Origin of the sequence: Citrobacter sp. Ce104 (assembly GCF_030334595.1) — a bacterium.
In the GTDB taxonomy this organism is placed as follows: Bacteria; Pseudomonadota; Gammaproteobacteria; order Enterobacterales; family Enterobacteriaceae; genus Citrobacter; species Citrobacter europaeus.
The window spans coordinates 1-115,343 of record NZ_JAOWDP010000021.1; the positions used below are offsets into that span (position 1 = coordinate 1).

The 115,343-nt window shown below is 52.6% G+C and carries 106 protein-coding genes and 1 riboswitch (1 of these 107 running past the window's edge); of the genes, 60 read left to right on the forward strand and 46 right to left on the reverse strand.

Annotation, left to right across the window (positions count from 1 at the left end; all coding sequences use genetic code 11):
• Positions 1–101: 101 nt before the first annotated feature.
• Positions 102–953, reverse strand: coding sequence for a glutamate racemase (murI, locus tag OGW16_RS01385; RefSeq protein ID WP_286517608.1), 852 nt, complete (start codon positions 951–953; stop codon positions 102–104).
• Positions 898–2,736, reverse strand: a complete 1,839-nt coding sequence (btuB, locus tag OGW16_RS01390; RefSeq protein ID WP_286517611.1) for a TonB-dependent vitamin B12 receptor BtuB — start codon at positions 2,734–2,736, stop codon at positions 898–900. Before btuB ends, murI begins: the two co-directional genes overlap by 56 nt.
• A 65-nt stretch (positions 2,737–2,801) precedes the next feature.
• Positions 2,802–2,988, reverse strand: a riboswitch (cobalamin riboswitch).
• A gap of 115 nt (positions 2,989–3,103) precedes the next feature.
• On the opposite strand from btuB, the gene trmA reads away from it, so the two are divergent.
• Positions 3,104–4,204 (forward strand): tRNA (uridine(54)-C5)-methyltransferase TrmA, encoded by a 1,101-nt coding sequence (gene trmA / locus OGW16_RS01395; RefSeq protein ID WP_043018952.1) that lies wholly within the window; start codon positions 3,104–3,106, stop codon positions 4,202–4,204.
• Between the two features lie 48 nt (positions 4,205–4,252).
• Here the strand turns inward: trmA and OGW16_RS01400 are convergent, their stop codons facing one another.
• Entirely contained in the window at positions 4,253–4,612 is a 360-nt protein-coding gene (locus tag OGW16_RS01400) for a YijD family membrane protein (RefSeq protein ID WP_003825114.1), read from the reverse strand.
• A 15-nt stretch (positions 4,613–4,627) separates the two neighbouring features.
• Positions 4,628–5,263, reverse strand: a complete 636-nt coding sequence (gene fabR, locus OGW16_RS01405) for an HTH-type transcriptional repressor FabR (RefSeq protein ID WP_003028862.1) — start codon at positions 5,261–5,263, stop codon at positions 4,628–4,630.
• A gap of 191 nt (positions 5,264–5,454) precedes the next feature.
• Here fabR and sthA point away from each other — a divergent pair, with 191 nt between their 5' ends.
• Positions 5,455–6,855: a Si-specific NAD(P)(+) transhydrogenase gene (sthA, locus tag OGW16_RS01410; protein ID WP_043018951.1), complete on the forward strand. Its 1,401-nt coding sequence runs from the start codon at positions 5,455–5,457 to the stop codon at positions 6,853–6,855.
• Here the strand turns inward: sthA and oxyR are convergent.
• The 4 genes from oxyR to argC form a co-directional block, all read right to left on the reverse strand.
• Complete coding sequence (gene oxyR, locus OGW16_RS01415; protein WP_043018950.1) at positions 6,838–7,755, reverse strand: DNA-binding transcriptional regulator OxyR; 918 nt, start codon at positions 7,753–7,755, stop codon at positions 6,838–6,840. The two genes, sthA and oxyR, sit on opposite strands and share 18 nt — an antisense overlap.
• Positions 7,756–8,053: 298 nt before the next feature.
• Positions 8,054–9,427, reverse strand: coding sequence for an argininosuccinate lyase (gene argH / locus OGW16_RS01420; protein ID WP_043018949.1), 1,374 nt, complete (start codon positions 9,425–9,427; stop codon positions 8,054–8,056).
• A 117-nt stretch (positions 9,428–9,544) separates the two neighbouring features.
• Positions 9,545–10,318 carry an acetylglutamate kinase gene (gene argB, locus OGW16_RS01425; RefSeq protein WP_043018948.1) on the reverse strand — a complete coding sequence of 258 codons (774 nt, stop codon included), beginning with the start codon at positions 10,316–10,318 and terminating at the stop codon, positions 9,545–9,547.
• 10 nt (positions 10,319–10,328) lie between these two features.
• Complete coding sequence (gene argC / locus OGW16_RS01430; protein ID WP_043018947.1) at positions 10,329–11,333, reverse strand: N-acetyl-gamma-glutamyl-phosphate reductase; 1,005 nt, start codon at positions 11,331–11,333, stop codon at positions 10,329–10,331.
• 155 nt (positions 11,334–11,488) lie between these two features.
• Here argC and argE point away from each other — a divergent pair, with 155 nt between their 5' ends.
• From argE to gldA, 6 genes are all read left to right on the forward strand, one after another.
• Complete coding sequence (gene argE / locus OGW16_RS01435; protein ID WP_043018946.1) at positions 11,489–12,640, forward strand: acetylornithine deacetylase; 1,152 nt, start codon at positions 11,489–11,491, stop codon at positions 12,638–12,640.
• 277 nt (positions 12,641–12,917) lie between these two features.
• Positions 12,918–15,569 (forward strand): phosphoenolpyruvate carboxylase, encoded by a 2,652-nt coding sequence (gene ppc, locus OGW16_RS01440; protein WP_043018945.1) that lies wholly within the window; start codon positions 12,918–12,920, stop codon positions 15,567–15,569.
• Positions 15,570–15,778: 209 nt separating this feature from the next.
• On the forward strand, positions 15,779–17,512 hold the full coding sequence (locus tag OGW16_RS01445) for a phosphoethanolamine transferase CptA (protein ID WP_199995158.1): 1,734 nt from the start codon (positions 15,779–15,781) through the stop codon (positions 17,510–17,512).
• An 85-nt stretch (positions 17,513–17,597) separates the two neighbouring features.
• On the forward strand, positions 17,598–18,455 hold the full coding sequence (locus tag OGW16_RS01450) for a helix-turn-helix transcriptional regulator (RefSeq protein ID WP_286517649.1): 858 nt from the start codon (positions 17,598–17,600) through the stop codon (positions 18,453–18,455).
• Positions 18,456–18,704: 249 nt separating this feature from the next.
• A complete protein-coding gene (gene fsa, locus OGW16_RS01455; RefSeq protein ID WP_003825157.1) occupies positions 18,705–19,367 on the forward strand; it encodes a fructose-6-phosphate aldolase in 663 nt (220 codons plus the stop codon).
• A 12-nt stretch (positions 19,368–19,379) separates the two neighbouring features.
• Entirely contained in the window at positions 19,380–20,483 is a 1,104-nt protein-coding gene (gene gldA / locus OGW16_RS01460) for a bifunctional L-1,2-propanediol dehydrogenase/glycerol dehydrogenase (protein ID WP_003825158.1), read from the forward strand.
• An 86-nt stretch (positions 20,484–20,569) separates the two neighbouring features.
• On the opposite strand, the gene katG is transcribed toward gldA, so the two are convergent.
• The 3 genes from katG to OGW16_RS01475 form a co-directional block, all read right to left on the reverse strand.
• On the reverse strand, positions 20,570–22,750 hold the full coding sequence (katG, locus tag OGW16_RS01465; RefSeq protein ID WP_080625885.1) for a catalase/peroxidase HPI: 2,181 nt from the start codon (positions 22,748–22,750) through the stop codon (positions 20,570–20,572).
• Positions 22,751–22,917: 167 nt separating this feature from the next.
• Positions 22,918–23,805, reverse strand: coding sequence for a methylenetetrahydrofolate reductase (gene metF / locus OGW16_RS01470; RefSeq protein WP_043018935.1), 888 nt, complete (start codon positions 23,803–23,805; stop codon positions 22,918–22,920).
• Positions 23,806–23,962: 157 nt separating this feature from the next.
• Positions 23,963–24,871, reverse strand: a complete 909-nt coding sequence (locus OGW16_RS01475; protein WP_286517617.1) for a LysR family transcriptional regulator — start codon at positions 24,869–24,871, stop codon at positions 23,963–23,965.
• A gap of 89 nt (positions 24,872–24,960) precedes the next feature.
• On the opposite strand from OGW16_RS01475, the gene OGW16_RS01480 reads away from it, so the two are divergent.
• Positions 24,961–25,338, forward strand: coding sequence for a carboxymuconolactone decarboxylase family protein (locus tag OGW16_RS01480; RefSeq protein WP_075145390.1), 378 nt, complete (start codon positions 24,961–24,963; stop codon positions 25,336–25,338).
• Positions 25,339–25,375: 37 nt separating this feature from the next.
• On the opposite strand, the gene OGW16_RS01485 is transcribed toward OGW16_RS01480, so the two are convergent.
• The 3 genes from OGW16_RS01485 to metB form a co-directional block, all read right to left on the reverse strand.
• Positions 25,376–26,932 (reverse strand): bifunctional metallophosphatase/5'-nucleotidase, encoded by a 1,557-nt coding sequence (locus OGW16_RS01485; protein WP_286517619.1) that lies wholly within the window; start codon positions 26,930–26,932, stop codon positions 25,376–25,378.
• Between the two features lie 391 nt (positions 26,933–27,323).
• Entirely contained in the window at positions 27,324–29,756 is a 2,433-nt protein-coding gene (gene metL / locus OGW16_RS01490) for a bifunctional aspartate kinase/homoserine dehydrogenase II (protein ID WP_100193815.1), read from the reverse strand.
• A gap of 2 nt (positions 29,757–29,758) precedes the next feature.
• Positions 29,759–30,919 (reverse strand): cystathionine gamma-synthase, encoded by a 1,161-nt coding sequence (metB, locus tag OGW16_RS01495; protein WP_047407401.1) that lies wholly within the window; start codon positions 30,917–30,919, stop codon positions 29,759–29,761.
• Between the two features lie 265 nt (positions 30,920–31,184).
• Between metB and metJ the strand changes: the two genes are divergently transcribed.
• Positions 31,185–31,502, forward strand: coding sequence for a met regulon transcriptional regulator MetJ (gene metJ / locus OGW16_RS01500; protein WP_003825168.1), 318 nt, complete (start codon positions 31,185–31,187; stop codon positions 31,500–31,502).
• Positions 31,503–31,555: 53 nt separating this feature from the next.
• Here metJ and OGW16_RS01505 read toward each other — a convergent pair whose 3' ends face one another.
• From OGW16_RS01505 to rpmE, 3 genes are all read right to left on the reverse strand, one after another.
• The gene (locus OGW16_RS01505; RefSeq protein WP_047407403.1) at positions 31,556–32,980 is read right to left on the reverse strand and encodes an MFS transporter; all 1,425 of its coding nucleotides are present in this window, start codon (positions 32,978–32,980) and stop codon (positions 31,556–31,558) included.
• Between the two features lie 89 nt (positions 32,981–33,069).
• On the reverse strand, positions 33,070–33,750 hold the full coding sequence (locus tag OGW16_RS01510) for an oligogalacturonate-specific porin KdgM family protein (protein WP_043018929.1): 681 nt from the start codon (positions 33,748–33,750) through the stop codon (positions 33,070–33,072).
• 339 nt (positions 33,751–34,089) lie between these two features.
• A complete protein-coding gene (gene rpmE, locus OGW16_RS01515) occupies positions 34,090–34,302 on the reverse strand; it encodes a 50S ribosomal protein L31 (RefSeq protein ID WP_008787040.1) in 213 nt (70 codons plus the stop codon).
• A 332-nt stretch (positions 34,303–34,634) separates the two neighbouring features.
• Between rpmE and priA the strand changes: the two genes are divergently transcribed.
• The 8 genes from priA (at position 34,635) to OGW16_RS01555 (ending at position 43,522) form a co-directional block, all read left to right on the forward strand.
• Complete coding sequence (gene priA / locus OGW16_RS01520) at positions 34,635–36,833, forward strand: primosomal protein N' (RefSeq protein WP_043018928.1); 2,199 nt, start codon at positions 34,635–34,637, stop codon at positions 36,831–36,833.
• A gap of 156 nt (positions 36,834–36,989) precedes the next feature.
• Positions 36,990–38,015: a DNA-binding transcriptional regulator CytR gene (cytR, locus tag OGW16_RS01525; RefSeq protein WP_003825179.1), complete on the forward strand. Its 1,026-nt coding sequence runs from the start codon at positions 36,990–36,992 to the stop codon at positions 38,013–38,015.
• 93 nt (positions 38,016–38,108) lie between these two features.
• Positions 38,109–39,083: a cell division protein FtsN gene (gene ftsN, locus OGW16_RS01530; protein WP_072033419.1), complete on the forward strand. Its 975-nt coding sequence runs from the start codon at positions 38,109–38,111 to the stop codon at positions 39,081–39,083.
• A 91-nt stretch (positions 39,084–39,174) separates the two neighbouring features.
• On the forward strand, positions 39,175–39,705 hold the full coding sequence (gene hslV / locus OGW16_RS01535; RefSeq protein ID WP_003028805.1) for an ATP-dependent protease subunit HslV: 531 nt from the start codon (positions 39,175–39,177) through the stop codon (positions 39,703–39,705).
• 9 nt (positions 39,706–39,714) lie between these two features.
• Positions 39,715–41,046, forward strand: a complete 1,332-nt coding sequence (gene hslU, locus OGW16_RS01540) for an ATP-dependent protease ATPase subunit HslU (RefSeq protein ID WP_038636017.1) — start codon at positions 39,715–39,717, stop codon at positions 41,044–41,046.
• A 67-nt stretch (positions 41,047–41,113) separates the two neighbouring features.
• Complete coding sequence (gene menA, locus OGW16_RS01545; RefSeq protein WP_003825185.1) at positions 41,114–42,043, forward strand: 1,4-dihydroxy-2-naphthoate polyprenyltransferase; 930 nt, start codon at positions 41,114–41,116, stop codon at positions 42,041–42,043.
• A 92-nt stretch (positions 42,044–42,135) separates the two neighbouring features.
• Positions 42,136–42,621, forward strand: coding sequence for a ribonuclease E activity regulator RraA (gene rraA / locus OGW16_RS01550; RefSeq protein WP_043018926.1), 486 nt, complete (start codon positions 42,136–42,138; stop codon positions 42,619–42,621).
• 157 nt (positions 42,622–42,778) lie between these two features.
• Positions 42,779–43,522, forward strand: a complete 744-nt coding sequence (locus tag OGW16_RS01555) for an SDR family NAD(P)-dependent oxidoreductase (protein WP_286517623.1) — start codon at positions 42,779–42,781, stop codon at positions 43,520–43,522.
• A gap of 205 nt (positions 43,523–43,727) precedes the next feature.
• Here OGW16_RS01555 and zapB read toward each other — a convergent pair whose 3' ends face one another.
• On the reverse strand, positions 43,728–43,973 hold the full coding sequence (gene zapB, locus OGW16_RS01560) for a septal ring assembly protein ZapB (RefSeq protein WP_019077914.1): 246 nt from the start codon (positions 43,971–43,973) through the stop codon (positions 43,728–43,730).
• Between the two features lie 428 nt (positions 43,974–44,401).
• Between zapB and OGW16_RS01565 the strand changes: the two genes are divergently transcribed.
• The 4 genes from OGW16_RS01565 (at position 44,402) to fpr (ending at position 48,768) form a co-directional block, all read left to right on the forward strand.
• The gene (locus OGW16_RS01565; RefSeq protein ID WP_043018924.1) at positions 44,402–45,247 is read left to right on the forward strand and encodes an MIP/aquaporin family protein; all 846 of its coding nucleotides are present in this window, start codon (positions 44,402–44,404) and stop codon (positions 45,245–45,247) included.
• Between the two features lie 23 nt (positions 45,248–45,270).
• Positions 45,271–46,779, forward strand: coding sequence for a glycerol kinase GlpK (gene glpK, locus OGW16_RS01570; protein WP_043018923.1), 1,509 nt, complete (start codon positions 45,271–45,273; stop codon positions 46,777–46,779).
• A 136-nt stretch (positions 46,780–46,915) separates the two neighbouring features.
• The gene (gene glpX, locus OGW16_RS01575; protein ID WP_043018922.1) at positions 46,916–47,926 is read left to right on the forward strand and encodes a class II fructose-bisphosphatase; all 1,011 of its coding nucleotides are present in this window, start codon (positions 46,916–46,918) and stop codon (positions 47,924–47,926) included.
• A gap of 95 nt (positions 47,927–48,021) precedes the next feature.
• The gene (gene fpr, locus OGW16_RS01580) at positions 48,022–48,768 is read left to right on the forward strand and encodes a ferredoxin--NADP(+) reductase (RefSeq protein ID WP_087050704.1); all 747 of its coding nucleotides are present in this window, start codon (positions 48,022–48,024) and stop codon (positions 48,766–48,768) included.
• Positions 48,769–48,840: 72 nt separating this feature from the next.
• Here fpr and OGW16_RS01585 read toward each other — a convergent pair whose 3' ends face one another.
• Positions 48,841–49,269, reverse strand: a complete 429-nt coding sequence (locus tag OGW16_RS01585; RefSeq protein WP_043018920.1) for a DUF805 domain-containing protein — start codon at positions 49,267–49,269, stop codon at positions 48,841–48,843.
• A 100-nt stretch (positions 49,270–49,369) separates the two neighbouring features.
• Between OGW16_RS01585 and OGW16_RS01590 the strand changes: the two genes are divergently transcribed.
• Both OGW16_RS01590 and tpiA read left to right on the forward strand, forming a co-directional pair.
• The gene (locus OGW16_RS01590; protein ID WP_043018919.1) at positions 49,370–49,972 is read left to right on the forward strand and encodes a YiiQ family protein; all 603 of its coding nucleotides are present in this window, start codon (positions 49,370–49,372) and stop codon (positions 49,970–49,972) included.
• A gap of 228 nt (positions 49,973–50,200) precedes the next feature.
• Positions 50,201–50,968, forward strand: a complete 768-nt coding sequence (gene tpiA, locus OGW16_RS01595; RefSeq protein ID WP_043018918.1) for a triose-phosphate isomerase — start codon at positions 50,201–50,203, stop codon at positions 50,966–50,968.
• 40 nt (positions 50,969–51,008) lie between these two features.
• Here the strand turns inward: tpiA and OGW16_RS01600 are convergent, their stop codons facing one another.
• The 7 genes from OGW16_RS01600 to cpxP form a co-directional block, all read right to left on the reverse strand.
• Complete coding sequence (locus tag OGW16_RS01600) at positions 51,009–52,481, reverse strand: DASS family sodium-coupled anion symporter (protein WP_286517625.1); 1,473 nt, start codon at positions 52,479–52,481, stop codon at positions 51,009–51,011.
• 113 nt (positions 52,482–52,594) lie between these two features.
• Positions 52,595–53,899: an SLC13 family permease gene (locus OGW16_RS01605; RefSeq protein ID WP_286517628.1), complete on the reverse strand. Its 1,305-nt coding sequence runs from the start codon at positions 53,897–53,899 to the stop codon at positions 52,595–52,597.
• A gap of 73 nt (positions 53,900–53,972) precedes the next feature.
• Positions 53,973–54,722, reverse strand: coding sequence for a CDP-diacylglycerol diphosphatase (locus OGW16_RS01610; protein WP_047407422.1), 750 nt, complete (start codon positions 54,720–54,722; stop codon positions 53,973–53,975).
• 104 nt (positions 54,723–54,826) lie between these two features.
• Entirely contained in the window at positions 54,827–55,816 is a 990-nt protein-coding gene (gene sbp / locus OGW16_RS01615; RefSeq protein ID WP_075145398.1) for a sulfate/thiosulfate ABC transporter substrate-binding protein Sbp, read from the reverse strand.
• A 206-nt stretch (positions 55,817–56,022) separates the two neighbouring features.
• Positions 56,023–56,985, reverse strand: a complete 963-nt coding sequence (gene pfkA, locus OGW16_RS01620; protein ID WP_043018913.1) for a 6-phosphofructokinase — start codon at positions 56,983–56,985, stop codon at positions 56,023–56,025.
• Positions 56,986–57,170: 185 nt separating this feature from the next.
• A complete protein-coding gene (gene fieF / locus OGW16_RS01625) occupies positions 57,171–58,073 on the reverse strand; it encodes a CDF family cation-efflux transporter FieF (protein ID WP_043018912.1) in 903 nt (300 codons plus the stop codon).
• A gap of 147 nt (positions 58,074–58,220) precedes the next feature.
• Positions 58,221–58,721, reverse strand: coding sequence for a cell-envelope stress modulator CpxP (cpxP, locus tag OGW16_RS01630; protein ID WP_043018911.1), 501 nt, complete (start codon positions 58,719–58,721; stop codon positions 58,221–58,223).
• A 150-nt stretch (positions 58,722–58,871) separates the two neighbouring features.
• On the opposite strand from cpxP, the gene cpxR reads away from it, so the two are divergent.
• Complete coding sequence (gene cpxR, locus OGW16_RS01635; RefSeq protein ID WP_005121756.1) at positions 58,872–59,570, forward strand: envelope stress response regulator transcription factor CpxR; 699 nt, start codon at positions 58,872–58,874, stop codon at positions 59,568–59,570.
• Positions 59,567–60,940, forward strand: a complete 1,374-nt coding sequence (gene cpxA, locus OGW16_RS01640) for an envelope stress sensor histidine kinase CpxA (protein ID WP_003028758.1) — start codon at positions 59,567–59,569, stop codon at positions 60,938–60,940. Before cpxR ends, cpxA begins: the two co-directional genes overlap by 4 nt.
• 40 nt (positions 60,941–60,980) lie before the next feature.
• Here the strand turns inward: cpxA and OGW16_RS01645 are convergent, their stop codons facing one another.
• From OGW16_RS01645 to yiiM, 4 genes are all read right to left on the reverse strand, one after another.
• Positions 60,981–62,237, reverse strand: coding sequence for an MFS transporter (locus OGW16_RS01645; RefSeq protein WP_286517651.1), 1,257 nt, complete (start codon positions 62,235–62,237; stop codon positions 60,981–60,983).
• A 116-nt stretch (positions 62,238–62,353) separates the two neighbouring features.
• Positions 62,354–63,310: a sugar phosphate isomerase/epimerase family protein gene (locus OGW16_RS01650; protein WP_286517629.1), complete on the reverse strand. Its 957-nt coding sequence runs from the start codon at positions 63,308–63,310 to the stop codon at positions 62,354–62,356.
• Positions 63,311–63,317: 7 nt separating this feature from the next.
• On the reverse strand, positions 63,318–64,022 hold the full coding sequence (locus OGW16_RS01655; protein ID WP_075145400.1) for a GntR family transcriptional regulator: 705 nt from the start codon (positions 64,020–64,022) through the stop codon (positions 63,318–63,320).
• 226 nt (positions 64,023–64,248) lie between these two features.
• On the reverse strand, positions 64,249–64,923 hold the full coding sequence (yiiM, locus tag OGW16_RS01660; protein WP_043018908.1) for a 6-hydroxyaminopurine reductase: 675 nt from the start codon (positions 64,921–64,923) through the stop codon (positions 64,249–64,251).
• A gap of 152 nt (positions 64,924–65,075) precedes the next feature.
• On the opposite strand from yiiM, the gene OGW16_RS01665 reads away from it, so the two are divergent.
• Positions 65,076–65,972 (forward strand): dihydrodipicolinate synthase family protein, encoded by an 897-nt coding sequence (locus OGW16_RS01665; RefSeq protein ID WP_043018907.1) that lies wholly within the window; start codon positions 65,076–65,078, stop codon positions 65,970–65,972.
• 41 nt (positions 65,973–66,013) lie between these two features.
• Here OGW16_RS01665 and kdgT read toward each other — a convergent pair whose 3' ends face one another.
• A complete protein-coding gene (kdgT, locus tag OGW16_RS01670; RefSeq protein WP_043018906.1) occupies positions 66,014–66,997 on the reverse strand; it encodes a 2-keto-3-deoxygluconate transporter in 984 nt (327 codons plus the stop codon).
• Positions 66,998–67,233: 236 nt separating this feature from the next.
• Complete coding sequence (sodA, locus tag OGW16_RS01675; protein ID WP_172862547.1) at positions 67,234–67,854, reverse strand: superoxide dismutase [Mn]; 621 nt, start codon at positions 67,852–67,854, stop codon at positions 67,234–67,236.
• A 255-nt stretch (positions 67,855–68,109) separates the two neighbouring features.
• Here sodA and OGW16_RS01680 point away from each other — a divergent pair, with 255 nt between their 5' ends.
• Positions 68,110–69,531, forward strand: a complete 1,422-nt coding sequence (locus OGW16_RS01680) for an L-fucose/L-arabinose isomerase family protein (RefSeq protein ID WP_043018904.1) — start codon at positions 68,110–68,112, stop codon at positions 69,529–69,531.
• A gap of 203 nt (positions 69,532–69,734) precedes the next feature.
• A complete protein-coding gene (gene rhaT, locus OGW16_RS01685) occupies positions 69,735–70,769 on the forward strand; it encodes an L-rhamnose/proton symporter RhaT (protein ID WP_003028737.1) in 1,035 nt (344 codons plus the stop codon).
• On the opposite strand, the gene rhaR is transcribed toward rhaT, so the two are convergent.
• Positions 70,766–71,614, reverse strand: a complete 849-nt coding sequence (rhaR, locus tag OGW16_RS01690) for an HTH-type transcriptional activator RhaR (protein WP_213732173.1) — start codon at positions 71,612–71,614, stop codon at positions 70,766–70,768. The genes rhaT and rhaR overlap by 4 nt on opposite strands.
• A gap of 147 nt (positions 71,615–71,761) precedes the next feature.
• Positions 71,762–72,610, reverse strand: a complete 849-nt coding sequence (rhaS, locus tag OGW16_RS01695) for an HTH-type transcriptional activator RhaS (protein ID WP_043018902.1) — start codon at positions 72,608–72,610, stop codon at positions 71,762–71,764.
• A gap of 300 nt (positions 72,611–72,910) precedes the next feature.
• On the opposite strand from rhaS, the gene rhaB reads away from it, so the two are divergent.
• From rhaB to rhaM, 5 genes are all read left to right on the forward strand, one after another.
• Positions 72,911–74,380 (forward strand): rhamnulokinase, encoded by a 1,470-nt coding sequence (gene rhaB / locus OGW16_RS01700; RefSeq protein ID WP_087050710.1) that lies wholly within the window; start codon positions 72,911–72,913, stop codon positions 74,378–74,380.
• The gene (rhaA, locus tag OGW16_RS01705; protein ID WP_087050711.1) at positions 74,377–75,636 is read left to right on the forward strand and encodes an L-rhamnose isomerase; all 1,260 of its coding nucleotides are present in this window, start codon (positions 74,377–74,379) and stop codon (positions 75,634–75,636) included. The genes rhaB and rhaA overlap by 4 nt, the downstream gene beginning before the upstream one ends.
• 143 nt (positions 75,637–75,779) lie before the next feature.
• On the forward strand, positions 75,780–76,607 hold the full coding sequence (gene rhaD / locus OGW16_RS01710) for a rhamnulose-1-phosphate aldolase (protein ID WP_286517632.1): 828 nt from the start codon (positions 75,780–75,782) through the stop codon (positions 76,605–76,607).
• 74 nt (positions 76,608–76,681) lie between these two features.
• Complete coding sequence (gene fucO, locus OGW16_RS01715; RefSeq protein ID WP_043018898.1) at positions 76,682–77,830, forward strand: lactaldehyde reductase; 1,149 nt, start codon at positions 76,682–76,684, stop codon at positions 77,828–77,830.
• Positions 77,827–78,141 carry an L-rhamnose mutarotase gene (rhaM, locus tag OGW16_RS01720; RefSeq protein ID WP_043018897.1) on the forward strand — a complete coding sequence of 105 codons (315 nt, stop codon included), beginning with the start codon at positions 77,827–77,829 and terminating at the stop codon, positions 78,139–78,141. Before fucO ends, rhaM begins: the two co-directional genes overlap by 4 nt.
• 84 nt (positions 78,142–78,225) lie before the next feature.
• Here rhaM and OGW16_RS01725 read toward each other — a convergent pair whose 3' ends face one another.
• Positions 78,226–78,774, reverse strand: coding sequence for a helix-turn-helix domain-containing protein (locus OGW16_RS01725; protein ID WP_003825255.1), 549 nt, complete (start codon positions 78,772–78,774; stop codon positions 78,226–78,228).
• 101 nt (positions 78,775–78,875) lie between these two features.
• On the opposite strand from OGW16_RS01725, the gene OGW16_RS01730 reads away from it, so the two are divergent.
• The 6 genes from OGW16_RS01730 to OGW16_RS01755 all read left to right on the forward strand — a co-directional run bounded on the left by OGW16_RS01730 (position 78,876) and on the right by OGW16_RS01755 (position 84,748).
• The gene (locus OGW16_RS01730) at positions 78,876–79,535 is read left to right on the forward strand and encodes an AzlC family ABC transporter permease (protein WP_080625898.1); all 660 of its coding nucleotides are present in this window, start codon (positions 78,876–78,878) and stop codon (positions 79,533–79,535) included.
• Entirely contained in the window at positions 79,535–79,858 is a 324-nt protein-coding gene (locus OGW16_RS01735; RefSeq protein WP_003847885.1) for an AzlD domain-containing protein, read from the forward strand. Before OGW16_RS01730 ends, OGW16_RS01735 begins: the two co-directional genes overlap by 1 nt.
• A gap of 182 nt (positions 79,859–80,040) precedes the next feature.
• Positions 80,041–80,487: a PTS fructose transporter subunit IIA gene (locus tag OGW16_RS01740; protein WP_043018895.1), complete on the forward strand. Its 447-nt coding sequence runs from the start codon at positions 80,041–80,043 to the stop codon at positions 80,485–80,487.
• Positions 80,488–80,497: 10 nt separating this feature from the next.
• Entirely contained in the window at positions 80,498–81,943 is a 1,446-nt protein-coding gene (locus OGW16_RS01745) for a PTS fructose-like transporter subunit IIBC (protein ID WP_075145407.1), read from the forward strand.
• The gene (locus tag OGW16_RS01750; RefSeq protein WP_213733662.1) at positions 81,933–83,003 is read left to right on the forward strand and encodes an aminopeptidase; all 1,071 of its coding nucleotides are present in this window, start codon (positions 81,933–81,935) and stop codon (positions 83,001–83,003) included. The genes OGW16_RS01745 and OGW16_RS01750 overlap by 11 nt, the downstream gene beginning before the upstream one ends.
• Entirely contained in the window at positions 83,003–84,748 is a 1,746-nt protein-coding gene (locus OGW16_RS01755) for a putative frv operon regulatory protein (RefSeq protein WP_213733663.1), read from the forward strand. The genes OGW16_RS01750 and OGW16_RS01755 overlap by 1 nt, the downstream gene beginning before the upstream one ends.
• A 56-nt stretch (positions 84,749–84,804) precedes the next feature.
• Here the strand turns inward: OGW16_RS01755 and OGW16_RS01760 are convergent, their stop codons facing one another.
• Entirely contained in the window at positions 84,805–85,017 is a 213-nt protein-coding gene (locus OGW16_RS01760; protein WP_003825262.1) for a YdgH/BhsA/McbA family protein, read from the reverse strand.
• Between the two features lie 129 nt (positions 85,018–85,146).
• Here OGW16_RS01760 and OGW16_RS01765 point away from each other — a divergent pair, with 129 nt between their 5' ends.
• Positions 85,147–85,668 carry a Crp/Fnr family transcriptional regulator gene (locus tag OGW16_RS01765; RefSeq protein ID WP_043018891.1) on the forward strand — a complete coding sequence of 174 codons (522 nt, stop codon included), beginning with the start codon at positions 85,147–85,149 and terminating at the stop codon, positions 85,666–85,668.
• Between the two features lie 58 nt (positions 85,669–85,726).
• A complete protein-coding gene (locus OGW16_RS01770) occupies positions 85,727–86,233 on the forward strand; it encodes a YgjV family protein (protein WP_286517637.1) in 507 nt (168 codons plus the stop codon).
• On the opposite strand, the gene fdhD is transcribed toward OGW16_RS01770, so the two are convergent.
• Positions 86,200–87,036 carry a formate dehydrogenase accessory sulfurtransferase FdhD gene (gene fdhD, locus OGW16_RS01775; protein WP_072033901.1) on the reverse strand — a complete coding sequence of 279 codons (837 nt, stop codon included), beginning with the start codon at positions 87,034–87,036 and terminating at the stop codon, positions 86,200–86,202. The genes OGW16_RS01770 and fdhD overlap by 34 nt on opposite strands.
• 194 nt (positions 87,037–87,230) lie before the next feature.
• On the opposite strand from fdhD, the gene fdnG reads away from it, so the two are divergent.
• From fdnG to fdhE, 4 genes are read left to right on the forward strand one after another with little or no spacing between them, the layout of a single operon-like run.
• Complete coding sequence (fdnG, locus tag OGW16_RS01780) at positions 87,231–90,281, forward strand: formate dehydrogenase-N subunit alpha (RefSeq protein ID WP_100193805.1); 3,051 nt, start codon at positions 87,231–87,233, stop codon at positions 90,279–90,281.
• A gap of 12 nt (positions 90,282–90,293) precedes the next feature.
• The gene (gene fdoH / locus OGW16_RS01785) at positions 90,294–91,196 is read left to right on the forward strand and encodes a formate dehydrogenase O subunit beta (protein WP_003028691.1); all 903 of its coding nucleotides are present in this window, start codon (positions 90,294–90,296) and stop codon (positions 91,194–91,196) included.
• The gene (gene fdoI, locus OGW16_RS01790) at positions 91,193–91,828 is read left to right on the forward strand and encodes a formate dehydrogenase cytochrome b556 subunit (RefSeq protein WP_003028686.1); all 636 of its coding nucleotides are present in this window, start codon (positions 91,193–91,195) and stop codon (positions 91,826–91,828) included. Before fdoH ends, fdoI begins: the two co-directional genes overlap by 4 nt.
• Positions 91,825–92,754 carry a formate dehydrogenase accessory protein FdhE gene (gene fdhE / locus OGW16_RS01795; RefSeq protein WP_043018887.1) on the forward strand — a complete coding sequence of 310 codons (930 nt, stop codon included), beginning with the start codon at positions 91,825–91,827 and terminating at the stop codon, positions 92,752–92,754. Before fdoI ends, fdhE begins: the two co-directional genes overlap by 4 nt.
• A gap of 36 nt (positions 92,755–92,790) precedes the next feature.
• Here the strand turns inward: fdhE and OGW16_RS01800 are convergent, their stop codons facing one another.
• Complete coding sequence (locus tag OGW16_RS01800; RefSeq protein WP_213733664.1) at positions 92,791–93,165, reverse strand: type II toxin-antitoxin system VapC family toxin; 375 nt, start codon at positions 93,163–93,165, stop codon at positions 92,791–92,793.
• The gene (locus OGW16_RS01805) at positions 93,165–93,407 is read right to left on the reverse strand and encodes a ribbon-helix-helix domain-containing protein (RefSeq protein ID WP_043018956.1); all 243 of its coding nucleotides are present in this window, start codon (positions 93,405–93,407) and stop codon (positions 93,165–93,167) included. Before OGW16_RS01805 ends, OGW16_RS01800 begins: the two co-directional genes overlap by 1 nt.
• 205 nt (positions 93,408–93,612) lie before the next feature.
• Between OGW16_RS01805 and OGW16_RS01810 the strand changes: the two genes are divergently transcribed.
• The 3 genes from OGW16_RS01810 to OGW16_RS01820 all read left to right on the forward strand — a co-directional run bounded on the left by OGW16_RS01810 (position 93,613) and on the right by OGW16_RS01820 (position 95,108).
• Positions 93,613–94,521, forward strand: a complete 909-nt coding sequence (locus tag OGW16_RS01810; protein ID WP_080625903.1) for an alpha/beta hydrolase — start codon at positions 93,613–93,615, stop codon at positions 94,519–94,521.
• A gap of 64 nt (positions 94,522–94,585) precedes the next feature.
• On the forward strand, positions 94,586–94,828 hold the full coding sequence (locus OGW16_RS01815) for a type II toxin-antitoxin system ParD family antitoxin (RefSeq protein WP_003825282.1): 243 nt from the start codon (positions 94,586–94,588) through the stop codon (positions 94,826–94,828).
• On the forward strand, positions 94,821–95,108 hold the full coding sequence (locus OGW16_RS01820) for a type II toxin-antitoxin system RelE/ParE family toxin (RefSeq protein ID WP_003825284.1): 288 nt from the start codon (positions 94,821–94,823) through the stop codon (positions 95,106–95,108). The genes OGW16_RS01815 and OGW16_RS01820 overlap by 8 nt, the downstream gene beginning before the upstream one ends.
• Positions 95,109–95,113: 5 nt before the next feature.
• On the opposite strand, the gene fabY is transcribed toward OGW16_RS01820, so the two are convergent.
• From fabY to OGW16_RS01850, 6 genes are all read right to left on the reverse strand, one after another.
• Entirely contained in the window at positions 95,114–96,055 is a 942-nt protein-coding gene (gene fabY / locus OGW16_RS01825; protein ID WP_003825286.1) for a fatty acid biosynthesis protein FabY, read from the reverse strand.
• Between the two features lie 44 nt (positions 96,056–96,099).
• Entirely contained in the window at positions 96,100–96,537 is a 438-nt protein-coding gene (gene dtd, locus OGW16_RS01830; protein WP_003028671.1) for a D-aminoacyl-tRNA deacylase, read from the reverse strand.
• Complete coding sequence (locus tag OGW16_RS01835) at positions 96,534–97,406, reverse strand: virulence factor BrkB family protein (RefSeq protein WP_043018884.1); 873 nt, start codon at positions 97,404–97,406, stop codon at positions 96,534–96,536. Before OGW16_RS01835 ends, dtd begins: the two co-directional genes overlap by 4 nt.
• Positions 97,400–97,999: a glucose-1-phosphatase gene (gene yihX, locus OGW16_RS01840; RefSeq protein WP_043018883.1), complete on the reverse strand. Its 600-nt coding sequence runs from the start codon at positions 97,997–97,999 to the stop codon at positions 97,400–97,402. Before yihX ends, OGW16_RS01835 begins: the two co-directional genes overlap by 7 nt.
• Positions 98,000–98,104: 105 nt before the next feature.
• A complete protein-coding gene (locus OGW16_RS01845; RefSeq protein ID WP_075145417.1) occupies positions 98,105–98,908 on the reverse strand; it encodes a DeoR/GlpR family DNA-binding transcription regulator in 804 nt (267 codons plus the stop codon).
• 33 nt (positions 98,909–98,941) lie between these two features.
• Positions 98,942–99,838, reverse strand: a complete 897-nt coding sequence (locus tag OGW16_RS01850; protein ID WP_181634182.1) for a sugar kinase — start codon at positions 99,836–99,838, stop codon at positions 98,942–98,944.
• Positions 99,839–100,004: 166 nt separating this feature from the next.
• On the opposite strand from OGW16_RS01850, the gene yihU reads away from it, so the two are divergent.
• The 9 genes from yihU (at position 100,005) to ompL (ending at position 110,796) form a co-directional block, all read left to right on the forward strand.
• Positions 100,005–100,901, forward strand: a complete 897-nt coding sequence (gene yihU, locus OGW16_RS01855; RefSeq protein WP_075145418.1) for a sulfolactaldehyde 3-reductase — start codon at positions 100,005–100,007, stop codon at positions 100,899–100,901.
• Positions 100,902–100,911: 10 nt separating this feature from the next.
• On the forward strand, positions 100,912–101,790 hold the full coding sequence (gene yihT / locus OGW16_RS01860) for a sulfofructosephosphate aldolase (RefSeq protein WP_023217875.1): 879 nt from the start codon (positions 100,912–100,914) through the stop codon (positions 101,788–101,790).
• 15 nt (positions 101,791–101,805) lie between these two features.
• Positions 101,806–103,047, forward strand: a complete 1,242-nt coding sequence (yihS, locus tag OGW16_RS01865) for a sulfoquinovose isomerase (protein ID WP_047407502.1) — start codon at positions 101,806–101,808, stop codon at positions 103,045–103,047.
• An 86-nt stretch (positions 103,048–103,133) separates the two neighbouring features.
• Complete coding sequence (locus OGW16_RS01870) at positions 103,134–104,021, forward strand: aldose-1-epimerase (RefSeq protein WP_072033902.1); 888 nt, start codon at positions 103,134–103,136, stop codon at positions 104,019–104,021.
• Between the two features lie 88 nt (positions 104,022–104,109).
• Positions 104,110–104,985 carry a sulfite exporter TauE/SafE family protein gene (locus OGW16_RS01875; RefSeq protein ID WP_047407506.1) on the forward strand — a complete coding sequence of 292 codons (876 nt, stop codon included), beginning with the start codon at positions 104,110–104,112 and terminating at the stop codon, positions 104,983–104,985.
• Positions 104,986–105,108: 123 nt separating this feature from the next.
• Positions 105,109–107,145 (forward strand): alpha-glucosidase, encoded by a 2,037-nt coding sequence (locus tag OGW16_RS01880; RefSeq protein ID WP_286517641.1) that lies wholly within the window; start codon positions 105,109–105,111, stop codon positions 107,143–107,145.
• A 45-nt stretch (positions 107,146–107,190) separates the two neighbouring features.
• Complete coding sequence (locus OGW16_RS01885; protein ID WP_047407512.1) at positions 107,191–108,573, forward strand: MFS transporter; 1,383 nt, start codon at positions 107,191–107,193, stop codon at positions 108,571–108,573.
• 45 nt (positions 108,574–108,618) lie between these two features.
• Entirely contained in the window at positions 108,619–110,037 is a 1,419-nt protein-coding gene (locus tag OGW16_RS01890) for an MFS transporter (RefSeq protein WP_047407515.1), read from the forward strand.
• Between the two features lie 66 nt (positions 110,038–110,103).
• Positions 110,104–110,796 (forward strand): porin OmpL, encoded by a 693-nt coding sequence (ompL, locus tag OGW16_RS01895; protein WP_043018875.1) that lies wholly within the window; start codon positions 110,104–110,106, stop codon positions 110,794–110,796.
• A 69-nt stretch (positions 110,797–110,865) separates the two neighbouring features.
• Here ompL and typA read toward each other — a convergent pair whose 3' ends face one another.
• Positions 110,866–112,689: a ribosome-dependent GTPase TypA gene (typA, locus tag OGW16_RS01900; RefSeq protein WP_008786988.1), complete on the reverse strand. Its 1,824-nt coding sequence runs from the start codon at positions 112,687–112,689 to the stop codon at positions 110,866–110,868.
• 380 nt (positions 112,690–113,069) lie between these two features.
• Between typA and glnA the strand changes: the two genes are divergently transcribed.
• Together glnA and glnL are read left to right on the forward strand one after the other, a co-directional pair.
• Positions 113,070–114,479 (forward strand): glutamate--ammonia ligase, encoded by a 1,410-nt coding sequence (gene glnA / locus OGW16_RS01905; protein WP_003028638.1) that lies wholly within the window; start codon positions 113,070–113,072, stop codon positions 114,477–114,479.
• A 299-nt stretch (positions 114,480–114,778) separates the two neighbouring features.
• A protein-coding gene (glnL, locus tag OGW16_RS01910) for a nitrogen regulation protein NR(II) (protein ID WP_043018874.1) crosses the window boundary here: on the forward strand, positions 114,779–115,343 show its 5' portion. It continues 485 nt past the right edge of the window; the window shows 565 of its 1,050 coding nt (coding positions 1–565); it begins with the start codon at positions 114,779–114,781; its stop codon lies off the right edge, out of view.

The window sequence follows — 115,343 nt, forward strand, 5'->3', positions numbered from 1 at the left end:
TTGTTCCGTGTCAGTGGAGGCGCATTATAGGGAGTTATTTCAGGCTGACAAGGGGAAATTTAAAATAATCTTCCGAGTGCCTACTTTTCCACCAAAACGACCTAAACCGCCAGTTTTTCGAGCGACTTAAAGCCATAACGCTGCAGTACGGGTAATAATTGTTCGGCTTCTGTGGCCATTGCCATACAGAATGCGACATTCTCGTCAGTTGATTTTGCGTCTGGCGCCTCATGTTCTAATAACCAGGCCGTGCGACGCGCAATTGCGGCACCAGAATCCACCAACCGCGTTCCCTCGGGCAGTACCTGTAAAAGTTCTTCCTGTAATAGAGGGAAATGGGTGCAGCCGAGCACTACCGTGTCAGGTGGTTCCGTCATCCTCAGCCAAGGGCGCAGGATGCGGCGCAGTTCTTCCAGAGAAACTGTTTCACCGTGTAGCTTCGCTTCAGCCAGTTCCACCAGCTCGGCGGAACCCAACATCGCTATCTGACATTCGTTAGCAAATCGCGCAATCAACTCGTGAGTATACGAACGCTTCACCGTTGCACGTGTAGCCAGCAGCCCCACTACGCCATTCGCCGTGAGTCGCGCCGCCGGTTTAATCGCAGGCACCACGCCCACAACCGGGAAGGCAAATTTCTCACGTAACGCAGGAAGCGACACCGTGCTTGCTGTATTACACGCGATGACCGCAAGAGAGAGAGGATAGCGCTGCTGGACCGCAGTCACAATCTCAACAACACGTTCGACGATAAACTCCTCGCTCTTCTCTCCATAAGGAAAGGCGACATTGTCGAAAGCGTAGATATAGTGGAGATCCGGCAGAAGACGCCGGATCTCGTCATAGACCGACAACCCACCGACACCGGAATCAAACACCAGCACGGTGGGACGTGGATCAGAAGGTGTAGCTGCCAGACAAGGTGTATTCCCGTCCTGCAGTTGCGTAGCCATAAACTGTCTCGTAATCTTTATCGAACAGGTTGGCGATTTTACCACGAACTGTCAGCTGTGAGGTGATTGGATATGACACGGCAAGATCCCACAGGCTAACCCCACCCATTTTTACCGGCTGGTAGGTTACGTAGTCCGTGTCATAACGCGTTCCCAGGTAGTGATACGTCAGGCCCCAGTCAAAATCATAGACCTGCCAGTCAAGCTGGTACTTCACCTGCTGTTTAGAACGGCGCGCGAGCGGCTTGTCCGTAATCGCATTGCGCGAATCGACATAATCGTAGCTCAGCGTATGTGCCAGCGGACCGGTATCAAAGTTTGCGGTCGCTTCCACACCTTTAATGCGTACTTTGCCTTCGTTAAAGTATTTTTCGGTATGCGGGTCGTAATCGATCATGTCATCAATATCGTTGCGATACCCTGAAACTCGCCAGTTCACGCCCGCCGTTAAGCCTTCAAACGCCCCTTCCCATTGCTTACTTTGCTCAGGATCCAGGTTCGAATTGCCGTAATAACCATGCAGTTGTCCGAGATTAGGCGCTTTGTAAGATGTACCGTATGACGCAATAAAGCGATAGCCCTCAATAAACTCCCATCCGGCGCTGGTTTGCCATGTGCCATGACGTCCAAACTCGGAGTTGTCATCGCTACGCGCCGCGCCTTCAAAGGTAAAGTCGCCCAGTTGCTGCAACCCGGTCAGATAGAGCCCCGTATTACGCTGATCGTAACCGTCCGTAACATACCCGGTGCCTGGCGTTGTGGTTTGTTTTTGCCAGTCGACGCCTGCGCCTACGTTACCGTGCCCCAGCACCATACTGTTGGACCACTGAACATTATATTGCTTCATATCATCCAGTGTGGCCGAGGAGTCATAGCGGCCATAATCCGGATCATAGTTGTAGTCTTTGCTATGGCTATAGCTCGAAACCAGCTGCGACTGGATAAGCTCGCCATTAAAACGTAGTCCGGCATCCCAGCTTTGGCTGTAGAGTTTTCGGGTATCGAGGAGCGGCGAGCTAGGGGAGTAATATGCGTCGTAATTCGTACGGTTATCATAACCATAGCCACGAACAAATCCGCTCCATGTATCGGAAAAGTTGTGTTCCAGCGCGCCATACAGCGTCTTACTTAAAAAACCGTCTTTATCGGGCTGAGCCTGAGAGCCGGTGCTGCCGTATGCTACAACATCAAAACCTTTGGTATAGGCATAATCACCCATCAGCGTGACGCGCGTATTTTCGCCGAGCTGCTGTTGAGTTGAGACATCGTAATTCTGATACCCATTGCTCCCCACACCGGCCGTAAGTTCTGTCCCCGGCTTTTCGCGCGTGGTAATGATATTCACCACGCCGCCAATCGCATCAGAACCGTAAACCGCCGAACGCGGCCCACGAATGTATTCGATACGTTGTACTAGCGAGACAGGGAACTGGCTGAGATCGGCAGATCCGCTCACACCCGCTAAGTTCAGACGCACACCGTCAATCAGTACCAGAACATGGCTGGAATTGGTTCCACGAATAAAAATTGAGGAGTTTTGTCCCATGCCGCCGCTTTGCGCGATATCGACGCCGGGCAGACGACGAAGCACATCATTCACGGAGGTGGATTGCCAGCGATCGATATCCTGACGCGTAACAACGGTGATAGGAGCAAGTACTGCGCTACGAGGCTGCTGAAAACGGTTGGCAGTGACGACAAGAGTATCTGGGCTAGTGTCCTGCGCCCAACCAGAAAATGCCGTGACGGACAGTGCCGTGCACAGCAGCGATTTTTTAATCATTGTAAAGCATCCACAATATAAGAAGGATGCCGCAGGTCCCACCGATAGTACGCGATGATGAAAGCCAGATGCGACGTTAGCCGGCAGGTCTTCGGGCTTGGAGGCAACTTAAAGAGATGATGACTTCCCACGGCAAGCCGCAGTGTCTGCACCAGGTGCGCTCATCTCCTACCTTCCTTACCGCTGCGCGTCAGCTCCAGATTCACACTGGATTCCCTTTTAACTCACAGGACCGGAAAACGGATGCTACAGTTTGTTACAACCCACTGTCCAGACTGCGTATCACAATATCGAAAATCATCAATGACTGGACATCTGTTGAGCAATCCCTACAATCCCCGCGTACTTTTATTTTTCAGGACGCATCATGACCCCCGAACACCTTCCGACAGAACAGTACGACGCCCAGTTAGCTGAAAAAGTAGTGCGTCTGCAGAGCTTAATGACGCCATTTTATGCACAGGCTCCGGAAGTGTTTCGCTCACCGGTCAGCCACTACCGTATGCGCGCGGAATTTCGTCTGTGGCATGACGGGGATGACCTGTACCACATCATGTTCGACAGCCAGACCAAAAACCGTATTCGTGTCGACAGCTTCCCGGCGGCCAGCGAGCTTATCAACACGCTGATGACGGCAATGATCGAAGGGGTACGCAATAACCGCGTCCTGCGCCACAAACTGTTCCAGATTGATTACCTCACAACCCTGAGCGATCAGGCGGTGGTATCGATGCTGTACCATAAAAAGCTGGATGATGAATGGCGTCAGGAAGCCGAAGCGCTGCGGGATGCGCTGCGGGCGCAAAACCTGAACGTGCATCTGATTGGCCGGGCAACTAAAACCAAAATCGAACTGGACCAGGACTACATTGACGAACGCTTGCCGGTTGCGGGTAAAGAGATTATCTATCGTCAGGTTGAGAACAGCTTCACCCAGCCGAATGCCGCCATGAATATTCAGATGCTGGAATGGGCGATTGATGTCACCAGGGGGTCAAAAGGCGATCTGCTGGAGCTGTACTGCGGCAATGGCAATTTCTCTCTCGCCCTCGCACAAAACTTCAACCGCGTGCTGGCCACTGAAATCGCCAAGCCATCTGTGGCTGCTGCACAGTACAACATTGCGGCGAACCATATTGATAATGTACAAATTATCCGCATGGCGGCCGAGGAGTTTACTCAGGCGATGAACGGGGTGCGCGAGTTCAACCGTTTGCAGGGGATCGATCTGAAGAGTTACCAGTGTGAAACCATTTTCGTTGATCCACCGCGCAGCGGTCTGGACAGCGAAACGGAGAAAATGGTGCAGGCGTATCCGCGAATTCTGTACATCTCCTGCAACCCGGAGACATTGTGTAAGAACCTGGAAACGTTAAGCCAGACCCACAATGTTTCACGTCTGGCTCTGTTCGATCAGTTCCCGTACACGCACCATATGGAGTGCGGTGTATTACTGACCGCAAAGTAAGTAATGTGCTGGCCGGGGGCGTTTCGCTTGCCCGGCCTACAACTATTACTACTCCGCTATTTCCTGTTTACGGTTACGCACCTTAAAGCCAATCCAGAACACCAGAATCACCGACAGTACCGCTGGGAAGAAGTTAGAACCAATATCCGGATATTCAGCGCGAACTACGGTGCTGTACAACAAAACGCCGAGAATAAAACAGGCGGCGGCCAGGCCCGGTAGCCCCACAGGCATGGTGCGATTCTGATAGCGTTGATGCAGACAATAAACCGTCAGCACCAGCGAAATAATCGGGAATACTGAGAATGGCACAATGGAGCTAAACAGCGCCGCAAATGTACCATTAATCGATAAGCCAGCAACCAGCGCCAGCAGCAGCGTACCTTTATCTTGACCTGACTGTTTCATTGCTCGTCCTTCTCGTTACTCGGAGTGGTGCGTCATCTTCTCTTGTTCACGGCGGTACCAATAAAATGCGCCTTTGGCGATCATCCGCAGTTGCAATACCAGCCGCTCTTCCAGCTGTCGACGCTGTTCGGCGCCAACATCCAGTGCTTCTGCCCCGGCGCTGAACACAATCGTTACCATGGCTTCGGCTTGCGCTTCAGTAAACGCACGAGGCATATGGTTTTCGAGTTCCAGATAGTCCGCAAGTTCCGCAATGAAGTGCTGAATTTCACGAGCCACTGCGGCACGAAACGCCGCGGAGGTACCAGACCGCTCGCGCAATAATAAACGGAAGGCGTTGGGATTGTTGCCGATGAACTCCATAAATGTTGAGACCGAGGTGCGGATCACACTCCCGCCCTTCGCGATACGCTGACGCGCCTGGCGCATCAACTGACGCAGCATCAGACCGCTCTCGTCCACCATCGTCAGGCCGAGTTCATCCACATCGCGGAAGTGGCGATAAAACGAGGTTGGCGCTATGCCCGCTTCACGAGCGACTTCGCGTAAACTGAGGCTGGCAAAACTACGCTCAGCGCTGAGTTGACTAAATGCGGCTTCTACCAGCGAACGCCGGGTTTTTTCTTTTTGTTGCGCTCTAACGCCCATCACGATGTCTGAATCCTTCCACATACCTTGCTGGCACTATACCAGAGATTAGGCGGTTGGCATGGCTTTGTGAATGATTGTTTACGCGCAGTTTGTGCTTCGGGTTCGCAAAAAAGCACAACGATAATTGGGTTATCTCGCCAACGATGTTACTATTCTGTTGCTTTTATGTATAAGAACAGGTAAGCCTGACCATGTCACATTCCTACGATTACGATGCAATAGTAATAGGTTCCGGTCCCGGCGGCGAAGGCGCTGCAATGGGGCTGGTTAAGCAAGGAGCGCGCGTCGCGGTGATTGAGCGCTATCATAACGTCGGTGGAGGCTGTACCCACTGGGGCACCATCCCGTCGAAAGCTCTCCGCCACGCCGTCAGCCGTATTATTGAATTCAATCAGAACCCACTTTACAGCGACCACTCCCGACTCCTTCGTTCTTCTTTCGCCGATATTCTCAACCACGCTGATAACGTTATTAATCAGCAAACGCGGATGCGGCAAGGCTTTTACGAGCGTAACCACTGCGAAATTTTGCAGGGAAATGCCCGTTTTGTTGATGAACACACGATCGCCCTGGAATGCCACGACGGCACGGTGGAAACGCTGACCGCGGATAAGTTCGTTATCGCTTGCGGCTCACGCCCATATCACCCAGTTGACGTCGACTTCTCGCATCCCCGGGTGTATGACAGCGACTCTATCCTGAGTCTGCACCATGAACCCCGCCACGTTTTGATTTATGGCGCGGGGGTAATTGGCTGCGAATATGCGTCGATCTTCCGCGGAATGGACGTCAAAGTTGATTTAATCAACACCCGCGATCGTCTGCTGGCGTTCCTCGATCAAGAGATGTCCGACTCGCTCTCTTACCACTTCTGGAACAGCGGTGTGGTCATTCGCCACAACGAAGAATACGAGAAGATTGAAGGTTGCGATGACGGCGTCATCATGCACCTGAAATCTGGCAAGAAACTGAAGGCTGACTGCCTGCTGTACGCCAATGGTCGTACCGGTAATACCGATTCGCTGGCGCTGGAAAATATTGGTCTGAAAACCGACAGCCGCGGACAGCTGAAGGTCAACAGCATGTACCAGACGGCGCTGCCGCACGTGTATGCCGTAGGGGATGTGATCGGCTATCCGAGTCTGGCATCGGCGGCCTACGATCAGGGACGCATTGCCGCCCAGGCATTAGTAAAAGGCGAAGCAACCGCGCATCTGATTGAAGATATCCCGACCGGGATTTATACCATTCCGGAAATCAGCTCCGTCGGTAAAACCGAACAGCAGCTCACGGCAATGAAAGTTCCCTACGAGGTTGGCCGCGCCCAGTTTAAACATCTGGCACGTGCGCAAATCGTGGGTATGAGTGTCGGGACGCTGAAGATCCTGTTCCATCGCGAAACCAAAGAGATTTTGGGGATCCACTGCTTTGGGGAACGCGCGGCCGAAATTATTCACATCGGTCAGGCGATAATGGAGCAAAAAGGTGGTGGTAACACCATCGAATACTTCGTTAACACCACCTTTAACTACCCAACCATGGCAGAAGCCTATCGGGTAGCGGCGCTAAATGGCTTAAACCGCCTTTTTTAACGCACTGTCGAAATGGCCATCCATTGACCCACGGATGGCCTCTGCCAGCTGTTCATAACGGCTGCGCAGCGGCGAGCCTGGACGATACACCAGACCAATCGTGCGACGCGGTTCAGGCTTGATGCAGGGCAGATAGACAACGCCATCACGCTTACGCTCCGGCGGCACGGCCAGCGCAGGCAGTAAGGTAATACCGCTGCCTGCCGCCACCATGTTGCGCAGCGTTTCCAGGCTGGTTGCCCGGAAATGAGTATCCTCATCAGCGCCCGCTTCAAAGCAGAAGCCCATCGCCTGATCGCGCAGACAGTGGCCATCCTCCAGCATCAGCAATTTCTCACCCGCCAGATCGGACATCGGCACACAGTCGCGGTTTGCCCATGGGTGATCTTCATAGATCGCCAGCAGCATAGGCTCATCAAATAATGGTACTTCGATGAACGCCTCACTCTCTTTCACCAGCGCCAGGATGACGCAGTCGAGCTTACCGCTATCCAGTTGCGCCAACAGCTGATGCGTCTGCGCCTCATGAAGATACATTTCCAGTTTTGGAAAGGTCTGGTGCAACATAGGGATAATATGCGGCAGCAGGTATGGCCCCACCGTTGGGATCAAACCAATATGCAGCGGGCCAGACATTGTCTCACCCTGTTGGCTTGCCATCTCCTTGAGCACTTTGACCTCGCGCAGCACGGTGCGCGCCTGATCCACCAGCAGTAGACCTGCCTGAGTGAACAGCACCTTGCGACTCGTACGCTCCAGCAGCATGACACCAAGCTCATCTTCCAGCTTGCGGATCTGTCCGCTCAGCGTTGGCTGGCTAACGTGACAGGAGTCTGCCGCACGTCGGAAGTGACGATGTTCGGCTAGCGCCACCAGGTATTCAAGATCACGAATATTCATTATTCATCCTCCATCGCCACGATAGTTCGTAGCGATAGGTAGCATAGCAACGAACGATTATCCCTATCAAGCTTTCTGTTTAATAATGCACCACAGAAACGGAACGGTACCCCTTTAACCCTTGAAGCTACTGTCCGTTTTGAGAGTTTCTCTCATACTCGAAATAACTAAAGCCAACGTGAACTTTTGCGGACCTTGAGTCCGCATTTTTTTTGCATAAAAAAGCCCGGCGTAATGCCAGGCTCTGATAACTGTTTGCCTGATGGCGCTACGCATATCAGGCTTACAAAGACAAAGGTTACGCCAGACGCGCCTTCGCGTAGTCGATCGCTTGCGCAACCTGCTGCGGCGACACGCCACCTTTCGCCGCACGTTTATCCAGGCACGATTGCAACGAGAGGATCGGGTAAACGTCATCGCCAATCACCTGGCTAAACTTTTGTAAGTCGGCAAGCGACAGCGCTTCCAGCGGTTTGCCCTGACGAATTGCCTCGACCACCGTTTCCCCCACGATATGATGCGCTTCGCGGAACGGAACACCTTTCGCCACCAGATAATCCGCCAGCTCAGTGGCGTTAGCATAGCCTTGCTGCGCTGCTTCCTGACAACGCGGACGTTTCACCTGAATGCCATCCAGCACCAGCGCGGCCATATGCAGGCAGTCCAGCCAGGTGTCGAGCGCGTCAAACACCCCTTCCTTGTCTTCCTGCATATCTTTGTTGTACGCCAGCGGGAGACCTTTTAAGGTCATCATCATGCCGGTCAGCGCACCCTGTACGCGACCGCATTTGCCACGGATTAACTCCAGCGCATCCGGGTTTTTCTTCTGTGGCATCAGAGATGACCCCGAAGTCACACGGTCGGACAGTTCGACAAAGCCCGCTTCGCCGGTATTAAAGAAAATCAGATCTTCAGCAAAACGCGACAGATGCACCATACCGATAGAGGCATCGGAGAGTAACTCCAGCACGTGGTCACGGTCAGAAACGCTGTCCAGACTGTTACGCGTCGCCGAGGCAAAGCCCAACCAACCGGCCAACTGCTCGCGATCGATTTCATACGCCGTACCCGCCAGCGCGCCGCAGCCTAACGGACTTACGTCCAGGCGCTTGAGCGCATCCTGCAGACGGCTCTCGTCACGCGCAAGCATTTCGACATAGGCCAGACACCAGTGGGCAAACGTCACCGGCTGCGCGCGTTGCAGGTGGGTGTAACCCGGCATAACGGCGTCCTGGTTATTCTCTGCCGTCACCACCAGCGCACTTTGCAACTGACGGTTAGCCGACAGTAATTCAATAACCGTGTCTTTACACCACAGTTTAAGATCGGTCGCGACCTGGTCATTACGGCTACGACCGGTATGCAGTTTTTTACCTAGCTGGCCGACTTTATCAATCAGCTTACCTTCCACCCAGCTGTGAATATCTTCGGCATCGCTTTGAAGGATTTGCTGCGGATCCAGGCGCACTTCTTCCAGCAGGTTATTCAGCGCCTCTTCCAGTTGCAGTTGTTCATCGGCAGTCAGTACACCGACCGTTACCAACGCTTTGGACCAGGCCACAGAGCCGATAATATCCTGTTCAGCCAGGCGGTAGTCAAAACGTAACGAGTCGTTGAACTGTTTGAACCGCTGATCTGCTGCCTGTGTAAAACGCCCACCCCAAAGTGCCATAACATGCTTCCTTAAAATCTTTTAATTTCAATGCCGGATGGCGCTACGCTTATCCGGCCTACAGGTTCTGTTCACGTAGGCCCGATAAGGCGTAACCGCCATCGGGCATACAAATACTTAAGCCAGAATACGGGTACCGATCGGCGTGCCGTTAAACAACGCCGGGAGTTGCTCGGCATGGCGCCAGGAGGCGATATCCACCGGACGGCCCAGCGTACGCGCGGCATCCAGCGCCGCATTGACCTTCACGATCATGCCATCGGTAATAATTCCCTGGTCAATCAACTGCTCCGCTTTCGCGGCGGTCATTTCGGCAATACGCTGGCCTTTACCATCCAGAATGCCGCTTACGTCAGAGAGCAGGATCAGATCCGCCCCCAGCGTAGCCGCCAGCGCCGTTGCCGCCTGATCGGCATTAACGTTCATCAGCAGTCCGTCTTCCGTAACGCCAATGGAGCTTACTACCGGTAAAAAACCGTTTTCCAGCAGCGTGTTAATCAGCTTAGGCGAACCCGGCTGCGCCAGTCCAACATGACCGAGCTCTTTATCGAGCGGCGTCACTTTTACGCTGTCGCCATCGCCAAGAAACAGACCCACGGACGCAATCTGATGCTTTTTCGCCCAGGCCAGTAAGGTTTTATTCGCTGTTCCCGCCAGGGCTCCGGTAATAATATCAATTTGATCGGCAGGCGTGACGCGCAGACCATTTTTCTTTTTCACCGGCAGATTCAGCTGTTTCATCAGCTCGTCGACCACGCAGCCGCCGCCGTGCACAATGACCAGCGGACGCTGGTGCGACTCACGATAATTCACCAGTGCGGTAAACAGACGCTCCAGCGCCTCTTCGCTATCCAGTAAAACGCCGCCCAGCTTGATAATTAATGGATTCATTGTTGCACCCTTAAATAAGAGACTGCGTTTGGGCAAAGCCAAAACGAATATTTGCGCACTGCATCGCCTGTGCCGCCGCGCCTTTCAATAAGTTGTCTTCCGTCGCCACCACGATCAGGTGCTCACCTTGCACGGCAAACCCAATATCACAGAATGGTAAGCCAACCACATTCTTCAGCGCCGGAACGCCGTTGTCATATAAACGCACCAGTGGCTTATCACCATACGCCTGCTGCAACGTCTGGGCCACCTGCGCATGGGTTACGCCCGCTTGCAAACGGCAGGTAATGGTTTCCAGAATTCCGCGTGGGAAGTTGCCCAGATGCGGAGTGAAGATCACCTCCGCGCCAAGATGAGTGGCGATTTCCGGCTGATGACGATGGGTAAACACGCCATACGGCTGCAGGCTCACCTCACAAAAACTGTTAGAGATAGCCGCTTTACGGCCCGCACCGCTCACGCCGCTGGTGGCGTTAATCACCGGCCACTGGCTGAGATCCAGCAGCCCGGCATCAATCAGTGGTTTCAACGACAGCTGCGCCGCGGTCGGATAACAACCCGGCACGGCAATCAGATTAGCTTCTTTCAGTTGGTCTTCGTTCCATTCCGCCAACCCGTAAACTGCCTGCTCCAGCAGGTCGGGATGCTGATGGGTAAAGCCATAATATTTTTCATAAAACGCGCCGTCGTTTACACGAAATGCGCCTGAGAGGTCAAACACGACGCAACCGGCCTGCAAAAACTGCGGGGCCAGGTCATGACTCACCTCATGAGCCGTTGCGAGGAACACAACATCCACCCCTGGGCTAAACTCGCTGATATCTGACATCGGCTGCAACGGTAAATCGACAATACCTTTCAACTGCGGATGCAAATCGGAGATTAATTTTCCTGCATCATTGCTTTGCGCTGAGACGGTCAAAGCGGTTATGTTCATATCAGGATGGCGATTTACATAGGTCACAAGCTCTGCGCCGGCATAGCCACTGGCGCCCACAATCAGCGTATTCAACATCGGGGCTGCTCACCTTCTTAGATTCTGTTGCCAGGTATAAGCCTTTATCACCTCACCTTACACTTGGTGGGTTTTATTACGCTTAACGTTAATGTATTTTTATTCACAAATACTGCATGAATATTGATACTATCATGACCCGAGGTGTGTCAACAATGAAAAACAATTTACCGCCATTTATCGAGATTTACCGCGCTCTGATTGCCACGCCATCGATAAGCGCTACCGAAGAAGCGCTCGATCAAAGCAATGCAGGTTTAATCACTCTGTTGGCGGGCTGGTTTAAAGATTTAGGCTTCAATGTGGAGGTCCAGCCGGTTCCCGACACGCGAAATAAATTCAATATGCTGGCGAGCATTGGACAAGGCGCTGGCGGTCTGCTGTTGGCGGGCCATACCGATACCGTCCCCTTTGACGACGGACGCTGGACGCGCGATCCGTTCACCCTGACCGAGCATGACAATAAGCTCTACGGTCTGGGTACGGCAGATATGAAGGGCTTCTTCGCGTTTATCCTCGACGCATTGCGTGATGTCGACGTCACGAAGCTGAAAAAGCCCCTGTACATTCTGGCCACTGCCGACGAAGAGACCAGCATGGCGGGAGCACGTTATTTCTCTGAAACCACCGCTCTGCGCCCGGACTGCGCGATCATTGGCGAACCCACTTCCCTGCAACCGGTCCGCGCGCACAAGGGTCATATTTCTAATGCGATTCGCATTTTGGGGCAATCGGGTCACTCAAGCGATCCCGCGCGTGGCGTTAATGCGATTGAACTGATGCATGATGCCATCGGCCATATCATGACTCTGCGCGATGACCTGAAAGAGCGCTATCACCATGACGCCTTTACCGTCCCGTACCCGACGCTGAATTTGGGTCACATCCACGGTGGCGACGCCGCCAACCGAATCTGCGCCTGCTGCGAACTGCATATGGATATTCGCCCATTGCCCGGCATGACGCTCAACGATCTCAATGGCTTACTTAACGATGCGCTGGCCCCTGTCAGCGAGCGCTGGCCGGGTCGCCTGACGGTCTCGGAACTGCATCCGCCAATTCCGGGCTATGAATGCCCGCCGGATCATCAACTGGTACAAGTGGTTGAGAAGCTACTGGGAGCGCAAACGGAAGTGGTGAACTACTGCACCGAAGCGCCGTTTATCCAGACGCTTTGCCCAACGCTGGTGTTGGGCCCAGGTTCTATTAATCAGGCACATCAGCCGGATGAGTATCTGGAAACGCGTTTTATTAAGCCGACGCGGGAGTTAATTACCCAGGTCGTACATCACTTCTGCTGGCATTAACCGCAAATCACCTCGTTAACCCTTTAGTGGTAATCGAGGTGAATTATTAACATTTCCATAAGCAAAGCTTATTTGATTCGATGTGAATTAAATAACGTAAATTCCCGCCATTTTTTCGTTTGCTGAACCGATTTCGCAGCAATTGACGTCACGAGTTTTACGTGGCTTTATAAAAGACGGCGAACAAACAAAGTCCGAGAGATTTCGTGGCGCAGCCAACGCCGCTGAGGCGCGAAAGATACAGGACGCATAAATTAAAGATGGGGTGTCTGGGTTAATGAACGAACAATATTCCGCGTTGCGTAGTAATGTCAGTATGCTCGGCAAAGTGCTGGGAGAAACCATCAAGGATGCGTTGGGAGAGAACATTCTCGACCGCGTAGAAACAATCCGTAAGCTGTCCAAATCATCCCGCGCTGGCAATGAAGTCAATCGCCAGGAGCTGCTTACTACGCTGCAAAACCTGTCTAACGACGAGCTGCTGCCGGTTGCCCGCGCGTTTAGCCAGTTTCTGAACCTGGCCAACACCGCCGAGCAGCACCATAGCATTTCGCCAAAAGGCGAAGCAGCCAGCAACCCGGAAGTGATTGCCCGCACGCTGCGTAAACTGAAAGAGCAGCCCAACCTCGATGAAGCCACCATCAAAAAAGCCGTGGAATCTCTCTCCCTGGAGCTGGTTCTTACCGCCCATCCGACCGAGATCACCCGCCGTACGCTGATCCATAAAATGGGTGAAGTGAACGCCTGCCTCAAACAGCTTGATAACAAAGACCTCGTCGATTACGAGCGCCATCAGTTGATGCGCCGTCTGCGCCAGTTGATTGCCCAGTCCTGGCATACGGATGAAATCCGTAAGCTACGCCCAAGCCCGGTTGATGAAGCCAAATGGGGCTTCGCGGTGGTTGAAAATAGTCTGTGGGAAGGCGTACCAAACTATCTGCGCGAGCTGAACGAACAGTTGGAGGAGCATCTGGGCTATAAGCTGCCGGTTGATTTTGTCCCGGTTCGCTTTACCTCCTGGATGGGCGGTGACCGCGATGGCAACCCGAACGTAACGGCGGATATCACCCGTCACGTGCTGCTGCTCAGCCGCTGGAAAGCCACCGACCTGTTTCTGAAAGACATCCAGTTTCTGATTTCTGAACTGTCGATGGTGGATGCCACGCCGGAACTGCTGGCGCTGGTGGGCGAAGAAGGCGCAGCAGAACCTTACCGCTATCTGATGAAAACCCTGCGTTCTCGTCTGATGGCAACCCAGGCCTGGCTGGAAGCCCGTCTTAAAGGCGAGAAATTGCCGAAACCGGCGGGACTTCTCACCCAAAACGAACAGCTCTGGGACCCGCTGTATGCGTGCTACCAGTCTCTGCAGGCCTGTGGCATGGGCATTATCGCCAATGGCGAATTGCTCGATACCCTACGCCGCGTGAAATGTTTCGGCGTACCGCTGGTACGTATTGATATTCGTCAGGAAAGCACCCGTCACACTGAAGCCCTTGGCGAACTGACCCGTTATCTGGGCATTGGCGACTACGAAAACTGGTCGGAAGCGGATAAACAGGCTTTCCTGATCCGCGAGCTGAACTCCAAGCGTCCGCTGCTCCCGCGTAACTGGGAACCGAGCAACGACACCCGCGAAGTGCTCGACACCTGTCAGGTCATTGCCGAAGCCCCGTATGGCTCCATTGCCGCCTATGTTATCTCCATGGCGAAAACGCCATCGGATGTGCTGGCCGTGCACCTGCTGCTGAAAGAAGCCGGTATCGGTTTTGCTATGCCGGTTGCCCCGTTATTTGAAACGCTGGATGACCTCAATAACGCCGATGACGTCATGTCCCAACTGCTGAATATTGACTGGTATCGTGGCTTTATTCAGGGCAAGCAGATGGTCATGATCGGCTACTCTGACTCCGCAAAGGACGCGGGCGTGATGGCGGCCTCCTGGGCGCAATATCAGGCACAGGACGCGCTGATCAAAACCTGCGAAAAAGCCGGTATCGAACTGACGCTGTTCCATGGTCGTGGCGGTTCCATTGGTCGCGGCGGCGCGCCTGCGCATGCGGCGCTGCTCTCTCAACCACCAGGCAGCCTGAAAGGCGGTCTGCGCGTGACAGAACAAGGGGAGATGATCCGCTTTAAGTACGGCCTGCCGGAAGTGACCATCAGCAGCCTGTCGCTGTATACCGGAGCAATTCTGGAGGCCAACCTGTTACCACCGCCAGAGCCGAAGGATAACTGGCGTCATATCATGGATGAGCTTTCCGATATTTCCTGCGAGCTCTATCGCGGATATGTGCGTGAAAACAAAGACTTCGTTCCTTACTTCCGTTCCGCGACGCCGGAGCAGGAACTGGGTAAACTGCCGCTCGGTTCACGTCCGGCAAAACGCCGTCCAACCGGCGGGGTAGAGTCTCTGCGCGCTATTCCGTGGATCTTCGCCTGGACGCAGAACCGCCTGATGCTCCCGGCCTGGCTGGGCGCAGGTACCGCGCTGCAAAAAGTGGTTGAAGACGGCAAGCAAAGCGAACTCGAAGCCATGTGCCGCGACTGGCCATTCTTCTCCACGCGTCTTGGCATGCTGGAAATGGTTTTCGCCAAAGCAGACCTGTGGCTGGCAGAGTACTACGATCAACGCCTGGTCAAAAAAGAGCTGTGGCCACTGGGTAAAGAGCTGCGTCAGCGCCTGGAAGCCGATATCGATGTCGTACTGGCAATTGCCAATGACTCACATTTGATGGCCGACCTGCCGTGGATTGCCGAGTCAATTCAGTTAAGAAATATTTATACTGACCCGCTGAACGTCTTACAGGCAGAGCTGTTACACCGCTCACGCCAGGCGGAAGAGCAAGGCAATGCACCGGACCCGCGCGTTGAACAAGCGTTGATGGTGACTATCGCTGGTGTCGCAGCCGGCATGCGTAATACAGGCTAACGTCCCCTCCCGTCGCCTTCGTGCTATTGTATGAAGGCGACGGCAAAAACTGCTGTCATAACCGCTTCTTTTTCAATATATTCCCGCCTGAATATATTCACTATACGAATGTATCAACAGCAAAACACGATCCTGAGATCGTGATGCTTCAGTTCCTCTTAATGTTTAGTCGCTATTCTTGGCGCTACGATTAAAGACAGGCTCACATTATGCAATCCTTACAACTCCAGTCTAAACCTAAATTTAGCTGGAAAGCCCTGGGTTGGGCGCTCCTCTATTTTTGGTTTTTTTCCAGTTTACTCCAGGTCATTATTTGTTTAACCGGTTATAGCGGAACTAATGGGTTACGCGACTCGTTACTATTCAGTTCGCTGTGGTTGATCCCGGTATTCTTATTTCCAAACCGTATCCGCGCGATCGCTGCCGTTATTGGCGTCATGCTATGGGCGGCCTCGCTGGCGGCTCTGAGCTATTACGTCATTTACGGACAAGAGTTTTCGCAAAGCGTTCTGTACGTAATGTTTGAAACCAATGCGAACGAAGCCAGCGAATATCTGAGCCAATATTTCAGCCTGAAAATTGTCCTTATCGCTCTGGCCTATACGGCTGTGGCTATTCTGCTGTGGACGCGTTTGCGCCCTGTGCATATTCCATCGCCCTGGCGTTATCTGGTGTCTTTCGCGCTGTTATACGGTTTGATTCTGCACCCAATGGCGGTTAATACGTTCATCAAACATAAACCGTTTGAAAAAACGTTAGATGGTCTCGCCTCACGTATGGAGCCTGCGGCCCCGTGGCAGATCATCTCTGGTTATTATCAATATCGTCAGCAGTTGACCTCGTTGAATAGCCTGCTGAATGAGAACAATGCCCTGCCGCCGCTGGCCAACTTCAAAGATAACTCCGGCGATGCTCCACGTACGCTGGTGCTGGTGATTGGGGAGTCAACGCAGCGTGGCCGCATGAGCCTGTATGGCTACCCGCGCGAAACGACGCCAGAACTGGATGCGTTGCATAAATCCGATCCTAACTTCACCGTGTTCAATAATGTCGTGACCTCACGTCCGTACACCATTGAAATCCTGCAGCAGGCGCTGACTTTCGCCAACGAGAAGAACCCGGACCTGTATCTGACTCAGCCGTCCCTGATGAACATGATGAAACAGGCCGGTTATAAAACCTTCTGGATAACCAACCAGCAGACGATGACTGCCCGCAACACCATGTTGACCGTGTTCTCGAAGCAGACGGATAAGCAGTTCTATATGAACCAGCAGCGTACGCAAAGCGCGCGCGAATATGACAGCAACGTGCTGGCGCCATTTAAAGAAGTACTGGCTGACCCGGCACCGAAAAAGTTCATCATCGTGCACCTGCTGGGAACGCATATTAAGTACAAATTCCGCTATCCGGATGGCCAGGGTAAATTCGATAACAATATCGACAATGTTCCCGCTGGCCTGAGTAATGATGAGCTGGAAGCTTACAACGATTACGACAGCGCGAATGCCTACAATGACCATATCATCGCCAGTCTGATCAAAGACTATAAAGCGACCGATCCGAACGGCTTCCTGCTGTACTTCTCCGATCACGGGGAAGAGGTATACGATACGCCTCCGCATAAAACGCAGGGTCGTAATGAAGACAACCCGACGCGCCATATGTATACGGTACCGTTCCTGCTGTGGACCTCTGAAAAATGGCAGGCCGCACACCCCCGCGACTTCTCACAGGATGTGGATCGTAAGTACAGCAGCTCTGAGCTTATCCACACCTGGTCTGATTTAGCGGGATTCACCTACGATGGTTTTGATCCAACTCGCGCCATTACTAACCCGCAGTTCAAAGAGACGACCCGCTGGATTGGCGACCCGTATAAAAAGAATGGCCTGATTGATTACGATACACTGCCTTACGGCGATCAAATCGGTAATCAGTAATCCCACACCGGCCACTCTTTAAGAGTGGCCTTTTTTTATGATGGCGGTTACTGTTCTCCCTGTCTGCTGCCTGCAAGGGATTAACATGTATCACGACGTCAGTCATCTTCTCTCCCGCCTGATTAACGGCCCCACGCCGCTGCGCCAGGTGTATTTTGCCAGCACCAATAGCTCAACGCCGGAACTGGCATATCAGGTCGATTTCCCCCGGCTGGAGATTGTGCTGGAAGGTGAGTTCACCGATAACGGCGTTGCAGGCGCACCCGCGACGTTACTGCCTTGCGATGTGCTGTTCGTTCCGGCTGGCGGCTGGAACTTTCCCCAGTGGCGCACACCGGTGACCACACTCAGCATCCTGTTCGGTAAACAGCAGTTGGGTTTCAGCATCGTCCAGTGGGACGGTAAGCAATATCAAAATGTTACCCGCCAGCACGTCGCGCGGCGTGGGCCACGCATTGGCTCTTTCCTGCTGCAAACGCTCAATGAAATGCAGATGCAACCACAGGAGCAGCAAACCGCCAGGTTAATCGTCGCGAGTTTACTCAGCCACTGCCGCGATCTGCTCGGCAGCCAGATCCAGACCGCGTCACGCAGTCAGGCGCTGTTCGAAGCCATTCGCGACTATATTGATGAACGCTACGCTTCGCCGCTCACCCGAGAGTCCGTCGCGCAGGCGTTTTACATTTCTCCCAATTACCTCTCCCATCTGTTTCAAAAAACGGGCGCCATCGGGTTTAACGAATACCTGAACCACACACGTCTGGAACACGCGAAGACGTTACTGAAAGGTTACGAGTTGAAGATCAAAGAAGTGGCGCACACCTGCGGGTTTGTTGACAGCAACTACTTCTGCCGCCTGTTTCGTAAAAATACCGAACGCTCGCCGTCAGAATATCGTCGGCAATATCATAGCCAGTTGACGGATAAAGATTTCCGCCGGTAATAAAGAAGACAAAAATAACATTCACTGGATTTTTGTAATATCAAAAAAGAAATCCATTAACCTCCCTACCAGAATAATCTCACCTGAAACTGATATGTGAAGTAACTCTCACTTTGAGAGACACATTACATTTATCCAGCTTTTGGCAGATTTGTCAGATAGCGAAGCGTGACCAAACACTCTTATCCTGTGCACAGCAAAGCATCCCGGCAACGGGCTGCTAACAGAAAATTAAGAGGATGTTTTTGTATGGAACTGTACCTAGATACCGCCAACGTCGCGGAAGTCGAACGTCTGGCACGCATCTTCCCTATTGCGGGAGTCACCACCAACCCAAGCATTGTGGCGGCAAGCAAAGAATCCATCTGGGATGTGCTGCCGCGCCTGCAAAACGCCATTGGCGAAGAGGGCATTCTGTTTGCTCAAACCATGAGCCGCGACGCGCAGGGCATGGTAGAGGAAGCCAAACGGCTGAGCAACGCGGTCCCCGGGCTGGTGGTAAAAATCCCGGTGACCTCCGAAGGTCTGGCCGCGATCAAAATGCTGAAAAAAGAGGGTATCACCACGCTGGGAACCGCCGTATACAGTGCTTCTCAGGGGCTGCTGGCTGCGTTGGCGGGGGCTAAATATATCGCACCTTACGTTAACCGTATTGACGCACAGGGCGGAGACGGAATTCGCACGGTACAAGAGCTGCAAACGTTACTGGAACTGCATGCGCCAAACAGCATGGTACTGGCCGCCAGCTTTAAAACCCCGCGTCAGGCGCTGGATTGCTTACTGGCAGGATGCGAAGCAATCACCCTGCCATTAGATGTAGCGCAACAAATGCTCAATACTCCTGCGGTAGAGTCAGCAATAGAGAAGTTTGAGCAGGACTGGAACAACGCATTTGGTCACATCAACCTGTGAGGGAAATAAAGTATGGATCGCATTATTCAATCACCTGGTAAGTACATCCAGGGTGCTGATGTTATTACCCGTCTTGGCAGCTACCTCAAACCGCTGGCAGAGCGCTGGCTGGTCGTTGGGGACAAGTTTGTCTTAGGCTTTGCCCAGGGCGCGCTGGAAAAAAGCTTCCAGGATGCCGGACTGGCGCTGGAAATTGCACCGTTTGGCGGCGAATGTTCACAAAACGAAATCGACCGTCTGCGCGGCGTGGCGGAGAAAGCGCAGTGTGGCGCCGTACTTGGTATTGGCGGCGGTAAAACGCTGGATACCGCCAAAGCGCTGGCGCACTTTATGGGCGTGCCTGTCGCCATTGCACCAACTATTGCCTCCACCGATGCGCCGTGCAGCGCGCTGTCCGTCATTTACACCGATGCGGGTGAGTTCGATCGCTATTTGCTGCTGCCGAACAACCCGGACAGGGTGATTGTTGATACCAAAATTGTCGCAGGCGCACCGGCGCGTCTGTTAGCCGCAGGTATTGGCGATGCGCTGGCGACCTGGTTCGAAGCGCGTGCCTGTTCACGCAGCGGCGCAACCACCATGGCTGGCGGCCAGTGTACCCAGGCGGCGCTGGCGCTGGCTGAACTGTGCTTTAATACGCTGATCGAAGAAGGTGAAAAAGCGATGCTGGCAGCCGAGCAGCACGTGGTAACGCCTGCGCTGGAGCGCGTTATTGAAGCCAATACCTATCTGAGTGGTGTCGGTTTCGAAAGCGGTGGTCTGGCAGCGGCTCACGCCATTCATAACGGTCTGACGGCAATCCCGGATGCGCATCACTACTATCACGGCGAGAAAGTGGCTTTCGGTACGCTGACGCAGTTGGTGCTGGAAAACGCGCCGGTCGATGAAATTGAAACCGTGGCGGCACTGTGTCATTCCGTTGGACTGCCAATTACGCTGGCGCAACTGGACATCAAACAGGATATCCCGGCGAAAATGCGCATTGTGGCAGAGGCGGCCTGTGCTGAGGGCGAAACCATCCACAACATGCCTGGCGGCGCAACCCCGGACCAGGTGTATGCCGCCCTGCTGGTGGCTGATCAGTACGGTCAACGTTACCTGCAAGAGTGGGAATAAGCTGCAAATAGAAAATCCCCGCAAATGCGGGGATTTTTTTATTCATGCCATACCGGACCCGCGCAAGCGACATCCGGCATCGTCTGTTACAGCAGGTCGAAACGATCCAGATTCATCACTTTTACCCATGCGGCAACGAAATCTCTCACGAACTTCTCGTGGGCATCGCTGCAGGCATAAACTTCAGCCACTGCGCGCAGTACAGAGTTAGAACCAAACACCAGATCGGCGCGGGTTGCGGTGTATTTTACTTCACCGCTCAGACGGTCACGACCTTCAAACAGCTCTTGTGACTCATCAACCGCCTTCCACTCATGACGCATATCCAGCAAATTGACGAAGAAGTCAGTGCTGAGTACGCCTGGACGATCGGTAAAGACACCGTGCTGGCTGCCATCGAAGTTGGTGCCCAGTACGCGCATACCACCCACCAGCACGGTCATTTCCGGTGCGGTTAGCGTCAGTTGCTGCGCTTTATCGATCAGCAGCGACTCGGTGGTCGACACGTCAGGACGAGCGCGGTAGTTACGGAAACCATCGGCAATCGGCTCGAGCAGTTCGAACATCTCAATATCCGTTTGATCCTGACGCGCATCCACGCGGCCCGGCGCAAAAGGTACCTTGATGCTGACACCGGCAGCGCTAGCCGCTTGCTCTATACCAACAACCCCGGCCAGCACGATAATATCGGCTAACGAAGCGGTATGGGCAGACTTATAAATACCTTCCAGCACAGGCAGAACGCGTGCCGCGGTGGCATTCACATCCCAGCCGCGCTGTGGATCCAGCGCCAGACGTGCGCCGTTAGCGCCGCCACGTTTATCCCCACCGCGGAAAGTCGATGCCGAAGCCCACGCCACCGATACCAGTTCGCCCACGGACAACCCGGAATCAGCGATGGTCGCCTTCAGTTTCAGGATATCTTCTTCACTTGGGTTGAAGAACGCATGCGGCAGCGGGTCTTGCCAAATCAGATCTTCTTTTGGCACTTCCGGTCCGATGTAACGCGCTTTTGGCCCCATATCACGGTGCGTCAGTTTAAACCACGCACGGGCAAACGCTTCGTTAAACGCCTGCGGATCGTTCAGGAAACGTCGGGAGATCTTTTCGAACTCAGGATCGAAACGCAGCGTCAGGTCGGTAACCAACATTGTCGGCTTACGTTTTTTCGACGGATCAAACGGATCGGGAATAATTTCTGGCGCGTCAACCGCTTCAAACTGAATCGCACCTGCTGGGCTGCGAGTTTGCACCCACTCGTATTTGAACAGGTTCTCGAAGAAATAGTTGCTCCATTGGGTAGGCGTCTGCGTCCACACAACCTCCAGACCGGAAGTAATTGCGTCTGCGCCCGCGCCGCTACCATAGCTGCTGGCCCAGCCCAGGCCCTGAGCTTCAATCGGCGCGGATTCTGGGTCGGCCCCAACGTGCGATGCCGGTGCTGCGCCGTGGGTTTTGCCCAACGTATGGCCGCCGCCAATCAGCGCCACGGTTTCTTCGTCGTTCATCCCCATGTTACCGAAGGTCGCGCGAATAGCCGCTGCCGCAGAAAGCGGTTCGCCGCTATGGTCCGGCCCTTCCGGGTTCACATAGATAAGGCCCATTTCGGTTGCGCCCAACGGCGCTTTTGCCAGCTCTTCCGGATGACGGTGGGTCAGCCAGGCTTTTTCATCACCCCAGTTTACATCGAGGTCCGGTTCCCAGACATCTTCACGACCGGCGCCAAAGCCGAAGGTGCGAAAACCTGAGTTTTCCAGCGCCACGTTACCCGCGAGGATAAACAGGTCGGCCCAGGAAATTTTCTGACCATATTTCTGCTTGATTGGCCACAGCAGACGACGCGCTTTATCCAGGCTGACGTTGTCTGGCCAGGAGTTCAGTGGTGCAAAACGCTGCTGTCCGCGACCCGCGCCACCGCGTCCATCGATGGAGCGATAGGTCCCAGCACCATGCCATGCCATGCGGATAAACAAACCGGCATAAGAACCCCAGTCAGCAGGCCACCACGGTTGAGATTCGGACAGAAGGGCTCTGAGATCCCCTTTCAGGGCAGAGTAATCAAGTTTGCTAAATTCTTTGCGGTAGTCGAAGTCCTCACCCAGCGGGTTCGAACGATTGGAATGTTGGTTTAAAAGATCAACGCGGAGTTGATTCGGCCACCAGTCGCGGTTATTTCTTCCTGCACCCGCGCTGTGATCCGGCCCGCCCTGATGGAAAGGACACTTACCGGCAGTTGATGCGTTCTGGCTATCGTCGGACATGCTCATCTATATGCTCCCTTTACAGTGTTCTGACTACGATATACACCACCAGAGATAAGATATAGTCGAAAAAACCCACAGATTCGATAGCTAATTCCTTTTATATTTAAAGTTACAGAGATGTAGATCAAAGTGATCAACAAAAAACCCTCCGAAGAGGGCTGACGTACTGATTATGCTGGTCTTACTCCCAGCGTGTGACAAATTGCGTAGCTCATTTCAGCGCGATTAAGGGTATAGAAATGAAAATCTTTCACCCCTTCGCGACTGAGAATTTTCACCATGTCCATGGCGATGTTTGCCCCCACCAGCTTGCGGGTTTCCGCATCGTCATCAAGGCCATCAAACATGGTCGACATCCACGCCGGAATGCGGACGTTGGTCATGTCGGCAAATTTTTTCGCCTGTTTAAAGTTAGATACCGGCAGGATACCCGGAATAATTTCCACATCGATTCCCGCAGACACGCAGCGATCGCGAAAACGCAGATAGCTTTCTACATCGAAGAAAAATTGGGTGATCGCGCGGTTCGCACCGGCATCAACCTTACGCTTCAGGTTCAGCAGATCGGCCTGAGCGCTCTTCGCTTCCGGGTGCACTTCCGGGTAAGCCGCAACGGAGATATCAAAGTCCGCAACCTCTTTCAGCAAAGTCACCAGGTCAGAGGCATACATATCTGGTTTACCGCTTCCCGGCGGCAGATCACCGCGCAGGGCAACAATATGACGAATACCGTTATTCCAGTAGTCCTGAGCAATGGTGCGCAGCTCATCGCGGGTCGCATCAATACAGGTCAGGTGCGGAGCCGCTTCAAGACCCGTGCGATCCTTAATACCTTTAATAATGCTGTGCGTACGGTCGCGTTCACCAGAGTTTGCACCGTAAGTGACTGAAACAAACTTCGGCTTCAGGCTGCTCAGGCGATCGATGGAGTTCCACAGGGTTTGCTCCATTTCACTGGTGCGCGGCGGGAAAAACTCAAACGAAACGTTAATCTGACCCTGTACTTCCGCCAGGCTCTGATTCAGGGCTTCCCGCTGGTTGGCGTGAAAAAAGCTCATACCTTACCTCATCAATCTTTTGTCGTTATATGTTGTGTTGTGAACTGCTATACGTTTAGACGTCTAGATGTAAAAATGACGGAAAAGCACGCTGGCGTCAACACAAAAATCATCGTTAAAGGTGAGGAATACTCAGCCAATGTGAAAAAAATTCACATCAGCCTGAAATGATGAGGGATTGCGTCACGACCGTCTGCAGCCATCCTAATTTTGTTACGTTCTCAGGCAGCATCAGCAACCCCATGCTAATACGCAATTCTGTATCGGTAAGCGGAAGGAAGATCACGCCCTGACGCTGGATCGCGCAAAAGGAGGCTGGAATCAGGCTCAGACCGTCACCCTGCGCGATCCGCGCCAGCAATATGTCATGTTCAAGTGGCTCTTCAATACAGGCAGGTGAGTAACCCGCACGACGAAAAATGTGTCGGGTGTAATCAAAGAAGGCAGGGTTACGTTCGCGTTTGAACCAGAACAGCGGTCGGTGGCTCAGCGCGGTTAATGAGAGTGACGACAGCGCCGCCTCTGGCCAGAGCGCGGGTAAAGCGGCGATCATCGATTCTTGCCAGCCAAGCGGCGTGACGCTAAGCCCCGAAGTTTCAAGCGGTAGTGCCACCAGCGCGGCATCCAGTTTTCCCCGCCGCACCTGGCGGGCCAGTTCCGGCGAACTATGCCGGACAATATGTAGCTTCTGTACGCGCATATTAAGCTGCGACTCAAGCGCCGCAAAAACGCCCTGCTCAAACGCCGTACTTAGTCCTAAGCGCAGAGATTGCTCCCCCGTTTTCGCTAACTGACTCAGCGTCGCCCAGGTTTTATCCTGTAGCGCCAATAGCGGGCGTACGATTTCAAGTACGCGCTGCCCGTCCTCCGTCAGCGTAAGCCCCCGGGTATGACGGACAAAAAGCGTCACCCCCAGGCGTTCTTCAAGCTGGCGAATGTGGCGACTCAGCGGCGGCTGCGACATAAACAAGCGCTGCGCCGCCCGGCTCATATTGTTCTCTTCCGCTACTACGGAAAAGTAACGCAGCAGGCGAATATCCAGAGAGTGCAAAGACGATGTTGTCATACCGAAAAGGTATCACGGAAACGGTATTATCCCAATCATTCCGCACGCTCTATCCTCACGCCACAGACCACACGAAAGAGGAAGAAATGATGCCTTCAGAACGCTTTATTACCGGTCAGGAGATGTTGCAAAAAGTGGATGGTAAAGGGGGCGATGCGGTCGTCGAAAGTCTGCAGGATATTGCGCCAGACTTCGCCCAGTACCTGATTGAATTTCCTTTTGGCGACATCTATTCAAGGCCGGGGCTGGATTTACGCAGTAGAGAAATCGCTACCGTCGCGGCATTAACGGCTCTGGGCAACGCTGCACCGCAGTTGAAAGTGCATATTGGCGCCGCATTACACGTGGGTTTAACGCAGGATGAGATCGTTGAAGTGATAATGCAGATGGCCGTCTATGCTGGCTTCCCTGCGGCACTCAACGGTTTGTTCGCTGCAAAAGAGGTGTTTGCCTCCTACAGAGGTTAAAACAAAGGCCAGCGGAATATCTGCTGGCCTGACCTCACTACGGTTTCACATCTTCCACACGCATGCCTTTGAGTTGCTCATCCGTCAGCGTATTTCCCGCTTTGAAATAATCAACGACCGCATTAGAGACATAGTAACCGCCGGATGTGTTACGCGCTTTACCTTCAGTAAATGTCGTGAAACCATCACCACCGTCCGCCAGGAAGCTATTGGTGGCAATGTGATAAATCGTGGCATCCTCAATCGGTTTGCCGTTTAACGTCAATACGCTAACCCGCTGACCAACCGGTTTACTGCTGTCATACTTCATCTCCAGCCCTTTGGACACCTGCAATACACCGTTGCTTAAACCCGCGCCGTGCTCCATCAGGTTACGTAACTGCTTCCCGGTGAGATCCATGGTTGCCAGCTCATTCGGGAACGGGAAGGTGCTAATGACTGCGCCCATGGAGATGGCCCCTGCAGGGATTTCATTCCGAATGCCGCCCGAGTTCGTAAGCGCTAACTGGGTATCTTTACCCGCCGCAGCCAGCAACGCATCTGCCGCCAGATTTCCCAGCGAAGAAGATTCACCGTAAGCACGCGTCAGCTCAACCGGCGAGTTGGCAACCGTCTGCTGTACCACTTTATCGAGCTTTTTATTCCAGCCATCAATGACCTGTTTCGTTTGCGGGTCTGGCTGCCATTCATCAGCAAAAATGGTCTTCAGCTCGAAGTTCTTCACGGTAAATTGATGCGGTTTTTGCTGGTAATCCAGCACCAGTTTACCCACATCAATGCCGCCGCTGTCGGTAGACAGAATCAGGGTGTTACCTACTTTAATCGGCTCCGGCGTGCCCACATGCGCATGACCGGTGATCAGGATGTCCAGCCCCTGCACCTGGCCTGCGGTCTTGATGTCTTTATCCAGCGCACGGCGTACATCGGTGCCCCCCAGACTGGACTGACGCGCTGGCGTGCCTTCATGGATCAGCGCCACGGTGAGATCGACTTTGCCTTTCAGCTCATCGATATAGCGTTGCAACCACTTCACTTCATCCCGCGCCTCAATCCCGACACGTGTCGCAGCGGAAACCGTATCATCAAAAGCAAACACGCCGTGCAGACCGATCACGCCAATCTTCACGCCATCTTTTTCAATAATGGTGTAAGGCTTATCCCAGAACATTTTGCTGCTGTTCTGGTAAAAGATGTTGCCCTGCACGATCGGAAACTTCGCCTGGCTCAGCTGCAGCAGCGTATTGTCCCAACCGTGATCGAATTCATGATTACCCATGGTGACAGCGTCAAAATTCATGGTGTTCATGATATCGATAATCGCCTTCCCCTTAGTCAGGCTGCTGATATATGGCCCGGTAAAATAGTCGCCAGCATCCAAAAACCAGGTGGCGCTATTTTTCGCTTTCTCCTGTTTTACCATTGTCGTGATATTGGCCCAACCGCCAATATCACGTGTGCCATTGGCAATCCAGGGCACTTTATAAGGTTCGACATGGGCATGAAGATCGTTGGTATAAATAATCGTGACATCTTTGGCACTCGCCCAGAGCGGCAAAGAGACCAGAACACCGACAGCAAGCATTTTTAACTTCATAATCAATCCCTTTCAGTCATATAAAGAATCGCTACGTTACGTTCTGAAAGGTTTTTTTATGTGAGAAGACTCACATCCATCGGTGATAGTTGCGGGCCAAAACCAACGACTATTAAAAATCGTTGGTAACAGGATGACATCACTGTTCACTATCAATTGCTGAAGGGCATGTGGGAGCTTTTCCCCACTGTTTAACGATGAACAATTGCGCAACTGGTTATCGATATTTTTGGCAACAAGGCTACACGCATAAAATGGTGTGTCTGTTAACAGAGGGGGGGATTAATACAACATCCAGTCAATACCAAATGGCGAAGCTTACACATCTTACCGGCCTACATTACACACGAATCGTAGGCCGGATAAGCGCAGCGCCACCCGGCAACAAAAACTACAGCAGCTGCGCCAGACGGTTGATGTCTGACTGAATAGCTCCGGCGGTGACGTCACGACCTGCGCCCGGTCCACGGATCACCAGCGGGTTATCGCGATACCAGCGGCTTTCAATAGCAAAAACGTTATCGCACGGCAGCAGCGCCGCCAGCGGGTGTTCAGGACGTACCGCTTCTACGCCAACGCGTGCTTTACCGTTAGCATCAAAACGCGCCACATAGCGCAGCACCAGCCCCATTTCACGCGCCGCTTCCAGGCGTTGCACCATTTGCTCGTTCAGCTCGTCGCCATTTTCAAAGAAATGGTCAATAGAGCCTTCTTCACAGTGTGCAGGCACCAGCGACTCTACGCGTACCTGATCCGGTTCGATGTCGTAACCCGCTTCACGCGCCAGAATCACCAGTTTACGCATCACATCTTTACCTGAAAGATCCACGCGCGGGTCAGGTTCAGTCAGACCCTGTTGCCACGCCTGATCCACCAGATCGGTGAATGGGACCGTGCCATCAAATTGCAGGAACAACCACGACAACGTGCCGGAGAAGATCCCGCTGATCGACAGAATGGTATCCCCGCTATCAATCAGATCGCGTACGGTATGATTGATCGGCAAGCCCGCGCCTACGGTAGCGTTATACAGCCAGTGGCGACCGGTCTTTTCAAAGGCGTCATGGATCTGACGGTAATTATTACTGTTGCTCGCCCCTGCCAGTTTATTGGCGCTGATGACGTGGAAGCCATGGCTGGCGAAATCCAGATACTGATCCGCTAACTGCTCGCTGGCTGTAACGTCCAGCACCACTAAATCATCATACGGGTGGGCGCGCATCCACAGGAACAAAGACTCTTCATCCTGTTCTACCGCCTCGTCATCAAAGAAGGCCAACGCGCGACTGGCATCCAGCCCTTCGTAATTCAGCAGGCTACGACGGCTATCAACCACACCCGCCAGTACGAATTCTAATCCGGTACGCGCCGAGAGCGTGCTCTGCTCACGGGCAAACAGCTCCAGCCAGCGCGAGCCAATGTTGCCTTTGCCGAACAGCACCAGACCAATGCGTTTTTCCGCGCGGAAGATAGACTGATGCAGACCCTGAATCAGGCTCTCCGTCGGGCCGGTGCGCAGTACCGCGACCAGGCTGATGCCCTCTTCCGACTGCCAGGTGAATTCGACCGGCTGACCTTTCAACTGTTGCCAGAAACGATGGCAGTGCAGCGGGTTACGGGTGACGCCCGCCCCGACCATCGCCACTAACGCCAACCCCTGGCGCAGACGCAGCTCGCCCGGCAGGCCAGCTTCATCCAGAATTTTCAGTGCGCCGTCAGCGACTTCTGAGGTGTAGCAAAATTGCAGCAGTTGGCGGTCAGGATGCACACCCACCGCCAGCGGACGCACCTGAGTGCGTTTTAAAATCTGATCAATCTCTTTGTAGGCCAGTTTAAAGTCCTGGCTGGCAGGTACCTGGAACTCAATCAGGCACACGTCGTCATGGCTGGTCACAATACGCGCCCCGGTACCAGAAGCCAGGACGCGTTCAATACGCGTTGAACCTTGCTCCGGCGTATAGCTACAACGCAACTGGAGATCGATATCACTGCCGGAAACCGGCTGTAGGGTACGGGCATGAAGAACCGGCGCCGCCAGACGCGCCAATTCGCTGGCTTCATCCAGACGCAGCAGCGGCAGCAGACAGGCATCTTTTACTTTACGCGGATCCGCGCTGTATACCCCGGCAACATCACTCCAGATAGTTACGCGGGAAACGCCCGCCAGCGCGCCAACCTGCGTCGCCGAGTAGTCGGAGCCGTTACGTCCCAGCAGCACCGTTTCGCCGCCGTTGCTACGGCTAATAAAGCCGGTAACGACCAGACGTTTACCCGGATGCTGCGCCAGCAGTTGCTGCAGCAGTGGGTAAGAAAGACCTTCATCTACCTGCGGCTGAGCGCCGCGCTCAGCACGTAAAAAATCGCGCGCATCCAGCCAGGCTGACTCCAGCCCCTGTTGGTTAAGGACGGCCGACATCAAACGCGCCGACCACACCTCGCCATGCCCGACGACTTCGGCATAGACGGCATCGTTCACACCGCTGTCGAGCAACCCGGCCAGGCGTTCCAGATCGTGAATAAACGCGGCGATCAGTCCATCCGCCACCTCGGGAGGTAACAAACCGCTGATTAGCTCACTTTGATAGCGACGTAACGCCTGTTGAACCTGATGCGCAGAAAGACGATCTGTCTGGCTTAACTTCAGCCAACTAATCAACTGGTTAGTGGTACTGCCTGCGGCTGAAACAACCATCATGTCATCAGGCTGCGAGTATTCCGCCATAATGCCTGCGACACGCAGATAACATTTCACATCAGCCAGACTACTACCACCAAATTTGTGCAGTTGACGACCCTTCGCCCCTGCCTGCGCAATCACACTCATGTTTACCCCTTGTTTGCAGCCCGGAAGCCATTTTCCAGGTCGGCAATTAAATCTTCGCCATCTTCAATACCGGTGGAGATACGCAGCAGCGTTTCCGAAATTCCGGCAGCAGCACGCGCTTCTGGCGCCATACCCGCGTGTGTCATGGTTGCGGCGTGGGAGATCAGACTTTCAACGCCCCCTAACGATTCCGCCAGCGTAAACAATGACAACCCACTGAGGAAGCGGCGCAGCGTTTGCTCATCGCCATCCAGCTCAAAACTCAACATCGCGCCAAAGCCTTTTTGCTGACGCGCGGCAATCTCATGGCCCTGATTATCCGGCAATGACGGGTGATACAATTTTTTCACCAACGGCTGAGTTTGCAGATAATCCACAATCGCCTGAGCATTACGTTGCGCCACCTCCATGCGAGGAGACAGAGTACGCAGGCCGCGCAACAGCAGATAACTATCAAACGCGCCGCCGGTCACACCAATATTATTCGCCCACCATGCCAGTTCAGTGACCGTTTCCGGATCTTTTGCTATCACTACACCGGCCACCACGTCGGAGTGACCATTTAAATATTTCGTGCATGAATGCAACACCAGATCGGCGCCTAATGCCAGAGGATTTTGCAGGGCCGGGCTTAAAAAAGTGTTGTCGACAACGCTGACCGCGCCAGCTTCACGCGCCAGCTGGCAGATTTTCGCAATATCCACCACGCGCAGCAGCGGGTTGCTTGGGCTTTCTACCAGCACCAGCTTCGGTTTTTCCGCCAGTGCCGCTTGCAACGCCTGCTCATCGCCTTGATCGACAAACAGGACGCGATAACAGCCACGCTTTGCCAGGCTGTCAAACAGACGATAGCTCCCACCGTAGCAGTCGTGCGGTGCGACCAGCAGATCGCCTGGCTTGAGGAAGACCGTGGTCACCAGATGAATCGCCGACATGCCGGTATTGGTCAGTACAGCCCCCGCCCCACCTTCCAGTTCCGCCAGCGCACGCTGAACGACATCACGCGTTGGGTTGCCGCGGCGCGAATAGTCATGGGCGCGAGGCTCATTAAAACCGGTAAAGTTATAGGTGCTGGAGAGGTGAATCGGCGGGACAACGCAACCGTACTGTTCGTCGTCATTTAATCCGCTACGCACTGCGATGGTGGCCTGTTTACGCGTCATATTGAGGAGATCCTGGCTGAGTCGGTGAAAAGTCAGACACCAGAGTAATCATAGTTGTGATAGCCGTCAATACATCTGGACATCTAAACTTCTTTGCGTATAGATTGAGCAAACTGGAAATAGCCGTTAAAATTATATGCATTAGCGTACATCTGCGTCGGCTTACTTCGTGTCAGGGCCACGCCACTACGATAAACTACGCGCAATTATGGTCTGGGCTCAGGTTCTGGCCTCAATATTAATGACAAAGAGGATTAGGTATCTCATGGCTGAATGGAGCGGCGAATATATCAGCCCATACGCTGAGCACGGTAAGAAGAGTGAGCAAGTCAAAAAAATTACGGTTTCCATTCCTCTGAAGGTGTTAAAAATCCTTACCGATGAACGCACGCGTCGTCAGGTTAACAACCTGCGTCACGCCACTAACAGCGAACTGCTGTGTGAAGCGTTTTTGCATGCTTTTACCGGGCAACCCTTACCCAACGATGACGACCTGCGTAAAGAGCGCAGCGATGAAATCCCGGAAGAAGCAAAGGTAATCATGCGTGAACTGGGTATCAACCCAGAAACGTGGGAATACTGATTGTTGAAGACAGATGAGAAAAGGCGGGATCACTCCCGCCGCTTCTCACTATGTTACTTACTGATACCATTGAGCTTATTCAAAGTCTCTTCCATTTTTAGCGTTTCTTTACGGTTCAACGGATAGAAATAAATCAGAATGACCGCCGCCAAAAACAAACATAAAGCCGGTAAGAGATTCGCCATCGTATAGATGTTTTCCTGAACGATGCTGGTTTGCACAGCGCCGCCCGTTGACGAAGATTGATATCCAATGATGGCCAGCATAAAGCCGCCAATAGCCCCTGCGCACGCCTGACCAACTTTACGGGCAAAGAAGTTCACGCCATAGACGGTTCCATCTTCACGATCGCCGGTGACATACTGATGATAATCACAAACATCAGTCATAAACGCCCAAATCATCAGATTGAATAATCCGGCCCCCAGCGTTGCCAGGAACAGGAACACCAAATAGACCTTCGCGTCGGTAATGTGGGTGAAGTACATCAGCAGATACATGGCTACCGCAAAGAGCAACGCGCCGACGCTGGCTTCTTTCTTACCAAAGCGTCTTGTGAGCCAGGATGCCGATGGCGCCAGCAAAACCAGAGAGCCAAAGGTGAAAAGCAAGGCAACGGACATAGCCTCTTTGTTATGAAAATAGTCGTTAAACAGGTAAGTCATGTTGGTACCAGACAACCCCTGATTAATCACGATCAGTAGATCCACAACCACTAAAACAATCAGCGCCTTATTGCGTAACAGCCCCTTTAGCAGCACAGAAACAGGCATGCTCTCTTTTCTTTCCACCCGCACGCGTTCCGTCGTTAACTGACAGGTCAACGTTAAAAAGATAAAGCCCAGCACTGAACAACCAATAGCAATCCAGAAGAAATGCTGCCCGGAAATCACCTGGCTTCCGTCCACCAGGGTGGTGTACATCAGGATTGGAATAAAAAAGCCGGTTGTCCCGCCGCCGATGGCAGACCCAACGCTGCGCCAGGTTGACAGCGATACGCGATCCTCCGGGTTCGAGCTAATAGCTGCAGACATGGCGCCATACGGAATACTCACCGTCGATAACAGCGAACCGTAAATAAAATAGGAACAGCAGATGTAGATAATTTTCGCCGTATAAGAAAAATCATGCACAAACGGCAGGAACAGGACGACCGCAATGATGCAGAACGGATACTTCATCCGCCGCACCCATGGATTAAAACGCCCATGAACCGTCAGTTTAGAGGTATCACATAAGCGCCCTACACCAACGTCGACAAACGCATCAAAGAGTTTGGTCACAAAATAGAGTGAACCAACAATGACGCCGGAAATACCAAGGACGTTGGTGTAATAAATCATTAAAAAACTATTTACCAGTCCAAGAATAAAACAGGTTCCGAGGTCGCCACATAAATAACCGAATTTATCTCTTAACCCGAAAGGTCTGACGGTAATATTTTGATTACTTCCGATCATAGTTCCATCATTAGACATGATGTTAACTCCTTAGACACATTATTCACGCAAGTTATGCGTATATACCGATGCTCAATGTAATAAATCGATAAGAAGCGTATTGATGGTCAGAAGTTATAACCGAGACCAACGCGATAACGGGTCTGACGATCGTCCGTGGTGGTAGTGTTATAGCCCGAGGAAACGTTACCAACCTCAACAAATGGAACCCATGAGCCTATTTTATACGCCACCCGGAAGTTATATTCGTAATCGTCTTTTCGGTTGTTATATAAATCTTCGCTATCGGCAATTTTATAAATGCCATTTAGCTCAAACATCCAGTCATGGATGTTGTAACCGAGCCATGCTTCCGGACGATAGACCATGCGGTCATCTTTGCCGTCGGAGTTTCTGCGCATGTACTCCTGGCGATAGCGGAACGCGGTCCACCAGTTGTCATTGATATTATACTGTACGCGAATATAAGGCTTATATATCGCGATATTATCGCCCGTTTCGATCGCAATGCCCGGCTGCCAGATAAGACCTTGCCAGGTGAACTGGTAGCTTGCCGTATACTCATTGCCATTACTTTCCATATTATTCCACGCATCATTAGATTGCGTATCTTCGGAACGTGAAATGGCTTCCACTGCCACACCAAAACCCGTAGCAAAACGGTGAGACATATAAACACGGTCGTAATTGCGACCATCGTCATAATATTCATGTCGATAATCAACATAACCCGCATGCGCGGCCGCAGAGAATAATGGAATCAGTAATAACGCGGATTTAAATTTCATGACCATCCCTCTTCACACTATATCAAGGAAATTGTCCATCTCGTCCCATCAATAAATGAGGGAACGATGAAGGAATAAGAATAATTTTATATTTCCACGAAAGTGTATTTTAGAAAGAAGGAAGAAACCTTTGGTATTTTGCCAAAAACTGGCATAAGTGGCAAAAATCAGAAGATGAAAAGGATTCAGATCACCAGTTGAAACATTTTATCGTAAAAATAAAAACACTGTTTTATTTATTAAAGAAAAGACATCATTCAATACATCAATACGAATTTCAGTCTGCATGCACAGAAACAAAAAAAGCGCCATAAGGCGCTTTTTTCTGACAGCTGAAACTTACTTGCTGCCTGGGATGCTGAAACGCTTGTTGAAGCGATCAACACGGCCACCGGTAGCAACATCACGCTGCTTGCCAGTATAGAACGGGTGGCACTGACCGCACACGTCCAGGTTCAGATCGTGACCGACGGTAGAGCGGATTTTCATGACGTTACCGCAAGAGCAGTTTGCAGTAATTTCTTCGTATTTCGGGTGAATATCTTTTTTCATGGGAAAACCTCGGTTTAAGGCCGCGTCGCTCTTCCAGCCCTAACGCCAGACACCACGCGATGTTAATTATTCCCCGTCACCTTTCACACTGCTGATGCGTTGCCTGCGTTCACTCACTCTGGTCACATAGTTCACTATGCTCCCAGAGATTCGCTCGCTTGCCGCCTTCCAGCCGCGCGAAACTCTCGGGTAATGGTCAGTATTTGACGCAATCAATTTGCATCAAAGGCGGCGAATCATACAGAAATTAACCTGCTCATGCAAACTGATCCGCATTCTACCCTTCACTAATGTGTATACTAACCCGCCAGATTTCAAGTCAGGATGATTCAATGCCCGTTGCGCACGTTGCCTTACCCGTTCCGCTTCCTCGTACCTTTGACTACCTCCTGCCGGAAGGCATGAGCGCCAAAGCCGGGTGTCGTGTACGCGTGCCCTTTGGCAAGCAACAGGAGCGCGTGGGTATCGTTCTGTCCGTCAGCGAGCACAGCGAACTGCCGCGGAGCGAATTGAAAGCCGTTCTCGAAGTGCTGGACAGCGAACCGGTTTATTCGACCTCCGTCTGGCGTCTGCTGTTGTGGGCGGCTGATTATTACCATCATCCTATTGGCGACGTGCTGTTTCATGCCCTGCCAATTTTACTGCGCCAGGGGCGCCCGGCGACAAACGCGCCCATGTGGTACTGGTTTGCCACTGAAGAAGGTCAGGTTACCGATCTCAACAGCCTGAAGCGCTCTCCCAAGCAGCAGCAGGCGCTGGCTGCGCTACGCCAGGGAAAAATCTGGCGCGACCAGGTGGCTGAACTGGAATTTAATGACGCCGCATTACAGGCGCTGCGGAAAAAAGGGCTGTGCGAGCTGGCGAGCGAAACGCCTGGCTTTAGTGACTGGCGAACAAACTACGCGGTTTCCGGTGAGCGTCTGCGACTGAACACCGAGCAGGCCACCGCCGTCGGGGCGATTCACAGCGCATCGGACAGTTTTAGCGCATGGCTATTAGCGGGCGTGACGGGCTCAGGCAAAACAGAGGTCTATCTAAGCGTCCTGGAAAATGTTCTCGCCCAGGGCAAACAGGCGCTGGTGATGGTGCCGGAGATTGGCCTGACGCCGCAAACTATTGCTCGTTTTCGCGAACGCTTCCATGCGCCGGTCGAAGTCCTGCACTCTGGCTTGAACGACAGCGAACGCCTTTCAGCCTGGCTGAAAGCCAAAAATGGCGAAGCGGCGATAGTTATCGGTACGCGCTCGTCGCTGTTTACGCCGTTTAAAAATCTTGGCGTAATTGTCATCGACGAAGAGCACGACAGCTCTTATAAACAGCAGGAAGGCTGGCGCTATCATGCGCGCGACCTGGCGGTTTACCGTGCCCACAGCGAGCAGATCCCGATTATTCTCGGCTCAGCCACCCCAGCGCTGGAAACGCTGTGTAATGTGCGGCAGAACAAATATCGTATGCTGCGCCTGACGCGACGCGCCGGAAATGCGCGCCCTGCCACTCAGCACGTGCTGGATCTCAAAGGTCAGCAGGTGCAGGCCGGACTCGCCCCTGCGCTTATCACCCGTATGCGTCAGCACCTGCAGGCGGATAACCAGGTGATCCTGTTTTTGAACCGCCGGGGTTTTGCGCCTGCGCTGCTGTGCCACGACTGCGGCTGGATTGCCGAATGTCCGCGTTGCGATCACTACTACACGCTACATCAGGCACAGCACCATTTACGCTGTCACCACTGCGACAGCCAGCGCCCGATACCGCGCCAGTGTCCTTCCTGCGGCTCGACGCATATGGTTCCGGTTGGACTCGGCACCGAACAGCTTGAGCAGGCTCTGGCGCCTTTTTTCCCCGGCGTGCCAATCTCACGCATCGATCGCGACACCACCAGCCGTAAAGGGTCGCTGGAACAGCATCTGGCGGAAGTGCATCGCGGCGGCGCGCGAATTCTGATCGGTACGCAAATGCTGGCCAAAGGCCACCACTTCCCGGACGTCACCCTGGTGGCACTGCTGGACGTCGACGGCGCGCTATTCTCTGCAGATTTCCGGTCAGCAGAACGCTTCGCCCAGCTCTACACCCAGGTTTCCGGGCGAGCAGGACGCGCCGGGAAACAAGGCGAAGTCGTGCTGCAAACGCACCATCCTGAACATCCGCTGCTGCAAACCTTGCTGTATAAAGGTTATGACGCATTTGCCGAGCAGGCGCTGGCCGAGCGACAAACGCTCCAGCTTCCCCCCTGGACCAGCCATGTGATCGTGCGGGCAGAAGATCACAACAACCAGCATGCGCCAATGTTCTTACAACAGTTGCGAAATCTGATTCAGGCCAGTCCGCTGGCCGATGACAAGCTCTGGGTGCTCGGCCCGGTTCCCGCCCTGGCGCCCAAACGCGGCGGTCGCTATCGCTGGCAAATTTTATTGCAGCACCCGTCGCGAATTCGCCTGCAACATATCATCAGCGGCACGCTGGCGCTGATCAATACGTTACCCGATGCACGTAAGGTTAAATGGGTGCTGGATGTCGATCCCATCGAGGGATAATGCCTCATGATGCGAGGCGGATCGTAAAATTAAACATCCATCACACTTTTTATGAAAATTCTGTAACCGCTTCCATTAACTATCTGATAAAAATGTTTCAGATGAAGGTTACCCAGGGACGAGTCTGTGCCAGCAGCCCTCTGGCGAGGAGAAAGAGTGAAACCGAATAAGCAGGTTGCCGCCGCTACGATGAAAGATGTTGCTCTGAAGGCGAAAGTCTCAACGGCAACCGTATCCCGCGCATTAATGAACCCGGACAAAGTCTCACAGTCAACCCGTAACAAAGTTGAGCAGGCCGCGCTGGAAGTGGGATATTTACCCCAATCAATGGGACGCAACGTTAAGCGTAATGAATCACGTACCATTCTGGTGATTGTGCCGGATATCTGCGATCCGTTTTTTAGCGAGGTGATTCGCGGCATAGAAGTGACCGCCGCAGAACAGGGATATCTGGTGCTGATCGGCGATTGCGCGCACCAGAATCAGCAGGAAAAGACCTTCCTCAACCTCATTATCACCAAGCAGATCGATGGCATGGTGCTGCTCAGTTCGCGCCTGCCGTTTGATGCCAGCGTGGAAGAGCAGCGCAACCTGCCGCCGATGGTCATGTCCAATGAGTTCGCGCCAGAACTGGAACTCCCCACCGTGCACATTGATAACCTCACCGCCGCCTTCAACGCGATGAACTATCTGCTGGAACTGGGACATAAACGCATTGGCTGTATCGCCGGCCCAGAGGACATGCCGCTGTGCCATTACCGTCTGCAAGGTTACGTTCAGGCATTGCGCCGCAGCGGAATTACGGTCGATCCACATTTTATCGCGCGCGGCGACTTTACCTATGAAGCGGGAGCCAATGCGCTGAAGCAGCTCCTTGAGCTACCGCAACCACCTACCGCGGTCTTTTGCCACAGCGATGTCATGGCGCTGGGCGCCCTCTCTTACGCCAAACGTCAGGGTCTGAAGGTACCTGACGATTTATCCATCATTGGCTTTGATAACATTTCGCTCACGGAATTTTGTGATCCACCCCTGACAACCGTTGCACAGCCGCGTTTCGATATCGGACGCGAAGCTATGCTGTTACTGCTCGATCAATTACAAGGGCAGAGCGTCAGCAGTGGCTCACGTTTACTCGACTGCGAGCTTATTATTCGGGGTACTACCCGGGCACTGACGTAAAGTAAAGTGCTTTCGGACTCCCCTGTCTGGTCAAAGGCCCGCCGCTTAAGTAACATGGCGGGCTGACGAACGAATAAATACAGCGAAACGATAGTGGCACAACGAGATTATGTACGTCGCGGCCAACCGGCACCTTCGCGGCGCAAGAAGAGCACATCACGGAAAAAACAACGCAATACGCCTGCGGTATCGCCCGCTATGGTTGCTATTGCTGCAGCCGTACTCGTGACCTTTATCGGTGGTCTGTACTTCATTACGCATCACAAGAAAGAAGAGTCCGAAACGCTGCAAAACCAGAAAGTCACCGGTAATGGCATTCCACCAAAACCGGAAGAGCGCTGGCGATACATCAAAGAGCTGGAAAGCCGTCAGCCTGGCGTACGTGCGCCTACCGAACCGTCTGCAGGCGGCGAGGTGCTGAACGCCGACCAGCTAACCAATGAGCAGCGCCAGTTGTTGGCGCAAATGCAGGCTGATATGCGTCAACAGCCAACGCAGCTCAACGAAGTACCGTGGAACGAACAAACGCCTGAACAGCGCCAGCAAACGCTGCAGCGTCAGCGTCAGGTGCAACAGCAGCAGTGGAACAACACCCAGCAGCAGGCTCAACAGCCACGCCAACGGGCAGCAGAACAGCCGTACCAGCAGCCGCAAACGCGTACTGCGCAAGCCGCCCCGGTACAGCAGCCGAAAGCGCAGCCAAAACCGGCAGCCCAACAGCCGTATCAGGATCTGCTGCAAACGCCGGCGCATACCGCCGCTGCTCAGCCGAAAACACAGCCGGCCGCGCCAATAACCAATGAAACGCAGCCGCCAAAACAGACGGCGGAGAAAAAAGATGAACGCCGCTGGATGGTACAGTGCGGCTCATTTAAAGGTGCTGAGCAGGCAGAAACGGTGCGTGCGCAGCTGGCCTTTGAAGGCTTCAACTCACGTATTACCACCAATAACGGCTGGAATCGCGTGGTCATTGGTCCGGTCAAAGGCAAAGAGAATGCCGACAACACCATCAGCCGCCTGAAGGTTGCTGGTCACACAAACTGCATTCGACTCGCCACTGGGGGTTGAAACCCCCAAAATCCCCCCCATCTATACTTGCATTACGCCCCGCACACTGCGCGGGGCCTGTATTTTGCATTTGTAACCAAGGGGTCTGCTCGTGACAACAATAGTAAGCGTACGCCGTAACGGCCATGTGGTAATCGCCGGTGATGGTCAGGCCACACTGGGTAACACCGTAATGAAAGGCAACGTGAAGAAAGTCCGCCGTTTGTATAACGACAAAGTCATCGCGGGCTTTGCGGGCGGTACTGCGGATGCATTCACGCTGTTTGAACTGTTCGAACGCAAGCTGGAAATGCATCAGGGTCACCTGGTGAAAGCTGCCGTTGAACTGGCAAAAGACTGGCGTACTGACCGTATGCTGCGCAAGCTCGAAGCGCTGCTGGCCGTCGCAGATGAAACGGCATCGCTCATCATCACCGGTAACGGCGACGTCATCCAGCCAGAAAACGATCTGATTGCCATCGGCTCCGGCGGCCCTTACGCCCAGGCTGCTGCACGCGCTCTGCTGGAAAACACCGAGCTTGGCGCACGCGAGATTGCTGAGAAAGCGTTGGATATTGCAGGGGATATCTGCATTTATACCAACCACTTCCATACCATCGAAGAATTGAACTCCAAAGCGTAAGGATCCCCCATGTCTGAAATGACCCCACGCGAAATTGTCAGCGAACTGAACAAACACATCATCGGCCAGGATAACGCTAAGCGTTCCGTGGCGATTGCCCTGCGTAACCGCTGGCGCCGTATGCAGCTTAACGAAGAGCTGCGCCATGAAGTGACGCCGAAAAACATTCTGATGATTGGCCCGACCGGCGTTGGTAAAACCGAAATCGCCCGTCGTCTGGCAAAACTGGCCAATGCGCCGTTCATCAAAGTTGAAGCGACAAAATTCACCGAAGTTGGCTATGTTGGTAAGGAAGTTGACTCCATCATCCGCGATCTGACCGATGCAGCCATCAAAATGGTCCGCGTTCAGGCAATCGAGAAAAACCGCTTCCGTGCCGAAGAGATGGCGGAAGAGCGCATTCTCGACGTGCTGATCCCACCAGCTAAAAATAACTGGGGACAGTCTGAGCAGCCGCAGGAGCCTTCTGCAGCGCGTCAGGCGTTCCGTAAAAAACTGCGTGAAGGCCAGTTGGATGACAAAGAGATCGAAATCGATCTCGCGGCCGCACCGATGGGCGTTGAAATTATGGCGCCTCCGGGAATGGAAGAGATGACCAGCCAGCTACAGTCCATGTTCCAGAACCTGGGCGGTCAGAAGCAAAAACCGCGTAAGCTGAAAATCAAAGACGCGATGAAGCTGCTGATTGAAGAAGAAGCAGCCAAACTGGTAAACCCGGAAGAGCTGAAACAGGAAGCTATCGACGCCGTTGAGCAGCACGGGATCGTGTTTATCGATGAAATCGACAAAATCTGTAAGCGCGGCGAATCCTCCGGCCCGGACGTGTCCCGTGAAGGCGTACAGCGCGACCTGCTGCCGCTGGTTGAAGGCTGCACGGTCTCTACCAAGCACGGTATGGTGAAAACAGATCACATTCTGTTTATCGCTTCTGGCGCATTCCAGGTCGCGAAACCGTCTGACCTGATCCCGGAACTGCAGGGTCGTCTGCCGATTCGTGTCGAGCTGCAGGCGCTGACCACCAGCGATTTTGAGCGTATCCTTACCGAACCGAATGCCTCCATCACCGTTCAGTACAAAGCGCTGATGGCGACCGAAGGTGTGGACATCAACTTCACCGAATCGGGCATTAAACGCATTGCCGAAGCGGCCTGGCAGGTCAACGAAACCACCGAAAACATCGGTGCGCGTCGTCTGCATACCGTTCTTGAGCGTCTGATGGAAGATATTTCCTATGATGCGAGCGATTTAAACGGCCAAAGCATCACAATTGATGCCGATTATGTGAGCAAACATCTGGATGCGCTGGTCGCAGATGAAGATCTGAGCCGTTTTATCCTATAATCGCGTTCAATGCATTTTCATCACTGTTGATGGGGCTGATAAAGCCCCATTTTTATTGGCGCTAAATATGACTGAACAACAACAAATTAGCCGCTCACAAGCCTGGCTGGAAAGTTTACGACCTAAGACCTTACCGCTCGCCTTCGCGGCGATCATCGTCGGTACGGCATTAGCATGGTGGCAAGGATACTTCGATCCGCTGGTTGCTCTGCTGGCATTGATTACGGCAGGACTGCTGCAAATTCTGTCCAATCTCGCTAACGACTATGGCGATGCCGTCAAAGGCAGCGACAAGCCCGACCGTATTGGACCACTGCGCGGGATGCAAAAAGGGGTTATCACCCAACAGCAGATGAAGCGCGCGCTGATCGTCACCGTGGTGTTGATCTGTCTGTCCGGTCTGGCCCTGGTTGCTGTGGCCTGTCACACGCTGGCGGATTTTGTCGGCTTCCTGGTGCTTGGAGGCCTGTCGATTATCGCCGCGATCACTTATACCGTGGGCAATCGCCCTTATGGATACATCGGCCTGGGCGATATTTCCGTGCTGGTATTCTTCGGCTGGCTCAGCGTGATGGGGAGCTGGTATCTGCAGGCGCATACGTTGATTCCGGCGCTGATTCTGCCTGCCACCGCCTGCGGCCTGCTGGCAACTGCCGTGCTCAACGTCAACAACCTGCGCGATATCAACAGCGACAGGGAGAACGGCAAGAATACGTTGGTCGTGCGTTTAGGCGCCGTCAATGCCCGCCGCTACCATGCCTGCCTGCTGATGGGGACACTGGTCTGCCTGGCGCTGTTTAACCTGTTTTCGCTGCAAAGTCTGTGGGGATGGCTGTTTATTCTCGCCGCTCCGCTGCTAATCAAACAGGCACGTTACGTGATGCGCGAGATGGATCCTGCGGCAATGCGCCCAATGCTGGAACGCACCGTAAAAGCAGCGCTATTAACTAACTTACTGTTTGTTGTCGGGATTTTCTTAAGTCAGTGGTCTCTTTAACTGACAAATATCAATTAACAATTGATGATTTTGCCAACAGTACACATAGCGCGATATACTAAAAATTCTCGCAGCAACTGAACGTTAAGCCTATGAAATACGATACATCCGAGCTTTGTGACATCTATCAGGAAGATGTCAACGTCGTGGAACCGCTGTTCTCTAACTTTGGAGGACGGGCGTCGTTTGGCGGACAAATCATCACGGTAAAATGTTTCGAGGACAACGGGTTGCTGTACGATCTGCTCGAACAAAACGGCCGTGGTCGTGTTCTGCTGGTCGATGGCGGCGGTTCTGTCCGTCGTGCACTGGTCGATGCCGAACTGGCAAGACTGGCCGTACAGAATGAATGGGAAGGTCTGGTCATCTACGGCTCAGTCCGCCAGGTAGACGATCTGGGAGAACTGGATATCGGCATTCAGGCGATTGCCGCCATTCCGGTAGGTGCTGCAGGTGAAGGGATTGGGGAAAGCGATGTGCGCGTCAACTTTGGCGGCGTGACGTTCTTCTCCGGCGATCACCTGTACGCCGACAACACCGGGATAATCCTCTCCGAAGACCCGCTCGATATCGAGTAAAGAAAATACCGCAAGTCGGTGTGATGCCAGTCGGTAAACAACTGACTGGCTTTTTTTTGCCGCTCCCCCTTTCGATTCCCCCATCCTGCGCATTGACGAAGAAAAAACTCTCTCTATACCTAATGATGAATCTCATCACTCTCATCACGAGGTCATCATGCATATCGATCTGACAGGTAAAAAAGCGCTGGTCACAGGGGCCAGTCGAGGGTTAGGGCGCGCCATCGCACTGTCGCTGGCGAAAGCCGGTGCTGATGTTGTTATAACCTATGGAAAATCTGCGGAGAAAGCCCAGGCCGTTGCCGATGAAATTACAGCGCTTGGCCGCCATGGTGAGGCCATTCAGGCAAACAGTGCTGACGCTCAGGCAATTCAGAACGCCGTAAACCGCACGGTACAGTCACTTGGAGGACTGGATATTCTGATCAACAACGCTGGGATCGCACGCGGCGGCCCGCTGGAGTCGATGTCACTGGAAGACATCGACGCATTGATTAACGTGAATATCCGTGGCGTGGTGGTTGCCATACAGGCCGCGTTGCCACATCTCCCTGAAGGTGGGCGAATTATCAATATTGGCAGTTGCCTTGCCAACCGCGTCGCCCAACCGGGGATTGCTGTTTACGCGATGACTAAATCAGCGCTCAACTCGCTAACCCGTGGCCTGGCTCGCGATCTCGGCCCACGGGGTATTACCGTTAATCTTGTCCATCCTGGCCCAACTGACAGTGATATGAACCCAGCAGATGGCGAGCAGGCAGAATCCCAACGGCAGCTTATTGCTACAGGGCATTATGGAACACCGGAGGATGTTGCAGCGGCGGTGACGTTTCTGGCAAGCCCAGCGGCTGGGCAGATTTCCGGCACCGGTCTGGACGTAGATGGGGGTTTGAATGCCTGAAACGAACGTTGTATTGCGGTAAGCTATTGTATTGCCGGATGACAGCTTGCGCCTTATCCGGCCTACAAACTCGTACTCTAAATCCTCTAAAGATTTCGCGTCAGGGCAAGGCGGCAAGTAAGTGAATCCCCAGGAGCATAGGCCACTATGTGACTGGGGTGAATGCACGCAGCCAACGCCGCCATAACGTGAAATATGACGAGGATTAGACTTCTTCCATACGACCCAGCAGGGCATGCAGACGATCCTGCCAGCCGTTCTGCTGTTCTTTCAGGTTGTTGTTCTCACGCTCCAGCTCTTCACGCTGCTGCTGTGCAGACTGAACTTCCTGCGACAGTGAGTTGTTTTTTTCTTTCAGCTCTTCGATTTCCATCTGCAACAGCGTGATGGTATCAATCGCCTGCTGTACTTTTGCTTCCAGTTTCTCAAACACTTCTAATGACATCGTCATACCTCTCCTGAATTGCAAGGCGTTGATGGATAAAAATCCTCGTCCCGATAACCGGCGACGCCTTAATAAAAACGAGCGCACTCTACTTAACACCGATTGTATGAAGCCGCGTCATCCCTGTCCAGCGGCATCCCGCGCAGATTGCGGTTTGCAACACTTTTAGTCTTTCTCCTGGTGACATTACTGTCATAACTCTTAAGTGTTAACAGGTTGTTCAGTGAAATGATTCAGCTCACACTATTTTTGTATAACAAATACCGCGCAATGGCGCGAAAACGCTCATTTTGTTGATGGAGTACACACATTTTAATTTCGATATTTCTCGTTTTTGCGCGTTAACGATAAATTAACAGTGTGCCTACCGGCTCCGGGGATGTCAGTGACCTTCTCGCAAACAATAAACATTAAACTCTCTTCAGGATCCGATTATGAGTCAAACCTCAACCTTAAAAGGCCAGTGCATTGCTGAATTCCTCGGTACCGGGTTGTTGATTTTCTTCGGTGTGGGCTGTGTCGCTGCACTCAAAGTAGCTGGGGCTACTTTTGGTCAGTGGGAAATCAGTGTCATCTGGGGTCTGGGGGTAGCAATGGCTATCTATCTGACCGCAGGCGTTTCTGGTGCACATCTGAATCCAGCGGTAACCATCGCACTCTGGCTGTTCGCCTGTTTTGATAAACGCAAAGTTGTCCCTTTTATTATTTCGCAAATTGCCGGCGCCTTTTGCGCAGCGGCATTGGTTTACGGGCTTTATTACAATCTTTTCCTCGATTTCGAACAAACTAACCATATCGTGCGCGGCAGTACCGAGAGCCTGGGTCTGGCAGGTACTTTCTCCACCTACCCGAATCCGCATATCAATTTTGTGCAGGCCTTCGCGGTTGAAATGGTCATTACCGCTATTCTAATGGGGCTGATTCTGGCTCTGACCGACGATGGTAACGGTGTGCCTCGTGGTCCGCTGGCACCGCTGCTGATCGGTTTGTTGATTGCCGTTATTGGTGCTTCCATGGGGCCGCTGACAGGTTTTGCCATGAACCCGGCACGTGACTTCGGACCGAAACTCTTCGCCTGGATGGCCGGATGGGGTGAGATTGCCTTCACGGGTGGTCGCGATATCCCTTACTTCCTGGTCCCGGTGTTTGGCCCGATTACCGGCGCGATTTTAGGCGCATGGGCATATCGCAAACTGATTGGTCGTCATTTACCGTGCGATGTCTGCGCGATTGAAGAAAAAGACGTTGCGACCAACACTCAACAAAAAGCTTCGCAGTAATGTGACTACGGGACAAAAAAATTATGACTGAAAAAAAATATATCGTTGCGCTCGACCAGGGCACCACCAGCTCCCGCGCGGTCGTAATGGACCACGATGCGAATATCGTTGCCGTTTCACAGCGCGAATTCGAGCAAATCTACCCGAAAGCAGGTTGGGTAGAACACGACCCAATGGAAATTTGGGCGACCCAAAGCTCAACGCTGGTAGAAGTTCTGGCGAAAGCCGATATCAGTTCCGATGAGATTGCAGCGATCGGTATTACCAACCAGCGTGAAACCACCATCGTCTGGGAGCGTGAAACCGGTAAACCAATCTATAACGCTATTGTGTGGCAGTGTCGTCGTACCGCGGATATCTGCGAAAAGCTCAAGCGCGACGGTATGGAAGAGTACATCCGCAATAACACCGGTCTGGTCATTGACCCGTACTTCTCCGGCACCAAAGTGAAATGGATCCTCGACCACGTAGAAGGCTCGCGTGAGCGCGCTCGTCGCGGTGAACTGCTGTTCGGTACCGTAGACACCTGGCTTATCTGGAAAATGACGCAGGGACGCGTACACGTAACGGATTACACCAACGCCTCGCGTACCATGCTGTTCAACATCCACTCTCTGGACTGGGATGACACGATGCTGGATGCGCTGGATATTCCGCGAGCCATGCTGCCAGAAGTACGTCGTTCTTCTGAAGTGTACGGTCAGACCAACATCGGTGGTAAGGGCGGCACGCGTATTCCTATCTCCGGTATTGCCGGTGACCAGCAGGCGGCACTGTTTGGCCAGCTGTGCGTGAAGGAAGGGATGGCGAAAAACACTTACGGTACCGGCTGCTTCATGCTGATGAACACCGGCGAGAAAGCCGTTAAGTCCGAAAACGGACTGCTGACCACCATCGCCTGCGGACCGACCGGGGAAGTGAACTACGCGCTGGAAGGTGCGGTATTTATGGCTGGCGCCTCCATCCAGTGGCTGCGTGATGAAATGAAACTCATCAGCGATGCATTCGACTCCGAATATTTCGCTACCAAAGTGAAAGATACCAACGGCGTGTACGTCGTTCCGGCATTCACCGGCCTTGGCGCACCGTACTGGGACCCGTATGCGCGTGGCGCCATCTTCGGTCTGACCCGTGGCGTAAACTCCAACCACATCATTCGCGCAACGCTTGAGTCTATCGCTTACCAGACCCGTGACGTACTGGAAGCGATGCAGGCTGACTCCGGTATTCGTCTGCACGCCCTGCGCGTCGATGGCGGTGCGGTAGCCAACAACTTCCTGATGCAGTTCCAGTCCGATATTCTCGGCACACGCGTTGAGCGCCCGGAAGTCCGCGAAGTCACCGCATTGGGTGCGGCATACCTCGCCGGTCTGGCTGTTGGCTTCTGGCAAAATCTGGATGAGCTGCAGGAGAAAGCGGTTATCGAGCGTGAATTCCGCCCTGGCATTGAAACCACCGAACGTAATTTCCGCTACAGCGGCTGGAAAAAAGCGGTCAAACGCGCCATGGCGTGGGAAGATCACGACGAGTAATACGTCATTGCCGGATGGCGACTGTGCCTTATCCGGCAATATCTTCGTGCGGGGGGCAACCCCGCACACACATCAATAATCGCCCACCCTCCCCTGTGCTACACTTCGCGCCATTCCTTTCTGCTACGAGTTTGCAATGAGACGAGAACTTGCCATTGAATTTTCACGCGTGACCGAAGCGGCCGCGCTGGCTGGCTATAAATGGCTGGGCCGCGGCGATAAAAATACCGCTGACGGCGCGGCGGTAAACGCCATGCGTATTATGCTCAATCAGGTCAACATTGACGGCACCATCGTGATTGGCGAAGGTGAGATTGATGAAGCGCCGATGCTGTTCATCGGCGAGAAAGTCGGAACCGGTCACGGTGATGCAGTCGACATCGCCGTCGATCCTATCGAGGGCACGCGCATGACGGCCATGGGCCAGGCGAATGCGCTGGCGGTGCTGGCGGTGGGCGATAAAGGCTGTTTCCTGAACGCGCCGGACATGTACATGGAAAAGCTGATTGTCGGCCCTGGCGCAAAAGGGTCCATCGATCTGAACCTGTCGCTGGAAACCAATCTGCGAAACATTGCAGCCGCGATGAACAAACCGCTGAGTGATCTGACCGTCACCATTCTGGCAAAACCACGTCATGACGAAGTTATTGCAGAGATGACGAAACTGGGCGTGCGCGTCTTCGCTATTCCTGACGGCGACGTTGCGGCCTCGATTCTGACCTGCATGCCAGACAGTGAAGTTGATGTGCTGTACGGCATTGGCGGCGCACCGGAAGGCGTGGTTTCCGCAGCCGTGATCCGCGCGCTGGACGGCGACATGCAGGGCCGTCTGCTGGCGCGTCACGACGTCAAAGGCGACAGCGAAGAGAACCGTCGTATTGGCGAGCAGGAACTGGCCCGCTGTACCGCTATGGGCATCGAAGCAGGCAAAGCGCTGCGTCTGGATGAAATGGCACGCAGCGACAATGTCATTTTCTCCGCCACCGGCATCACCAAAGGCGATCTGCTGGAAGGGATTAGCCGTAAAGGCAATATCGCGACCACCGAAACGCTGCTGATCCGCGGCAAATCGCGCACGATCCGCCGCATTCAGTCGATTCACTACCTCGATCGCAAAGATCCCGATGTGCAGGCGCACATCCTGTAATTGATTTGATCAATAGAGCCTTCCAGCCCATCCGGGCTGGAAATCTTTCCTCCAACGAACGAAGATAAGGCAATCAAAGCAGACAGGAGAAAACCATGGCAGATTGGGTAACAGGCAAAGTCACAAAGGTGCAGAACTGGACCGATGCCCTGTTTAGTTTGACCGTGCGAGCTCCGGTTCTTCCTTTCACTGCTGGTCAGTTCACCAAGCTTGGCCTTGAGATCGACGGCGAGCGCGTCCAGCGCGCCTATTCCTACGTCAATGCGCCTGACAACCCCGACTTAGAATTTTATCTGGTGACGGTTCCCGACGGTAAACTCAGCCCCCGCCTGGCGGCGCTAAAACCTGGCGATGAAGTCCAGGTGGTGAGTGAAGCCGCTGGCTTCTTCGTGCTGGATGAGGTCCCTGATTGCGAAACGCTATGGATGCTGGCAACCGGCACGGCTATCGGCCCGTATTTGTCGATTCTGCAGTTAGGCAGAGACCTGGATCGCTTTAAAAATCTGGTGCTGGTCCACGCCGCGCGCTATGCCGCCGATTTGAGCTACCTGCCGTTGATGCAGGCGCTGGAAAAGCGCTATGAAGGTAAATTACGCATCCAGACGGTTGTCAGCCGGGAGACAGCTGCAGATTCGCTGACCGGGCGCGTACCGGCGCTGATTGAAAACGGTGAACTGGAAAAAGCGGTAGGGCTGCCAATGGATAAAGAAACCAGCCATGTGATGCTGTGCGGAAATCCACAAATGGTACGCGATACGCAGCAACTGCTGAAAGAAACCCGGCAGATGACCAAACATCTGCGCCGTCGACCGGGCCATATGACTGCTGAGCACTACTGGTAAGAACGTTTTACTTGCCCGGTAAGCGCCCCCGGGCATTTTGCCGAATGGCGACGCTAACGCGCCTTATCCGGCCTACGAGTCAGCTCTGTACTTCACGTCCTGCGTATCTTTACCATATTTATTTTCGTCCTGGGTGCCAACGAACGCGCCCAGATCGATGAGCATGCCGACCAGAATCAGCGTCGGAACAAAGCGGCCAACTGCCCATTGCCAGACGCCGGGCAACATCGCCCAATTTCCGGCAAGCAGCATCCAGGCCAGAATCATCAACAGCGCCCACGCCCCGGAACGTCCCCGATCGTGCAGGCGTTTTACCGTCACTGCCGCCGTCGGCCACAGCAGACACACCAGACAAAATGCCGCGGTCTGAATATCGAGTAATTGCTTGCTCGCCAGCGAGAACAGAACCAACATACCGACAATCCACAGACCTATCCAAATCCAGAAATCACGGCGCCCGAGGCGCCCTTTAAATGAGAATAACCACTGCTGTATGGTCATGTAAGTTCCTTTATTATTACCTTCCAGAACAGTTTACCCTTTTGACAAGCTCGACGGTTACCGTTTTAATCGTGAGCAGTGAGAATGAAAGGTACGATTGATGAAGCAAGGATTTACACTGTTTTTATTATTGTTTTCAGCCTTAACCGCAAGCACTGCGGCACTGGCGGAAGCGCCATCGACGGCAACCACGGCCCCCTATTTACTGGCGGGTGCGCCGACTTTTGACCTGTCGATTAGCCAGTTTCGCGAAAACTTTAATACGCAGAATCCGAAGCTTATCCTGAATGAGTTCCGCGCCATCGACAGCAGTCGCGATCGGGCAAATCTCACCCGCGCGGCCAGCAAAATCAATGAAAACCTGTATGCGTCCTCCGCCCTTGAGCGCGGCACCTTAAAAATCAAAAGTATGCAAATAACCTGGTTGCCGATTCAGGGACCAGACCAAAAGGCGGCCAAAGCGAAAGCGCTGGAATATATGAGCGCCGTCATCCGCACCGTCGCGCCGCTGCTGACGAAAGAACAGAGCCAGAAAAAGCTGCAAAAACTGCTCGCAGCGGGCAAAGGTAAGCACTATTACGCCGAAACTGAAGGCGCAATTCGCTATGTTGTTGCAGATAACGGGGAAAAGGGGCTGACCTTCGCTGTTGAACCGATTAAGCTGGCACTATCAGAAAGTCTTGAGAAGGCGAATTCCCCCTAAATTATTCACGTTTCAGGAAGGCGGCGACGCAACGAATCCCCTGGAGCTTACATCAGTAAGTGACAGGGGTGAGAGAGTACAGCCAACGCACCTGCAACGTGCAGAATGACGGGGAAATGATAAAAAGCAAAGCCTTTCAGGGGATGAATCTCTATACTGTTTCACAGACCATGCTGCCCTGACGGGCGGCCATATTCCTTAATTCGCTGACAAGCGTGGAGAAATGAAATGCGACATCCTTTAGTGATGGGTAACTGGAAACTGAACGGCAGCCGCCACATGGTAAACGAACTGGTTGCTAATCTGCGTAAAGAACTGGCTGGCGTTGCTGGCTGTGCAGTAGCGATTGCTCCGCCGGAAATGTATATCGACCTGGCGAAACACGCCGCTGCCGGTAGCCACATCATTCTGGGCGCGCAGAACGTTGACCTGAACCTGTCTGGCGCATTCACCGGTGAAACAAGCGCGGAAATGCTGAAAGATATCGGCGCGCAGTACATCATCATCGGTCACTCTGAACGTCGTACTTACCACAAAGAGTCTGACGAGCTGATCGCTAAAAAATTCGCCATTCTGAAAGAACAGGGTCTGACTCCGGTTCTGTGCATCGGTGAAACCGAAGCAGAAAACGAAGCGGGCAAAACTGAAGAAGTCTGCGCACGTCAGATCGACGCCGTTCTGAAAACTCAGGGCGCGGCAGCATTCGAAGGCGTCGTCATCGCTTACGAACCAGTATGGGCTATCGGTACCGGTAAATCTGCAACTCCTGCTCAGGCTCAGGCTGTTCACAAATTCATTCGTGATCACATTGCTAAAGCTGACGCGAAAATCGCTGAACAAGTTATCATCCAGTACGGCGGTTCCGTGAACGCAGCTAACGCTGCTGAGCTGTTCGCTCAGCCGGACATCGACGGCGCGCTGGTTGGCGGTGCTTCTCTGAAAGCAGATGCCTTCGCGGTCATCGTTAAAGCAGCAGAAGCCGCTAAACAGGCTTAAGTTGTATGACGGGAGGAGCACTCCTCCCGTCGCATCAGGTCTACCAGTATCCCAGCCAGTGCCACCAAAAGGCGCCGGTTACCCCCCAAATGGTCAGGTTGACCACGCTCATTACCAGCCCCGTTTTCCACCACTCCGCCAGCGTGACATAGCCTGAACCAAAGATGATAGGCGCAGTACCCGTGCCATAGTGCGTGAGCGACATCATCAGCGAGGAGGAGAAGCCGAGCATCAACCCAAGTAGCGCCGGCGGCGCCCCCAGGCCTAATCCTGCGGCGAAGAACGCAGCGAACATCGCCGTAATATGTGCAGTTGTACTGGCGAAAAAGTAGTGCGAGTAGACGTAAAGCAGGATCAGCAGTAGCGTCGCAATACTCCAGTGCACACCCAGATGGTCGATTGCGCTACCCACGCTGGTTGCCAGCCACCCCACCAACCCCAACTTGCTGAGAAAATCCGCCATCATCACCAGCGCGGCGAACCAGACTATGGTATCCCATGCTCCACGGCACTTAAGAATGTCATCCCAGCTTAATACGCCCGTCATCAACAGAATCGACAAACCAATTAACGCGGCGCTGGTAGGATTTACACTCCAGCTACTGCCCATCAACATTGCGGGAACGCCCGCCCACAGGCAAAGCAGCAAAATGAAGACGGCCAGGGTAATTTTCTCTGCCAGTGAAAGCGGACCTAGCGCCTCCAGTTTTTGTCGTGCGAACTGAGGCGCATTTGGCGTGCGTGTGATGGCTGGCGGGTAGAGCCGCCAGATAACAATCGGCATGACGACCAGTGAGACCACCGCGGGAAGCAGCGCGGCGATAGCCCACATTCCCCAGGTCATATTCAGCACCCCATCCGTTCCCTTCGTTAAAAAGCTAACGATTAAGGGGTTAGGCGCGGTCGCGGTGATGAACATTGCCGAGCTGATGGGGTTAATGTTGTAATTCACCAGCGCCAAATAGCGGCCCGTTGAGCCATTTTCGTTGTTGCCCGGTTGCGATCCGAGGCTTTCCGCAATCGCCCGCATTACCGGATGGATAATGCCGCCGCCACGCGCGGTATTGCTTGGCGTTACGGGTGCAATCAGCGTTTCCGCAAGGGTTAATGCCCACGCAATACCCAGCGTTCTTTTACCAAACAGCGCAATAAACCCGTAGCCAATACGCGCGCCCAACCCAGTCTTTAACAGGCTTTGCGACAGCATGATAGATAAACCAATCAGCCAAATCAGTTGATTAGAGAAGCCACTCAAGGCATCGTTCAGCGCGGCAGAGGGTTTACCGGGGTTAGTGACGCCGGTCATCGCCACCAGCATAATCGCCACAACCGCAATGGCGCCAATGGGCATAGCTTTACCGATAATCGCTGCGATCGTACCAATGAACAACGCCAGCAGATGCCACGCTTGCGGAGTGACATCAGGCGGACACGGGATAACAAACCAGATGGTCAGCGTGATCGCGAGCGAAATGATGGCAGGCCAACAGCGGATAGGGGTCAAACTGTCCATGAATCAATCCTTGAGTTTCCAGTGCACAAATCTGCGCCCCGGTATTAACCGCCATCAGCCCAAATAAAACAATTCATCATCTCACAAAACAAAAAATTAACATTTATATACAGTTATAATTTATCCAGCATACTGAACCAGAGATAATCCAACGGCAGAAGCAACAGATACGTTGCCGCCGCCAGCGAAATGCACAGCAACATCCCCGCCCTCGCAGGCACTTTCCCAAGCGCCATCGCCACCACAATCGGCGAAGCCTGATACGGCAGCAGCGGTGTGGAATATCCCAATACCTGAATCATAATCACCGACAGCAGCGGAAACCCCGTCACATCGGCAAAACTTTGTGCCAGCGTGGTATACAACGCCGGAACACCGTTCGCTGTCATAATAAAATTGAGCGCGGTGGTAATGCCTGTCAGCGCGAGAAAGCTGGTAAACGGTTTTTCCGCATCCAGCGGCATCACCTGTAACAGCGCCTCGCCCACAGCGCTGCCAATGCCGGTCTGGGTGACGGTGATCGCCAGACCCAGAATACCCGCTACGTAAATACAGGTGCGAATATTTACCCCAGTGGAAAACTCATCGCCATTGATAAAACCAACCCGTGGTAGCAGTGTGATAACCGCCGCCGCCAGCCCGGTCCACGCAGGACCAATACCATGCCAGCTTTCGCTAACCCACAGCAGCAGCACCACGGCCAGCATCCAGGCCAGGCGTTTTTCATCCCAACTCATCGGCTCCAGCGGTGTGAGATCGCGCGGCGCATGGGGCTTACCAGGGAACAGCCAGCAGATAAGCACGATAAGCACCGCCCCCTTAAGCCAGCCCAGAACTGGCGTATGCAGCAGCAAATAGGGAAGATAATTGAGGTGGATGCCGTAAGAGCCTTCCGCCGCGCCGCTCATCACCAGATTCGGTACGTTAGCGGGTAAAATCGTCGCGGAAAGCTGGAACGTGCCAAAACCAACGGCCAGCGCCAGACCATACCAGGCGCGCGTACCGTCGTTAATCCCGGCCCGCTTCGCCATCGCCGCGACAATCGGCATCAGCAGCGCAATGCGGCCCATGTTGGATGGCATCACAAACGCCAGCGCGTAACTCAGCAGCACCACACTCGCCACCATTAACGGCCAGGAGTCGGTCAACCGCGATGACAGCGCCCTCGCCGCCCTGTCCGCCAGCCCCGTTTTACGAATCGCGATACCCAGCACAAATCCACTGAAGACCAGCCAGAACGCCGACGACGCGAAGCCGCCAAAAATCACATCCGCAGGCGCGATTTTGGCAACCATCGCTACGGCAAAGAACAGTAGCGCCGTTATAAACTCCGGCAGCAGCGACGTGGCCCAGAGCAGGATGGTGATGCCAACCACCAGAGAGGGGATAAACAGAGGGTGTGTAAGCCAGAGCGACATGCCTGTCTCCTGTTGTTTTTTTCAACAAGAATACGGGGACAAGCATGCGGAGTAAACGCCAGATTAGGTGGGGTTAACGCAGAATATCACACTGATGATCCTGAATTTCCTCAGCGGAGGCGAGATTGAGCGCTAGCAGATTGCGCTGGGTCGCCAGCAGGACAAAAGACTCATCGCTCTGACGCACCATCGCCAGCGCATAGCTGCCCATGTGTTCACGCGCATCCGGCACCTCTTCTGCCAGCATCATAAATGGGCTGCGTTGCGCCAGTTCATTTTCCGTAACGCGGCGCGCCAGATATTCATGACCGCGCAGCCCGCCAGGTAAAGGCAGCCAGCGGGTGCTGATTTTCGCCAGATTGTCATCCAGCTGTTGTCTGACGTCAGTTCGCAGGCAGGAGATATGAATGTGCAGGTGATTTTGCGTACGCCCGCTACGCGAGTTAATGGTCAGCGATACCGCTTTGTCAGGGATTTCGTGGCCGTATTTCTGGCTCATAAAGCTGCGCGCCTGCCAGGCCAGCCAGAAAAAGTTCGGCGTGCCTGATTTCAACAGTAGCGGGCTTTCCGTACCGTTGATGCGGTAAGTGGGCATCAACAAATATTGCAAAGGGCCATTTCGGTCTTTGAATACCACATATCCGGCATCCGGCTTCACTTCTGCGCACGGCGCGGGATCCTGCTGCTGCAACTGGTGCGGCAGGCATTGCTGAAGAACAATCTGGCGTAATGCGTCCGGGTTGCCGGTGAATTTCCAGTACCCGATACCTGCAGCGGCGGCGACCACAATCACCGCCAGTAAAAGATAGCCTGCTTTTTTCATTACGCGTTTCCTGTATCCCATTGAAGGGCAAGAGTAACGCAAAACCATGACAAATAAAAAACCCGGTCGCATCAAGCCACCGGGTCGGTAAATCACAGATTTATTTATCGTTTGCTGATCTGGTCGAACGTACCGCCGTTAGAGAAGTGCTCTTTCTGCGCTTTCGTCCAGCCGCCAAACTCTTCGTCGATGGTGAACAGCTTCAGCTTCGGAAATGCGTTTTCGTATTTCTTCGCAACGTTAGCATCACGTGGACGATAGTAGTTTTTCGCTGCAATTTCCTGGCCTTCCGGGGAGTAGAGATACTTCAGGTAAGCCTCTGCCACCGCTTTGGTGTCTTTCTTTTCCACGACTTTGTCGACCACGGAAACGGTCGGCTCCGCGAGGATAGATTCACTCGGCGTCACTATCTCGAATTTGTCTTTACCCAGCTCGTTCGTTGCCAGTAGCGCTTCGTTTTCCCAGGCGATCAGTACATCACCGATACCGCGTTCAACGAAGGTATTGGTTGAGCCACGCGCACCAGAATCCAGTACTTCAACGTTCTTATACAGGGCTTTCACGAAGTCTTGTGCCTTGGCCTGATCGTTGTTGTTGTGGTGCAAGGCATAGCCCCATGCCGCCAGATAGTTCCAGCGTGCGCCACCGGAGCTTTTCGGATTCGGCGTAATGACCGACACGCCAGGTTTGATCAAATCGTTCCAGTCATGAATTTGTTTAGGATTGCCTTTGCGAACCAGGAACACGATGGTGGAGGTATACGGCGCGGAGTTATCCGGCAGGCGCTTGATCCAGTTTTTATCAATTCGACCACGTTCAGCAATGGCATCTACGTCGTAAGCCAGTGCCAGCGTCACGACATCGGCTTCAATGCCGTTGATGACGGAGGTCGCCTGTTTACCCGAACCACCGTGTGACTGGCGGATCACGACGTTGTCACCCGTCTCCTGCTTCCAGTGCGCGCTGAAGGCCTTATTGTACTGCTCGTACAGTTCACGCGTTGGATCGTACGATACGTTAAGTAACTGAATATCCTTTGCCAGAACGCTGGTCGATGCCAGCAATAATGTTAACCCTACGCCCCATTTGTTCATCGCCCAGCTCTCTTATGTGATGTTGTGATGAGCAAAGCGTGCCAGAAAGGCATCCAAACATTAAAGAATAAAAAAAGATTTGCTATAACTTCGAGGAATAAATCTGAGGGTTTGCCGGATGGCAGCTAACGTCTAATCAGGCCTACAAGTCTCTGCAACCTGTAGGCCTGATAAGCGAAGCGCCATCAGGCGCGCAAAAAATACAATCAGTACAGTTTTTTCGCGCAGTCCAGCCAGTCACCTTTGAACGGACGCTTCATGTTTTCAATAGCGTCGATAATGTCGTGGTGAACCAGTTTCTCGTTCTGAATACCTACACAGCGACCGCCGTGGCCTTCCAGCAGCAGTTCAATGGCATAGGAGCCCATACGCGATGCCAGGATACGGTCGTAAGGTACCGGAGAACCGCCACGCTGGATGTGACCCAGTACGGTTGAACGCGTTTCACGGCCGGTTTCTTTCTCGATGTAATGCGCCAGTTCATCAACGTCGCACATGTGCTCAGTGATCGCAACGATTGCGTGTTTTTTACCCTTCGCGATACCTGCTTTGATTTCAGCAACCAGATCGTCGCGGCTGAATTCCACTTCAGGAACCACCACGAACTCACAGCCACCGGCAATTGCAGCTGCCAGGGTCAGATCGCCACAATAGCGGCCCATCACTTCAACGATGGAAATACGCTGGTGAGAAGAAGAGGTATCGCGCAGACGGTCAATCGCTTCAACTACGGTACCCAGAGCGGTGAAGTAACCGATGGTGTAGTCGGTACCTTTGATATCGTTGTCGATAGTGCCCGGCAGACCGATGCATGGGAAGCCCATTTCAGTCAGGCGTTTTGCCCCCATGTATGAACCGTCACCACCGATAACAACCAGCGCGTCAATGCCACGCTTTTTCAGGTTTTCGATAGCCACCGCACGCACGTTTTCGTCGCGGAATTCCGGGAAGCGAGCAGAACCGAGGAACGTACCGCCACGGTTGATCATGTCGGACACGCTGTAGCGGTCAAGTTGGACCATACGGTCTTCATACAAACCCAGGTAGCCATCATGGATCCCCATGACTTCCAGCCCTTCCGTCAACGCTGCACGTACAACACCACGGATTGCTGCGTTCATGCCCGGCGCATCACCGCCGCTTGTCAACACACCGATTTTCTTAATCATGACTACCTCTGAACTTTGGAATGCAAAATGAAGTCTGCTGCCGGAAGTCGATTCCGCATATCGAAACGATCCAACGAATATGCAGATAGTATAACAATCACTTCCTGCTGAATTGATTCAGGTCAGGCCAAATGGTGGTAATTTATACACAAAATGCTGGCCTGGTTCACTTTTTTTACAACGAATTATGAAAGATCAAACATCTTGCCTTCCTTGGGTACGACCGAACAAGGATCCTGATGAATGATGACATCCGATCCCGGGAAACGCCGTAAAATTGCCTGCTCAACCTGTTCAGCCACTAAATGCGCCTGAACGAGCGGCAGATTATCTTCCATTTCCAAATGAATCTGAATAAAGCGGGTCGGCCCTGACTGCCGCGTGCGAAGATCGTGAGCGCCGCTGACTCCGGGCCATGACGTCACAATATCAATAATTTCCTGACGTTCTTCATCGGGTAAAGCACGATCCAATAAAGACTGTACCGCCTCATACCCCATGCGTAATGCGCTATATAAAATATAGATGCCAATCCCGAGCGCAAACAAGGCATCTGCGCGATGCCAGCCGTACCATGCCAGCCCAAGCGCCACGAGAATCGCACCGTTCATCATAACATCAGACTGATAATGAAGCATATCCGCCCTGACGGCCTGACTTTGCGTGCGTTTTACTACCCAGCGCTGAAACGAGACCAGAATGATTGTACACACCAACGCAATGATGGTGACAATCACCCCGACGCCAGGATCTTTCATCGGCGTAGGTTGGATGAGATGCTGAATCCCGGTCAGGAATAAAAACAGCGCCGAACCGGAAATAAACATGCTTTGCGCCAGCGCCGCCAGCGATTCCGCTTTTCCGTGTCCGAACGTATGCTCATCATCTGCGGGCTGCAGCGAATAGCGCACCACCAACAGGTTGGTTAACGAGGCCGCGATGTCCACCAGAGAATCCACCAGCGCTGCCAGAATACTGACCGATCCGGTGTACCACCACGCAAAAATTTTGATCAAAAGTAACAGCGATGCCATCACGGTCGCCGCGATTGCCGCCCGGCTAACCAGCCGCCCATAGGTTTGATTCATAAACACTCCTGCCAGGATATGCCGCTAGTATAACGGATGAAGTAAAACAGTCAGGCAATAACCGAGTGACAAATTTTGGGCAAAAAAAACCCCCACATCATGTGGGGGAAGACAGGGATGGTGTCTATGGCAAGGAAAACAGGGTTACTACTGGGAACGTGAGTTGCTACTACTCAATAAATTCAACGATGAGCTTTTTTTCCAGTGCGCTACGTCGCGCAGTTGCTCCATTCGTTGTTCATGTTTCTCATTTAAAACCGCTTGCTGCTCGGGCGTTAACAGGCGATACATCTGGTTGCGGACCTTGGCTATTTCAACCTGGCGGGCAACCTGTTCTTGCGCCATTCTTTCTGCCTGAGCGCGCACAGCGCTTTCATCAAATTTCTCTGCGGTGACAAGGCGATGCATTGTCTCCATTTCGCTAACATTAACAGGAGGCTGTTCGTGTCTTGCCTGCTGCATTAAATCTCGCATCTGTTGACGTTGATGTTCGGTTAAACTGATACCGTCAAACATGTGGCTCTGAACGCTGCGTTGCGCGGAGCCTTCACCCAGGTGCCAGTGATCGCCTGTGACGACTTCAGCTGCATGGCTTAAAGTACTGAATGCCAGCGTTGAGGCCATGACGGCAGCGGTAACTTTGCCCATCACTTGCTCCCAAAATCTTTTCTGTCGCGATTCAACGAGAGACAGTTTACGATTCGGGCTGCAAACATGCGTCAGGGGGTGTAAAACAACGTAAAGTCATAGATTAGCGACGCCTGATGACGTAATTTCTGCCTCGGAGGTACGTAAACAATGAATAAAATCCTGTTAGTTGATGATGACCGAGAGCTGACTTCCCTGTTAAAGGAGTTGCTCGAAATGGAAGGTTTCGATGTGCTGGTTGCCCATGATGGGGAACAGGCGCTCGAGCTTCTGGATGACAGCATCGATTTACTTTTGCTCGACGTCATGATGCCAAAGAAAAACGGCATCGATACGCTGAAAGCACTTCGTCAGACACACCAGACACCCGTAATCATGCTGACCGCTCGCGGCAGCGAATTGGATCGCGTACTTGGCCTTGAGCTGGGCGCGGACGACTATTTACCCAAACCGTTTAACGACCGTGAACTGGTCGCGCGCATCCGCGCTATTCTGCGTCGCTCACACTGGAGCGAACAACAGCAGAACAGCGACAACGGTTCGCCGACGCTGGAAGTGGATGCGTTAAGCCTTAATCCGGGTCGCCAGGAAGCCAGCTTTGACGGGCAAACCCTGGAGTTAACCGGCACCGAATTCACCCTGCTCTATTTGCTGGCACAGCATCTCGGTCAAGTGGTTTCGCGTGAACACCTGAGCCAGGAAGTGCTGGGCAAACGCCTGACGCCTTTCGATCGCGCGATCGACATGCATATCTCGAACCTGCGTCGTAAGCTGCCAGAGCGTAAAGACGGACACCCGTGGTTTAAAACCCTGCGCGGCCGCGGCTACCTGATGGTCTCCGCTTCATGATAGGGAGCTTAACCGCACGCATCTTTGCCATCTTCTGGTTGACGCTGGCACTGGTGTTGATGTTGGTACTGATGTTACCCAAGCTCGATTCACGCCAGATGACCGAGCTACTGGACAGCGAGCAGCGCCAGGGGTTGATGATTGAGCAACACGTTGAAGCTGAACTGGCGAACGACCCACCCAACGATTTGATGTGGTGGCGTCGCTTGTTTCGGGCGATAGACAAGTGGGCGCCGCCAGGACAGCGGTTATTGCTTGTTACGACGGAAGGACGCGTGATCGGCGCAGAACGCAACGAAATGCAGATCATTCGTAACTTTATTGGTCAGGCCGATAACGCCGACCATCCGCAAAAGAAAAAATACGGTCGCGTTGAGATGGTCGGGCCTTTCTCCGTCAGAGACGGTGAAGATAACTACCAGTTGTATCTCATTCGACCAGCCAGCAGCTCACAATCTGACTTTATCAACCTGCTGTTTGACCGACCGCTGTTGTTGCTGATCGTCACCATGTTAGTCAGCTCTCCGCTATTGCTCTGGCTTGCCTGGAGTCTGGCGAAACCAGCGCGTAAGTTGAAAAACGCGGCGGATGAAGTGGCCCAGGGCAACCTGCGTCAGCATCCGGAGCTGGAAGCCGGTCCGCAGGAGTTTCTGGCGGCAGGCGCCAGCTTTAACCAGATGGTGACGGCGCTGGAGCGAATGATGACCACGCAGCAGCGCCTGCTGTCGGACATCTCTCACGAGTTGAGAACGCCGCTGACGCGTCTGCAGCTGGGCACCGCGCTGCTGCGTCGGCGCAGCGGTGAGAGTAAAGAGCTGGAGCGTATTGAAACAGAAGCGCATCGACTGGACAGCATGATCAACGACCTGCTGGTGATGTCACGTAATCAGCAGAAAAACGCGCTGGTCAGTGAAACGGTGAAAGCCAATCAGCTGTGGGGCGAAGTGCTGGATAACGCCGCCTTTGAAGCCGAGCAGATGGGTAAATCGCTCACGGTGAATTTCCCGCCGGGTCCCTGGCCGCTGTACGGCAACCCAAATGCGCTGGAAAGCGCGTTGGAAAACATTGTGCGCAATGCCCTGCGTTATTCACACACGAAGATTGAAGTTGGCTTCGCGGTGGATATCGACGGGATTACCATCACTGTGGATGACGATGGCCCGGGCGTTAGCCCTGAAGACCGGGAACAGATTTTCCGTCCGTTCTATCGTACCGATGAGGCGCGCGATCGCGAGTCTGGCGGAACAGGTCTGGGTCTGGCGATTGTTGAAACCGCAATCCAGCAGCATCGTGGCTGGGTGAAGGCCGAAGACAGCCCACTGGGTGGTTTACGGCTGGTGATTTGGTTGCCGCTGTACAAACGCGCTTAACAGGCTTCCCCGGTAACCTCGTGCCGGGGAAGCTCTCACTTTATGCTGTTGCCGCTGCAGCTGCAGCTGCTAGCTTTTGCTTTTTAATCCGCTTCACCAGAATTGTCGAACAGATAAAGCCCATTAAGCTAAACGCAATCATCACGCTAAAGACGTAGTTGTAGCCCGTGATGCCGCTATTGGTATCCAGTAAGTAGCCGTATAACGTGTATGCAAACATGGCGGGCATATAACCGATGATACAGCCAAATGCCATTGCCGAACCGGCATACTCGCGTGGGGTACCAATTTCATCCATCGGCGCGAAGAAAATGGCGCGTTGGGAGAAGATAATCGCCCCAAATCCTAATGTTGCTACCATACCGATGTATACGTTCATTGTTTGATGCGGTAACTGCATGAAAACAAGCATCGCAACGGCGGAGATCAAAAACGTCCACTTCAGGTATACCGTCGGCGATTTGGCAACCTTATCCGCCAGCAGCCCACCAATCGGTCCTCCCACCATTTTCAACGCATACTGGTTGATGATGCCGTACGCCCCGACGAGCGCTACCGGCAGCATGTAGATATCTTTTAAGAACGGGATGAAGTAAGTCAGCCCGCAGTATGCGGCGTAAACAAAGAAAATCCCTAAAGAAGCCAGCCAGACGTTAGGGCAGGACAACACATGTTTGATTCCCTTTAACACTTCCATATTGGCGCTGGTTTTCTCGCCGCCTTTCACTTTGTCATCATCGACAATAAAGTACGTCACAATGCCCGCCGCCAGCGTAATGACCGTATAAAACAACAGACCCGCCTGCATCCCCGCCTTACCTTCACCAAACTGGACGAAGACAAACAGAGCACCAGATGCGACGATGACATCCACCACGCCGCGTCCGGCTTCTAAAAAGCCAAACATGCGTCCTTGTTCTTCTTTTGTGCCCAGCAGACGCACGGCTTTCAGCAATACCGGCCAGTAAACCACATCGGCAAAGAATGCCATTGCGGCAAAGCAAATGAGATAACCAGTAAATGACGGCAGCGTTGCCAGATATAAGCCGCAAAGTCCTACGCCGATCAGACCGAATGGTAATAATATTTTCTTGGAATAACGGTCAGCGATATAAAGCGAAAGAAAAAGCCCGGTTGTCTGAACAATAGTATAAACCGTAAAACTCAGGCCAATTTGCGTATTAGTTAAACCCCAGTCGCTTTGCATTGGCACATAGAAAACATCCTTCATACTTGAAAGTTTAAATATTGTGCCGCCGCCTAAAATCAAAAAACAAAGCCTTGCCCATTTATTCATGAACATGAGTAAACCCTCATTGCTTGTTGAGAGAAATATTTAGATTAATTTATATAATTAATAAAACTGTAGAGTTATTTTCATAACTCTTTTCGCATTTAGTAAAATTATGAAAGTTATTGATTACCTATAAATTTATTACACAAGTCACGAATGTATTTTATTTGAGCCAGAGCATGTTCTTTTTCCTGCGCCAATCGCGCATCAATCATGTCAGCGTCGGGTAGCGGCGTATAACTTGCATCGCGCCATGGGATCCAGGGATTATCACCTTCATCATCAAAACGAAATGCGGGTGCATAATATTCAACTTCTTCTTCCAGACCAAAAGCATGTACTTGTGGTTTATCTTCTCCCAGGAGTAATAATGCTTTGAGCATCTCTTCCATGGGTAAATCACCGTATCCTGAACGACAAGCCTCATGCCCCCAGCCTTTACCTTCTTTAATAATCTTTGCGTCTTTAATATGTACCTGAGTGATCAAAGGAGACATGACCTCTAACGCAGAAAGCGGCTGCTCATTGGCATTAATCATGTTGCCAAAATCAAAAAGAATAGAGAGATGCTTCATTCCACTATTATTAACCAGCGTCACCAGCTCATGACTCTGTAGATCTTCATGCTGTTCAATGGTAAAGCTCAGGCCACAATCATCATACTGAGACAACCACGCAAGATCATTGGCAATCTTCGCCATAACGTCGTTGAGATGCCCTTCATAGCGCGGGTAGAAACGAACTGACGTTGCGCCAGTTGCCACAGCAATACGAATTGCATCCGTTAATGTCGCCTGGTCCGATGCGCTGGTTTCAATATGCACATCCAGGTTATATTTTTTAGCCTTTTCTTTAAAATCGTGTAACTGCCGATCGTTTATTTTCTGCAGTGACTGGGATTCACCATCCTCAACATGTATTTTCACACCCTTTAATTGCTGCTGATGCGCAATATCCAGAAGATCGCCAGGGAGGACTCTCTCATAGCGCATATTCAGATGAAAGGCATAAGCATGTAGGTACAGTGGTATATTTCTCGCACGTTCAGCAAGAAGTTTCTGGTTACATTTTCCCATAGTTTTCTCATTCATCACGAATAACAAGTTCCACTGATTCAAGTCGCCAGTATTCAAAATCAACCTGAACCACTTTTTTATCTCGGGTAGCCCGATGTTTTTCTACTAAAATTCCATACGTATTAGGCGCAACGCCCAGTTCTTTGCACGCCACTTCTGGCATATTTACCGGTTTAAAAATCATTTCTTTGATATTTAAAATATGACCAAACGCATCTTCCCAGACGCTGGAAAAAGATTGATTGCCCAGTTTGTTTATGAATCCTGGTGCAACATCAGCATCAATGTAGGACTCATGGTAAAACACTTTATGTGAATCAAGACCACACCAGCCGGTAACTAAATAGCGCTCACCGGTGGAGAGAAAAACATCATCAACATGATGCGGGGCCGTCTCAATGGTTTCTTTGGTTAAATAATCCCAAAAAGGTTTACGCCCCTGAGCACAGGCTTCGGCATTGAAACTGGAAAGTGATTTGGGGTTATAAATAAATCGTTTCGATGAAATAAACCAACCACTGCGGTTCTTGCGGAAAATACGCGCATCGATCTCAAGCTCAATCAGAACCTGACGTAAGGTCATGCGCTTCGCATCCAGCAGCTCGCATAACTCTCTTTCCGAGGGCAATTTGGATCCTGCTGGCAAATTATTTTCGTTTAACCAGCTTTCAAAGCGCTCTCTGAGCACATCAACATTGTTTTTCTTTTTCATCTCGCTCATCTGGTTTAAACCAATTTGAAGCTAAGATATTTGAGTGCCGGAAATACTCAAGTTTTTTTTTAACGCAGAGTTTCTTTTTGTGGACCAGGTATCAAGAATGGGCAGAAAGCGTGTTGTGACAGGCAGGTTTTTACCCGCTTCAGTACGCAGAGATAACGAGCATGAGAGAGGTAAATCAGGTGTTGCCACCTGATTTAATTGCAAGATAGAGGTGGGTTTATTTTCCCCACAAACGGCGGGAATTGTCTTCGATCTTGCCGCTTAAACGACGTTTTTGCATCGTTCTGGTCCAACTTTTGGATAACCCGGCAGCCGACAGTAAACGATGATATTGCGAGTCATCAAACGGCATATGCCAGGCAATGGCAATCGCCTCCCGTACGCTGACGTCGCTGACGCGTGATGCCAGGATCAACGGCGCGTCTGCCGACACCTGACCGGGAGCGATGACGCTGCACAGCCAGCCTGTCTTGCCTGCATCCTGCATCTGGCTGGCCATGTCGCTGATGCCGAAATGGAAATTCAGCTTAAAGCACGGCGAGCGCGGCTGCGTGACCTGAATCAGCGCATCTCCCCACTGGAAAATGTCGCCAATAAAGACATTCTCTTCCGTTAGCCCCTCAGTAGAAAGATTCTCGCCAAACGCGGGGGCGACAAATAGCTCCGCCTGCTCCGGAAACTCTTGTCTCCAGTGCTGATAGTGTTCACGCGGATAATGGCACAGCGCGCGATCCGGCCCGCCGTGAATTTTTGTTTCCGCCTGCTCATCACCCGTCAACCCCAGTTCGGTCAGCATCAACTCACCGTCAACCTGGACTTTAGCAATCGCGCTGGGACGGCTTCCCGTGTAGTCCCGAACCTTGCCAGTAAAAACATCGACCGGATATCGCATCTGTTCCCTCTCCCGATAAATTTCCCCCATTACACCACATTTATTTTACCCCAGTCGCTCAAAATGAGAGCACGGTTCACATGAAAGTTAGGGACACATGCTATCAATGTAAGCTGGTTTTGAAACATCATTTCAAATAAGGAGTCGACAACGTGACTGGTCAATCGCAATTTGCTGGCGTCTGGTGTCCATCCATTACGCCAATGGACAATGACGGCAAGATCGATCTTAATGGTCTGAGCCAGCATCTCAAACGCCTAACCGAGGCCAAAATCGACGTGATTTTGCTGATGGGCAGCATCGGGGAATTTGCCTCCTTTACGCTCGAAGAAAGGCTAGTGCTGATCCGCGAAGCCCGCGCCATGAGCTCGCTGAAGATGGTCGCCAACGTCTCATCCACCTGCCAGAATGATGTGCTGTTGATGGCGCAGGAAGCGTATCGCGCCGGTTACGACGCTGTGATGATCCTCCCACCTTACTACTATGGGCAAACGGCAAAACAGCTGCTGAGCTACTTCCGTCAGTTGGGACAGAAACTCAGCGGTAAATGGTTTGCCTATAACTTTCCGGCACGTACCGGCTGCGATTTAACCCCCGAACTGGTTGCCACCCTCGTCGATGAATTTCCCAACTTCGCAGGCATTAAAGATACCGTCGACTGTCAGTCCCATACCCGCAGTATGATTCAGACTACCCGCGCCGTGCGTGAGGATTTTGCCGTGCTGTCCGGCTATGACGAATACTACATTCCTAACCTGCTGGCAGGCGGTGCGGGGATTATTTCAGGATTAAACAACGTCATGCCGGAACTGTTTGTCAGCGCGCGGGAAGCGTTTAAGCAGGGCGACCTGGCAGCGCTTCGCGATATTCAGGACCAAATTGGCACCTACATGTCCATCTACGCCATTGGCGAAGATTTTGTCACCACCATCAAAACCGTGGTATCGCGTAAGTTTGGCTATTGCACCGGCGTGTCACGTAATGCTGGCGGAGAGTTGAACGAGAGCGAATGTCGGACAATTGATGAAGTATTTATCGTAGAAGGTTAACTCGTTAAGCCGGATGGCGCAGACCATCCGGCTTAAGAGATTTATTTCACGGTACCACGAATATCAATTTCCGCCGCCCTGGCTTTAACTCTTTTCGACCAGATAGACGTGATAATCGGCACCAGAATGGAGGTCACAATCACTGACGTGGCAACGAGGGAAGTCGCTGCTGGCGCCATCGGTTTAAATGCCGGAACCATTTCCGCAATCAGCACCGGCGTGGCGACCGCCGCACCCGCTGAGCTGGAGGCCGCAATCCCCGCCGTACCATCACCGCCACCAATCAGTTTATCGGCGATAATCAAGGGAATACCGGTGATGATAATCACCGCGACACCCAGCAGAATACCCAGTACTCCGGTTTGCGCAATCACGCTTAAATCAATGGTGTTACCCAATGCGAAAGCAAAGAAAGGGATCAGCGTCTGCACCGCTTTGCTGAAGAACTCGCGCAACTCGGGGTCCAGATTCCCCAACGCAAAGCCAATCAGAAACGGTAATACAGCCCCCACAAACACGTGCGGTTCAAACGACGCGATCCCGGCGGTTCCCAAAATCACCATCGTCATCAGCGGGCCAGACTCCAGCGACATCAGGACAAACGCTCCGGCCTCTTCTTTGGTGCCGTACTGCTGCATAATCGAGGCATACAGCCCGCCGTTGGTCATATCCATAGCGGCCACCAGCGCCAGCGTAGACAGCCCGGCGAAGAATCCGACCTCCACACCATGTTCCGGCAGAATACGTGAAGCAATCGCCGCGACCACCCATGCCACCAGAATCTTGGTGATGACCAACGTGCCTGATTTACGTAGCACGGTGCCGGTAGCGCTTAGCTTAATCGACGCCCCCATGCAAAAGAACCAGACTGCCAGGATAGGTACCGTACCGGTGATCATACCGTTGGTAAAGGAGCCGAAATATTTCCCGGCGCCGGGGGAAAAGGTGTGACACAACGCGCCCAGGAAAAGCGGCACCAGCATCATACCGCCTGGGATTTTCTCTATCGTTCGTTTGATCTGCATTTCCATCACCTGTAGACATAAAAATGGGGCAATTTTTATGGGCGATTGCATCTTGCTTTTGAGATGCGCCCGTCTTGATGGAAAGAAGATAGACATTCATAGAGACTATAAAAGTGATCCCACTCGCATAATAAAACCTTGTTTCAATTTAAGTGGATCATCGTTTTTATATTGAGTTTGATCACAAAAAAACCCCCACAAGCATCGCCTGTAGGGGTTTCGTTAATGCGTAGAACTTATTTTTTCGCTGCGAAACGCGCGGCAGCTTCGTCCCAGTTCACCACGTTCCAGAACTCTTTGATGTAGTCCGGGCGACGGTTCTGGAATTTCAGGTAGTAAGCGTGTTCCCAAACGTCCAGGCCCACGATCGGGAAGCCGGAAGCGCCAGAGATAGATTCACCCATCAGCGGGGAATCCTGGTTAGCGGTGGAAACAACAGCCAGCTTGTCACCTTTCAGAACCAGCCACGCCCAGCCGGAGCCAAAACGGGTTGCCGCAGCTTTTTCAAATTCAGCTTTGAAGTTGTCGACGGAACCGAAGTCACGTTCGATAGCCGCTTTCAGATCGCCCTGCAGCGTAGTACCGGTTTTCAGACCTTTCCAGAACAGGCTGTGGTTAGCGTGGCCGCCCGCGTTATTGCGCAGAACAGTTTTCTTGTCTGCTGGCAGTTGATCCAGTTTAGCGATCAGTTCTTCAGCAGACAGGCTAGCGAATTCAGGCAGGCTCTCCAGCGCAGCGTTCGCGTTGTTTACGTAAGCCTGGTGGTGTTTGGTATGGTGGATTTCCATCGTCTGCTTATCGAAGTGCGGTTCAAGGGCATCATAAGCGTACGGCAGGGATGGCAGTGTATAACTCATAATCATCTCCAGTATTGTCGGGCGGCCAGTGTTAACGCCGCGTAAGCAGTTGGGTCATTATAGTTAATTAAATGATATTGAAAATGATTATCAATGCCGTACTCTTTACAGGGTTATTATGCGGTAAAAGTGTGAGCATCATTAGGAAAATCAGGCGAATTTTGCCAACCTGGGTAGAAAACAGGCAGCGACATGAAGGACATGGGAGATAAAGCACGAGATAGTTTGCGAATTATCTCACAAGGAAATCTTGCTATGTCTGTCAATATCGCCCTTTTCGGTATCGGTCTCGACACATACTGGCCCCAGTTTACAGGCCTGGAATCACGTCTTCAGGGCTACCTGCAAACAATTGATGAGCGTCTGACGGCGCAACAAGCCACCGTCATTAATGGCGGCCTGATTGATAACGTCAATAAAGCCGATGCCCTTATCAAACGGTTGCAGCAACAACCAGTCGATGCAGTCTGCCTTTACATCAGCACCTACGCGCTCAGCTCAACGGTGCTACCCCTTGTGCAGAGTATCAATAAACCGGTCATTATTCTGGCCCTACAGCCAGAGCCAGGGCTGCCCTATTCAACTATCCGTCAAATCCCCGATCGGGGCGGGCGAACTGGAGAGTGGCTGGCGCACTGTCAGGCCTGCAGCGCCCCCGAACTAGCAAACGTGTTTAACCGTGCGAATATCCGCTTTCAATTGATCGTTGGTGCATTACAGGGCGATGAGTACGTCTGGCAACAAACGGCGCAGTGGCTACAAGCCCTCAACGCTCGTCAAATGCTGGCAAGTTGCCAGGTCGGCGTCCTCGGACACTATTATGACGGCATGGTGGACGTTTACAGCAATATGACGAATTTGTCCGCCAAAATGGGCGTCCGCTTTAAGCCACTGGAGATGTGTGAGCTGGCGGAATATCGCGAACAGGTCAGCGAGGCAGACTTCAACACCAAACAACAGGAAATGCATCGTGTGCTTCAGTTGGATGCGGCATGCGAACCTGCAGAGCTTGGCCGGGCAATCACCACTGCCTGCGCCATGGATAAACTGATTGCCCAGAATAAACTCGGTGCACTCGCTTATTACTATGAAGGTCGTAACGGTAACGCTTACGAGAACATCATCACCTCAATTATTCTCGGCAACACGCTGCTCACCCACCGTGGTATTCCCGTAGCGGGAGAATATGAAATCAAAAATGTGCTGGCGATGAAAATTCAGCAACTTCTGGGCGCTGGCGGATCATTTTCAGAACCCTATGGTATTGAATTTACCGATGATGTTGTTTTATGGGGACATGATGGTCCGGCACACCCGTTGATGGCGGATGGTCCGGTAAATCTGGTGCCGTTGCCGGTTTATCATGGCAAACCCGGTAAAGGTGTGTCTATTCAGATGACCGTGAAAGCTGGCCCGGTAACCTTTCTTTCGGTAATTGAAGATGCTGAAAATGGGGTGCGTTTACAGTATGCCGAAGGTGAAGCGGTGGCAGGTGAAGTCCTGGATATCGGCAACACCAACAGCCGCTATCGCTTCCCATTATCGGCTCGCGAGTTCACCACGCAATGGTGCATGGGCGGCCCCGCTCATCATTGCAGCATTGGCCTGGGGCATCATGGTGAGGTGCTGGAAAAACTCGCCTGGCTACTGGGTATTCAGGCAGTAAGAATCTGCTAATCCTCGATATTTCCGCCCTTCTCAAAAAAAGAGGGGCGGAGCCGCATTTGTGATCAACATCCCTTTCATCCCCTGAATTTTGCCAGCATTACTCATCACGCGGCAGCATGCTGAAGGTTAATTCATTGCTCACTCTTTAGACTTTTGAACATCAAAACGGGTGATTTTCATCCTGCCAAATCGATAATTCAAAAGGAAACAGAATGGGTAACGCAATTACGATGGGGATAATATGGCATCTTATCGGTGCCGCTAGTGCCGCTTGTTTCTATGCCCCCTTTAAAAAGGTACAACACTGGTCCTGGGAAACCATGTGGTCCATTGGTGGTTTTGTTTCATGGCTGATCCTTCCCTGGCTCGTCAGCGCGATCCTGCTGCCGGACTTCTGGACCTATTACAGTTCATTCAGCGCGTCCACACTGCTACCGGTATTTTTGTTCGGTGCCATGTGGGGGATTGGTAACATCAACTATGGTCTGACCATGCGCTACCTCGGGATGTCGATGGGGATCGGGATCGCTATCGGTATTACGCTGATTGTTGGCACCTTAATGACGCCAATCATTGCCGGTAAATTTGACGTGCTCATCGGCACACCTGGTGGGCGTATGACCCTGCTCGGTGTGCTGGTCGCCCTGATCGGTGTGGCGATTGTTACCCGCGCCGGACAGTTAAAAGAGCGCAAGATGGGCATCAAAGCCGAAGAGTTCAATTTGAAAAAAGGTCTGATACTGGCGGTGATGTGCGGCTTTTTCTCCGCAGGGATGTCCTTTGCGATGGATGCGGCTAAACCCATGCACGAAGCCGCTGCTGCGCTCGGTATCGATCCGCTGTATGTCGCCCTGCCCAGCTACGTCGTCATCATGGGCGGCGGCGCGGTGATCAATCTGGGATACTGCTTCATTCGTCTGGCAAAAATGAAAAACCTGTCAGTAAAAGCCGACTTCTCGTTAGCCAAACCGCTGATTATCAGCAACATCCTGTTCTCGGCGCTTGCTGGTCTGATGTGGTATCTCCAGTTCTTCTTTTACGCCTGGGGCCATGCCAAAATTCCGGCGCAATATGACTACATGAGCTGGATGCTGCACATGAGCTTCTACGTCCTGTGCGGTGGCATCGTGGGCCTGATCATGAAAGAGTGGAGCAATGCAGGACGCCGGCCGGTCAGCGTGCTAAGCCTTGGCTGCGTGGTGATCATTGTCGCGGCAAACATTGTGGGTCTGGGAATGGCCAGCTAATTATGTTGAGTGCTGAGATGACGCCACTGGCTCGGCGTCATCCCGGTTTCGCGCGTGAACACCACCGAAAAGTAGTTACTATCCTCAAAGCCGCAGCGCATAGAAATTTCACTAATCATCAACCGGCTATGCTTGAGCAGATACTGAGCATGACAGACCCGCACCTGGCGCAGATACTGGTTGATGGTCATCCCGGTCTGACTGCGAAACTGCTGGCGCAAAACGCGCTCGCTGCACCGTTCACGCTCGCAAAACTTATCCAGTTCGAACGCATGCTCATGGCTACCGGCTAACGCGGTGATCAGTTTATCCAGCAGCGTTTCACTCGATGTCACCGGGAGCGTATCTGTGGCGTAACGATGGCGTTTAAGGAGCGTCACCAGTTGCCCGAACAGCAGTTCCGCCATGGTAAAAGCCTGCGCATCACGCTGATTACTTTCATGCTCAAGCTGGCTTATCACCTGCCGGGCCTGGGTCATACCAACGCTACCGAGACGCCAGTGCGGCTGCCGCGGCGTACCGTTAAAGCCGGGGATCGCCCCTTGCCAGTCAACATTCAGCGTCAATCGTTCCGGGCAGTAGATGATATTTTGTAACACCAGGTCGTTAACGGAAGTGTAGGAGTGTTTATCTTCGGCGCGAATGTAAAACAGATCGCCACGGGTTATCCGGTACGGACGTTCGTTGAGAACATGTAACCCATTGCCGCGCCAGACCAGTACCAGTTCGCAAAACTCATGAGTATGTTCAGCAAAGACATCCTGCGGATAACGATCGGCCACGGCGACCGCCTGCTTTTCATGCGCAAAAAAGTCTGATTTCAGAAGGACCAGATGGTTCGCCATCACAATATTCCCTGTCGGATGGCGGCTACGCCTTATCCGACCTACAGATTACGTGACACGTAGGCCGGATAAGGCGTAGCCGCCATCCGGCGTTGAGGGACATGATTATCTGAGATTCGGCGATAAAAAACGTTGATAGCTTTCGCGTTACTGAAGGCTGCTTCCCGCAATAAGGTCGCGCCCCTGACGAATATCGCGCGGTGACCACTCGAACTCACGGCGGAAAAGCGTCGAAAAGTGGTTACTGTCGCCGAAACCGCAGAGATAAGCGATATCTGTCACGCTGTCATCACTGTGACGAAGCAGATGCCTGGCTTTAATGAGCCGCAGACGGTTAAGGTAGCGCTGCGGCGTCAGTCCTGTCTGCTGTTTAAGCTGGCGGTGCAAAGTGCGTAAAGAGAGCGAAAACTTCTCGGCCAGCGCCTCCCAACACACCTCGTCGGCAAAGTTATCTTCCAGCCACGCCATCAGAAGATTAAGCCGCGCGTCGTTATCAGTGGCCGCTTCCATCAGGCTGCTTTTACGCAGCAGCACCAGTAACTGCATAAACAGGATCTCGCGATTTGCCGCCGTCGGCGTATCCATCCCCTCGCCGAGCGCCTCCATCTGCCCCACCAGGTGACGAACCTGCTGCAGTACGCCCTGGTTTACGCGCCAGTGGGAGGGATACTGCCCATTTTGTTCCTGAGGCAAAAGCTGATTCAGCCCAGCCAGAAATTGAAACGCATCCGGAGAGCGATACAGAACGTTGGTCAGGCACAGATTGTCAGTATGTTCATATAAATGCCTGTCATGATCGCGGACGAAACACACCGTCCCGCCGCTAATGGTGTAAGGCTGTCCGTTAAACACATGGATCCCCGTGCCATGCTCGACCACTACAATTTCATGAAAATCATGATGATGCTCAGGAAATGCGGGTTGAGGAAGGCGTGGTTCAATAGCCACTGGCGCTTTACCTGTCGGAAAAAAATCCACGCAATGCAGTACGGTCATGACGGCTCCCCCTGATTAACGAATATGGCTGAATAGTAATTAAGGGTTACTACCCTCACCTTAAATTTTTGACGCCAAAGTGCGTAAACACGGTTAATTCTTCAAGAAATGGCGGGAAAGATCGGGAAATGCGGAAGGCGTCACATCCGCCAAAATCCGCGCTATTAGCGGAAACTGTGAACAACATCACGTTCACCTTTGCCGTGTTGCCAGCCGCTAATTGGGGCTGTCACTGTCAAGAAGGTACGCTTTATCAGGGGTTCTTAGACTGAGTGCAATAAAACTCAGAAGGACCTCGCTATGACTTTTCGCCATTGTGTCGCTGTCGATCTCGGCGCATCCAGTGGGCGCGTAATGCTGGCGCGTTACGACAGTGAACACCGCACCCTGACGCTGCGTGAAATCCACCGCTTCATTAACTGTCTGCAAAAAACTGACGGTTTTGATACCTGGGACATCGACAGCCTGGAAAATGACATTCGTCTTGGCCTGAAAAAAGTCTGTGATGAAGGCATTCGGATAGACAGCATCGGCATTGATACCTGGGGCGTAGATTACGTCCTGATCGATAACGCTGGTCAGCGTGTTGGTCTGCCGGTCTCTTACCGCGATAGCCGTACAGCCGGCATTATGGCGCAGGCGATGACGCAGCCGGGTAAAGGTGAAATTTATCGCCGCAGCGGCATTCAGTTTCTGCCCTTTAACACGTTGTATCAGCTGCGTGCACTGGTTGAACAGCAGCCAGAACTGCTCCCGCAGGTGGCTCATGCCCTGCTGATCCCCGATTACTTCAGCTTTCGCCTGACCGGTGAAATGAACTGGGAATACACCAACGCCACCACTACGCAGCTCGTCAATATCAACACCGACGACTGGGATGACACGCTGCTGGCGTGGACCGGGGCAGACAAAGCCTGGTTTGGTCGCCCGACGCACCCGGGGAACGTAATTGGCCATTGGATTTGCCCACAGAAAAATCGCATTCCGGTCGTGGCCGTCGCCAGTCACGACACCGCCAGTGCGGTAATTGCTTCGCCGTTGGCCGACAAAAACAGCGCGTATCTTTCTTCCGGTACCTGGTCGCTGATGGGTTTTGAGAGCAGAACACCGTATACCAACGATGCGGCGCTGGCGGCGAACATCACCAACGAAGGGGGCGCGGAAGGGCGCTACCGCGTACTGAAAAATATTATGGGGTTATGGCTGCTCCAGCGCGTTTTAAAAGAGCGCAAGATTACCGATCTGCCAACGCTTATCGCCGAAACGCAAGCGCTGCCGGCCTGCCAGTTCCTGATAAACCCGAACGACGATCGCTTTATCAATCCCGACGATATGAGTGCCGAAATTCAGGCAGCCTGTCGTGAATCGGGCCAACCCGTTCCCCTGCAAAACGCCGAACTGGCGCGCTGTATCTTCGACAGTCTGGCGTTGCTATACGCCGATATTCTGCAAGAACTGGCGCAGCTGCGAGGCGCAGCGTTTAGCCAACTGCACATCGTCGGTGGCGGCTGCCAGAACGTCTTACTGAACCAGCTGTGCGCGGATGCCTGCGGGATTCGCGTTATGTCCGGCCCGATTGAGGCCTCCACGCTCGGCAATATCGGCATCCAGTTGATGACGCTGGACGAGCTTAACAACGTCGATGATTTCCGTCAGGTAGTACGCGCCAACTACGACCTGACCACCTTTATTCCAAATCCTGAAAGTGAAATTGCCCGCTACCAGGCGCAGTTTCAATCACTACGACAGACAAAGGAGCTTTGCGCATGACCACTCAACTTGAACAAGCCTGGGAACTGGCAAAACTGCGTTTCGCCGCGGTAGGCATTGATGTCGAGGCGGCATTGCGCCAGCTCGATCGTCTGCCGGTCTCCATGCACTGCTGGCAGGGCGATGATGTCGCCGGTTTCGAGAATCCGGAAGGCTCGCTCACCGGCGGTATTCAGGCTACCGGCAACTATCCGGGCAAAGCGCGTAACGCCACCGAACTGCGGGCCGATCTGGAGCAAGCGCTAAGCCTGATTCCGGGACCAAAACGCCTGAATTTGCACGCGATCTATCTGGAATCGGATACGCCGGTTGCCCGCGACCAAATCAAACCTGAACACTTCAAAAACTGGGTTGAGTGGGCGAAAGCGAACCAGTTAGGGCTGGATTTCAATCCGTCCTGCTTCTCTCACCCGCTGAGCGCTGACGGCTTCACGCTGGCCCACGCCGATGACACCATTCGCCAGTTCTGGATTGATCACTGCAAAGCCAGCCGTCGCGTCTCGGCGTATTTTGGCGAGCAGTTGGGTACACCGTCGGTGATGAACATCTGGATCCCGGATGGCATGAAAGACATCACCGTTGACCGTTTAGCGCCGCGCCAGCGCCTGCTGGAAGCACTGGACGAGGTGATCAGCGAGAAACTCGACCCGGCGCACCATATCGATGCCGTTGAGAGCAAACTGTTTGGCATCGGCGCTGAAAGCTACACCGTGGGCTCCAACGAGTTCTATATGGGTTACGCCACCAGCCGTCAAACCGCGCTATGCCTGGATGCGGGTCACTTCCATCCGACCGAAGTAATTTCCGACAAAATCTCCGCCGCCATGCTGTACGTACCGCGCCTGCTGCTACACGTCAGCCGTCCGGTGCGTTGGGACAGCGATCATGTTGTGCTGCTGGATGATGAAACTCAGGCAATTGCCAGCGAGATCGTCCGCCACAACCTGTTCGACCGCGTACACATTGGCCTCGACTTCTTCGACGCTTCCATTAACCGCATCGCCGCGTGGGTGATTGGCACTCGCAATATGAAAAAAGCGCTGCTGCGCGCGCTGTTAGAACCGACCGAACAACTGCGTCAGCTTGAAGCCAGCGGCGACTACACCGCACGCCTGGCCCTGCTGGAAGAGCAAAAATCACTGCCGTGGCAGGCCGTCTGGGAGATGTATTGCCAGCGCCACGACACGCCAGCGGGTAGCCAGTGGCTGGAAAGCGTGCGCGCCTATGAAAAAGAGATTTTGAGCAAACGTAGCTAACCGTGACGCCAGACTTGTAGGCCGGAGAAGACGCCCCGCGTCGCCATCCGGCAATGAATGAAACACGATTGCCGGATGGCGCTTCGCTTATCCGGCAATCGTAAGACCCGATAACGTTCGGGCAATAAACAGGAACACCGAAGATGCAAAACATTACTACTTCCTGGTTCGTCCAGGGGATGATCAAAGCCACTTCTGATGCGTGGCTGAAAGGCTGGGACGAGCGTAACGGCGGCAACCTGACGCTGCGTCTGGATGAGGCAGACATTGCACCGTTTAGCGCCGATTTCCATAAAGAACCACGCTATATCGCGCTAAGTCAGCCAATGCCATTGCTGGCGAACACGCCGTTTATCGTCACCGGTTCCGGCAAATTTTTCCGTAACGTTCAGCTCGATCCCGCGGCAAATTTGGGCGTGGTGAAAGTAGACAGCGACGGCGCGGGCTACCATATCCTGTGGGGCCTGACCCACGAGGCCGTACCAACCTCTGAACTGCCAGCTCACTTCCTCTCCCACTGCGAACGTATTAAAGCGACGAACGGCAAAGACCGCGTGATCATGCACTGCCACGCCACCAACCTGATCGCCCTGACCTACGTGCTGGAAAACAACACCGCGCTGATTACCCGCAAACTGTGGGAAGGCAGCACCGAGTGCCTGGTGGTATTCCCGGATGGCGTCGGCATTCTGCCGTGGATGGTGCCGGGTACGGATGAAATCGGCCAGGCGACAGCCGAGGAAATGCAGAAACACTCGCTGGTACTGTGGCCGTTCCACGGCGTGTTCGGCAGCGGACCTACCCTCGACGAGGCGTTCGGTTTGATCGATACCGCAGAGAAATCCGCCGAGGTTCTGGTCAAAATCTATTCGATGGGCGGTATGAAGCAGACCATCACGCGCGAAGAACTGATAGCCCTTGGCAAACGTTTTGGCGTGACGCCGCTGGCAAGCGCCGTAGAGCTGTACTGATACCTCCCAACCCAACGCCGGATGCGGCTTCACTTTATCCGGCCTACAGGATTTTATTGTTAAGGAGAATAGTGATGAGCTTTATGTTGGCACTGCCAAAAATTAGCCTGCATGGCGCCGGCGCGATTGCCGATATGGTGGATCTCGTGGCGAATAAACAATGGGGCAAAGCGCTGATCGTCACCGATGGTCAACTGGTGAAGCTGGGCCTGCTGGACAGCCTGTTTGCCGCGCTGGATGAACATCAAATGTCTTACCACCTGTTTGATGAGGTGTTCCCGAACCCGACAGAGGAGCTGGTGCAGCAGGGTTTTGCAGCATATCAGGGCGCAGAATGTGACTACATTATCGCTTTCGGCGGCGGCAGCCCGATCGATACCGCTAAAGCGGTGAAGATCCTGACCGCCAACCCAGGCCCTTCTACCGCTTACTCCGGCGTGGGCAAAGTGAAAAATGCGGGCGTACCGCTGGTCGCCATCAACACCACTGCCGGTACGGCAGCAGAAATGACCAGCAACGCGGTTATTATCGACTCTGCGCGCAAGGTCAAAGAGGTGATCATCGACCCGAATATCATCCCGGATATCGCCGTGGATGATGCCAGCGTCATGCTGGAAATCCCGGCCTCCGTCACCGCTGCAACCGGCATGGACGCCCTGACCCACGCGGTGGAAGCCTATGTTTCCGTTGGTGCGCATCCGCTTACCGATGCCAACGCGCTGGAAGCGATTCGCCTGATCAATCTGTGGCTACCAAAAGCGGTCGACGAGGGCCATAACCTCGAAGCCCGCGAGCAAATGGCGTTTGGTCAGTATCTGGCGGGTATGGCATTTAACAGCGCCGGTCTGGGTCTGGTGCATGCGCTGGCTCATCAGCCGGGCGCAACCCACAATCTGCCGCACGGCGTCTGCAACGCCATCCTGCTGCCGGTAATCGAAAACTTTAACCGCCCAAACGCGGTGGCGCGCTTTGCCCGCGTGGCGCAGGCAATGGGCGTCGATACCCGTGGCATGAGCGATGAAGCGGCAAGCATGGAGGCCATCAAGGCGATTCGAGCACTCAGCAAGCGTGTCGGTATTCCTGCGGGCTTTAGCTCCCTTGGCGTGACCAAAGAAGATATTGAAGGCTGGCTGGACAAAGCATTGGCCGATCCGTGTGCGCCGTGCAACCCGCGTACCGCCAGCCGCGACGAGGTCCGCGAGCTGTATCTGGAGGCGTTATGATCCGCAAGGCCTTTGTGATGCAGGTAAATGCCGACGCGCACGTTGAATATCAACGTCGGCACAATCCCATCTGGCCAGAACTGGAAGCGGTGCTGAAAGAACACGGCGCCCATCACTACGCGATTTATCTCGATCGGGAGCGCAATCTGCTGTTCGCCACCGTCGAGATTGAGTCCGAAGCGCGCTGGGACGCTGTCGCCAGCACCGACGTTTGCCAGCGTTGGTGGAAGCATATGCGTGACGTAATGCCGGCAAACCCGGACAACAGCCCGGTTAGCGCAGAGCTGAAAGAGGTGTTCTATCTGCAGTAAGTCGTGTGCCCGGTGGTGCAAGCTTACCGGGCACACGGTTTTATTTTTTGTAGGCCGGATAAGCGATAGCGCCATCCGGCAATTTCAATTCTGCTCAGAAACCAGAATCGCCTGGGTGTCAGGCTCCAGTGCTTTAAAGATATGCGCCCGATCGGCGGGGTAACAAATGTAGTCGCCCTCACCTAACTCTTCCGGCGCTTCCGTCAACCCCACCATCGCCTTGCCCTGCGTCACGATGATATGTTCAACCGATCCCGGCGGATGCGGCTGTGAAATACGATCCGCGCCCGGCTGCGTCAGCAACAGATAAATATCCCGCCGCGCGCCCGGTGGGCAGGCGGCCAGTAAAATGGCCTGATAGTGGGCCTGTTCCGCCACGACTTTTGTCCCTTCGCCGCGGCGAATCACCTGCGTTTTTTGCTCCTGCGGCTCCAGCAGGCGCGCAAAGGGAATGTCCAACGCCACACACAGCGACCAGAGCGTTTCCAGGCTAGGATTGCCATTGCCCGCTTCCAACTGTGAGAGCGTCGATTTTGCAATCCCCGCACGACGGGCAATCTCCGCCAGCGACAAACCGGTGCGCTGACGTTCACGCACCAGGCTTTTCGCGATCATACTGATGGGCTGGGTCATTCACGACTCCATGTTTTTTATATCGAACGAATCGTTCGACTTGTAAAGTTAACTGCTCCCGTTCATTATAATGGAAATTCGTTCGATATGGCTAAAACGGTATGAAACATTATTTTTCCAGTCTCAAAGGCGACACGCTGAAAGCAATATTTCTCGTCTGTCTGGCTGTCGGCGTTGTCGGCATGTCGTACGGCTCGCTGGCGATGGCTTACGGCTTCCCGCTGTGGGTACCGTTTGTACTCTCTATTACGGTACTGGCGGGGGCGTCCGAGTTTATGTTTATCGGCATCGTCGCCAGCGGTGGTAACCCACTGGCGGCTGCGGCTGCCGGTTTACTGGTCAACGCCCGACACGTGCCGTTTGGCGTCACGGTGCGCGATCTGGTGGGCAATCGGGCCGCCAGTTTCCTCGGCTGCCATATCATGAACGACGAAAGCGTGGTTTTTGGCCTGTCGCAAAAAACGCCCGAACAACGTAAAGCCGCCTACTGGATTTGCGGTCTGGGCGTCGCGATTTTCTGGCCTGTTGGTACACTGATCGGCGCGGGCGTCGGCAAACTGCTCCCCGCACCGGAAACCATCGGCCTGGATGCCGTCTTCCCTGCCATTCTGCTGGCTTTGGTCGTCCCGGCATTCAAAAACCGCACCACGCTGATTCGCGCCTGTAGCGGCGCCGGGCTGTCGCTTGCCGCCATTCCCTTTGCGCCGGTCGGTTTGCCAGTTCTGCTTTCACTGTTCGGCTTACTGACGAGGAAAAAATAATGGGTAACATGACGCTGTTTATCGTCGGTATCGCCATCTTATCTCTGGGAACCTATTTAATGCGTTTAGGAGGAGCGAAGCTTGGGAGCCGTTTAGCGTTCTCAGAACGCTCGCAGGCGCTGCTTTCCGACGCCGCAACGGTATTACTGTTCTCCGTGGCGCTGGCGACCACCTTTTACGAAGGCGAACATTTTGCCGGTATGGCGCGGGTTCTTGGGGTTGGCTTCGCGGTATTTCTCGCCTGGCGCAAGCTGCCGCTAATCGTGGTGATTGTTGCCGCCGCGGTGGTGACCGCGTTGTTAAGGATGGCGGGAATACACTAAAAAAATAATTACCCTGGCGAAATATTCATCAGGGTAATCGCCTGTAGCGTTGTGTGTTTTACCCCACAAAACCACGCGCTAACTCGGCCTCAAATTGTCACTCCACGCTGACATATTGCCGCTCATCTCTTCGCCATCTCGCCGTTAGAATCAAATCAAATAGTTTTAACGGAGCCCCCCACATGACAACCCTTACAGCTAACTGCATTGACCTGAATATTCAGGGGAATAGCGTGTATGCCATCCTCAAGCAATTGGCAGATATGGCGTTTCAGAATGGCTATGTCTCCGATCGCAGCACTTTCCTGCAAACGCTATTGCTGCGCGAAAAGCTGCATTCCACCGGCTTTGGCTCGGGTATTGCCGTCCCGCACGGTAAGAGCGCCTGCATCAGGCAGCCCTTTGTGTTGTTCGCGCGCAAATCAGAAAACGTGGACTGGAAAGCCAGCGACGGCGAGGACGTCAACTGCTGGATCTGCCTCGGTGTACCGCAAACCGGCGAGGACGATCAGGTCAAAATCATCGGCACCCTGTGCCGCAAAATCATTCATCAGGATTTCATCGATCAACTGAAGCAAGGTGACACCAGCCAGGTGCTCGCCCTGCTTAATCAGACCTTAACCTCATAAGGAAGCGGCTATGGAGTCATCCTTACGTTTAGTGGCGATCACCAACTGTCCGGCGGGGATCGCCCACACTTATATGGTGGCAGAGGCGCTGGAGCAAAAAGCGCGCTCGCTCGGCCACACGATTAAAGTCGAAACCCAGGGCTCAAGCGGCGTCGAAAACCGCCTGAGCAATGAAGAGATTGCCGCAGCCGATTATGTCATTCTGGCCACCGGTCGCGGCCTGAGCGGCGAAGACCGGGCGCGTTTTGCCGGGAAAAAAGTCTATGAAATCGCCATTTCCCAGGCGCTAAAAAATATCGACCTGATTTTTACGCAGTTACCGACGCATTCCCAACTTTTCGCCGCCGATAGCAGCGTGAAGCTGGGAAAACAGGAGGTCCAGCACGGTAGCGTAATGAGCCACCTGATGGCGGGCGTTTCCGCCGCGCTGCCGTTTGTTATCGGCGGCGGTATTCTGGTCGCCATCGCCAATATGCTGGTACAGTTCGGTTTGCCCTATACCGATATGTCGAAAGGCGCGCCGTCGTTCACCTGGATTGTTGAATCGATCGGCTATCTGGGCTTTACCTTTATGATCCCGATTATGGGGGCATATATTGCCTGGTCGATTGCCGATAAACCCGCTTTTGCCCCAGCATTTCTGGTGTGTTATCTGGCGAACGATAAAGGCCTGCTGGGTACGCAGTCCGGCGCAGGATTTCTCGGCGCGGTCGTACTCGGGCTGGCAATTGGCTACTTTGTCCTGTGGTTTCGCAAGGTTCGCCTCGGCAAAGCGCTACAGCCACTGCTTGGTTCTATGCTGATCCCGTTTGTCACTTTACTGGTGTTCGGCGTACTGACTTACTACGTCATCGGCCCGGTGATGTCCGACATCATGGGCGGTCTGCTGCACTTCCTGAACACCATTCCGCCATCCATGAAAATGGGCGCGGCCTTCCTCGTTGGTGCGATGCTGGCGTTTGATATGGGCGGGCCAATCAATAAAACGGCCTGGTTCTTCTGCTTCTCGCTGCTGGAAAAACATATCTATGACTGGTACGCCATCGTCGGCGTGGTGGCGCTGATGCCGCCCGTCGCGGCGGGAATCGCTACCTATTTAGCGCCCAAACTGTTTACCCAACAGGAGAAGGCCGCCGCCAGCAGTGCGATTGTCGTCGGCGCCACCGTCGCCACCGAGCCGGCCATCCCCTACGCACTGGCCGCGCCGCTGCCGATGATTACCGCCAATACGCTCTCCGGTGGCATTACCGGCATGCTGGTTATCGCCTTTGGAATCAAACGCCTCGCGCCGGGTTTAGGTATCTTTGATCCGCTGATTGGCCTGATGTCTCCGGTGGGATCATTTTACCTGGTGCTGGCTATCGGTCTGGCACTGAACATTTCGTTAATTATCATCCTGAAAGGGTTGTGGCTGAAACGTAAAGCCGCGCAGCAGGAGCTTGCCCATGAACATTGAGTTACTTCAGCAGCTATGCGAAGCCAGCGCCGTCAGCGGCGATGAACAGGAAGTTCGTACTCTTCTCATTAACGCGCTGGAATCCAGCGTCGATGAAATCACCTTCGACGGCCTCGGTAGCTTTGTCGCCCGCAAAGGCAACCGCGGGCCGAAGGTGGCGGTTGTCGGCCATATGGATGAAGTCGGCTTTATGGTCACGCATATCGACGAGAGCGGATTTTTGCGCTTCACCACCATTGGTGGTTGGTGGAGCCAGTCGATGCTCAATCATCGGGTCTCTATCCGTACCCGTAAAGGCGTTAAAATCCCTGGCATCATCGGCTCCGTGGCGCCGCATGCTTTGACGGAAAAGCAGAAACAGCAGCCGCTGACCTTTGACGAGATGTTTATCGATATTGGCGCTAACAGCCACGAAGAAGTAGAAAAATACGGGATTGCGATCGGTGACTTCATTAGCCCGGAAGCCAATTTCGCTCGCTGGGGCGAAGATAAGATCGTCGGTAAAGCGCTGGATAACCGCGTCGGCTGCGCCCTGATGGCTGAGCTTTTACAAACCGTCGATAACCCCGACATTACCCTGTACGGCGTGGGCAGCGTGGAAGAAGAGGTGGGGCTGCGCGGAGCGCAAACCTCGGCCGAGCATATCAAGCCCGACGTGGTGATCGTGCTGGATACCGCAGTTGCGGGCGATGTGCCCGGAATCGACGCCATCAAATACCCGCTCAAGCTTGGTGAGGGTCCTGGTCTGATGCTGTTCGATAAGCGCTATTTCCCGAATCAACAACTGGTCGCCACATTAAAAGAGTGTGCAGAAAGCAGCGGTGCGTCATTGCAGCTCTGTACTATGAAAACCGGGGCGACGGACGGCGGACGCTATAACGTTATGGGAGGGGGTCGTCCGGTGGCGGCACTCTGCCTGCCGACACGTTATCTCCACGCCAACAGCGGCATGATTTCCGCATCGGATTACAACGCGCTGTTTACCCTGGTGCGCGAACTGCTCACCGCGCTGACGGCCGAAAAGGTCTGCGCGCTCACTGATTTTCGCCAGGAGAGTTAATGCTATCGGAACGCCAGTTAAAGATTGTCGATCTCCTCGAACAGCAGCCGTGTTCGCTGGGCGAGCTGGCGCGGCAAACTGGCGTGTCGGGCAGAACCATCCTGCGCGATATTGATTACCTCAACTTTACCCTCAGCGGTAAGGCCCGCATTCAGCCCGGTGGTGGTGCAGGATATCAGTTGGAAATTGTCGACAGACGCGGTTATTTTCAGCTTCTGCAACGCCATGATAATGATGACCGGTTGCTGGCCTTTCTTCTGCTTAATACCTTTACACCCCGCGTACAGCTGGCTTCAGCACTCAATTTACCTGAAACCTGGGTGGCCGATCGTCTCCCGCGTTTGAAACAGCGCTATGAGCGCGCCTTTTGTCTTGCCAGCCGCCCGGGAGTCGGTCATTTCATTGATGAACCAGAAGAAAAGCGCATAATCCTGCTGGCAAATCTGCTTAAAAAAGATCCACTCTTAATTCCACTGCCAGGTATTACCCGAGACAACATCGACAGGCTCAACACTGCATGTGAAAAACTTGATGAATTCCCGTTCATCTCGGGAGAGTACCTGGCAAGTCTGGTGCTGGCAGTCTACGCCCTGCGTAATCAGCTCACCGGATCGTGGCCGGAGTGTCGGTATATATCACTGAAAAATGCGGTGGAACAAGGAGGAGTCTACCTGGGCGAAAACGCTTTCAGAACCCTGATCGGTCTTCTGGAAATCAGGCAACGTCAGGCAATGACCATCTCGGCCAATGCGGTGACCTGCTTGTTAAAAAGCGTTCCCGGCATTGCCGCGTTGAACGTTATCGATGCCCAACTGGTTGAAAATATTACCGGCCACCTGCTGAGATGCGTCTCTGCCCCGGTTTGGGTACCGGAGCATCGCCAGAGCAGTATGCATAACCTGAAGTCTACCTGGCCTGCCGCTTTCGATTTGAGTTTGCGTTTTATCGCCCTGTTGCGCGAAAAACTGGATATCCCGCTGTTCGATAGCGATCTCATCGGGCTTTACTTCGCCTGTGCGCTGGAGCGGCATCAAAACGAGCGTCAGCCGGTCATTTTATTATCCGACCAGAATGCTATCGCCACCATCAACCAACAGGCTATTGAGCGGGATGTCCTGAATTGTCGGGTGATCATTGCGCGAAATACAAGTGAAGTCAGCGCCATCAGCGAAGAAATCACCCCGCTGTTAATCGTCAACAATAGTCACTATCTGCTTGATGAATCTCTAAAAAATACATTAACTATCAAGAATATTATCACCGCAGCGGGTACCGAGCAGATCAAACACTTTCTTGCGACGGCCTTTATCCGCCAGCAGCCCGAACGTTTCTTTTTACAGCAGGGCTGCTTCCATTACGCCAATATGAAGGCCGAAAGCTGGCAGAGTATCATCGGTCGGATCTGCGGCCAGCTTGTGGCTCAGGGCCATATCACTGAGGACGAAGCGCTACGCATTTGCGCCCGGGAGCATGAAGGTGAAAACCTGATAGTGAATCGCCTGGCGATTCCTCATTGCTGGAGCGAACAGGAGCGTCGTTTCCGCGGTTTCTTTATCACCCTCGCGCAGCCCATTTTGGTGAATAACGAACCGGTCAGTCATGTCCTGATCGCCTGTGCCGCCGCTGAGGCGCGGCATGAACTAAAAATCTTCAGTTATTTATCCAGCGTACTGAGCAGCCATCAGGCTGATACTATTGCGGGATTGACCGGATATGAAGCGTTTATTGCATTGCTCAGGCAGTAAATATCAGAAATGAAAAAAGCGCCTCAAGGGCGCTCTTTCGACAGTACTAAGGTATCTTATTTCAGCAGTTCTGCGGTCATGTGCACGCGGTTGCCGGTGTAAGCCTGAGTGATTTTATAATCGCTGGCGCCTGCACGTTCAGCCTGAGCGGCAATTTTTGCTTCAGCGCTTTCCAGCGTAGAACCGGTTGCGGTAACGGTCTGAGCAGCGAAAGAACCGAAAGAAGTAGCCAGAGCGATAACTGCGACAAAAGTTTTGATGCTTTTCATGATATAAACCCTTTAACTAAGTTGTTTGAGTAAGGCACCGTGCCTTGATGTGATAAATAATAGGCTGATAATCGAACAACTAAAAGCGGAATGATTTGCCAGTCTCATTCAAATTATTTGAGAGATAAGATGTCACATAATCGGGAATCACAATGGCTTGCAGGCAGCCGAAGAAAAACGCAACCGGCGGGAAGTTGGTTACTGCGTCAGGGTGAACCGCAAAGTAAAATTCATCTTTTACATCATGGCGTTGCACGTGCGGTGTATCACGCAGACAGTGGCGTTGAAAGGGTTAAAGAGTTCTACTTTGCCGGGGAATACTGCTTTTTGTACCTGAACTGGCTAACCAACACGCCTGCTGATTACAGTCTGCAAATGATCGCCGCTGGCGAAACCAGTGAAATACCGCTGGCGTTGCTGGATGCGCCGGAAAATCAGGATATTAGGACCCAGCTACTGGTCCAGCAGTTGATCTATAAAGAGAAAAAAGAACAAATGCTGCTGCTCAATACCCCAGAGCAACGCTACCAGTACGTACAAACACACTTCCCGGACTGGGAGTCGCAGCTCACTCAGCGCGATCTCGCCAACTATATCGGCATTACTCCCGTTAGCCTGTCTCGTATTCGCCAGCGTCTTAACAAAGGTTAACGCCTTACGTTGATGCGTCGATTATTGTCCCGTCACTCTTCAATTGTTGGCGCACATTATGAACGCATTTCTCCTCTCTCAGATTCTGGCTGGCATCAGCTTTTTGTTGGATATTTCCGCTTTTCATTTTCAGCGCCGGGCTATCACCTTATCTCTGCTCACCAGTTCCACTTCCCTGTTGGCTATCCATTTCTATCTTTTGGATCAACACGCTGCAGCTGGGTTAATGATCATTGCCGCATGCCGCTACGCGACGGCCATCGTCACGTTTCACCGCTGGGCGATGTGGGGATTTATGCTGGGATCGCTGCTGTGTAGCGTTTATCTTTGGCAAAATCTGTCGAGTATTTTGCCGCTGATGGGAAGCCTGCTGATGACCTTTGCGTCGTTTCAAAAACGCAGCGGAAAACTACGGGGTTACACATTGTGCGGTAGCCTGTGTTGGCTACTGAACAATATGATTATCGGCTCGCCAGTTGCCGTAATCATGGAACTGGCATTTTCAGGCAGCATTCTGGCCGCCTGGTGGCGTCACAGCGCGATCAGACGTTGCGGATGCGTGTAGACCGTCGCCCTGCCCGGTTTGCAAAAACCCACCAGCGTCAGGTTACAGCGTTCGGCAACTTCCACGGCAAGCGTGGTCGCCGCAGAGACGGCAAACAGAATTTCCACGCCGCACATTGCCGACTTCTGCACCATCTCGTAGCTGGCGCGGCTGGAGACTAATACTGCGCCTTGCTGCCAGACCTCCCCTTCGATTGCGCGTCGCCCCAGCAGTTTATCCAGCGCAACATGACGCCCGACATCTTCATGCCCACCCGCCAGATGACCTGACGGCTGAACCCAGGCAGCCGCGTGCGTGCAGCCTGTCAGTTGCCCAACAGGTTGGAAATCAGGGAGATGCCGTAAAGCGTTATCGAGATGCCCCAGATCGAATGTCTGGGTAAACGGCAGCGGCTGGACCGGCTTGCCAATATCATTAAGCTGTTCCACACCACAAACACCGCAGCCGGTGCGACCGGCCAGAGCGCGACGACGTTCTTTCAGCCCCATAAAGCGACGGCTGGACAACTCAACCTGCACTTCCAATCCGTTGCAGGAAGGCACTACGTCCATCGCGTAAATATCTTGTGGGGACTCAATGATGCCCTCAGAAAGTGAAAAACCTATCGCGAAGTGCTCAAGATCTTTCGGTGATGCCATCATCACCACGTGTGAAATCCCGTTGAATACCAGCGCCACAGGCACTTCTTCAGCTACCTCATCAGGCTGAGGATGTTGCAAATCCTCGCGTTTCCAGAGGGTCAACTGACGAGATCCTGTCGGAGATGTCACATTCTTGATGTTTTCTTGAATAATCTTATTCACTTTCTTTTAACCATATTGGAACACACATACCAACATTGTGGTATTCTTTACAAACCCCTCCTGGACGGAGGGAAATTCACCCAATTCTGGACCTTTGCGGTCCCGTCCGCAAAGAAAAATAACAACCACTTCCCTCGCGTTCGCGTTATAGAAAAGCGGAGGGAACGTGACAATGTCGAAACAAGGAGCGAACCATGCAGGTCAGCAGAAGGCAGTTCTTTAAGATCTGCGCTGGCGGTATGGCAGGCACCACGGCAGCGGCACTGGGCTTTGCACCCGGCGTAGCGCTCGCGGAAACACGGCAATATAAACTGCTGCGCACCCGTGAAACCCGTAACACCTGCACTTACTGTTCCGTTGGCTGTGGACTGTTAATGTACAGCCTCGGTGACGGAGCTAAAAACGCCAAAGCATCCATCTTCCATATCGAAGGGGACCCGGATCACCCGGTGAACCGTGGCGCGCTGTGCCCGAAAGGGGCAGGACTTGTGGACTTCATCCACTCCGAAAGCCGCCTGAAATTCCCGGAATACCGCGCACCAGGCTCTGATAAGTGGCAACAGATTAGCTGGGATGAGGCATTTGACCGCATCGCTAAGCTGATGAAAGAAGACCGCGACGCTAACTACGTTGCACAAAACGCCGAAGGCGTAACCGTTAACCGCTGGCTTTCCACCGGGATGCTGTGTGCTTCCGCTTCCAGTAACGAAACCGGCTATTTAACGCAAAAATTCTCCCGCGCGCTCGGTATGCTCGCGGTCGACAACCAGGCACGCGTCTGACACGGACCAACGGTAGCAAGTCTTGCTCCAACATTTGGTCGCGGTGCGATGACCAACCACTGGGTCGACATTAAAAACGCCAACCTCGTTGTGGTGATGGGCGGTAACGCCGCTGAAGCTCACCCGGTCGGATTCCGCTGGGCGATGGAAGCCAAAATTCACAACGGCGCGAAGCTGATTGTTATCGATCCGCGCTTTACGCGAACCGCCGCGGTAGCTGATTTCTATGCTCCGATTCGTTCCGGTACTGACATTGCTTTCCTGTCAGGCGTCTTGCTGTACCTGCTGAACAACGAAAAATTCAACCGCGAATACACTGAGGCCTATACCAACGCCAGCCTGATCGTGCGTGAGGATTACGGTTTCGAAGATGGCCTGTTCACCGGCTACGACGCGGATAAACGCAAGTATGACAAAACCAGCTGGAACTACGAACTGGATGAAAAAGGCTTCGCCAAACGCGACGTCACCCTGCAACATCCGCGCTGCGTGTGGAACCTGCTGAAACAGCACGTCTCCCGCTACACGCCGGACGTCGTAGAAAACATCTGCGGGACGCCAAAGGCCGACTTCCTGAAGGTCTGTGAGTACATCGCAGAAACAAGCGCCAAAGATAAAACCGCGTCGTTCCTGTACGCCCTGGGCTGGACGCAACACTCCGTGGGTGCGCAGAACATCCGTACCATGGCGATGATCCAGTTGCTGCTTGGCAATATGGGGATGGCAGGCGGCGGCGTTAACGCCCTGCGCGGTCACTCCAACATTCAGGGTTTGACCGACTTAGGCCTGCTGTCACAAAGCCTGCCAGGCTATATGACGCTGCCGAGCGAAAAACAGACTGACCTGCAAACCTATCTTGCCGCCAACACACCAAAACCGTTGCTGGAAGGTCAGGTGAACTACTGGGGCAACTATCCGAAATTCTTCGTTTCGATGATGAAAGCCTTCTTTGGCGATAAAGCGACAGCGGAAAACAGCTGGGGCTTCGACTGGCTGCCGAAGTGGGATAAAGGGTACGACGTCCTGCAGTACTTCGAGATGATGAACCAGGGCAAAGTGAATGGCTATATCTGCCAGGGCTTTAACCCGGTCGCGTCATTCCCGAATAAAAACAAAGTTGTGGCTTCACTGTCCAAACTGAAGTTCCTGGTCACTATCGACCCACTCAACACTGAGACTTCCACCTTCTGGCAGAACCACGGTGAGTCGAACGATGTTGACCCGTCGAAAATCCAGACCGAAGTATTCCGTCTGCCATCCACCTGCTTCGCCGAAGAGAATGGTTCTATCGTCAACTCCGGTCGCTGGCTGCAGTGGCACTGGAAAGGCGCTGATGCCCCAGGGATTGCCGTTACCGATGGCGAAATCCTCGCTGGTATCTTCTTACGCCTGCGTAAGATGTATGCCGAGCAGGGTGGCGCGAACCCGGAACAGGTGCTGAGCATGACCTGGAACTACTCCACCCCGCACGAACCGGCTTCGGAAGAAGTGGCGATGGAGAGTAACGGTAAAGCGCTGGCCGACATTACCGACCCGGCAACCGGTGCGGTTATCGTCAAGAAAGGCCAACAGCTTAGCTCGTTCGCCCAACTGCGTGACGATGGCACGACCTCCAGCGGCTGCTGGATTTTTGCCGGTAGCTGGACGCCGGAAGGCAACCAGATGGCGCGTCGCGATAATGCCGACCCGTCAGGCCTTGGCAATACGCTGGGCTGGGCATGGGCGTGGCCGCTCAACCGACGTATTCTGTACAACCGCGCCTCTGCTGACCCGCAGGGGAATCCGTGGGATCCAAAACGTCAGATCCTGAAATGGGACGGGGCAAAATGGAGCGGGATGGATATTCCGGACTACAGCGCCGCCGCACCGGGCAGCAACGTTGGGCCGTTCATCATGCAGCCGGAAGGGATGGGACGCCTGTTTGCTATCGATAAGATGGCGGAAGGTCCGTTCCCGGAACACTACGAGCCGTTTGAAACGCCGCTGGGCACTAACCCGCTGCACCCGAACGTTATCTCTAACCCTGCCGCACGTATCTTTAAAGGTGACGCGGAAGCACTGGGTAAAGCAGATAAGTTCCCGTACGTCGGTACGACCTACCGTCTGACCGAGCACTTCCACTACTGGACCAAGCACGCGCTGCTGAACGCCATCGCTCAGCCGGAACAGTTTGTGGAAATTGGCGAGAAGCTGGCGAATAAGCTCGGTATCTCCCATGGCGATACCGTCAAAGTCTCCTCTAACCGCGGCTACATTAAGGCCAAAGCGGTGGTGACTAAACGTATTCGCACGCTGAAGGCTAACGGTAAGGATATCGACACTATCGGTATTCCGATTCACTGGGGCTACGAAGGTGTGGCGAAAAAAGGCTTTATCGCTAACACGTTAACGCCATTCGTCGGTGATGCGAACACGCAGACGCCGGAATTTAAGTCCTTCCTCGTGAACGTGGAAAAGGTGTAACGGAGACGACCTATGGCTTATCAATCGCAAGACATCATTCGTCGTTCCGCCACTAACGGTTTCACCCCCGCGCCTCAGGCGCGGGACCATCAGGAAGAGGTGGCGAAGCTTATCGACGTCACCACCTGTATCGGCTGTAAAGCGTGTCAGGTGGCGTGTTCTGAATGGAACGACATCCGTGATGAAGTGGGTAACAACGTTGGGGTGTACGACAACCCGGCTGATTTGACCGCTAAATCCTGGACGGTAATGCGCTTCTCAGAAGTGGAACAAAACGACAAACTGGAATGGCTTATCCGCAAGGATGGCTGTATGCACTGTGCCGATCCGGGCTGCCTGAAGGCGTGTCCGGCTGAAGGCGCAATCATTCAGTATGCCAACGGGATCGTCGACTTCCAGTCCGAGCAGTGCATCGGCTGTGGCTACTGTATCGCGGGCTGTCCGTTCGACGTACCGCGCCTCAACCCGGAAGACAACCGCGTCTACAAATGTACGCTGTGCGTTGACCGCGTGGTGGTCGGGCAAGAACCGGCCTGCGTGAAAACCTGCCCAACCGGCGCCATTCATTTCGGCACCAAAGAGTCGATGAAAACGCTGGCCGGCGAGCGCGTAGCGGAGCTGAAAACGCGTGGTTACGAAAACGCGGGTCTGTACGATCCGGCAGGCGTTGGCGGTACGCACGTAATGTACGTATTGCACCATGCCGACAAGCCGAATCTGTACCACGGTCTGCCGGAGAACCCGGAAATCAGCGCCACCGTGAAATTCTGGAAAGGCATCTGGAAACCTCTCGCAGCCGTCGGCTTTGCAGCGACATTTGCGGCCAGTATCTTCCACTACGTCGGCGTAGGCCCGAACCGTGCGGAAGAGGAAGAAGACAATCTGCATGAAGAAAAAGACGAGGTGCGCAAATGAAACGACGTGACACCATCGTGCGCTACACGGCGCCGGAACGCATCAACCACTGGATCACCGCCTTCTGCTTCATTCTGGCGGCAGTGAGCGGGATGGGCTTTCTCTTCCCATCTTTTAACTGGCTGATGCACATCATGGGCACTCCGCAACTGGCGCGAATTGTGCACCCGTTTGTCGGCGTGATCATGTTTGCCTCGTTTATCATCATGTTTTTCCGTTACTGGCACCACAATCTAATCAATCGGGATGATATCTTTTGGGCGAAGAATATTCGTAAGATTGTCGTCAACGAGGAAGTAGGTGACACGGGACGTTATAACTTCGGCCAGAAATGCGTATTCTGGGCGGCGATTATCTTCCTGGTCCTGTTGCTGGTGAGCGGAGTGGTCATCTGGCGTCCGTATTTTGCGCCTGCTTTCTCAATCCCGGTGATCCGATTCGCGTTAATGCTGCATTCATTTGCCGCAGTAGCGTTAATTGTGGTTATCATGGTGCACATTTACGCCGCCCTTTGGGTGAAAGGCACCATTACCGCGATGGTGGAAGGATGGGTTACCAGCTCATGGGCGAAGAAACATCACCCGCGCTGGTACCGTGAAGTCCGCCAGAAACAGGAAAAGTCATCTGAATGAGTATTCGCATAATCCCGCAAGATGAGCTGGAGAAGAGCGAGAAACGCACGGCGGATATGATTCCGCCGTTATTATTCCCCAGACTCAAAAATTTGTATAACCGCCGCGCTGAGCGTCTGCGCGAGCTGGCCGAGAACAACCCGCTTGGCGATTATCTGCGCTTTGCCGCGCTGATCGCACACGCGCAGGAAGTGGTGTTGTACGACCATCCGCTGCAGATAGATCTGACCGCTCGCATCAAAGAAGCGAACGATCAGGGCAAACCGCCGCTGGACATTCACGTCCTGCCACGCGACAAGCACTGGCAAAAACTGCTGCAATCGTTAATTGCTGAGCTGAAGCCGGAGATGAGCGGCCCTGCACTAGCCGTGATCGAGAATCTGGAAAAAGCCTCAGAGCAGGAACTGGAGCTGATGGCCAGCGCGCTGTTTGCCTCTGATTTCGCCTCCGTCAGCAGCGACAAAGCGCCGTTCATTTGGGCTGCCCTGTCGCTCTACTGGGCGCAGATGGCAAGCCTGATCCCCGGCAAAGCCCGTGCGGAATACGGTGAACAGCGTCAGTACTGCCCGGTGTGTGGTTCAATGCCGGTCTCCAGCATGGTGCAAATCGGTACCACTCAGGGGCTGCGCTATCTGCACTGCAACCTGTGTGAAACCGAGTGGCACGTGGTGCGCGTGAAGTGCAGCAACTGCGAACAGAGCCGTGATTTGAACTACTGGTCGCTGGATAACGAACAGGCAGCGATTAAAGCTGAAAGCTGCGGCGACTGCGGGACTTACCTGAAGATTCTCTATCAGGAAAAAGACCCGAAAGTTGAGGCAGTAGCTGACGATCTCGCTTCACTGATGCTGGACGCTCACATGGAGCAAGAGGGCTTCGCCCGCAGCTCCATCAACCCGTTCTTATTCCCGGGTGAAGGGGAGTAAGTTCTCCGTACCACCGGGCGGCGTAGGTCGCCCGGGTTATAACGCATACGGCGTGACCACGCCTGATATGCCTGCAAAATCCTTGGTATTACGCGTAACCAATGTAAGACGATGAATCTGCGCAGTGGCCAAAATAATGGCATCCGGCAATTTCATCCCATGCTCCTGTCTGATACTCACGCTTCGTTCAGCAATATCCTGTGAAATGTCGATCACGTTAAAAGCGCCTAGCGCAACGCGAGTAAGGGCTTCCTGATGGTATTTTTTTGCGCCCACCATCACCTCCATCCATGTAATGAGGCTGATTGCATTCTGCGGCGGCCATGTTTCTATCGCCAGTTTTGCTTCATTTCTCCCGCTAAACAGATCGATGAGGATGTTGGTATCAAAAAGAGCTGATCCTTTGACCATTACCATTCCTCACGGAGTTTACGCTGGTATTCAACACCATCTTCCTCACAGCCTTGCCACAGCCCAAGAGCACGTGAAATTGTTGTTTCAGCCTGATCCTGCCTCTCAAGATACTGTTCAACGGCCTCCCGCAAGAGTTCTGCTCGCGGCAGGTTGCGCTGAACCTTGAGATCATCAAGACGTTTAATCACCTCATCTGATAAATCGAGTAAAATTCTGCCCATATCCATCCCAGCCATCATACTCACATATACCTCCAGTATATCATCAGCGATTAATTTCCACACAACATACACCTGAGAAAAGTGGGAAAGTAGCCTTCACGCGAACGATTTTTATTTTTGCGAGCCGCTTTCCAGAATCATACCCGCCCCCTTTTTTCCCATTTTCATTCGTGAGTATCCAGGTTATAAAACTGTATATATATACAGATAAGGAGAATAATAAATGGCACTGGAAAACGGGATTGCACAGCTTGTTGAGGCATTTATCGCGGCGGGACGCCCTTCTTCACGCGAGCAGAATATTGATGACCGGAGAGCAGGCTACATCGCCAGCACTGCACTGGCAGGAGAAACTGAAACACGCGTACAGGTTGAAGATATTGAACTCGATGCCATGACGTTTCGCGTTGTTTCGCCGCGGGGCAGCACAGGAAATCTCCCCTGCGTTATCTATTATCACGGCGGCTGCTTTGTCAGCGGTGGATTCGCCACGCATGATAATCAGCTAAGGCAGCTCGCCTGGTACAGCGGCTGTCGGGTGATTGCGGTGCAATATCGCCTCGCGCCAGAGCACACCTTCCCGGCAGCACATAACGATGCTGAATCGGGGGCTAATATTATCTGGAAGTATGCCCAGAAACTGGGAGTCGACCGCAGCAACATTACGCTTGCCGGTGACAGCGCGGGCGGGCATCTGGCGCTGGTCACCGCACTACGCCTGAAAGCTAGCGGACAATGGCAACCTGCGCAGCTTATGTTGATCTACCCGATGCTGGACGCAACCGTCAGGTTTGCGAGCTATGACCATAATGGACAGGATTACATTATCACCCGCGACACGCTGCTGTCGGGCTACGAGATGTATATGCCGCAAACCGATCCACTGCATCCCGAAGTCAGCCCACTCTGGCGCGAAGACTTCAACGGTTTGCCGCCCACGCACATCATTACAGCTGAATTCGACCCACTGCGAGATGAAGGCGAGGCCCTGTATCAACGGTTCCAGGAGCAGGGCGTGGAGTGCACTTGCCAACGCTATCTCGGCGTTATCCACGGATTTTTCCAGTTGGCTGGGGTGAGTCAGGCAGCACGAAGCATTATGCGGGATGTGGCCTGGCGGCTAGGTCAGTAAGGTTGTTCATGTTTTCGTCCACGGGTGCTATCTTGTGTGAATAGATAACACAAAGGACAAACCTATGCCCAGAACTACCAGCATTACGATTGGCGAGCATCTCGATCGTTTTATTAACGAAATGATTGAAAGTGGGCGCTATGGTTCCACCAGCGAAGTTGTCCGTTCAGCATTACGTTTACTGGAAGAACAAGAATTGCGAAACAACGCATTACGCGACGCGCTGGAGGATGGGATACACAGCGGCACAAGCGACCTGACTCTACAGGAGGTCGCGCACAGGAAAAAGCGCAGTCTGAATGTATAAACTCTCTAATCAGGCAGTCGAAGACTTTGAATCTATCTATGAATACACCTGGAGAAAATTCGGTTATCAGCAGGCGGATAAATACACGACTGAGATGGAACAGCTTTTTTTACTGTTAGAGAAAAACGCTTTGATGGGACACAACTGTTCTGCGATTAAGGAAGGTACCCGTCAATACAATCATCGACAGCATGCGATTTTTTATCAAAATGCGGATTATGGCATTTTCATAATCCGCATTTTACATCAGCAAATGAACCCAATATTGCATTTCAGCTAGAAGGCCTACTCTTCCTCGTTCCCGCCCTCTTCATATGCGCCAAACGGTTTTGCGGGTAGCACAATGTAGGTGCCTTCAAACACAACGCCCGGCGTGTCATCGCCAAATACCCCGACCTGCATCTGAACGCGCGCCTTGCGGCCTCTTGCCAGACGGTCCAGGTCACCGCTCAGCGAGCCCAGGTCGGCGATGGCGGTAGGCTTCCCGGTGATCGGCCTGCTGTATCGGATATGCGCGTCCGCGAGGATTATGGTCCCGCCCAGATGGCGCTCGCGCAACATTAGCCAGATAAGCCCCCAGCCCGTTAACGTCGCCAGTGAAAACAGGCTTCCGGCAAACAGCGTATGGTGCGGGTTCTGATTACCGGTCTCGGGCATCGTGGTAATAAATTTCTGCCCGGTGTACTGCTGAATGCGCACGCCCATTTTCTCACTCAAGGGAATATGTTCGTACCAGGCTTGCTGTAACTGTCCGCACCAGTCGCCGCGATGGAGAATATCGTCCAGCGTCGCGATGGGCTTAATCATCAAAAAGTGGCGCACCGGTGTGGTTTGCGGCGTGGTGATTTCTCCCTGGCTCACAAACCCAAGTTTGGCGAAAAATTCGACCGCATCTTCACGGGCGCTACAGGTTACGCGCTTTACCCCTTCCTGACGCGCCACAGACTCCAGGGTCATCGCCATCAGCGTGCCCAACCCTTTCTCCTGTACGGAGGGGTCTACGGCCATAAAGCGTATCGAGGCTTCGTTATCCGCATTGATATACAAACGCCCAACCGCGACCAGATTCCCCTCTTCGTCCACCACCATCTGGTGATGCGCCATCGCATCCCAGGCATCCCGTTCGGAGCCTTTGGGCTGGTGCAAGGGTTTACGCAGCATCTCCCAGCGAAACTGGTAGTAACGCTCCAATTCTTCTTCTGTTTGCGGTACTCGAAGGTGATACATAGTCGTATTCTCTCTTGTTGCCCGCGGCCACACCGGTAGCTGGTTCATACTTGTAACCAGAACGTCACGGGACCATCATTAACCAGTGAAACCTGCATATCCGCAGCGAAACGACCGGTTTGCGTATTCATTTCCTGTTGGCGGCAACGCTCAACAAAGTACTCATACAGGGCTTCTGCCCGCTCGGGCGCTGCGCCTTTTGAAAAGCCCGGACGCATGCCGCGCTCAGTATCTGCCGCCAACGTAAATTGCGAGACCACCAGCACGCTGCCGCCTGACTGCTGCACATTCAGGTTCATTTTGCCTTCGGCATCGCTAAAGATTCGATAGCCGAGTACGCGTTCGCACAGGCGGTTCGCTTTTTGTTCGTCATCATCCCTTTCGACACCTAACAGGACTAAAAGTCCTGGGCCAATTTCACCCGTCACCTCGCCCTCCACGGTGACGCTGGCACGGGTTACGCGCTGAATTAATGCAATCATGGTTGCTCTGCTTCTTCTTGTTCTGCGGCTTGTTTAAGTTTGCGGTATTCCCCGAGAGTGACAGTTATTTCCGCGCCTAGCAAGACGATACACCACGTCCAGTATACCCAGACAAATAAAATGGGGATCACCGCCAGGACACCGTAAATGAGCTGATACGACGGGAACATCGTGATGTAGAGCGCAAATCCTTTCTTTCCGGCTTCGAACAACACGGCGGCCACAAAAGCGCCAATAACCGCATCACGATTGGGTACACGGGTTGTCGGTACAATGCTGTAAAGCAGCCAGAACGAGAGCCAGGAAAGCACCAGCGGGAAAATACGCAGAACGTTATCAATCACCGTGTTGAGATCGCTGGCCCAACGCAATGACAATAGATAAGAGCTGATCGCCAGACTGGCCCCCGCCAGCAGCGGCCCCAGCGTTAAAATCATCCAGTAAACGGCGAAAGAGTAAACTTTAGGGCGAGTGCGTTTACTGCGCCAGATAGTATTCAGCGCATTATCAATGGCATACATCAATAATAACGCCGTAACAATCAGCCCACATGCTCCAACGGCGGTCATTTTGTTCGAGTTGGCGACAAACTGTTCGATATAACGCTGGATAACGTCACCCGTCGCTGGGATAAAGTTTGCGAAAATAAAATGCCGCAGCTGGACACTAACGTCAGAAAACATCGGAAAGGCGGCGAAAAGAGCAAACACAACGGCAATAAGCGGCACTAATGAGAGCAATGAAACGTAGGCAAGATTCCCTGCCAGCGTCGTCATGTTGTCTTCATCAATCCGCTGCCATAGTAGCTTCAGCCAGGCCCGTACAGGACGCGTATGGTGCCTGGCTTGTTGCTGAACATTTTTTAGCATAACAACTTCGCGAAATAGTCAGGAATGGTCGTTTTATCGACGACCTGGATACTGGTAATCCCTAACCGATTGGCCCCTTCAATATTATCGGCGTTGTCGTCAAAAAAGATCGCATCTTGCGCAGAAAAACCTTCAGACTGCAGGACGTGCTGGTAAATCCGCGCTTCCGGTTTACGCATGCCCAGGTCCTGGGAAAGATAAATATGGTCAGCAGCCTGACGGATCTCAGGGTATTCATCTGGCCAAAACGTCGTGTGCAAACGGTTAGTATTCGACAAGACGACCACCCGATGCCCCTGCTCACGCAGCTTATGCATGATGTCGATAACCTCAGGGCGCAAGGCGACAAAAACGGCCTGCCAACCGTGAGAGAACTGCTCGTAACTGAGCGGCAACGCCATGTCATGGCATAGCGCCTCCGCAAAAGCTTCATCCGTTATTTCACCTCGCTCGTGCTGGTGAAAAGCCTCCCCCATGGTGAAACTTTGCTTTAACGAGGCCAGCGGTACACGGCTCAAATCGCTCCATGTGCCTAACACGCGATTGAAGTCGATATCGACAATCACATTACCCAAATCAAAGATATAGAGCATGCCCTTCTCCTTATTCGCCGTGGATGAATAACTGTAGCGGGAAAGGAGAAGTTTGACTATGTGAGAGTGATGACTACGAACTTATCGAGCCATCACTGGAGAGAATTACACGGCCAGAGCATCGTCCTGTGAAGGACTCACTTGCACAATTTCCACCTGCTGTGACTGGAGTAAATTATGCAATGAGGGACCTGGGTATTCATCGGTAAACAACGCGGTCACCTGAGACACGTTACCAATTTCTACCGCGGCAGAAGCCGTATATTTCGTATGATCCGCAGCCAGCAGAATGTGTCTTGAATGGGACATCATCGTTTTCACTACGCTGGCTTCATTGACATCAAACTCCAGTAGCGCGCCATCACTTTCAATCGCGCCAACGCTGGTAACCAGGTAGTCGGCCCGAAAATCAGCGACAAATGCCGAGGCAGAAGGGCCAATGATGCCACTGTTATGCGGACGTAACGTTCCCCCCGGCACCATGACTTCAAAACGTGGGTTGTTATACAGAATGTGCGCCACACGCAGGCTGTTGGTGATAATACGCAAATGATTATGGTTTAACAGTGCGCGCGCCACCTGCTCAACGGTGGTGCCAATGGTAATAAACACCGTTGACCCATCAGGAATGTAATCAGCCACCGCTTCCGCGATGGCTTTTTTCTCTTCCGTCCAGGAGACTTCACGCTGCTCAAACGCCGTATTCACCACGCTGGAAGCTCTACCCGCGCCACCATGATGACGGGTAATTAATCCCTGCTCGCTGAGTTTACGAATATCACGACGCACGGTTTGCGTGGACACGTCCAGCAGGCTGGCGAGCTCGTCGATGTTCATATAACCGCGCTCGCTAATCAGCATCAGCAGTTGATCGTGTCGCGGGTTACCGGTCAGTTCGGTAAGACTCATGAAATTTCCTCGAAAAACCATTGCCCTGGCATTTTATACAAAAAGTGACAGAAAAGATCGGGTTTGATCACAGTCAGGGATTCCGGCTCTTCCTCCCGGACGTGTACATTTTAGCGCAGCAACCCCGCTGGCGAACCTGACAGCCCCTTCCGGAGCATCGCCGTCAGCCAGGCTGAATGCGAGCGCACCGTGGAAAACATCCCCCGCCCCCGTTGTGTCAACGACGTCGACTTTAAATCCAGATTGATGCTGCAACGTATTATTTTTTATCCAGTCACAGCCTTCGCTCCCTCGTGTCACATAGACATGACCATTTGTGAGCGTTTGTGCTTGTTTCAGTCCAGCGACAGGATCGCTTATTCCGGTTAAACGCGCCAGACCAGGTTCAGAGAATGCAGCATGATCGCTTAACGCCACCAGTTCACTAATACCCTGTGGCGTTACATCGCCATCCAAAACCGTCATCACTCCCGCCTGACGCGCCAGCGTGAACGCCTGCCTGGCCCCTTCGTGCCAGCGAACATCCGCCAACACCACATCCCACTGGGAAAAATCGATCTCATTGAGCCAATCAGCTTCCGGCAGTAAATCCGGGCTGGGATAGTTAACGATAATCCGTTCACCTTGCGCATCAACCATAATCGCCGATTGCGAAGACTTTGCCCCCACGTAGCGCCGGGTGTAGCGGGTGTTTACCCCCAGGGATTCCAGCTCCGCCAGCAGGCTATTTCCGGTGTCGTCATCGCCCACACGGCCAATAAAGTCCACCTGTGCGCCCAGCTTCGCTGCAGCCACTGCAGCCGTTGCAGCAGGCCCACCGCCCACTTCCGTATAACGCTTCGCCACATACTTACCTCCTTCAGTCGGTAAACCTTCCACGTAATAGATGCGATCCATCACGGCAATACCTACACAAGCAATACGAATCATGGTCATTCCTTAGGCGTTTCAAGATGGGATCATTTTAATTTCACAAAATGTTTAAAAAGTGACGGCTGTCAATTTTTTGACCATAAATTACAAATACGATCAAAAACAGACAAAAACAAACGACCTTAAATGACAAAAAATGACATCCACGTCTCAGGAGAACGTTATGGCAGTTATAGCATTTATCGGATTAGGTCAGATGGGTTCACCCATGGCGAGCAACTTGCTGAAGCAGGGTCATCAACTCAGCGTCTTTGACGTTAACCCGGATGCCGTTCAGCGCCTGGTGGAAAAAGGAGCACAGCCTGCCAACAACCCGGCCCAGGCGGCAAAGGGGGCAGAATTTGTCATCACCATGCTGCCAAACGGCGATCTGGTGCGTAGCGTACTGTTCGGGGAGCAGGGTATCTGCGAAAGCCTCTCCCCGCAGGCGTTAGTGATTGATATGTCGACTATTCACCCACTGCAAACCGACAAGTTGATCGCCGATATGCGTGCCAAAGGTTTCGACATGATGGATTGCCCGGTTGGACGCACCTCCGATCACGCTATCGCGGGAACGCTGTTGCTGCTGGCAGGTGGAACGGCACAGCAGGTAGAACACGCCACATCAGTTCTGATGGCGATGGGTAATGAATTGATCAATGCAGGGGGTCCCGGCATGGGGATCCGCGTGAAGCTCATCAACAACTACATGAGTATTGCGCTAAATGCCCTGTCTGCTGAAGCCGCCGTGCTGTGCGAAGCGCTCGGCCTCTCCTTCGATGTGGCCTTAAAAGTGATGAGCGGAACGCCTGCCGGAAAAGGTCACTTCACCACCTCCTGGCCAAACAAAGTGCTGAAAGGCGATCTTTCCCCGGCCTTTATGATCGATTTAGCTCACAAGGATCTTGGCATCGCCCTGGACGTTGCCAACCAACTGCATGTGCCGATGCCGCTCGGCGCCGCCTCCCGCGAAGTCTATAACCAGGCACGCGCCGCTGGCCGTGGCCGGGAAGACTGGACGGCAATTCTCGAACAGGTTCGCGCATCCGCCGGGCTAAATAAACACACAGATAAGTAAGGACTGAACAATGACGAAGTACACCCTGAAAGATATCACCCGAGCTTCTGGCGGTTTTGCCATGCTGGCGGTCGATCAGCGCGAAGCCATGCGCTTAATGTTTGCCGCAGCGGGTGCAAAATCCCCGGTCAATGACAGCGTGCTGACCGATTTCAAGGTCAATGCGGCAAAGATCCTGTCCCCCTATGCCTCCGCCATTTTGGTCGACCAGCAGTTCTGCTACCGCCAGGTTGTAGAGCAAAACGCGGTCGCCAAAAGCTGCGCCATGATTGTGGCCGCTGATGAGTTCATTCCGGGTAACGGTATTCCGGTCGATAGCGTGGTGATTGATAAAAAAATCAACCCGCAAGCCGTGAAGCAAGATGGTGCTAAGGCTCTCAAACTGCTGGTGCTGTGGCGTAGCGATGAAGATGCTCAGCAGCGTCTTGATATGGTGAAAGAATTCAATGAGCTATGCCATTCCAATGGCCTGCTTAGCATCATCGAGCCGGTTGTTCGCCCACCGCGTCGTGGCGATAAGTTCGATCGCGAACAGGCCATTATCGATGCCGCAAAAGAACTGGGTGATAGCGGTGCCGATCTCTACAAGGTCGAAATGCCGCTGTACGGCAAAGGTACTCAACAAGAACTACTAAGCGCCTCTCAGCGCCTGAATGAAAACATCAACATGCCGTGGGTCATTCTCTCCTCTGGTGTGGATGAAAAACTGTTCCCGCGCGCAGTCAGCGTAGCAATGACCGCAGGCGCATCTGGCTTCCTGGCCGGACGTGCGGTCTGGTCATCGGTTGTTGGCCTGCCAGATACCGAACTGATGCTGCGTGATGTTTCCGCGCCTAAATTGCAACGTTTAGGTGACATTGTCGATGAAATGATGGCCCGTCGCCGCTAATACGAGGATCAAAGAATGAAATGGTTTAACACATTGAGCCACAACCGTTGGCTGGAGCAGGAAACAGACCGCATCTTTAATTTTGGTAAAAATGCTGCTGTTCCTACTGGATTTGGCTGGCTGGGTAACAAGGGGCAAATTAAAGAAGAGATGGGGACTCATCTGTGGATTACTGCCCGTATGTTACACGTTTACTCTGTAGCTGCAGCCATGGGCAGACCTGGGGCATATGACCTGGTCGATCACGGCATCAAGGCTATGAATGGCGCATTGCTAGATAAAAAATACGGTGGTTGGTATGCATGCGTAAATGACGAAGGCGTGATGGATGCCTCCAAGCAAGGGTATCAACACTTTTTTGCACTGCTGGGCGCAGCCAGCGCAGTAACAACCGGGCATCCTGAAGCCAGGAAATTGCTGGATTACACCATAGAAGTGATTGAGAAATATTTTTGGAGTGAAGAAGAGCAGATGTGCCTTGAGTCCTGGGACGAGGCCTTCAGCCAGACGGAAGATTACCGTGGCGGTAACGCCAACATGCACGCTGTTGAGGCTTTCCTGATCGTTTATGATGTTACCCATGACAAAAAATGGCTGGATCGCGCTATCAGAATCGCATCAGTCATCATTCATGATGTGGCCAGAAACAATCATTACCGTGTTAATGAACACTTTGATACTCAATGGAATCCTATCCGCGACTATAACAAAGAAAATCCAGCACACCGTTTCCGTGCATTTGGCGGTACTCCAGGTCATTGGATCGAATGGGGTCGTTTAATGCTGCATATCCACGCAGCGCTGGAAGCCAGATGCGAACAACCCCCAGCATGGCTGCTGGAAGACGCTAAAGGTTTGTTCCACGCGACAGTACGTGATGCATGGGCTCCAGATGGAGCTGACGGCATTGTGTATACCGTTGACTGGGAAGGGAAACCCGTTGTACGTGAGCGTGTACGCTGGCCAATTGTCGAAGCGATGGGGACAGCCTATGCCCTCTATACCGTAACAGGGGATCGTCAATATGAAACCTGGTATCAGACATGGTGGGATTACTGCATTAAATACCTGATGGACTATGAAAATGGTTCATGGTGGCAAGAATTGGATGCTGACAACAAGGTGACCACTAAAGTCTGGGACGGTAAGCAGGATATATACCATCTTCTGCACTGTCTGGTAATCCCACGCATCCCGCTCGCTCCAGGGCTGGCACCAGCCGTAGCAGCAGGTTTGTTAGATATCAATGCAAAATAAATAAGCCTGGTAAAGACGGCATATCAGCAAATGAATGTTGCATATGCCGTTGTTTAGTAAGGATATCTAATATTAAGGTGATATGTATGCATAGTGGTGGGAATACGATATTACTCGCTGCAGGTGATTACCGGGCGCAAATAGTTTCAGTTGGTGCCGGTCTTGCCGAATTAACCTGGCAGGGCAAGCATCTGGTTATACCTCATAAACCAGAAGAGATGCCTCTTGCTCATCTGGGTAAGGTATTAATCCCTTGGCCAAATCGTATTGCCAATGGCATCTATCAGCATGATGGGCATGAGTATCTGCTGCCGATTAATGAACATGGCTCTAACGCCGCTATTCACGGCTTACTTGCATGGAGAGACTGGCAAGTTAGTGAATTAACAGCCGCAAAAGCTTCGTTCTCCATATTTTTACCGCCAAGTTATGGCTACCCATTCGCATTGATTTCGCAGGTTATTTACTCACTGGACGCTACAACGGGGCTGTCCGTTGAAATAATTAGCCAAAATATCGGCGATAAACCAGCACCTTATGGCGTCGGTGTTCACCCTTACTTAACTTGCGATTTAGCACCTGTTGATGACTGTACGCTGCAACTTCCTGCAAATGAGGTTTTTGCTTCCGATACACAGTCTAACTCAACAACGTTACTTCACGTCGATGAGCTGAATTTGGATTATTCCATCCAACAGAAAATCGGTGATAAACGGATTGATCATACTTTCAAAACTTGCGGCGAGCGGTGGGAGACGAAAATTATTAACGAACAACAGCAGCTTGCTGTTAGTTTGTGTTCCGATCAACCGTGGCTTCAGGTCTATAGTGGCGAAAAGTTGAATCGCCGGGGGTTGGCTATCGAACCGATGAGTTGTCCACCGGATGCCTTTAACTCTGGGATCGACTTACTATTACTTAAACCAAAACAGCAGCATACATTATTTTTTAATATTCGCGGTGAATGCATATAGTGCAAGTGTTTATTTGTGCAGGATACCCATTACCATGACTTAAAACAGCCAAGGTAATATTTTAGAATTTGATAATGAAGGAATTATAATGGATTTCTTTAATTTATTTACACCTGATGGCGTGATGTTGGAGCCAAATGTTATATATACTGTTATCGCCTTAATGTTTCTTTATACATTTGTAGGAATATGTGCTGGCTTTGGTGGTGGATTGACAACCATGCCGCTCATCACCCTGATGCTTCCTGTAAAAATGGCAACTCCACTTTCTGTTATTGTCGGAACAGCGACCGCCATTTATGCCACGTGGTTATCTCGTAAAGAAACGGACTGGCGATCGGCTGCCGTTCTTATCGGTTTCTCTTTTCTTGGCATTCCGGTAGGTTTATATGCACTGTCATATCTGCCTGATCACATCATGAAAATAGGATTGGGTGGTTTTCTTATTCTCTACTCATTCTACAGTATGTTTATTCCCCGCCTCCCCATCTATGACAGACGTTGGATAGCTGCGCCGTTAGGGGCAATAGCTGGTGCACTAGGAGCGGCCTTTTCCACAAATGGACCACCAGTTGTAATGTATGGAATGCTGCGTAACCTGGGCCCAGCCGCTTTTCGCGGTACGCTAAATGCGTTCTTTACGGCAAACAACATTGCAGTTGTCGGCGGTCTAGCAACCAGTGGAATATTAACAGTATCAACATTTAAACTGGTTATTTTCTGTATTCCTACCATGATACTCGGTTCCTTAGTCGGGCAATATGTACATAAGCGTATTTCGGTAAAAGTATTCCGTGTTTTAGTCTTTTTGTTATTAATCGCTTCGGGGGCAATGTTAATAAAAGGTGCATTGGGTATTTCAGCAATCACTGCTCTTCTACCACCATTTGCACTGTTGGCGGCATTACAAATACTTTTAGGTAAAAAAATCGCTGAGATTCGTAAAGTGGATGCTAGCAAATAATAAAAGCTTTTCTTGTTCAGGCGCTACTTCAAGGGTAGCGCATAACTATTTAAGGCTAATGAATAATAGCAAATCATAAACAATCAGTATGCTCGCGTTCCTCAATTTCATGGAGAATATTTTATGAGCACGCAAAGTAAGCATTTATCCTCAGTCCTGATAGAAAAGAATATTGATGGTTTTACGCTGACATACCACCAGCGCCTGATTTTGCGTCACAGCACAGAACTCCCCTGCCTGTGGATCGGCGCTGGCGTTGCCGACATTGACATGTTTCGCGGCAACTTCAGCATTAAAGACAAGCTCAATGAGAAGATTGCTCTGACCGACGCCACGGTAAGCGAGTCGCCTGAAGGCTGGCGGGTAGATTTCAGCCGCGGTAATACCATCAACGCCACGCTGCACATCTCCACCGATGAACAGGGACGCCTGAAGCTGGATCTGCACAACGAGGATCTCAGCCATAACCGTATCTGGCTGCGCCTGGCCGCCAGGGCGGACGATCATATTTACGGCTGCGGCGAACAATTCTCTTACTTCGATTTGCGCGGAAAGCCATTTCCACTGTGGACCAGCGAACAGGGCGTGGGCCGTAACAAAAACAGCTATGTCACCTGGCAGGCAGACTGTAAAGAAAATGCCGGCGGTGACTACTACTGGACCTTCTTCCCGCAGCCGACCTTTGTCAGTACGCAGAAATACTACTGCCACGTGGATAACAGCTGCTATATGAATTTCGACTTCAGCGCGCCGGAGTACCACGAACTGGCATTGTGGGAGGATAAAACCACTCTTCGCTTTGAATGCGCAGACACCTATATCTCTTTGCTGGAAAAACTGACTGCACTGCTAGGACGCCAGCCAGAGCTACCGGACTGGATCTACGATGGCGTCACGCTAGGTATTCAGGGCGGTACTGAGATTTGCCAGAACAAACTGGACACTATGCGTAACGCAGGCGTGAAAGTAAACGGCATCTGGGCGCAGGATTGGTCCGGGATCCGCATGACTTCTTTTGGCAAGCGCGTGATGTGGAACTGGAAGTGGAACAGCGACAACTATCCGCAGTTGGATAGCCGTATTAAGCAGTGGAAAGAAGAAGGCGTGCAGTTTCTCTCCTACATCAACCCGTACGTCGCCAGCGATAAAGATCTCTGTGCCGAAGCCGCTGCACATGGCTATCTGGCGAAAGACGCCTCTGGCGCTGACTATCTGGTTGAGTTTGGTGAATTTTACGGCGGCGTGGTCGATCTGACCAACCCCGAAGCCTACACCTGGTTCAAAGAAGTCATCAAAAAGAACATGATTGAACTGGGCTGCGGCGGTTGGATGGCCGACTTTGGCGAATACCTGCCGACCGATACGTATCTGCACAACGGCGTCAGCGCTGAAATTATGCATAACGCCTGGCCCGCGTTGTGGTCGAAATGTAACTACGAAGCGTTACAGGAGACCGGCAAACTCGGCGAGATCCTGTTCTTTATGCGTGCGGGCTACACCGGCAGCCAGAAATTCTCCACCATGATGTGGGCAGGCGATCAGAACGTTGACTGGAGCCTCGACGATGGTCTGGCTTCCGTCGTTCCTGCGGCGCTGTCGCTGGCGATGACCGGCCACGGTCTGCACCACAGCGATATCGGCGGTTACACCACCCTGTTTGACATGAAACGCAGCAAAGAGCTACTGCTGCGCTGGTGTGATTTTAGCGCCTTCACGCCAATGATGCGCACCCACGAAGGTAACCGCCCTGGCGATAACTGGCAGTTTGATGGTGATGCAGAAACCATCGCCCACTTTGCCCGTATGACCACCGTCTTTACCACCCTGAAACCGTATCTCAAACAGGCGGTCGCGCAAAACAGCGCTACTGGTCTGCCGGTGATGCGCCCGCTGTTCCTGCATTACGAAGACGATGCGCGGACCTATACCCTGAAATATCAGTACCTGCTGGGGCAGGATTTGCTGGTTGCGCCGGTTCACGAACAAGGTCAGCAAAACTGGACGCTGTATCTGCCGGAGGATAGCTGGGTAAACGTCTGGACTGGGGAAACTTCTCAGGGCGGAGAAATTACCGTGGATGCGCCTATTGGCAAGCCTCCGGTGTTTTATCGCGCGAAGAGTGAATGGGCGTCACTGTTTGCTACCTTACGCAACATCTAATGCGGCTCGCCCGCGGGGAAACTCGCGGGCACATGGAGAATAATAATGAGTCAGACCTCTGCTGATCCAGCAACGCTACGCCTGCCACTTAAAGAAAAAATAGCTTATGGCATAGGCGATCTGGGTTCCAATATTCTGCTGGATATTGGCACACTCTATTTGTTGAAATTCTACACAGATGTCCTCGGTCTTCCGGGAACCTATGGTGGGATTATTTTCTTAATCGCTAAATTCTTTACCGCATTTACCGATATGGGTACCGGTATTGTGCTCGACTCACGGCGAAAAATAGGACCGAAAGGTAAATTTCGCCCGTTCGTTCTGTATGGCTCATTCCCAGTAGCACTACTGGCTACAGCCAACTTTATAGGAACACCGTTAGAAATTACGGGTAAAACGGTTGTCGCAACGCTGCTGTTTATGCTTTATGGATTATGCTACAGCCTGATGAACTGCTCTTATGGCGCGATGGTGCCAGCCATAACCAAAAATCCAAATGAACGTGCCTCGTTGGCAGCCTGGCGCCAGGGTGGATCCACCTTAGGCCTTCTCATTGGGACCGTTGCTTTTGTACCAGTAATGAATTTGATTGAAGGTAATCAACAACTGCAATATGGCGTTACGGCTGCTCTTTTCTCGTTATGCGGGCTGCTATTTATGTGGCTTTGCTATGCGGGTGTCAAAGAGCGTTATGTTGAGGTCAAACAGGCTGATTCCGCACAAAAAGCAGGAATTTTGCAATCCTTCCGTGCAATCGCGGGTAATCGCCCACTGTTTATTTTGTGCGTTGCCAACCTCTGCACCCTTGCGGCCTTTAATGTCAAACTGGCGATTCAGGTCTACTACACCCAGTACGTGCTAAACGATCCGATTATTTTGTCCTATATGGGCTTCTTCAGCATGGGTTGTATATTCATCGGCGTCTTTTTGATGCCTGCTGCTGTACGCCGCTTTGGTAAGAAAAAGGTCTATATCGGCGGGCTAATAATTTGGGCCGTGGGCGATCTGCTTAACTACGGCTTCGGTGACACTTCGGTGAGTTTCGTGGCCTTCTCCTGTCTGGCATTCTTCGGCTCAGCATTTGTTAACAGCCTTAACTGGGCGCTGGTCTCGGACACAGTGGAATATGGTGAATGGCGTACTGGCGTGCGTTCCGAAGGGACGGTTTATACCGGGCTCACCTTCTTTCGAAAAATGTCCCAAGCGCTGGCTGGATTTTTCCCTGGATGGATGCTTACTCAAATTGGCTACATTCCAAACGTGGTGCAGTCGGCCAGCACTGTTGAAGGATTACGTCAGTTGATCTTCATATATCCTTGTGTGCTCGCGGTGCTCGCCATGATTACAATGGGCTGTTTTTACAACCTCAACGAGAAAATGTACTTCCGTATCGTTGAAGAAATAGAAGCACGTAAACGTACTGCTTAACAATAATAATTAATGACGCCCTTCGGGGCGTTATAAGGAGTGGTTATGCCTGACCATGATCCGCTAACGCTAAAACTAAGCCTGAAAGAAAAACTCGCTTACGGCGCGGGTGATATTGGCTCCAATCTAATGCTAAGCATTGGTACATTGTATTTGCTCAAGTTTTACACAGATGAGCTAGGAATGCCTGCATATTATGGTGGGATTATTTTCCTTATAGCAAAATTCTTTACTGCATTTACAGATATGCTAACCGGATTTCTTCTCGATTCTCAAAAAAGCATTGGAAGCAGGGGGAAATTCAGGCCTTTTATTCTGTATGCAGCAGTACCATCCGCGATTATTGCGACAGTTCAGTTTATTGCTACAACATTTAGCCTGCCAATTAAGACTGCTATTGCCACTGGTCTATTTATGCTATTCGGTCTGTTTTACAGCCTAATGAACTGTTCATATGGTGCCATGATTCCAGCAATAACAAAAAATCCAAATGAACGCGCACAACTGGCAGCTTTTCGACAGGGTGGGGCAACAATCGGATTATTAATCTGTACGGTTGCTTTTATCCCACTGCAATCTTTATTCTCTACAACTACCATTGGTTATGGTTGTGCAGCCTTAACTTTCTCTGTCTTTGGTTTTGTTTTTATTATGTTATGTTATAAAGGAACCAAAGAATATTACATTGAGCCCCGCTCACCGGGACATAAAACAAGCATTATCAAATCATTCTGTGCAATTTTTCATAACCCACCACTATTAGTTCTATGCATTGCAAATTTGTGTACACTAGCAGCATTTAATATCAAGTTAGCTATTCAGGTTTATTATACCCAATATGTACTAAATGACATTAACCTATTATCCTGGATGGGTTTTTTTAGTATGGGGTGCGTAATTATTGGTGTTTTGTTAGTCCCCTGGACCGTGAAATGTTTTGGCAAGAAACGCGTATATTTAGCAGGTATGGTTTTATGGGCCGCTGGCGATATTTTAAATTATTTTTGGGGTTATAACTCCTTTTATTTTGTGATTTTTTCTTGTTTAGCCTTCTTCGGAACCGCTTTTGTTAACAGCCTGAACTGGGCGCTGGTTCCGGATACGGTCGATTATGGCGAATGGAAAACAGGGATCCGCGCGGAAGGCTCGGTGTATACGGGTTATACCTTTTCTCGCAAAATATCTGCTGCGCTCGCAGGCTTCCTGCCGGGCATCATGCTGACGCAAATCGGTTATATCCCTAACATAGCCCAGAGCGATGCCACCCTGCTCGGTTTGCGTCAGCTTATTTTTCTCTGGCCCTGCGGTCTTGCGATTATTGCAGCACTCACGATGGGCTTCTTTTATAAACTTAACGAAACACGTTTTGCTTTTATTATTGAGGAAATCAGCCAACGGAAGAAAAACAACATCCAACCGGACCCTATTACCAATAAAAAGAATACCTCTGCTGTAAAAGTATAAAAATAATAGCCGCCTATTCCATCCCAATGGATGGCGGCCTCCCTACGCTTAAAAAATGGATTTATCATGAAAAAATTAACGACAATAATTCTCCTATCCTCTGTGGTGTCAACCTCTGCTTTTGCTGGAGTCTATGTAGAAAACCGCGAAGCATATAATCTGGCGTCCGACCAAATGGAAGTCATGCTGCGTGTCGGTTATAACTCCGATATGGGCGCGGGTATCATGCTCACCAACACCTATACTATGCAACGCAAGGATGAGTTAAAACACGGCTATAACGAAATAGAGGGCTGGTATCCATTATTTAAACCGACAGATAAATTAACAATCCAGCCAGGAGGATTAATAAACGATAAGAGTATTGGTTCAGGCGGAGCTGTTTATCTGGATGTTAACTATAAATTTACTCCGTGGTTTAATCTTACCGTGCGGAATCGATATAACCATAATAACTACAGTTCAACCGATTTAAATGGTGATCTGGATAATAATGACACCTATGAAATCGGTAACTACTGGAACTTTACCATTACCGATAAATTCTCCTACACCTTTGAACCGCACTATTTTATGCGCGTCAATGACTTCAATAGCAGCAATGGAAAAGATCATCACTGGGAAATTACTAATACCTTTAAGTATCGTATTAATGAACACTGGCTGCCCTATCTGGAATTACGCTGGTTAGATCGCAATGTTGAGCCCTATCATCGTGAGCAAAACCAGATTCGTGTCGGGGCAAAGTATTTCTTCTGATCCTCCTGATGATAAAAAAAGCCGCTGAAATCAGCGGCTTTTTTATACTTACCTGAGGAAGAGAGTTAATTACTCTTCTTTCGCGCCACGCATTGCACGGCGACGATCGTTTTCAGTCAGGTGACGCTTACGGATACGGATAGACGTTGGGGTAACTTCTACCAGTTCGTCGTCATCGATGAATTCCAGAGCCTGCTCAAGAGTCATCTTAACCGGTGGAACCAGAACCGTTGCTTCGTCAGTACCAGACGCACGCATGTTGGTCAGTTTCTTACCGGTCAGGCAGTTTACAGTCAGGTCGTTAGAGCGGCTGTGAATACCGATGATCTGGCCTTCGTAAACTTCTGCACCGTGACCCAGGAACAGCTTACCGCGGTCCTGCAGGCTGAACAGTGCGAACGCAACTGCTTTACCCTGGCCGTTGGAGATCAGAACGCCGTTCTGACGCTGACCCACATCACCCGCACGAACATCGTCGTAGTGGCTGAAGGTGGAGTACAGCAGACCGGTACCGGAAGTCATGGTCATGAATTCTGAACGGAAGCCGATCAGACCACGGCTTGGGATCACGTAGTCAAGACGTACGCGGCCTTTGCCATCTGGATTCATGTTTTTCAGGTCGCCTTTACGCTCACCCAGAGCCTGCATGACAGACCCCTGATGCTGCTCTTCGACGTCCAGCGTTACGTTTTCGAACGGCTCTTGTTTACGGCCATCGATTTCGCGGAAGATTACTTTCGGACGGGAAACCGCCATTTCGAAACCTTCACGACGCATGTTTTCGATCAGAACAGACAGGTGCAGCTCACCACGACCAGATACACGGAACGCATCCGCATCTTCGGTTTCTTCAACGCGCAGGGCAACGTTGTGCACCAGCTCTTTGTTCAGGCGGTCAAGGATCTGACGAGAGGTAACATATTTACCTTCTTTACCACAGAACGGAGAGGTGTTTACGCAGAAGAACATGGTTACGGTCGGTTCATCAACGGACAGAGCCGGCAGCGCTTCGACATTCTGCGGGTCGCAGATGGTGTCGGAGATGTTCAGTTCGCCCAGACCGGTGATCGCGATGATATCGCCTGCTTCGGCAATATCACTCTCGATACGTTCCAGACCCAGATGAGTCAGGACTTTACCGACTTTACCGTTACGGGTTTTGCCTTCGCTATCAATGATAGTGATCTGCTGGTTCGGTTTAACTTTACCGCGTTTGATACGACCGATGCCGATTACGCCAACGTAGTTGTTGTAGTCCAGCTGAGAGATTTGCATCTGCAGCGGGCCATCAAGGTCTACGCTCGGAGCCGGTACGCGATCAACGATGGTCTGATACAGCGGAGTCATGTCTTCAGCCATGTCTTCGTGATCCAGACCTGCGATACCGTTCAGCGCGGAAGCGTAAACGATCGGGAAGTCCAGCTGCTCGTCGGTAGCGTCGAGGTTAACGAACAGGTCGAATACCTGATCAACAACCCAGTCAGGGCGCGCGCCAGGACGGTCAACTTTGTTGATAACAACAATTGGCTTCAGGCCATGGGCAAAGGCTTTTTTGGTCACGAAGCGCGTCTGCGGCATCGGACCGTCCATTGCATCCACCACCAGCAGCACGGAGTCGACCATGGACATTACACGTTCAACTTCACCACCGAAGTCGGCGTGCCCCGGGGTATCAACGATGTTGATACGGTAGTCATTCCATTTGATAGCGGTGTTTTTAGCGAGGATGGTAATCCCACGCTCTTTCTCCAAATCGTTGGAGTCCATCACGCGCTCTTGGGTTTCAGCACGTGCATCGAACGTACCGGATTGTTGGAGCAGCTTGTCTACCAGGGTCGTTTTACCATGGTCTACGTGCGCGATGATGGCGATGTTACGCAAATTTTCGATCACAACTTTGCCTCAGGCATTTTAGAAATAGCGCGTTATTGTACACGGATTAATCGCAGTACAAAACAGGATCACAAACATCCTCCGCAAACAAGTATTGCAGAGTTTCTTTGTGATCACATTCACGGAGCGTTAAAAGGGGTAATCTGACATGCTTTGCACCAATATGGTGCTTAATGTTCACATCAAAGCACTATAATGGTGCAATACTACCTTCATGGTGCAGCCCCTTTGCACGATAGTGCGCATGATAACGCCTTTTAGGGGCAATTTAAAAGTTGGCACAGATTTCGCTTTATATTTATTACGGCGACACGGCCAATTTTTTGCAGAATTGAAGACTTCGTTACCACGACGACCATGACCAATCCGGGAGAGTAAGTATGTCCGCTGAACACGTTTTGACGATGCTGAACGAACACGAAGTGAAGTTTGTTGATTTACGCTTCACTGATACCAAAGGTAAAGAACAGCACGTCACTATTCCTGCTCATCAGGTAAATGCCGAATTCTTTGAAGAAGGCAAAATGTTTGACGGCTCCTCAATCGGTGGCTGGAAAGGCATTAACGAATCAGACATGGTTCTGATGCCAGATGCGTCTACTGCACTCATCGACCCGTTCTATGAAGAGTCTACCTTGATCATCCGTTGCGATATCCTGGAACCAGGTACGCTGCAGGGCTACGACCGCGATCCGCGCTCCATCGCTAAACGCGCTGAAGAGTATCTGCGCTCTACCGGCATCGCAGACACCGTTCTGTTCGGACCAGAGCCAGAATTCTTCCTGTTTGACGACATCCGTTTCGGCGCGTCTATTTCCGGTTCCCATGTGGCTATTGATGACATCGAAGGCGCATGGAACTCCTCCACCAAATACGAAGGTGGTAACAAAGGTCACCGCCCTGGCGTGAAAGGCGGTTACTTCCCGGTTCCTCCGGTAGATTCTTCTCAGGACATCCGTTCTACCATGTGTCTGATCATGGAAGAGATGGGCCTGGTCGTTGAAGCGCATCACCACGAAGTTGCTACCGCTGGCCAGAACGAAATCGCAACCCGCTTCAACACCATGACCAAAAAAGCGGATGAGATTCAGATCTACAAATATGTCGTTCACAACGTCGCTCACCGTTTCGGTAAAACCGCGACCTTTATGCCAAAACCAATGTTCGGCGATAACGGTTCCGGCATGCACTGCCACATGTCTCTGTCCAAGAACGGCGTAAACCTGTTCTCCGGTGACAAGTATGCGGGTCTGTCTGAGCAGGCGCTGTTCTACATCGGCGGCGTAATCAAACACGCTAAAGCGATCAACGCCCTGGCGAACCCGACCACTAACTCCTACAAGCGTCTGGTCCCAGGCTACGAAGCGCCGGTAATGCTGGCTTACTCTGCCCGTAACCGTTCTGCTTCTATCCGTATTCCGGTTGTTGCTTCTCCGAAAGCGCGTCGTATCGAAGTGCGTTTCCCGGACCCGGCTGCTAACCCGTACCTGTGCTTCGCAGCGCTGCTGATGGCTGGTCTTGACGGTATTAAGAACAAGATCCACCCGGGCGAAGCGATGGACAAAAACCTGTACGACCTGCCGCCGGAAGAAGCAAAAGAGATCCCACAGGTTGCTGGTTCTCTGGAAGAAGCACTGAAAGAACTGGATCTGGACCGTGAGTTCCTGACAGCAGGCGGCGTGTTCACCAATGAAGCGATCGATGCTTACATTACGCTGCGTCGCGAAGAAGATGACCGCGTGCGCATGACTCCGCACCCGGTAGAGTTTGAGCTGTACTACAGCGTTTAATTTAACTTTTACACTCTCACATAAAAACGTGCAGAGGATGTAATAACCAATGGATTTCTTGCTACAGCAAGGCGGCAATTGAGTGAATCCCCGGGAGCTTACATAAGTAAGTGACTGGGGTGAGCGAAAGCAGCCAACACAGCGGTAGGGAGAAAGACGAAGGTTTTAGTTGCCGTGGAACTTTTAGCCCATCTCTGGATGGGCTTTTTTCTCCACTAACAACCTGCTTTTTCGCGCTTTTTTGATGTAAAAAGCTATAATGCACTAAATTGGTGCAACACTTTTCAGGAGACTGCTGAATGGCAACCGGCACGCTGCCCGATGCTGGGCAGATCCTCAATTCTTTAATCAACAGCATCTTACTCGTCGACGATGAGCTGGCGGTACATTACGCCAACCCGGCAGCGCAACAGCTGCTCGCCCAAAGCTCCCGCAAACTGTTTGGTACTCCGCTTCCCGATCTGTTGAGTTATTTCTCCTTGAACATCGGGCTGATGCGAGAGAGCCTGGAAGCAGGCCAGGGCTTTACGGATAACGAAGTGACGCTGGTGATAGACAGCCACTCACATATCCTCTCTGTGACCGCTCAGAGGCTGCCTGATGGCCTTATCTTGCTGGAGATGGCGCCAATGGATAACCAGCGCCGTCTGAGCCAGGAACAGCTCCAGCACGCCCAGCAGATTGCCGCCCGCGATCTGGTGCGCGGCCTGGCACACGAAATTAAAAACCCGCTGGGTGGATTGCGCGGCGCGGCGCAACTTCTCAGTAAAGCGCTTCCGGACCCGGCGCTGACCGAATATACCAAAGTCATTATTGAGCAGGCCGACCGCCTGCGTAATCTGGTCGACCGTCTGCTGGGGCCAC

What these genes read in the sequence shown, in the direction of transcription:
- argB (WP_043018948.1), bottom strand. Translation starts at nt 10,318, where the DNA reads ATGAATCCATTAATTATCAAGCTGGGCGGCGTTTTACTGGATAGCGAA.
- rhaT (WP_003028737.1), top strand. Translation starts at nt 69,735, where the DNA reads ATGGGTAACGCAATTACGATGGGGATAATATGGCATCTTATCGGTGCC.
- rhaD (WP_286517632.1), top strand. Translation starts at nt 75,780, where the DNA reads ATGCAAAACATTACTACTTCCTGGTTCGTCCAGGGGATGATCAAAGCC.
- yihS (WP_047407502.1), top strand. Translation starts at nt 101,806, where the DNA reads ATGAAATGGTTTAACACATTGAGCCACAACCGTTGGCTGGAGCAGGAA.
- cpxP (WP_043018911.1), bottom strand. Translation starts at nt 58,721, where the DNA reads ATGGGCAAAGTTACCGCTGCCGTCATGGCCTCAACGCTGGCATTCAGT.
- OGW16_RS01800 (WP_213733664.1), bottom strand. Translation starts at nt 93,165, where the DNA reads ATGGTCAAAGGATCAGCTCTTTTTGATACCAACATCCTCATCGATCTG.
- argH (WP_043018949.1), bottom strand. Translation starts at nt 9,427, where the DNA reads ATGGCACTTTGGGGTGGGCGTTTTACACAGGCAGCAGATCAGCGGTTC.
- OGW16_RS01475 (WP_286517617.1), bottom strand. Translation starts at nt 24,871, where the DNA reads ATGACAACATCGTCTTTGCACTCTCTGGATATTCGCCTGCTGCGTTAC.
- rhaS (WP_043018902.1), bottom strand. Translation starts at nt 72,610, where the DNA reads ATGACCGTACTGCATTGCGTGGATTTTTTTCCGACAGGTAAAGCGCCA.
- rpmE (WP_008787040.1), bottom strand. Translation starts at nt 34,302, where the DNA reads ATGAAAAAAGATATTCACCCGAAATACGAAGAAATTACTGCAAACTGC.
- cpxA (WP_003028758.1), top strand. Translation starts at nt 59,567, where the DNA reads ATGATAGGGAGCTTAACCGCACGCATCTTTGCCATCTTCTGGTTGACG.
- yiiM (WP_043018908.1), bottom strand. Translation starts at nt 64,923, where the DNA reads ATGCGATATCCGGTCGATGTTTTTACTGGCAAGGTTCGGGACTACACG.
- fdoI (WP_003028686.1), top strand. Translation starts at nt 91,193, where the DNA reads ATGAAACGACGTGACACCATCGTGCGCTACACGGCGCCGGAACGCATC.
- OGW16_RS01730 (WP_080625898.1), top strand. Translation starts at nt 78,876, where the DNA reads ATGAAACATTATTTTTCCAGTCTCAAAGGCGACACGCTGAAAGCAATA.
- OGW16_RS01835 (WP_043018884.1), bottom strand. Translation starts at nt 97,406, where the DNA reads ATGCTAAAAAATGTTCAGCAACAAGCCAGGCACCATACGCGTCCTGTA.
- menA (WP_003825185.1), top strand. Translation starts at nt 41,114, where the DNA reads ATGACTGAACAACAACAAATTAGCCGCTCACAAGCCTGGCTGGAAAGT.
- rhaM (WP_043018897.1), top strand. Translation starts at nt 77,827, where the DNA reads ATGATCCGCAAGGCCTTTGTGATGCAGGTAAATGCCGACGCGCACGTT.
- OGW16_RS01510 (WP_043018929.1), bottom strand. Translation starts at nt 33,750, where the DNA reads ATGAAATTTAAATCCGCGTTATTACTGATTCCATTATTCTCTGCGGCC.
- OGW16_RS01765 (WP_043018891.1), top strand. Translation starts at nt 85,147, where the DNA reads ATGTCACATAATCGGGAATCACAATGGCTTGCAGGCAGCCGAAGAAAA.
- fabY (WP_003825286.1), bottom strand. Translation starts at nt 96,055, where the DNA reads ATGTATCACCTTCGAGTACCGCAAACAGAAGAAGAATTGGAGCGTTAC.
- metJ (WP_003825168.1), top strand. Translation starts at nt 31,185, where the DNA reads ATGGCTGAATGGAGCGGCGAATATATCAGCCCATACGCTGAGCACGGT.
- OGW16_RS01590 (WP_043018919.1), top strand. Translation starts at nt 49,370, where the DNA reads ATGAAGCAAGGATTTACACTGTTTTTATTATTGTTTTCAGCCTTAACC.
- rhaA (WP_087050711.1), top strand. Translation starts at nt 74,377, where the DNA reads ATGACCACTCAACTTGAACAAGCCTGGGAACTGGCAAAACTGCGTTTC.
- sbp (WP_075145398.1), bottom strand. Translation starts at nt 55,816, where the DNA reads ATGAACAAATGGGGCGTAGGGTTAACATTATTGCTGGCATCGACCAGC.
- glnA (WP_003028638.1), top strand. Translation starts at nt 113,070, where the DNA reads ATGTCCGCTGAACACGTTTTGACGATGCTGAACGAACACGAAGTGAAG.
- OGW16_RS01760 (WP_003825262.1), bottom strand. Translation starts at nt 85,017, where the DNA reads ATGAAAAGCATCAAAACTTTTGTCGCAGTTATCGCTCTGGCTACTTCT.
- ppc (WP_043018945.1), top strand. Translation starts at nt 12,918, where the DNA reads ATGAACGAACAATATTCCGCGTTGCGTAGTAATGTCAGTATGCTCGGC.
- gldA (WP_003825158.1), top strand. Translation starts at nt 19,380, where the DNA reads ATGGATCGCATTATTCAATCACCTGGTAAGTACATCCAGGGTGCTGAT.
- OGW16_RS01445 (WP_199995158.1), top strand. Translation starts at nt 15,779, where the DNA reads ATGCAATCCTTACAACTCCAGTCTAAACCTAAATTTAGCTGGAAAGCC.
- OGW16_RS01750 (WP_213733662.1), top strand. Translation starts at nt 81,933, where the DNA reads ATGAACATTGAGTTACTTCAGCAGCTATGCGAAGCCAGCGCCGTCAGC.
- OGW16_RS01810 (WP_080625903.1), top strand. Translation starts at nt 93,613, where the DNA reads ATGGCACTGGAAAACGGGATTGCACAGCTTGTTGAGGCATTTATCGCG.
- yihU (WP_075145418.1), top strand. Translation starts at nt 100,005, where the DNA reads ATGGCAGTTATAGCATTTATCGGATTAGGTCAGATGGGTTCACCCATG.
- OGW16_RS01645 (WP_286517651.1), bottom strand. Translation starts at nt 62,237, where the DNA reads ATGAATAAATGGGCAAGGCTTTGTTTTTTGATTTTAGGCGGCGGCACA.
- argC (WP_043018947.1), bottom strand. Translation starts at nt 11,333, where the DNA reads ATGTTGAATACGCTGATTGTGGGCGCCAGTGGCTATGCCGGCGCAGAG.
- trmA (WP_043018952.1), top strand. Translation starts at nt 3,104, where the DNA reads ATGACCCCCGAACACCTTCCGACAGAACAGTACGACGCCCAGTTAGCT.
- OGW16_RS01850 (WP_181634182.1), bottom strand. Translation starts at nt 99,838, where the DNA reads ATGATTCGTATTGCTTGTGTAGGTATTGCCGTGATGGATCGCATCTAT.
- OGW16_RS01400 (WP_003825114.1), bottom strand. Translation starts at nt 4,612, where the DNA reads ATGAAACAGTCAGGTCAAGATAAAGGTACGCTGCTGCTGGCGCTGGTT.
- rhaB (WP_087050710.1), top strand. Translation starts at nt 72,911, where the DNA reads ATGACTTTTCGCCATTGTGTCGCTGTCGATCTCGGCGCATCCAGTGGG.
- OGW16_RS01755 (WP_213733663.1), top strand. Translation starts at nt 83,003, where the DNA reads ATGCTATCGGAACGCCAGTTAAAGATTGTCGATCTCCTCGAACAGCAG.
- OGW16_RS01735 (WP_003847885.1), top strand. Translation starts at nt 79,535, where the DNA reads ATGGGTAACATGACGCTGTTTATCGTCGGTATCGCCATCTTATCTCTG.
- glpK (WP_043018923.1), top strand. Translation starts at nt 45,271, where the DNA reads ATGACTGAAAAAAAATATATCGTTGCGCTCGACCAGGGCACCACCAGC.
- fucO (WP_043018898.1), top strand. Translation starts at nt 76,682, where the DNA reads ATGAGCTTTATGTTGGCACTGCCAAAAATTAGCCTGCATGGCGCCGGC.
- OGW16_RS01485 (WP_286517619.1), bottom strand. Translation starts at nt 26,932, where the DNA reads ATGAAGTTAAAAATGCTTGCTGTCGGTGTTCTGGTCTCTTTGCCGCTC.
- OGW16_RS01450 (WP_286517649.1), top strand. Translation starts at nt 17,598, where the DNA reads ATGTATCACGACGTCAGTCATCTTCTCTCCCGCCTGATTAACGGCCCC.
- OGW16_RS01870 (WP_072033902.1), top strand. Translation starts at nt 103,134, where the DNA reads ATGCATAGTGGTGGGAATACGATATTACTCGCTGCAGGTGATTACCGG.
- katG (WP_080625885.1), bottom strand. Translation starts at nt 22,750, where the DNA reads ATGAGCATGTCCGACGATAGCCAGAACGCATCAACTGCCGGTAAGTGT.
- OGW16_RS01565 (WP_043018924.1), top strand. Translation starts at nt 44,402, where the DNA reads ATGAGTCAAACCTCAACCTTAAAAGGCCAGTGCATTGCTGAATTCCTC.
- yihX (WP_043018883.1), bottom strand. Translation starts at nt 97,999, where the DNA reads ATGCTCTATATCTTTGATTTGGGTAATGTGATTGTCGATATCGACTTC.
- OGW16_RS01480 (WP_075145390.1), top strand. Translation starts at nt 24,961, where the DNA reads ATGCCTTCAGAACGCTTTATTACCGGTCAGGAGATGTTGCAAAAAGTG.
- OGW16_RS01885 (WP_047407512.1), top strand. Translation starts at nt 107,191, where the DNA reads ATGAGTCAGACCTCTGCTGATCCAGCAACGCTACGCCTGCCACTTAAA.
- OGW16_RS01740 (WP_043018895.1), top strand. Translation starts at nt 80,041, where the DNA reads ATGACAACCCTTACAGCTAACTGCATTGACCTGAATATTCAGGGGAAT.
- btuB (WP_286517611.1), bottom strand. Translation starts at nt 2,736, where the DNA reads ATGATTAAAAAATCGCTGCTGTGCACGGCACTGTCCGTCACGGCATTT.
- fdoH (WP_003028691.1), top strand. Translation starts at nt 90,294, where the DNA reads ATGGCTTATCAATCGCAAGACATCATTCGTCGTTCCGCCACTAACGGT.
- OGW16_RS01650 (WP_286517629.1), bottom strand. Translation starts at nt 63,310, where the DNA reads ATGGGAAAATGTAACCAGAAACTTCTTGCTGAACGTGCGAGAAATATA.
- OGW16_RS01805 (WP_043018956.1), bottom strand. Translation starts at nt 93,407, where the DNA reads ATGATGGCTGGGATGGATATGGGCAGAATTTTACTCGATTTATCAGAT.
- ompL (WP_043018875.1), top strand. Translation starts at nt 110,104, where the DNA reads ATGAAAAAATTAACGACAATAATTCTCCTATCCTCTGTGGTGTCAACC.
- sodA (WP_172862547.1), bottom strand. Translation starts at nt 67,854, where the DNA reads ATGAGTTATACACTGCCATCCCTGCCGTACGCTTATGATGCCCTTGAA.
- OGW16_RS01770 (WP_286517637.1), top strand. Translation starts at nt 85,727, where the DNA reads ATGAACGCATTTCTCCTCTCTCAGATTCTGGCTGGCATCAGCTTTTTG.
- oxyR (WP_043018950.1), bottom strand. Translation starts at nt 7,755, where the DNA reads ATGAATATTCGTGATCTTGAATACCTGGTGGCGCTAGCCGAACATCGT.
- rhaR (WP_213732173.1), bottom strand. Translation starts at nt 71,614, where the DNA reads ATGGCGAACCATCTGGTCCTTCTGAAATCAGACTTTTTTGCGCATGAA.
- fsa (WP_003825157.1), top strand. Translation starts at nt 18,705, where the DNA reads ATGGAACTGTACCTAGATACCGCCAACGTCGCGGAAGTCGAACGTCTG.
- OGW16_RS01555 (WP_286517623.1), top strand. Translation starts at nt 42,779, where the DNA reads ATGCATATCGATCTGACAGGTAAAAAAGCGCTGGTCACAGGGGCCAGT.
- OGW16_RS01585 (WP_043018920.1), bottom strand. Translation starts at nt 49,269, where the DNA reads ATGACCATACAGCAGTGGTTATTCTCATTTAAAGGGCGCCTCGGGCGC.
- OGW16_RS01820 (WP_003825284.1), top strand. Translation starts at nt 94,821, where the DNA reads ATGTATAAACTCTCTAATCAGGCAGTCGAAGACTTTGAATCTATCTAT.
- hslU (WP_038636017.1), top strand. Translation starts at nt 39,715, where the DNA reads ATGTCTGAAATGACCCCACGCGAAATTGTCAGCGAACTGAACAAACAC.
- sthA (WP_043018951.1), top strand. Translation starts at nt 5,455, where the DNA reads ATGTCACATTCCTACGATTACGATGCAATAGTAATAGGTTCCGGTCCC.
- OGW16_RS01890 (WP_047407515.1), top strand. Translation starts at nt 108,619, where the DNA reads ATGCCTGACCATGATCCGCTAACGCTAAAACTAAGCCTGAAAGAAAAA.
- OGW16_RS01680 (WP_043018904.1), top strand. Translation starts at nt 68,110, where the DNA reads ATGTCTGTCAATATCGCCCTTTTCGGTATCGGTCTCGACACATACTGG.
- OGW16_RS01880 (WP_286517641.1), top strand. Translation starts at nt 105,109, where the DNA reads ATGAGCACGCAAAGTAAGCATTTATCCTCAGTCCTGATAGAAAAGAAT.
- OGW16_RS01610 (WP_047407422.1), bottom strand. Translation starts at nt 54,722, where the DNA reads ATGAAAAAAGCAGGCTATCTTTTACTGGCGGTGATTGTGGTCGCCGCC.
- OGW16_RS01815 (WP_003825282.1), top strand. Translation starts at nt 94,586, where the DNA reads ATGCCCAGAACTACCAGCATTACGATTGGCGAGCATCTCGATCGTTTT.
- OGW16_RS01745 (WP_075145407.1), top strand. Translation starts at nt 80,498, where the DNA reads ATGGAGTCATCCTTACGTTTAGTGGCGATCACCAACTGTCCGGCGGGG.
- priA (WP_043018928.1), top strand. Translation starts at nt 34,635, where the DNA reads ATGCCCGTTGCGCACGTTGCCTTACCCGTTCCGCTTCCTCGTACCTTT.
- OGW16_RS01875 (WP_047407506.1), top strand. Translation starts at nt 104,110, where the DNA reads ATGGATTTCTTTAATTTATTTACACCTGATGGCGTGATGTTGGAGCCA.
- OGW16_RS01725 (WP_003825255.1), bottom strand. Translation starts at nt 78,774, where the DNA reads ATGACCCAGCCCATCAGTATGATCGCGAAAAGCCTGGTGCGTGAACGT.
- metL (WP_100193815.1), bottom strand. Translation starts at nt 29,756, where the DNA reads ATGAGTGTGATTGCGCAGGCAGGGGCGAAGGGTCGTCAACTGCACAAA.
- yihT (WP_023217875.1), top strand. Translation starts at nt 100,912, where the DNA reads ATGACGAAGTACACCCTGAAAGATATCACCCGAGCTTCTGGCGGTTTT.
- murI (WP_286517608.1), bottom strand. Translation starts at nt 953, where the DNA reads ATGGCTACGCAACTGCAGGACGGGAATACACCTTGTCTGGCAGCTACA.
- fieF (WP_043018912.1), bottom strand. Translation starts at nt 58,073, where the DNA reads ATGAATCAAACCTATGGGCGGCTGGTTAGCCGGGCGGCAATCGCGGCG.
- kdgT (WP_043018906.1), bottom strand. Translation starts at nt 66,997, where the DNA reads ATGCAGATCAAACGAACGATAGAGAAAATCCCAGGCGGTATGATGCTG.
- pfkA (WP_043018913.1), bottom strand. Translation starts at nt 56,985, where the DNA reads ATGATTAAGAAAATCGGTGTGTTGACAAGCGGCGGTGATGCGCCGGGC.
- fpr (WP_087050704.1), top strand. Translation starts at nt 48,022, where the DNA reads ATGGCAGATTGGGTAACAGGCAAAGTCACAAAGGTGCAGAACTGGACC.
- OGW16_RS01505 (WP_047407403.1), bottom strand. Translation starts at nt 32,980, where the DNA reads ATGTCTAATGATGGAACTATGATCGGAAGTAATCAAAATATTACCGTC.
- rraA (WP_043018926.1), top strand. Translation starts at nt 42,136, where the DNA reads ATGAAATACGATACATCCGAGCTTTGTGACATCTATCAGGAAGATGTC.
- dtd (WP_003028671.1), bottom strand. Translation starts at nt 96,537, where the DNA reads ATGATTGCATTAATTCAGCGCGTAACCCGTGCCAGCGTCACCGTGGAG.
- OGW16_RS01655 (WP_075145400.1), bottom strand. Translation starts at nt 64,022, where the DNA reads ATGAAAAAGAAAAACAATGTTGATGTGCTCAGAGAGCGCTTTGAAAGC.
- zapB (WP_019077914.1), bottom strand. Translation starts at nt 43,973, where the DNA reads ATGACGATGTCATTAGAAGTGTTTGAGAAACTGGAAGCAAAAGTACAG.
- fdhE (WP_043018887.1), top strand. Translation starts at nt 91,825, where the DNA reads ATGAGTATTCGCATAATCCCGCAAGATGAGCTGGAGAAGAGCGAGAAA.
- glpX (WP_043018922.1), top strand. Translation starts at nt 46,916, where the DNA reads ATGAGACGAGAACTTGCCATTGAATTTTCACGCGTGACCGAAGCGGCC.
- metB (WP_047407401.1), bottom strand. Translation starts at nt 30,919, where the DNA reads ATGACGCGTAAACAGGCCACCATCGCAGTGCGTAGCGGATTAAATGAC.
- argE (WP_043018946.1), top strand. Translation starts at nt 11,489, where the DNA reads ATGAAAAACAATTTACCGCCATTTATCGAGATTTACCGCGCTCTGATT.
- OGW16_RS01605 (WP_286517628.1), bottom strand. Translation starts at nt 53,899, where the DNA reads ATGTCGCTCTGGCTTACACACCCTCTGTTTATCCCCTCTCTGGTGGTT.
- tpiA (WP_043018918.1), top strand. Translation starts at nt 50,201, where the DNA reads ATGCGACATCCTTTAGTGATGGGTAACTGGAAACTGAACGGCAGCCGC.
- OGW16_RS01600 (WP_286517625.1), bottom strand. Translation starts at nt 52,481, where the DNA reads ATGGACAGTTTGACCCCTATCCGCTGTTGGCCTGCCATCATTTCGCTC.
- OGW16_RS01845 (WP_075145417.1), bottom strand. Translation starts at nt 98,908, where the DNA reads ATGAGTCTTACCGAACTGACCGGTAACCCGCGACACGATCAACTGCTG.
- cpxR (WP_005121756.1), top strand. Translation starts at nt 58,872, where the DNA reads ATGAATAAAATCCTGTTAGTTGATGATGACCGAGAGCTGACTTCCCTG.
- metF (WP_043018935.1), bottom strand. Translation starts at nt 23,805, where the DNA reads ATGAGCTTTTTTCACGCCAACCAGCGGGAAGCCCTGAATCAGAGCCTG.